The organism is Pseudomonas fluorescens group sp. PF-1 (genome assembly GCF_054481335.1).
Genome location: NZ_JBTMNG010000001.1, coordinates 2914214 through 3026592 on the forward strand (window position 1 = coordinate 2914214; position 112379 = coordinate 3026592).

Annotated in this window: 106 protein-coding genes, 2 tRNA genes and 5 pseudogenes (2 of these 113 running past the window's edge); 44 read left to right on the plus strand and 69 right to left on the minus strand. The window is 59.7% G+C overall.

Translation table 11 applies throughout. From position 1 onward, the window contains the following. The 5 genes from adhP to ACX3YD_RS14045 all read left to right on the plus strand — a co-directional run. Nucleotides 1-699, plus strand: partial view of an alcohol dehydrogenase AdhP gene (gene adhP / locus ACX3YD_RS14025; protein ID WP_103404692.1) — the 3' portion only. The gene continues 312 nt to the left of window position 1, outside the view; the window shows 699 of its 1011 coding nt (coding positions 313-1011); the start codon falls outside the window, past its left edge; the stop codon is at nt 697-699. Nucleotides 700-1110: 411 nt separating this feature from the next. Beyond that, nucleotides 1111-1184 (plus strand) — tRNA-Cys (locus ACX3YD_RS14030). 882 nt (nt 1185-2066) lie between these two features. Beyond that, nucleotides 2067-3146: a GGDEF domain-containing protein gene (locus ACX3YD_RS14035; RefSeq protein ID WP_458960297.1), complete on the plus strand. Its 1080-nt coding sequence runs from the start codon at nt 2067-2069 to the stop codon at nt 3144-3146. A 465-nt stretch (nt 3147-3611) separates the two neighbouring features. Further along, nucleotides 3612-4067, plus strand: a complete 456-nt coding sequence (locus tag ACX3YD_RS14040; RefSeq protein ID WP_458960298.1) for a hypothetical protein — start codon at nt 3612-3614, stop codon at nt 4065-4067. 827 nt (nt 4068-4894) lie between these two features. Continuing rightward, nucleotides 4895-5455: a nitroreductase family protein gene (locus tag ACX3YD_RS14045; RefSeq protein ID WP_458960299.1), complete on the plus strand. Its 561-nt coding sequence runs from the start codon at nt 4895-4897 to the stop codon at nt 5453-5455. Between the two features lie 28 nt (nt 5456-5483). On the opposite strand, the gene ACX3YD_RS14050 is transcribed toward ACX3YD_RS14045, so the two are convergent. Continuing rightward, nucleotides 5484-6449 (minus strand): ribose-phosphate diphosphokinase, encoded by a 966-nt coding sequence (locus ACX3YD_RS14050; protein ID WP_458960300.1) that lies wholly within the window; start codon nt 6447-6449, stop codon nt 5484-5486. Between the two features lie 42 nt (nt 6450-6491). Further along, complete coding sequence (locus ACX3YD_RS14055; RefSeq protein ID WP_103404667.1) at nt 6492-7058, minus strand: bifunctional pyr operon transcriptional regulator/uracil phosphoribosyltransferase PyrR; 567 nt, start codon at nt 7056-7058, stop codon at nt 6492-6494. Nucleotides 7059-7348: 290 nt separating this feature from the next. Between ACX3YD_RS14055 and ACX3YD_RS14060 the strand changes: the two genes are divergently transcribed. From ACX3YD_RS14060 to ACX3YD_RS14070, 3 genes and pseudogenes are all read left to right on the plus strand, one after another. Further along, nucleotides 7349-8056, plus strand: a complete 708-nt coding sequence (locus ACX3YD_RS14060; RefSeq protein WP_458960301.1) for a phosphoribosyltransferase — start codon at nt 7349-7351, stop codon at nt 8054-8056. Then, on the plus strand, nt 8049-8717 hold the full coding sequence (locus tag ACX3YD_RS14065; protein ID WP_458960302.1) for a dienelactone hydrolase family protein: 669 nt from the start codon (nt 8049-8051) through the stop codon (nt 8715-8717). Before ACX3YD_RS14060 ends, ACX3YD_RS14065 begins: the two co-directional genes overlap by 8 nt. A 107-nt stretch (nt 8718-8824) precedes the next feature. After that, nucleotides 8825-8968, plus strand: a pseudogene (locus ACX3YD_RS14070) (hypothetical protein); the annotation flags it as partial. A gap of 39 nt (nt 8969-9007) precedes the next feature. On the opposite strand, the gene ACX3YD_RS14075 reads toward ACX3YD_RS14070, so the two are convergent. Together ACX3YD_RS14075 and ACX3YD_RS14080 are read right to left on the minus strand one after the other, a co-directional pair. Continuing rightward, nucleotides 9008-9571, minus strand: coding sequence for a GNAT family N-acetyltransferase (locus tag ACX3YD_RS14075; protein WP_458960303.1), 564 nt, complete (start codon nt 9569-9571; stop codon nt 9008-9010). 194 nt (nt 9572-9765) lie between these two features. Then, complete coding sequence (locus tag ACX3YD_RS14080) at nt 9766-10692, minus strand: universal stress protein (protein WP_458960304.1); 927 nt, start codon at nt 10690-10692, stop codon at nt 9766-9768. 287 nt (nt 10693-10979) lie between these two features. On the opposite strand from ACX3YD_RS14080, the gene ACX3YD_RS14085 reads away from it, so the two are divergent. Both ACX3YD_RS14085 and ACX3YD_RS14090 read left to right on the plus strand, forming a co-directional pair. Next, nucleotides 10980-11903 (plus strand): universal stress protein, encoded by a 924-nt coding sequence (locus tag ACX3YD_RS14085; RefSeq protein WP_458960305.1) that lies wholly within the window; start codon nt 10980-10982, stop codon nt 11901-11903. Between the two features lie 43 nt (nt 11904-11946). Further along, entirely contained in the window at nt 11947-12831 is an 885-nt protein-coding gene (locus ACX3YD_RS14090) for a universal stress protein (RefSeq protein ID WP_103404661.1), read from the plus strand. Between the two features lie 22 nt (nt 12832-12853). Here ACX3YD_RS14090 and ftsH read toward each other — a convergent pair whose 3' ends face one another. Both ftsH and ACX3YD_RS14100 read right to left on the minus strand, forming a co-directional pair. Next, nucleotides 12854-14695, minus strand: a complete 1842-nt coding sequence (ftsH, locus tag ACX3YD_RS14095; RefSeq protein WP_103404660.1) for an ATP-dependent zinc metalloprotease FtsH — start codon at nt 14693-14695, stop codon at nt 12854-12856. 21 nt (nt 14696-14716) lie between these two features. Then, entirely contained in the window at nt 14717-15364 is a 648-nt protein-coding gene (locus tag ACX3YD_RS14100) for a BON domain-containing protein (protein ID WP_103404659.1), read from the minus strand. Between the two features lie 236 nt (nt 15365-15600). Here ACX3YD_RS14100 and ACX3YD_RS14105 point away from each other — a divergent pair, with 236 nt between their 5' ends. The 7 genes from ACX3YD_RS14105 (at nt 15601) to ACX3YD_RS14135 (ending at nt 22575) form a co-directional block, all read left to right on the plus strand. Next, complete coding sequence (locus ACX3YD_RS14105) at nt 15601-15855, plus strand: Lpp/OprI family alanine-zipper lipoprotein (protein ID WP_103404719.1); 255 nt, start codon at nt 15601-15603, stop codon at nt 15853-15855. Between the two features lie 76 nt (nt 15856-15931). Continuing rightward, nucleotides 15932-16852, plus strand: a complete 921-nt coding sequence (locus tag ACX3YD_RS14110) for a universal stress protein (protein ID WP_458960306.1) — start codon at nt 15932-15934, stop codon at nt 16850-16852. Between the two features lie 97 nt (nt 16853-16949). Next, nucleotides 16950-18323 carry an MBL fold metallo-hydrolase RNA specificity domain-containing protein gene (locus ACX3YD_RS14115; RefSeq protein ID WP_458960307.1) on the plus strand — a complete coding sequence of 458 codons (1374 nt, stop codon included), beginning with the start codon at nt 16950-16952 and terminating at the stop codon, nt 18321-18323. Nucleotides 18324-18345: 22 nt separating this feature from the next. Further along, the gene (locus ACX3YD_RS14120) at nt 18346-19065 is read left to right on the plus strand and encodes an ABC transporter ATP-binding protein (RefSeq protein WP_103404656.1); all 720 of its coding nucleotides are present in this window, start codon (nt 18346-18348) and stop codon (nt 19063-19065) included. Then, complete coding sequence (locus tag ACX3YD_RS14125) at nt 19062-19949, plus strand: efflux RND transporter periplasmic adaptor subunit (RefSeq protein WP_103404655.1); 888 nt, start codon at nt 19062-19064, stop codon at nt 19947-19949. Before ACX3YD_RS14120 ends, ACX3YD_RS14125 begins: the two co-directional genes overlap by 4 nt. Nucleotides 19950-19996: 47 nt before the next feature. After that, nucleotides 19997-21436 (plus strand): efflux transporter outer membrane subunit, encoded by a 1440-nt coding sequence (locus ACX3YD_RS14130; protein ID WP_458960308.1) that lies wholly within the window; start codon nt 19997-19999, stop codon nt 21434-21436. Next, on the plus strand, nt 21433-22575 hold the full coding sequence (locus tag ACX3YD_RS14135; protein WP_458960309.1) for an ABC transporter permease: 1143 nt from the start codon (nt 21433-21435) through the stop codon (nt 22573-22575). Before ACX3YD_RS14130 ends, ACX3YD_RS14135 begins: the two co-directional genes overlap by 4 nt. Nucleotides 22576-22677: 102 nt before the next feature. On the opposite strand, the gene ACX3YD_RS14140 is transcribed toward ACX3YD_RS14135, so the two are convergent. Further along, a complete protein-coding gene (locus ACX3YD_RS14140) occupies nt 22678-23220 on the minus strand; it encodes an Hsp20/alpha crystallin family protein (RefSeq protein WP_103404652.1) in 543 nt (180 codons plus the stop codon). A gap of 616 nt (nt 23221-23836) precedes the next feature. Between ACX3YD_RS14140 and ACX3YD_RS14145 the strand changes: the two genes are divergently transcribed. After that, nucleotides 23837-23923 (plus strand) — tRNA-Leu (locus ACX3YD_RS14145). A 359-nt stretch (nt 23924-24282) separates the two neighbouring features. Here ACX3YD_RS14145 and ACX3YD_RS14150 read toward each other — a convergent pair. The 5 genes and pseudogenes from ACX3YD_RS14150 to ACX3YD_RS14170 all read right to left on the minus strand — a co-directional run. Next, the gene (locus ACX3YD_RS14150; protein WP_103404650.1) at nt 24283-24741 is read right to left on the minus strand and encodes a glycine zipper 2TM domain-containing protein; all 459 of its coding nucleotides are present in this window, start codon (nt 24739-24741) and stop codon (nt 24283-24285) included. A gap of 15 nt (nt 24742-24756) precedes the next feature. After that, nucleotides 24757-25173, minus strand: coding sequence for a hypothetical protein (locus ACX3YD_RS14155; RefSeq protein ID WP_103404649.1), 417 nt, complete (start codon nt 25171-25173; stop codon nt 24757-24759). Nucleotides 25174-25236: 63 nt separating this feature from the next. Next, nucleotides 25237-25914 carry a DUF3313 domain-containing protein gene (locus ACX3YD_RS14160; RefSeq protein WP_103404648.1) on the minus strand — a complete coding sequence of 226 codons (678 nt, stop codon included), beginning with the start codon at nt 25912-25914 and terminating at the stop codon, nt 25237-25239. 45 nt (nt 25915-25959) lie between these two features. Continuing rightward, nucleotides 25960-26250 (minus strand): annotated as a pseudogene (locus ACX3YD_RS14165) (outer membrane protein transport protein); the annotation flags it as partial. A gap of 58 nt (nt 26251-26308) precedes the next feature. Continuing rightward, nucleotides 26309-26509: pseudogene (locus ACX3YD_RS14170) on the minus strand (arylsulfatase); the annotation flags it as partial. A gap of 271 nt (nt 26510-26780) precedes the next feature. Between ACX3YD_RS14170 and ACX3YD_RS14175 the strand changes: the two are divergent. After that, nucleotides 26781-27662: a DUF2092 domain-containing protein gene (locus ACX3YD_RS14175; protein ID WP_458960310.1), complete on the plus strand. Its 882-nt coding sequence runs from the start codon at nt 26781-26783 to the stop codon at nt 27660-27662. A 16-nt stretch (nt 27663-27678) separates the two neighbouring features. Then, nucleotides 27679-28524, plus strand: a complete 846-nt coding sequence (locus ACX3YD_RS14180) for a hypothetical protein (protein WP_458960311.1) — start codon at nt 27679-27681, stop codon at nt 28522-28524. A 722-nt stretch (nt 28525-29246) separates the two neighbouring features. Here the strand turns inward: ACX3YD_RS14180 and ACX3YD_RS14185 are convergent. The 12 genes from ACX3YD_RS14185 to ACX3YD_RS14240 all read right to left on the minus strand — a co-directional run bounded on the left by ACX3YD_RS14185 (nt 29247) and on the right by ACX3YD_RS14240 (nt 44358). Then, nucleotides 29247-30002, minus strand: a complete 756-nt coding sequence (locus ACX3YD_RS14185) for an ABC transporter ATP-binding protein (protein WP_458960312.1) — start codon at nt 30000-30002, stop codon at nt 29247-29249. Continuing rightward, complete coding sequence (locus tag ACX3YD_RS14190) at nt 29996-31057, minus strand: FecCD family ABC transporter permease (protein ID WP_458960313.1); 1062 nt, start codon at nt 31055-31057, stop codon at nt 29996-29998. The genes ACX3YD_RS14185 and ACX3YD_RS14190 overlap by 7 nt, the downstream gene beginning before the upstream one ends. After that, nucleotides 31054-32235: an ABC transporter substrate-binding protein gene (locus ACX3YD_RS14195; protein ID WP_458960314.1), complete on the minus strand. Its 1182-nt coding sequence runs from the start codon at nt 32233-32235 to the stop codon at nt 31054-31056. The genes ACX3YD_RS14190 and ACX3YD_RS14195 overlap by 4 nt, the downstream gene beginning before the upstream one ends. Nucleotides 32236-32296: 61 nt before the next feature. Further along, nucleotides 32297-34711 (minus strand): TonB-dependent siderophore receptor, encoded by a 2415-nt coding sequence (locus ACX3YD_RS14200; RefSeq protein WP_458960315.1) that lies wholly within the window; start codon nt 34709-34711, stop codon nt 32297-32299. A gap of 99 nt (nt 34712-34810) precedes the next feature. After that, nucleotides 34811-35788: a FecR domain-containing protein gene (locus ACX3YD_RS14205; RefSeq protein WP_458960316.1), complete on the minus strand. Its 978-nt coding sequence runs from the start codon at nt 35786-35788 to the stop codon at nt 34811-34813. After that, a complete protein-coding gene (locus ACX3YD_RS14210) occupies nt 35789-36304 on the minus strand; it encodes a sigma-70 family RNA polymerase sigma factor (protein WP_103404640.1) in 516 nt (171 codons plus the stop codon). It lies immediately after the preceding gene. A gap of 83 nt (nt 36305-36387) precedes the next feature. Further along, nucleotides 36388-37572 (minus strand): aminotransferase class V-fold PLP-dependent enzyme, encoded by a 1185-nt coding sequence (locus tag ACX3YD_RS14215; RefSeq protein ID WP_458960317.1) that lies wholly within the window; start codon nt 37570-37572, stop codon nt 36388-36390. Between the two features lie 16 nt (nt 37573-37588). Beyond that, nucleotides 37589-38833 carry an MFS transporter gene (locus tag ACX3YD_RS14220; RefSeq protein ID WP_458960318.1) on the minus strand — a complete coding sequence of 415 codons (1245 nt, stop codon included), beginning with the start codon at nt 38831-38833 and terminating at the stop codon, nt 37589-37591. Nucleotides 38834-38846: 13 nt separating this feature from the next. Then, nucleotides 38847-40697 carry an IucA/IucC family protein gene (locus ACX3YD_RS14225; protein WP_458960319.1) on the minus strand — a complete coding sequence of 617 codons (1851 nt, stop codon included), beginning with the start codon at nt 40695-40697 and terminating at the stop codon, nt 38847-38849. Nucleotides 40698-40734: 37 nt separating this feature from the next. Next, complete coding sequence (locus tag ACX3YD_RS14230) at nt 40735-41895, minus strand: NAD/NADP octopine/nopaline dehydrogenase family protein (RefSeq protein ID WP_458960320.1); 1161 nt, start codon at nt 41893-41895, stop codon at nt 40735-40737. Between the two features lie 28 nt (nt 41896-41923). Continuing rightward, on the minus strand, nt 41924-42967 hold the full coding sequence (locus ACX3YD_RS14235; RefSeq protein ID WP_458960321.1) for a PLP-dependent cysteine synthase family protein: 1044 nt from the start codon (nt 42965-42967) through the stop codon (nt 41924-41926). A 14-nt stretch (nt 42968-42981) separates the two neighbouring features. After that, nucleotides 42982-44358 carry a Y4yA family PLP-dependent enzyme gene (locus tag ACX3YD_RS14240; protein ID WP_458960322.1) on the minus strand — a complete coding sequence of 459 codons (1377 nt, stop codon included), beginning with the start codon at nt 44356-44358 and terminating at the stop codon, nt 42982-42984. 621 nt (nt 44359-44979) lie between these two features. Between ACX3YD_RS14240 and ACX3YD_RS14245 the strand changes: the two genes are divergently transcribed. From ACX3YD_RS14245 to ACX3YD_RS14255, 3 genes are all read left to right on the plus strand, one after another. Next, nucleotides 44980-45870: an HpcH/HpaI aldolase/citrate lyase family protein gene (locus tag ACX3YD_RS14245; protein WP_458960323.1), complete on the plus strand. Its 891-nt coding sequence runs from the start codon at nt 44980-44982 to the stop codon at nt 45868-45870. A 25-nt stretch (nt 45871-45895) separates the two neighbouring features. Beyond that, nucleotides 45896-46297 (plus strand): ParB N-terminal domain-containing protein, encoded by a 402-nt coding sequence (locus ACX3YD_RS14250; protein ID WP_130208098.1) that lies wholly within the window; start codon nt 45896-45898, stop codon nt 46295-46297. 109 nt (nt 46298-46406) lie between these two features. After that, a complete protein-coding gene (locus tag ACX3YD_RS14255) occupies nt 46407-48647 on the plus strand; it encodes a TonB-dependent receptor (RefSeq protein ID WP_458960324.1) in 2241 nt (746 codons plus the stop codon). A gap of 306 nt (nt 48648-48953) precedes the next feature. Here ACX3YD_RS14255 and ACX3YD_RS14260 read toward each other — a convergent pair whose 3' ends face one another. From ACX3YD_RS14260 to ACX3YD_RS14300, 9 genes are all read right to left on the minus strand, one after another. After that, nucleotides 48954-49160 (minus strand): hypothetical protein, encoded by a 207-nt coding sequence (locus tag ACX3YD_RS14260; protein ID WP_103404630.1) that lies wholly within the window; start codon nt 49158-49160, stop codon nt 48954-48956. Between the two features lie 174 nt (nt 49161-49334). Further along, nucleotides 49335-49619 (minus strand): hypothetical protein, encoded by a 285-nt coding sequence (locus ACX3YD_RS14265; protein ID WP_458960325.1) that lies wholly within the window; start codon nt 49617-49619, stop codon nt 49335-49337. Between the two features lie 205 nt (nt 49620-49824). Further along, nucleotides 49825-50055, minus strand: coding sequence for a hypothetical protein (locus tag ACX3YD_RS14270; protein WP_008031039.1), 231 nt, complete (start codon nt 50053-50055; stop codon nt 49825-49827). Between the two features lie 131 nt (nt 50056-50186). Continuing rightward, a complete protein-coding gene (locus ACX3YD_RS14275; RefSeq protein WP_103404628.1) occupies nt 50187-50408 on the minus strand; it encodes a hypothetical protein in 222 nt (73 codons plus the stop codon). A 71-nt stretch (nt 50409-50479) separates the two neighbouring features. Further along, nucleotides 50480-51499, minus strand: coding sequence for a DNA topoisomerase IB (locus ACX3YD_RS14280; RefSeq protein WP_458960326.1), 1020 nt, complete (start codon nt 51497-51499; stop codon nt 50480-50482). A 76-nt stretch (nt 51500-51575) separates the two neighbouring features. Then, on the minus strand, nt 51576-52655 hold the full coding sequence (gene modC / locus ACX3YD_RS14285; RefSeq protein ID WP_458960327.1) for a molybdenum ABC transporter ATP-binding protein: 1080 nt from the start codon (nt 52653-52655) through the stop codon (nt 51576-51578). Between the two features lie 3 nt (nt 52656-52658). Continuing rightward, nucleotides 52659-53339: a molybdate ABC transporter permease subunit gene (gene modB / locus ACX3YD_RS14290; protein WP_458960328.1), complete on the minus strand. Its 681-nt coding sequence runs from the start codon at nt 53337-53339 to the stop codon at nt 52659-52661. Further along, on the minus strand, nt 53340-54107 hold the full coding sequence (gene modA / locus ACX3YD_RS14295; RefSeq protein WP_458960329.1) for a molybdate ABC transporter substrate-binding protein: 768 nt from the start codon (nt 54105-54107) through the stop codon (nt 53340-53342). Between the two features lie 140 nt (nt 54108-54247). Then, a complete protein-coding gene (locus ACX3YD_RS14300; RefSeq protein ID WP_103404624.1) occupies nt 54248-55312 on the minus strand; it encodes an NAD(P)H-dependent flavin oxidoreductase in 1065 nt (354 codons plus the stop codon). A 314-nt stretch (nt 55313-55626) separates the two neighbouring features. Between ACX3YD_RS14300 and acuI the strand changes: the two genes are divergently transcribed. After that, on the plus strand, nt 55627-56610 hold the full coding sequence (gene acuI, locus ACX3YD_RS14305) for an acrylyl-CoA reductase (NADPH) (RefSeq protein WP_047529449.1): 984 nt from the start codon (nt 55627-55629) through the stop codon (nt 56608-56610). Between the two features lie 76 nt (nt 56611-56686). Here acuI and ada read toward each other — a convergent pair whose 3' ends face one another. The 4 genes from ada to ACX3YD_RS14325 all read right to left on the minus strand — a co-directional run bounded on the left by ada (nt 56687) and on the right by ACX3YD_RS14325 (nt 59140). Further along, nucleotides 56687-57751 carry a bifunctional DNA-binding transcriptional regulator/O6-methylguanine-DNA methyltransferase Ada gene (ada, locus tag ACX3YD_RS14310; RefSeq protein ID WP_458960330.1) on the minus strand — a complete coding sequence of 355 codons (1065 nt, stop codon included), beginning with the start codon at nt 57749-57751 and terminating at the stop codon, nt 56687-56689. 87 nt (nt 57752-57838) lie between these two features. Then, entirely contained in the window at nt 57839-58504 is a 666-nt protein-coding gene (gene alkB, locus ACX3YD_RS14315) for a DNA oxidative demethylase AlkB (protein WP_458960331.1), read from the minus strand. A gap of 127 nt (nt 58505-58631) precedes the next feature. Then, the gene (locus tag ACX3YD_RS14320; RefSeq protein WP_090469670.1) at nt 58632-58802 is read right to left on the minus strand and encodes a hypothetical protein; all 171 of its coding nucleotides are present in this window, start codon (nt 58800-58802) and stop codon (nt 58632-58634) included. A 35-nt stretch (nt 58803-58837) separates the two neighbouring features. Then, nucleotides 58838-59140 (minus strand): DUF1883 domain-containing protein, encoded by a 303-nt coding sequence (locus tag ACX3YD_RS14325; protein WP_047529442.1) that lies wholly within the window; start codon nt 59138-59140, stop codon nt 58838-58840. A 212-nt stretch (nt 59141-59352) separates the two neighbouring features. Between ACX3YD_RS14325 and ACX3YD_RS14330 the strand changes: the two genes are divergently transcribed. Together ACX3YD_RS14330 and ACX3YD_RS14335 are read left to right on the plus strand one after the other, a co-directional pair. Continuing rightward, on the plus strand, nt 59353-59709 hold the full coding sequence (locus ACX3YD_RS14330) for a hypothetical protein (protein ID WP_047529440.1): 357 nt from the start codon (nt 59353-59355) through the stop codon (nt 59707-59709). Between the two features lie 72 nt (nt 59710-59781). Beyond that, nucleotides 59782-60012 carry a hypothetical protein gene (locus ACX3YD_RS14335; protein ID WP_047529438.1) on the plus strand — a complete coding sequence of 77 codons (231 nt, stop codon included), beginning with the start codon at nt 59782-59784 and terminating at the stop codon, nt 60010-60012. Nucleotides 60013-60024: 12 nt separating this feature from the next. Here the strand turns inward: ACX3YD_RS14335 and ACX3YD_RS14340 are convergent, their stop codons facing one another. Further along, the gene (locus ACX3YD_RS14340; RefSeq protein WP_047529436.1) at nt 60025-60306 is read right to left on the minus strand and encodes a hypothetical protein; all 282 of its coding nucleotides are present in this window, start codon (nt 60304-60306) and stop codon (nt 60025-60027) included. A 129-nt stretch (nt 60307-60435) separates the two neighbouring features. After that, the gene (locus tag ACX3YD_RS14345; RefSeq protein WP_458960332.1) at nt 60436-60624 is read right to left on the minus strand and encodes a hypothetical protein; all 189 of its coding nucleotides are present in this window, start codon (nt 60622-60624) and stop codon (nt 60436-60438) included. A 293-nt stretch (nt 60625-60917) separates the two neighbouring features. Between ACX3YD_RS14345 and galU the strand changes: the two genes are divergently transcribed. Together galU and gorA are read left to right on the plus strand one after the other, a co-directional pair. After that, on the plus strand, nt 60918-61757 hold the full coding sequence (gene galU / locus ACX3YD_RS14350) for a UTP--glucose-1-phosphate uridylyltransferase GalU (protein WP_047529432.1): 840 nt from the start codon (nt 60918-60920) through the stop codon (nt 61755-61757). A 131-nt stretch (nt 61758-61888) separates the two neighbouring features. After that, nucleotides 61889-63247, plus strand: coding sequence for a glutathione-disulfide reductase (gene gorA, locus ACX3YD_RS14355; protein WP_458960333.1), 1359 nt, complete (start codon nt 61889-61891; stop codon nt 63245-63247). On the opposite strand, the gene ACX3YD_RS14360 is transcribed toward gorA, so the two are convergent. After that, on the minus strand, nt 63244-64257 hold the full coding sequence (locus tag ACX3YD_RS14360) for a DNA-binding protein (protein ID WP_458960334.1): 1014 nt from the start codon (nt 64255-64257) through the stop codon (nt 63244-63246). The two genes, gorA and ACX3YD_RS14360, sit on opposite strands and share 4 nt — an antisense overlap. 178 nt (nt 64258-64435) lie before the next feature. On the opposite strand from ACX3YD_RS14360, the gene ACX3YD_RS14365 reads away from it, so the two are divergent. The 3 genes from ACX3YD_RS14365 (at nt 64436) to ahpF (ending at nt 67763) form a co-directional block, all read left to right on the plus strand. Next, on the plus strand, nt 64436-65374 hold the full coding sequence (locus tag ACX3YD_RS14365) for a site-specific integrase (protein ID WP_103403017.1): 939 nt from the start codon (nt 64436-64438) through the stop codon (nt 65372-65374). A gap of 137 nt (nt 65375-65511) precedes the next feature. Continuing rightward, the gene (gene ahpC, locus ACX3YD_RS14370) at nt 65512-66075 is read left to right on the plus strand and encodes an alkyl hydroperoxide reductase subunit C (RefSeq protein WP_458960335.1); all 564 of its coding nucleotides are present in this window, start codon (nt 65512-65514) and stop codon (nt 66073-66075) included. Between the two features lie 125 nt (nt 66076-66200). Beyond that, entirely contained in the window at nt 66201-67763 is a 1563-nt protein-coding gene (gene ahpF, locus ACX3YD_RS14375; protein WP_458960336.1) for an alkyl hydroperoxide reductase subunit F, read from the plus strand. Nucleotides 67764-67904: 141 nt separating this feature from the next. Here the strand turns inward: ahpF and gloA are convergent, their stop codons facing one another. Continuing rightward, nucleotides 67905-68426: a lactoylglutathione lyase gene (gloA, locus tag ACX3YD_RS14380; RefSeq protein ID WP_103403020.1), complete on the minus strand. Its 522-nt coding sequence runs from the start codon at nt 68424-68426 to the stop codon at nt 67905-67907. A gap of 145 nt (nt 68427-68571) precedes the next feature. On the opposite strand from gloA, the gene ACX3YD_RS14385 reads away from it, so the two are divergent. Then, the gene (locus ACX3YD_RS14385; protein WP_103403021.1) at nt 68572-69096 is read left to right on the plus strand and encodes a DUF4946 domain-containing protein; all 525 of its coding nucleotides are present in this window, start codon (nt 68572-68574) and stop codon (nt 69094-69096) included. Between the two features lie 175 nt (nt 69097-69271). Here the strand turns inward: ACX3YD_RS14385 and ACX3YD_RS14390 are convergent, their stop codons facing one another. Together ACX3YD_RS14390 and ACX3YD_RS14395 are read right to left on the minus strand one after the other, a co-directional pair. Next, on the minus strand, nt 69272-69637 hold the full coding sequence (locus ACX3YD_RS14390) for a histone-like nucleoid-structuring protein, MvaT/MvaU family (protein WP_047529417.1): 366 nt from the start codon (nt 69635-69637) through the stop codon (nt 69272-69274). A 234-nt stretch (nt 69638-69871) separates the two neighbouring features. Continuing rightward, on the minus strand, nt 69872-71404 hold the full coding sequence (locus ACX3YD_RS14395) for an EAL domain-containing protein (protein WP_458960337.1): 1533 nt from the start codon (nt 71402-71404) through the stop codon (nt 69872-69874). Between the two features lie 151 nt (nt 71405-71555). On the opposite strand from ACX3YD_RS14395, the pseudogene ACX3YD_RS14400 reads away from it, so the two are divergent. Together ACX3YD_RS14400 and hppD are read left to right on the plus strand one after the other, a co-directional pair. After that, nucleotides 71556-71657, plus strand: a pseudogene (locus tag ACX3YD_RS14400) (EamA/RhaT family transporter); the annotation flags it as partial. A gap of 249 nt (nt 71658-71906) precedes the next feature. After that, complete coding sequence (hppD, locus tag ACX3YD_RS14405; protein WP_047529408.1) at nt 71907-72983, plus strand: 4-hydroxyphenylpyruvate dioxygenase; 1077 nt, start codon at nt 71907-71909, stop codon at nt 72981-72983. A gap of 64 nt (nt 72984-73047) precedes the next feature. Here hppD and rarD read toward each other — a convergent pair whose 3' ends face one another. Both rarD and ACX3YD_RS14415 read right to left on the minus strand, forming a co-directional pair. Further along, on the minus strand, nt 73048-73929 hold the full coding sequence (gene rarD, locus ACX3YD_RS14410) for an EamA family transporter RarD (RefSeq protein ID WP_458960338.1): 882 nt from the start codon (nt 73927-73929) through the stop codon (nt 73048-73050). A gap of 158 nt (nt 73930-74087) precedes the next feature. Continuing rightward, complete coding sequence (locus ACX3YD_RS14415; RefSeq protein ID WP_458960339.1) at nt 74088-75101, minus strand: aldo/keto reductase; 1014 nt, start codon at nt 75099-75101, stop codon at nt 74088-74090. A gap of 281 nt (nt 75102-75382) precedes the next feature. Between ACX3YD_RS14415 and ACX3YD_RS14420 the strand changes: the two genes are divergently transcribed. Further along, complete coding sequence (locus tag ACX3YD_RS14420) at nt 75383-76525, plus strand: glycerate kinase (RefSeq protein WP_458960340.1); 1143 nt, start codon at nt 75383-75385, stop codon at nt 76523-76525. Between the two features lie 60 nt (nt 76526-76585). Here ACX3YD_RS14420 and ACX3YD_RS14425 read toward each other — a convergent pair. Continuing rightward, nucleotides 76586-76675 (minus strand): annotated as a pseudogene (locus tag ACX3YD_RS14425) (DUF6124 family protein); the annotation flags it as partial. 339 nt (nt 76676-77014) lie between these two features. Here ACX3YD_RS14425 and ACX3YD_RS14430 point away from each other — a divergent pair. Further along, a complete protein-coding gene (locus tag ACX3YD_RS14430) occupies nt 77015-77929 on the plus strand; it encodes a hypothetical protein (protein ID WP_458960341.1) in 915 nt (304 codons plus the stop codon). Nucleotides 77930-78683: 754 nt separating this feature from the next. Here the strand turns inward: ACX3YD_RS14430 and ACX3YD_RS14435 are convergent. Next, nucleotides 78684-79766: a hypothetical protein gene (locus ACX3YD_RS14435; protein ID WP_458960342.1), complete on the minus strand. Its 1083-nt coding sequence runs from the start codon at nt 79764-79766 to the stop codon at nt 78684-78686. A 252-nt stretch (nt 79767-80018) separates the two neighbouring features. Beyond that, on the minus strand, nt 80019-80303 hold the full coding sequence (locus ACX3YD_RS14440; protein ID WP_458960343.1) for a LuxR family transcriptional regulator: 285 nt from the start codon (nt 80301-80303) through the stop codon (nt 80019-80021). 464 nt (nt 80304-80767) lie between these two features. Between ACX3YD_RS14440 and ACX3YD_RS14445 the strand changes: the two genes are divergently transcribed. Next, complete coding sequence (locus ACX3YD_RS14445) at nt 80768-81955, plus strand: pyridoxal phosphate-dependent aminotransferase (protein WP_458960344.1); 1188 nt, start codon at nt 80768-80770, stop codon at nt 81953-81955. Nucleotides 81956-82032: 77 nt separating this feature from the next. On the opposite strand, the gene ACX3YD_RS14450 is transcribed toward ACX3YD_RS14445, so the two are convergent. The 7 genes from ACX3YD_RS14450 to ACX3YD_RS14480 all read right to left on the minus strand — a co-directional run bounded on the left by ACX3YD_RS14450 (nt 82033) and on the right by ACX3YD_RS14480 (nt 89062). Beyond that, nucleotides 82033-83010 (minus strand): 2-hydroxyacid dehydrogenase, encoded by a 978-nt coding sequence (locus ACX3YD_RS14450; protein ID WP_458960345.1) that lies wholly within the window; start codon nt 83008-83010, stop codon nt 82033-82035. Between the two features lie 21 nt (nt 83011-83031). Beyond that, on the minus strand, nt 83032-84330 hold the full coding sequence (locus ACX3YD_RS14455) for an MFS transporter (protein WP_458960346.1): 1299 nt from the start codon (nt 84328-84330) through the stop codon (nt 83032-83034). 138 nt (nt 84331-84468) lie between these two features. After that, nucleotides 84469-85455, minus strand: coding sequence for a sugar kinase (locus ACX3YD_RS14460; RefSeq protein WP_458960347.1), 987 nt, complete (start codon nt 85453-85455; stop codon nt 84469-84471). Then, a complete protein-coding gene (locus ACX3YD_RS14465) occupies nt 85448-86230 on the minus strand; it encodes a sugar phosphate isomerase/epimerase family protein (RefSeq protein ID WP_458960348.1) in 783 nt (260 codons plus the stop codon). Before ACX3YD_RS14465 ends, ACX3YD_RS14460 begins: the two co-directional genes overlap by 8 nt. Before the next feature lie 167 nt (nt 86231-86397). Continuing rightward, nucleotides 86398-87423, minus strand: coding sequence for a LacI family DNA-binding transcriptional regulator (locus ACX3YD_RS14470; protein WP_458960349.1), 1026 nt, complete (start codon nt 87421-87423; stop codon nt 86398-86400). Between the two features lie 132 nt (nt 87424-87555). After that, complete coding sequence (locus ACX3YD_RS14475) at nt 87556-88170, minus strand: LysE family translocator (RefSeq protein ID WP_458960350.1); 615 nt, start codon at nt 88168-88170, stop codon at nt 87556-87558. 52 nt (nt 88171-88222) lie between these two features. Next, nucleotides 88223-89062, minus strand: coding sequence for an AraC family ligand binding domain-containing protein (locus ACX3YD_RS14480; protein WP_458960351.1), 840 nt, complete (start codon nt 89060-89062; stop codon nt 88223-88225). A 212-nt stretch (nt 89063-89274) separates the two neighbouring features. On the opposite strand from ACX3YD_RS14480, the gene ACX3YD_RS14485 reads away from it, so the two are divergent. Beyond that, on the plus strand, nt 89275-90957 hold the full coding sequence (locus tag ACX3YD_RS14485; RefSeq protein ID WP_458960352.1) for a fibronectin type III domain-containing protein: 1683 nt from the start codon (nt 89275-89277) through the stop codon (nt 90955-90957). A 24-nt stretch (nt 90958-90981) separates the two neighbouring features. On the opposite strand, the gene ACX3YD_RS14490 is transcribed toward ACX3YD_RS14485, so the two are convergent. The 3 genes from ACX3YD_RS14490 to ACX3YD_RS14500 form a co-directional block, all read right to left on the minus strand. Next, nucleotides 90982-91623: a DUF1345 domain-containing protein gene (locus tag ACX3YD_RS14490; protein WP_458960353.1), complete on the minus strand. Its 642-nt coding sequence runs from the start codon at nt 91621-91623 to the stop codon at nt 90982-90984. Nucleotides 91624-91776: 153 nt separating this feature from the next. Continuing rightward, nucleotides 91777-94875 (minus strand): multidrug efflux RND transporter permease subunit, encoded by a 3099-nt coding sequence (locus ACX3YD_RS14495; RefSeq protein ID WP_458960354.1) that lies wholly within the window; start codon nt 94873-94875, stop codon nt 91777-91779. Nucleotides 94876-94890: 15 nt separating this feature from the next. Then, nucleotides 94891-96048, minus strand: a complete 1158-nt coding sequence (locus tag ACX3YD_RS14500; protein WP_458960355.1) for an efflux RND transporter periplasmic adaptor subunit — start codon at nt 96046-96048, stop codon at nt 94891-94893. 293 nt (nt 96049-96341) lie between these two features. Here ACX3YD_RS14500 and ACX3YD_RS14505 point away from each other — a divergent pair, with 293 nt between their 5' ends. Next, complete coding sequence (locus ACX3YD_RS14505) at nt 96342-97043, plus strand: response regulator (protein ID WP_047529373.1); 702 nt, start codon at nt 96342-96344, stop codon at nt 97041-97043. Between the two features lie 4 nt (nt 97044-97047). Beyond that, a complete protein-coding gene (locus ACX3YD_RS14510; RefSeq protein ID WP_103403041.1) occupies nt 97048-98346 on the plus strand; it encodes an ATP-binding protein in 1299 nt (432 codons plus the stop codon). Nucleotides 98347-98426: 80 nt separating this feature from the next. Here ACX3YD_RS14510 and ACX3YD_RS14515 read toward each other — a convergent pair whose 3' ends face one another. The 3 genes from ACX3YD_RS14515 to ACX3YD_RS14525 all read right to left on the minus strand — a co-directional run bounded on the left by ACX3YD_RS14515 (nt 98427) and on the right by ACX3YD_RS14525 (nt 100270). Beyond that, nucleotides 98427-99188, minus strand: a complete 762-nt coding sequence (locus tag ACX3YD_RS14515; protein WP_458960356.1) for an anti-sigma factor family protein — start codon at nt 99186-99188, stop codon at nt 98427-98429. Next, nucleotides 99185-99670 carry an RNA polymerase sigma factor gene (locus ACX3YD_RS14520; protein ID WP_256590126.1) on the minus strand — a complete coding sequence of 162 codons (486 nt, stop codon included), beginning with the start codon at nt 99668-99670 and terminating at the stop codon, nt 99185-99187. The genes ACX3YD_RS14515 and ACX3YD_RS14520 overlap by 4 nt, the downstream gene beginning before the upstream one ends. A gap of 66 nt (nt 99671-99736) precedes the next feature. Further along, nucleotides 99737-100270 (minus strand): tetratricopeptide repeat protein, encoded by a 534-nt coding sequence (locus ACX3YD_RS14525; protein ID WP_458960357.1) that lies wholly within the window; start codon nt 100268-100270, stop codon nt 99737-99739. Between the two features lie 260 nt (nt 100271-100530). Here ACX3YD_RS14525 and ACX3YD_RS14530 point away from each other — a divergent pair, with 260 nt between their 5' ends. Together ACX3YD_RS14530 and nudC are read left to right on the plus strand one after the other, a co-directional pair. Beyond that, nucleotides 100531-101343 (plus strand): crotonase/enoyl-CoA hydratase family protein, encoded by an 813-nt coding sequence (locus ACX3YD_RS14530; protein ID WP_458960358.1) that lies wholly within the window; start codon nt 100531-100533, stop codon nt 101341-101343. Between the two features lie 7 nt (nt 101344-101350). Further along, nucleotides 101351-102181, plus strand: coding sequence for an NAD(+) diphosphatase (gene nudC, locus ACX3YD_RS14535; protein WP_458960359.1), 831 nt, complete (start codon nt 101351-101353; stop codon nt 102179-102181). On the opposite strand, the gene ACX3YD_RS14540 is transcribed toward nudC, so the two are convergent. Together ACX3YD_RS14540 and ACX3YD_RS14545 are read right to left on the minus strand one after the other, a co-directional pair. Continuing rightward, complete coding sequence (locus ACX3YD_RS14540) at nt 102149-102928, minus strand: TSUP family transporter (RefSeq protein ID WP_047529357.1); 780 nt, start codon at nt 102926-102928, stop codon at nt 102149-102151. The genes nudC and ACX3YD_RS14540 overlap by 33 nt on opposite strands. 112 nt (nt 102929-103040) lie before the next feature. After that, nucleotides 103041-104279, minus strand: a complete 1239-nt coding sequence (locus ACX3YD_RS14545) for an acyl-CoA dehydrogenase family protein (RefSeq protein WP_458960360.1) — start codon at nt 104277-104279, stop codon at nt 103041-103043. A 336-nt stretch (nt 104280-104615) separates the two neighbouring features. On the opposite strand from ACX3YD_RS14545, the gene sfnG reads away from it, so the two are divergent. After that, nucleotides 104616-105710 carry a dimethylsulfone monooxygenase SfnG gene (gene sfnG, locus ACX3YD_RS14550; RefSeq protein WP_196585656.1) on the plus strand — a complete coding sequence of 365 codons (1095 nt, stop codon included), beginning with the start codon at nt 104616-104618 and terminating at the stop codon, nt 105708-105710. 52 nt (nt 105711-105762) lie between these two features. On the opposite strand, the gene ACX3YD_RS14555 is transcribed toward sfnG, so the two are convergent. Together ACX3YD_RS14555 and ACX3YD_RS14560 are read right to left on the minus strand one after the other, a co-directional pair. After that, entirely contained in the window at nt 105763-106239 is a 477-nt protein-coding gene (locus tag ACX3YD_RS14555) for a nuclear transport factor 2 family protein (protein ID WP_047529351.1), read from the minus strand. A gap of 56 nt (nt 106240-106295) precedes the next feature. Continuing rightward, nucleotides 106296-106859: a TetR/AcrR family transcriptional regulator gene (locus ACX3YD_RS14560; RefSeq protein ID WP_458960361.1), complete on the minus strand. Its 564-nt coding sequence runs from the start codon at nt 106857-106859 to the stop codon at nt 106296-106298. A gap of 170 nt (nt 106860-107029) precedes the next feature. Here ACX3YD_RS14560 and pssA point away from each other — a divergent pair, with 170 nt between their 5' ends. After that, entirely contained in the window at nt 107030-108373 is a 1344-nt protein-coding gene (gene pssA, locus ACX3YD_RS14565) for a CDP-diacylglycerol--serine O-phosphatidyltransferase (protein WP_458960362.1), read from the plus strand. 141 nt (nt 108374-108514) lie between these two features. Here pssA and efeO (ACX3YD_RS14570) read toward each other — a convergent pair whose 3' ends face one another. The 4 genes from efeO (ACX3YD_RS14570) to efeU all read right to left on the minus strand — a co-directional run. After that, on the minus strand, nt 108515-109339 hold the full coding sequence (gene efeO / locus ACX3YD_RS14570; RefSeq protein ID WP_458960363.1) for an iron uptake system protein EfeO: 825 nt from the start codon (nt 109337-109339) through the stop codon (nt 108515-108517). A gap of 25 nt (nt 109340-109364) precedes the next feature. Next, nucleotides 109365-110660 (minus strand): iron uptake transporter deferrochelatase/peroxidase subunit, encoded by a 1296-nt coding sequence (gene efeB, locus ACX3YD_RS14575; protein ID WP_458960364.1) that lies wholly within the window; start codon nt 110658-110660, stop codon nt 109365-109367. 3 nt (nt 110661-110663) lie between these two features. After that, the gene (gene efeO, locus ACX3YD_RS14580; protein ID WP_458960365.1) at nt 110664-111878 is read right to left on the minus strand and encodes an iron uptake system protein EfeO; all 1215 of its coding nucleotides are present in this window, start codon (nt 111876-111878) and stop codon (nt 110664-110666) included. Between the two features lie 126 nt (nt 111879-112004). After that, nucleotides 112005-112379: the 3' portion of an iron uptake transporter permease EfeU gene (efeU, locus tag ACX3YD_RS14585; protein ID WP_458960366.1), read on the minus strand. It continues 477 nt past the right edge of the window; 375 of the gene's 852 nt are visible here — the last part of the coding sequence; the start codon falls outside the window, past its right edge; the stop codon is at nt 112005-112007.

The window sequence follows — 112379 nt, forward strand, 5'->3', positions numbered from 1 at the left end:
GAGGTAAAAAACTCCGGTTACACCGTGGATGGCGCCATGGCCGAAGAGTGCATTGTCGTCGCCGATTACTCCGTGAAAGTGCCTGATGGGCTTGATTCTGCTGCAGCGAGCAGCGTGACCTGTGCCGGAGTGACGACTTACAAAGCCGTGAAGGTCTCCAACATTCGTCCTGGGCAATGGATCGCGATCTACGGGCTGGGCGGCTTGGGGAATCTGGCGTTGCAGTATGCAAAAAATGTGTTCAACGCCAGAGTCATTGCCGTGGACATCAATGACGATCAACTGCAATTCGCCAAGGAAATGGGCGCCGACCTGGTCATCAACTCACGCAACGAGGATGCCGCAAAAGTTATTCAGGAGAAGGTCGGCGGCGCTCACGCCGCTGTCGTGACGGCCGTCGCCAAGGTCGCGTTCAACTCTGCGGTGGATGCCCTGCGTGCCGGTGGACGCCTGGTCGCAGTCGGGCTTCCGCCTGAAGCCATGAGCCTCGATATTCCGCGGTTGGTGCTTGACGGCATTGAGGTGGTTGGCTCGCTGGTCGGCACTCGACAAGACCTCGCTGAAGCCTTCGAGTTTGCCGCGCAAGGCAAGGTGGTGCCGAAGGTAACGTTGCGTCCGATCGAAGATATCAATGAGATTTTCGACGAAATGCAGCAGGGCAAAATCAAAGGCCGCATGGTCATTGATTTGAGTCATTAACAGGCCATTGGGGGGGGGGCGGGAGCACAGTGTCCAACGCTGCTGGGCGAAGGGACCTGGTGCCGATCACTTGCCGGCTCGCGCCATGTTCCACTCGCGTGATCGAATTATGCGATCCCCCTGACCTTGTCTGAACGCTGTCATTTTCCGGCCTTGTCTTGAACTATCAGAGGCGAGTGCACCGTGGCGAAAGGGGCTTGACCTCAATGAGTAATGAAACCAGGCCCCAGAATTTTTTTTGAAATCAAGGGGTTGCCAGCCTCAAGAAATGAGTACATAATTCACGCCATCGAAAGCACTGACTGCTGAAAAAGCTCAATGTTTTCAATGAGATAGAGCAAGTTTGAATCTGTCATATCTCATCAAGTTTGTACGCGTTTGTTGTTGTGCTACTCACAACAAATGTTTTGAGGCCGAGTAGCAAAATGGTTATGCAGCGGATTGCAAATCCGCCTACGCCGGTTCGATTCCGACCTCGGCCTCCACTATTGAAAGCCCCGCAGATTAACGTCTGCGGGGTTTTTTATTGGGCTAAATAAAGTGAAGCGTTCGTCTATTTCAAGGATGAAGAAAGCCCAGCCCCGCGCTGGGCTTTCTATCATCCAGATCAGTGAGCGAGCCCAGGTCGCTCCACACAATGCAGGCATACATCATTGCGTACGACTTTTCCGCCGATCTGGTGAAGGACGACAGAGATATCTTCAATCTCAAGATGCGTACCCGGAGTTCCCCGATAGTCATCTGTGTCAAGGTCGAGGTGCACACCAATCTTCAGGTGGGGCAGCGGGCCATCTGACTCGATGCTTGCGACCTGGCGGTCGTCGCCAAGGATAAAAAGGTACGTGTGCTTCAAAAGAGTCGCCTTATCTGTAAGGGGTAGGGTTGCCGAATTGGAGGGCAGGCATGCACCCCCAAGCGTGTCAGCAACCCATTGATTGATGCTTTTGCGTGACCGCTTGCACCTTAATAGCGATGGTGGCGTGCAGCTCAGATTCAAGTCAGCGGATTGTGCATTGACAGGTCGTTGTTCGAGCACGCCCTCAACAGTGCCGAGGTAGCCCGTAGTCTAATTTCGGAGCTGTTCTAAAGGATGCCTGTTGGCTTCGTCAAAGCCCAGCGCGAGTGACTTATACCCTAACGGTACATAGTTTTGTCAGCAGGGACGGAAGATCTAACAGGTGTCGGCTTTCAAGCATCCCAGGTTCTGCACGAAATCCTTGGAAACCGCCGTCACCGCACAATGAGGTGCAAATCGCCGTATCGCACAGATACTAAAGTAGGGGCAGGCGGTTACTGCCCCCGTTTTCAGTTACGCTAGCAGCCTACTAGATGAACGACTCGCAACACCTTTGCAAGCAAGGCTGCCGATGTACAAGACGATTGAGAATGAAGTAACGAAACAGGCAACACCCAAAGCCCTCCAATACGAGTTTTATCAATACGACGTCGAGCGTCTGCATAACTTCAGTGGGCTGATTTATATCGGAGGTATCGGCATTTGGGTGTTGTTCGACTTGATTATTGGTTTTATAGGCGATCAACGTCATTACGCGCTTTCGCTGCTGCTCGTCGTGCTACTGCTCATCACCGTCGGTGTACAGCGGGTCGCCCGTAAAGCCCGCCACTTCCACCTGCTAAACCTCGTGTATGTGCTCATGATCTGCCTGGGCATCCGCTTGGGTATCGAGGGCTTGCCGGCCCACCTGCACCCGACCTGGCTGATCCTCTCGGCCTCCAGCATTCTCTATAGTGCCTCGGTATTACCCTTGAGCCGAGAAGCATTTTTCGGCGTGCTGGGCATCGCCTGGGTTGTGCTCAACCCCTTTATGATGACCACACTCTCTCTGTTCGACTTCAGCGGTACCATGGTTCTGCTGTCCGCCGTATTTATCAGCGCGCTGACCATTTACACCTACCTCAAGCTGCGCCGATCCAAGCTGCACAACTACATCATGGCCAAGCTACTGATAGAGCGCGCCTACATTGACACCCTGACCGAGATCCCCAATCGCCGCGCGTTCATGACACGGGCCAGCAACCACCTGAGCACCCCGCCAGAAAGTGGCGAGTGCTACCTGGCCATGGTCGATGTCGACAACTTCAAAAAAGTCAACGATGTATATGGCCACGACATCGGTGACGAAGTCCTGAAGCGCATCGCCGCCGACATCAAGCACATCATGGCCGATCACGAATATGCCCGCCTTGGCGGAGAAGAGTTTGGGGTCTACCTGTCCGGTGTCACGCAGGCGGATGCCGAGCGCTTGGTCAACACCCTGTGCCAACGGGTGCGCGAAACGTCCACCCACCACCCGGCAACCATCAGCGTGGGCGTAACCCGGATCGAGACCGACACCTTGCATGCCGCGCTAATAAAAGCAGACCACGCGATGTACGAGTCAAAGCTCAGCGGTAAGGACCGCTACACCTTCTTCCAGCCCGACTAAAGGCACCTGAAGTCTTCACCGCCTGGCAGCAGCTTTCGCTTCGGCCGGCAGACATGGCGCCGGGCCCTCATCTGCTGCTGGGCCGAACGGACCGAGTAACGTTGAGCCGGTCGAGGAGCCAGCGCCTTTCTTGGGTCCAAAAAAATGGCCCGCGTGCGGGCGGGCCTAGCTGGGATTCTGCAAAGGAGTACAGGTAAATTGCGCTCCATCCTGTGAGCGCTGCGTGAAAAGGATGTCGCAAAAACAAGAAGCCCAGCCCATCGCAAACCTGAGTTCATGTTTCGAGACCCAGCCGCTACCTGATTCGTACCGTTCGACCTGACGCTGCCGGGCAGACTGGCTCTCAGCCAAATGCTGCCGGGCGTCATCCAGTGGTGCCCCGGCTGTGCGGTGGTTGATCCAGATCAAACGCTATGTGGCAATCGGCGCCATGCTTCTGGCAAAACCTGGGCGAGAGATCCGGTCATGACGAACAATAAATTCCTCAGCGGGGTTCTCGCGGTCCGGCACTGGGGCAGGGGCACCGTACTCAGGTGGCTGCGTCGGCCGGGCACGAAGTCCTGGAAGCGCGAGGCCAGCATCCTGATGTCGATCATGCTGGTACTGACGGTGGGATATCTCACAGCGTTTCGCTACGCCTCCTACACGGTGCAGGATTTAGTGGGTACATGCACCGCGCGTTTCGAGATCGAGCTTGAAGGTGCCGACATCGATCCCCTCGAAGAAGCGCTGCCACGGTCCTTGTGCGAATGCCTGGCGCAATCGCTCCTCGACAAGAACGGTATCGTTCGCCTGGCAATGGTCAATCGGCACTGGTTTGATCCGCAGTCCCTCGAACCGGTGACAGAAGCGGAAGAGGCGTTTTGCATCAATGCCCTGTGGGTGCCAGATTCCGGATTGGCCACGCGCCTGGTCCTCTGAATGAAGTTGTTGAAAGTAGTCTGGTAGCACGCAGGCTGCCCCGATCTCGCGCCAATGGAGCTTCATCCCCCATGCAAGGCCACCGAAGGGCAGGCCGCCGAAACCGGACTTGAAGAGACAACAGCAGGTGAATGGCAATTGCCGCGTGGCGTGATCGCCCAGGCGCCAAGCTTCAGGAAACCGCGGCGCCAGGTTTGATCGAGGCAGGGTCAGAGACCATCGCGCCCGGTGTTATTCGTCACGTCTCCAAGTGGCGCTCAAGCCATACTCGTTATCGCCATACCGGTAGTCAGAGTCGCCTTTGTACGCGGCTTCCAGCGCATGGCCGATGCGATGGACAAGATGGATGCCGGTGGTGGTGACGATCAGGTCATCCCCTGAGTCAGTCAGGTTGATGATGCGCTACAGGGCATGCTCGGCTCTTTCCTTTTTCTCGGTGTGCTCGATCAGGTTGACGATTTCAGTGCGATGGTTGAGCAAGAAGCTGCCCGAAAGCTTCATCACTGGTTGCACGTCGTGGATGACCGTGTTTTCAGGGCTTTTCCCGGTCCTTGGTAAACCGAGTCGCGCTGTTGTGCAATGACGGCGTGACCATTTGCACCGACATTGCCCCTCTCGCGAGCGCGAGCCGGGCGTATCCAGTGTGCAGTGAGCCCATCGCGTCCTTCTGATGCAGATCAAACGCCTACGACGTCGTGTCGCACCGCCGCAGGTGAGACTTCAGACGAAACGAAAGGCTGGTTCGGCGTCGATTTGATCTAAATCAACAGCGGGTGCCGGTGGCTGGCCGACTTTATGGAACGCCCCCCATTTTGTGGTACGCATTCATGAACATTGACCAGGCTATTTCCGGACGGCGCTCGACGCGCGAGTACACGACTGAAGCCGTGGATGAAAAAAACATCCGTCGTTTGATCAGCGCCGCTATCCAGGCGCCCAGTGCGGTGAACCAGCAGCCATGGACGTTCACGGTGATCCGCGACCAGGAACTGCTGGACCGGATCTCCCGTGAAGCCAAGGCCTACATGCTCGCGACAATGCCGGCAGGCCCGCACTCCGGGCACTTCCATGGGTTGCTGACTGACGAAAACTTTCAGATTTTCTACCACGCGCCAGCACTCATCCTCATTTCAGGCAATGTGCCGGGACAGTGGATTGTCGAAGACTGCTCACTGGCGGCCGAGAACCTGATGCTTGCCGCGTACGCAGAAGGGCTGGGTAGCTGCTGGATTGGTTTCGCCCAGAGTTTTTTCAATACGCCGCAGGGCAAGAAGACCCTCGGCCTGCCGGCCGAGTGGGCGCCAGTGGCACCGATCATCGTCGGCTATCCGGAGACCACCCCGGTGCCCGTTACGCACAAGGAGCCGGTGATTCGCTGGATGGGTTGATCGTCACGCCCAAACCCGATGCACCTGCCTAAACGCTATCAAAAGCGCCATTTTCAGCGAGCAAGGTGGCGATCAGGGCGGTGCTGTCGACGACATGCACATGCTGCTTCACACAGTCGGCGGACAGGCGAAACGGCGGTACGCCGTCAGCAATCGCAATGTGCTCGAACAATGGCGGGTCAAACAGCTGCTCGCCATTGGTGAACAAACCATGGGTGGCGGCGGCGAAGATCCGCGCCGCTCCATCTCTTTGGCAGGCAAGGCCGGCACGTTTCAGCGTTTCCCCGGTGCTGATCAGGTCGTCGAACACAATGGCGGTCTTGCCCGCGACGTCGCCGACCAGCAGGGTGCCCGTCAATGTCATGTGAACTCGGTGTTTCTCCATCAGCGCACTGCCCACCGGACGCCCCAGTTGTCGTTCCAGGGCCTGGCGAAACTGCTCGGCGCGCTTGGCGCCGCCGGAGTCCGGGGACACCGCCACCACATCGGCGTCGCCGACGTGCCCGGCGAAATGCCGGGCGAACAATTCCGCGCAGTGCACGTTCCGCGCGGGAATGCGAAAGGCATTGTCGAACGCCGCCGGGTTATGCACCTCCAGCGCCATCAGGCGATCGATGCCGCAGGCTTCAATCAGGGTCGCCACGTAGCGCGTGATCGTTGGGTCCTGTGGTTGGCTGCGACGATCCTTGCGCCCGTAGCAGAGGTAAGGCGTGACCACCTGAACAGGGCGAGCGCCGGCATCCTTGAGCGCGCCGCAAAAAAACAACAGGCGGCACAGCTTGTCGTTTGCGCTCTGCCGGCCATCCCCATACAGGGAATGGAACACCACGACCTCGCGACCGTTGACCGATTCGAGCGGCCGGCATTTATGCTCGCCGTCTTCGTAGTCGCGCTCCTCATGAAGCGCCAGCGGGCAGCCCAGTCGCTGCGCGACACCGGTTGCGTAGTCCTCACTGCCTTGCAGAGCGAAAAGAAGCGGGCGATGGCTGGGCATGGATTGGCTCCTTTGAGGCACATCGAGCGAACAGTCGCGCCGTCATCGGGCGGCACCATGACGCCAGACTTCAATGCAGAACTCCGTTTCATAGGGCGGGACATTGCATTCGACGATGTCCTGGGCGGCGACTTGCAGATGCACGCCGACAATGTCGGCACGAATCGGCTGCTGGCAGACATGCCGGTCGACCAGAACTGCAGTGTAGACCCGACGGGCACCGAGCTGCGCCAGGTACGCGCAGGTGCGCAGCAGCGAATGGCCTTCGAACAGCACATCATCGACCACCAGTAGGGTGGTATTGGCCAGATCCAGTCCGATAAGCACCGGGTTTTCGGTCAATTCGGTGTGAGCATGCAACACCTTGAGATCGTCGGCATAGCGCTTGACCTTCAACGGGTAGATCGGCAGTTCCGGTTGTCCGGTCAGGCGGGCTAAATGCTGCTGTAAACGCTGTGCCAGAGGCTCGCCGCGACGCTGGATGCCAATCAGTGCCGCTTGGGTGGGCGGCAACAAGGCCGCCGCCTGGTGCGCCATCGCCTGCAGCACGCCATCGAGTTCGTCGCTGTCATACAAACGCAAGTGCGGACTGGCAATGAGGGGCGACATGCACATCTCCTGTCGAGGACCGATTTTTTTAAACTAGTACCGTTCGGTCCGGGCCCTATTGATATTGATCAAGTGCGCTGACATGACGCTCGATGCCAATGCGTGAATACGCGTTTTTGCGCGGGGATTTGATATTGATCAACGCCATGACGACCTCAACGGAGGAACCTGATTCAACGCGGGTGCCTTAGCCGGCGTCTGCGAAGCGCGAGCTGAATGACCGCATCATTCAACACGCCACCAACCTGGCGTAACGTCACCCCAGGCCTCACCGTCGGTGGAGGTTTTCCATGACTCAAAGTCCCTCATTGCAAACCACCTTGCAGGACCGCGTCGAAGCCGGTCAACGTCTGGTGGAACCGTTGCTCAAATACGCGCAGCGACCCGATGTCATCGTTCTGGCCTTGCCCCGGGGCGGCGTGCCGGTCGCCTATCAAGTGGTCAAGGCCCTGGACGTGCGCCTGGACCTGATGCTGGTGCGCAAGCTGGGCGTGCCATCGAACCCGGAGTTCGCCATGGGCGCCATTGCCAGTGGCGGTATCCAGATTCGCAATGAAGACGCGCTGCGGGCTCACCCGATTTCCCCGGCCGCATTCGAGGCCGTGGTGGCGCGCGAAACACAGGAATTGCAGCGGCGCGAGCAACTGTACCGGGGCGCCCGGCCACCCTTGCAGCTCAAGGGGCAGGTGGTGATTCTGATCGATGACGGCCTGGCGACGGGCGCCTCGATGATGGCGGCTATCCGCGCGGTGCGCCTGCAAGCGCCTACTCGCATCGTCGTTGCCGTACCGGTTGCACCACTGGAAACGGTGGAGGCGCTGAGCTTCGAAGTCGATGAGGTGATCTGTCCGCTCATGCCTGAATGGATGATGTCGATCGGATATTGGTACTTGAGCTTCCCCCAGACTTCGGACGATGAAGTCATTGATCTGTTGCAGCGGGCATGGCAGCGGGAAGCCACCAGTGACGCCTCTGCTCGGGAGCCTTTCGATGACTGAGACTCGATCCCGCCAGATGGACTTGCAAGACGTTGAGCTATCGGCAGATTTGCGTCTGCCGCTGCAGGCTGACGGTCTGGTGATCTTCGTTCATGGCAGCGGCAGCGGCCGTTTGAGCCCGCGTAACCAGTTTGTCGCCGAATCGCTGGCCCGGCGGGGGCTGGGGTCGCTGTTGTTCGACCTGCTGACAGAGCCGGAGCAACGCCTGGATAACCTCACCGGCGAGCTGCGGTTCGATATCGACTTGCTGGCCAGGCGGCTGGTGGAGGTGATCGACTGGGTGGGCCGGGACGCGGATTTACGCTCGCTGCGCATCGGTCTGTTCGGTGCCAGCACCGGTGCGGCTGCGGCGCTGTTGGCCGCTGCGACGCGCGCGGACGTGGTGCATGCGGTGGTCAGCCGGGGAGGGCGAACCGACCTGGCGGGACCGGCACTGGCGCAAGTCCGGGCGCCGACCTTGCAGATCGTCGGCGCACGGGACCCGGTGGTGCTCGAATTGAATGAGCGAAGCCGCCATGCCTTGCGCTGCGAGCAGCGTCTGGACGTGGTGGCGGGCGCTACGCATCTGTTCGAAGAGCCCGGAACCCTCGAGGAAGTCGCCCGACTGGCGGGCGACTGGTTTGAAACGCATCTGCAAGGTGGCCACCAGTCGGCACGATGAGCCTTGATCCGCTCAGACGCCAATCCCTCCCGGATCCGCGCTTGCCATCATGCAGCGCGGGCATTAAGAGCGTTGACCTTTGAGATGGCGCAACGCATCTGCGGCAGATGCACGGTGTCGAGGGCGCGGCACGGGTGTCTTTCACTGGTAGCAAGGCGCATGACACTGCGATTCGGCAGCGGGCCCAGAAGCAAGGCCTCAAACTCAATGAATATGGTGTGTTCAAGGCCAGGGCGTGTGTGCCCAGCGCCACCGAGGAGGAATCCCGAGCCATCAGGGGGCGTGGACGATTACAGGTACAGCAGGTGAACGACTTTGCTGGTCTCGAAGGGATCGTTGCGCGTCTCGAAACCCAGGGATGTGGCCAGGGCGCGCATGGGCGCGTTGCTGGATTCGTCGACCGCGTAAATGTGGTGGAAAGCATTCTTGCGCGCGGCCGTGATCAAATGCTCCATCAGCAGCGTACCCAACCCCAGTTGCTTCCATTCTTCGGCGACTGTCACGGTACATTCACATTTGTGCTCACCCGTGGCGCCATAGCGGCTCACGCCGATCTCGATCAGTCGGCCATCCTCGTGGGCCAGTGCGATGTACGCCATGCGCTGTTTATTTTCTTTGTCCACCCAAGGGCCGGGCATGGCTTTTTGCGGTTCGTTGGCCCGCGCGAGAAAGCGCATGTGCCGGGACTCGGGGGACAGGCGTTTGATGAAGGCGTATTCACGCTCGCGGTCTTTATCCGTCAATTGCCGGATCAATACATGACGACCATCCCGGAGTGCTTCGATCCAGTATTGGCCAGTGACTTTGGCATAGGCTTCAGCGGACCGAAAATCATGATTCTTGACAGTGAACATCGGACGATCCTCCCGCCGGTATCAAAGGTTGGCGCGCAGTGATGAACCACATGGTTCACTTCTTTTTACAGCGTCGGCGGTTGTCGAACATGATCTGGATCAGCACTGGACACCGCCAGCAGGCTGCCTGGACCGGTGGCCGTTTTGCCTGCTTGTGGCCACCAGCAACGTGAGCAGCCTGATCACGGCTTTAATCATTCAGCCAGTACTTGCGGCGAAACCACCCAGACGCTGCAAGGCATTTTGTACAGCAGATGTTCCACCGTACTGCCCACCAGACGGCTCATGCCTCGATGACCGACACGGCCCATGACGATCACGTCAATGTCATAGGCATCGGCGTAGCTGGCCAGGACCTTGGCCGGGTCACCCATGATCATGTGCTGGCGTTCCGGCGCAATGCCGTTGCGTTCGGCCAGTTCGTGGAAGGCATCGGCCTGAGCATCGAACAGGGTCTTGGCTTTGCTCGAGGAGAAAAACGTTGTGGCGTTATCGAAGCCGAATTCGTCGGCGCTGATGGAGGAAAGGTCGTGTGCATAGATCACGTCGAGCTCGGCGTTACAGGTAGTCGCCAGTTTTAACGCCTCGTGCAGAATCCGGTCATTGAAATTTTTGTACTCGCCATCGCGGTGGAAAGGATCGACGGCGGCGACGATGCGGCGCGGCAAGTCATGCTGTACCTGGCTGACAAAGTGCAATGGCACCGGACATTCACGCAGAAGATGGATGTCCAGGGGGGTGAACATCAGGCGTGACAGCAGTGTTTCGTGTTCCAGTGCCTTGATCAGCAAGGCCATCGGCTGCTCTTTGATATGAATGAGGATTTCCTGCAAGGGTCTTTCCACCCAGACCACTTCGGTGGTGACGGGTATGCCGATTGTGCGTAACGGACGGGCCTGAGCCTCCAGCCATTGGCGATGGCGCTCGACATAGTCGATCCGCATCTGCTCGCGCGCCTCGTCATTGACCACGCCAGCACTCGCCAGGCCCTCCAGGTAATCGAATGCGACGATGTGCAGTGCTGCCCCCGAAGCCTTGGCCAGCGCGGCGGCCCGGTCGAAAGCCGGTGTGTTTTCCATCTGGTGCGAAACGACCAGCATGAAACGTGGTTGATCAGGCATGGCACCTCTCCCGTTGATAATGGTTTGGACGCTAATGCGCAGTGGCGTGATGCACCCGCTCGGTGAACCCAGCCTTTATCCTGCGTCGGTCTCTGGAACGGGGCTTGATCTTTGTCAATCAGAGGTGGCAAGGACAACGGTGCCCGACATGCGGTGAGCGTGATGTGGCTGGCCGTTTGCTCAACTGACCTGAGCTCAACGAGAACTGACAAAGATCAAGTCGACGGAACGTGGTGCGTTCATTCTGTAGGCCTGTTCCATGCCATTTCCGTGTGCCGAGGTGCCCCATGTCGCAACACCAGCGCTTACTGTTGATTGCCCCCACCACCATGACCCGTACGCCCGCATTCGACCGGGCTGGCGCATTGGCCCATGCCCTGCAATTGCCCCTGCACATTGTGGCGTTTGATTATGTCCAGGCCCTGGCGGTCGCCGGTTTTTTTGCCCCCGAGCAAATCAGCCAGGCCATTGATGGCTACCTGAAAACCCATCGGCAATGGCTTGCCGAACAAGCCGAGTCCTTGAGCAAAGTCGGCGTTGAGGTCACGAGCGAAGTGGTGTGGGTCCAGCACCCTTACGAGGAGATTGTGCAGTTCGTCAATGAAATGCCGGTGGCGATGATCATCAAGGATGCGCAGGAAGAACCTGCCTTGAAACGCGTGTTCTTCGTGCCACTGGATTGGCAGCTGTTACGCGACTGTCCGGTGCCGGTGCATCTGGTGACCCATCCGCTCAACGCGCGCCCGCGCAATGTGTTGGCGATCATCGATGTGCTGCGCGGTGAAGATCAGGATCATGTGTTCAACGACCAGATCATCGACGCCGCCGTGAAGTTGGCCGAGGTGTGCAATGCCCGGCTGGAGCTGTTGCATGTGTTTGACTGGACATCCTTGTACACCCAGGACATGGGCTTTGGCGCATTGCCGCTGGCCACCGGCATTTATGAAGCGTTGGGATCGGTTCAGCACGAGGCGTTTGCGGCGATTGCCGAACGCCATGGCGTGCCACCTGAATGTCGCCACTTCATGGAGGGCGTACCAGTGCCGAGCATTTGTGGCTTCGCAGTCGAGCACCACACGGATGTCATTGTCATGGGCACGGTTCAGAACAAAGGATTGGAAAAGTTGCTGGGGGCCACGGCCGAGCAATTGTTGCATCGGGCGCCCTGCGATGTGTTGGCGATCAAGCCAGACCGGATGTTGCAGTCCTGAGCGGGGCGCTGCAATCGAACACTCACCTGATTAGAGGCAGATCATGAGCCAGTACCAAAAGCTGTTATTGATCATCAACCCGGCCTTGCGTCATTCCCCGGCGATCAATCATGCGGCCGCGCTGGCCAAGGCCAGCGGCGCCAGTTTGCATATCGCGGGTTTGATTGGGCCGCTGGACCTTTTGTCCTTTCTTGAACAGGGTGACCGGGAAACGGCGCGGGAAGCCTACCTGCAGGATCACCGCGACTGGGTCAAGGCGCAAACCGACAATTTGCGTACCCGGGGACTCGAGGTGACGATCGAGGTGGCCTGGGCCGATGACCTGCGCGAAGACATCCTGGCGCATGTCGCGGAAATGCAGCCCGACCTGTTGATCAAGGAGGTTCAGCATGAGTCCTTGCTCAAGCGCGCCTTTTTCACCCCCCTGGACTGGTACTTGCTGCGGCACTGTCCGATACCGGTGTACCTGGTGGGCGCCAGCAGCTTCGTCTTGCCGCGCAAGATTGTCGCGGCGGTGGAGGTGTCAGACAAGGAATCGCCGGACAACGAACTCAATGAGCGAATCATTCAGCAAGCGACTTCCCTGGCCATGCAATGTGGTGCCGACCTGCATCTGCTTTTCGCCTGCGACATTTCGGCGGGTTATCTGGCAGACATGGACGGCCTGGCGCTCGCTGATCTCACCAGGGAGTTGCGCAAGGATCTCGAGAAAAACTTCCTCAGGTTGGCGGGCCAGTACGGGGTGGCCGCCGATCATCGACACTTCGTCATGGGTCACCCCGTCTCGGCACTGAGCGAGTTTGCCAACGAGCAGAACGTCGACGTGATCGTGATGGGAAAAGTCCAGTCCGGTGGCGTGGACAAGCTTCTGGGCAGTACGACCGAACACATTCTTTATCAGGTCCCTTGCTGCGTCATGGCGGTCTAGAAGCGTTGAAGGGTGACAGGCCTCAGGATGAGGACACTGTCACCCGTACGGAGGCCGGAGCGGTTTTTAGCGGCAGGAGCGCGGGAAACTCTTCGGGCGTCAGGGTTTCCTTTTCCAGCAGCAGACGCGCACCGGCGTCCAGATCGGCACGACGACTCTCAAGCAAGGCCTTGGCCCGTCCATAGGCTTCATCGATCAGGGCGCGAATACCCAGGTCCACCTCCCTGGCCGTTTGTTCCGAGTAATCTTTCTCGCCCATGCCCTGCATGCGCTCGCCCAGGTACGTCGCGCTCTGGCGTTCCAGTACCGATTGACCGAGCTCGGGGCTCATGCCGAACCGGGTGATCAATTGCCGGGCGATATCCGTCGCGCGGGCCAGGTCATCGGCCGCGCCGGTGGAAATCTGGCCATAGGCAAGGAATTCGGCCGCACGCCCGGCCATCAGGACCACGATCCGGTCCTTGAGCATCTGGCAACTGATGAGGAAGTGATCTTCGGTCGGCCGCTGCAATGTATAGCCCAGCGAACCGATGGCGCGCGGCACGATCGACACCTTGTGCACCGGGTCCATCGCCGGCAGGCTGCTGGCCGCCAGGGCATGCCCCATCTCGTGATAGGCCACCACCTGGCGCTCTTCGGGGCGCAGCACACTGCTCTTGCGCTCAACCCCGGCGACAATGCGCTCCACGGCGGCGGTGAAATCGTCGAGGCTGACCGCGTCGGCGCCACGGCGGGTGGCCACAATGGCCGCTTCGTTGACCAGGTTGGCCAAGTCGGCACCGGTGAATCCCGTGGTGATGTCGGCGATTCGCTCTTCATTGAGGCCGGGTGCCACGGTGATCTTTTGCAGGTGGACCTTGAGGATCGCCTGGCGGCCCTTGCGGTCAGGGCGATCGACCAGAATCTGCCGGTCGATGCGACCGGCCCTGAGCAGGGCAGGGTCCAGTACCTCCGGCCGGTTGGTCGCGGCCAGCAGCACCACGCCTTCACGCGGGTCGAAACCGTCCAGTTCGGCCAGCAACTGATTGAGGGTCTGCTCCTTTTCATCATTGCCGCCGAACGCGCCGACGCCGCGCATTTTGCCCAGGGCGTCGAGTTCGTCGATGAAAATGATGCAGGGCGCGGCCTGCCGCGCTTGCTCGAACAAATCGTGCACGCGGGCGGCACCGACGCCGACGAACATCTCGACAAACTCCGAACCGGAGATCGAGAAAAACGGTACGCCGGCTTCACCGGCGATGGCCTTGGCGACCAGGGTCTTGCCGGTGCCCGGCGGGCCGACCAGCAACGTGCCCTTGGGAATATGGGCGCCCAGGCGTCCATATTTCTCCTTGTCCTTGAGGAACGACACAATCTCCACCAGTTCGGCCTTGGCTTCATCGATGCCGGCCACGTCGGCGAAGGTGATCCCGGTGTCGCGCTGGACGAACACCTTGGCCCGGGACTTGCCGATGCTCATCAGCCCGCCCATGCCTTGTTTTTCCGCCAGCCCGCGAAACAGGAAGTGCCAGAGCACCATGATCAGGACAAAGGGCAGAACCCAGCCCAGCAGGCTGGCGAGGAAGGTGTTTTCGTTGACCCCGGTGAACCCGACGCCTGACTGGGCAAGGTCGGTGGCCAGTGTCGGGTCGACACGCACGGTCGAGAATTGGTTGTGCCCGTCAATCGGCTCCTGGAGTTTGCCATTGATCTGGTCTTTCTCGATCTGCAAGTCGCTGACTTTCTGCTCGCTGAGCAATTGCAGAAACTGGCTGTACGGAATGCTCTGCACCGCTCGCCGTTCGATAAACAGCATTTGCACCGTGCTGAGCACGACAAACGCGATCAGGAAGTAGGACAGGTTCCACTGGTGATTTTTTTTCATGAACTTGGCTCGCACATGGGCTCAGGCAATCAGCAATTGATCGTCCACCTGGCTGACGCCTGGTACCGCCCAGGCAGCCCGTTCGGCGATCTGACGCTCGCGCCAGAAATGCACCCGGCCTTCGAGTTTCACCAGGCCGCCTTCGACCTTGACGCGTATCGCCTTGGCGTCGACTTCGGCATTGCGTTTGAGGGCTTCTTCGATGCTGTGCTGGATATCGACGACCTCTACCCGTGGACGAAGGGTGAGGCGGTTGTCCACGCCCACCACACCGGACAATTTGCGCACCGCACGCTCTGCGGTCTCTTTCTGGTATTGCCAGTGCACCTGGCCTTCGAGGGTAATCCAGCCTTTTTGCACGATGACCTTGATGTCGCCCTCTGGAATATCGGAGCTCCAGGTGATGATGTTCAAGGCGCGGTTCGCGATGGTGTCATCCGCCGTACCAGCGCCTTTTTCCAGCCGGACCTGGATTTCTTCGGCCACGGCGCGCACGCCTTTTATGGCCTTGACCGCGTGTTCGGCACTGACTTTCTGCGCGTAGCTACTGACATGGCCGGAGAGGGTGACAATGCCGTTTTCGACGCCCACGCCAATGTGGGCGGCGTCGATGTGGGGCTGGAACTCAAGCTCTTCCAGAATGGTTTTACGTAGGCTCAAGTCACTCATGATCGTGTCCTGTGTCGGATATACGGGATGACGGAGGGTCACATGAACCCGGTCTGTTTTTTTTACGCCTGATCGACACAAACACCTTGAGCTAAATCAACAAGGCTTCAGTGAGTGCTGTGCAGACCGCCAGTCAGCGATCTGTTGACAAAAATCAGATTGCGCAGGCGTTGACACCCGAATACTGGGTCCAGTTGTGCGAGATTTTTCAGATGCATTCAACCGAGGGAATCACCATGAACAAGTATGTGTCCGTTGCTTTGCTGAGTGTTTTGTTGGCCACGACGGCCGGGTGCAGTAACAAGCACGCCAAGGAAATCGACGCCCGGCTGGAGTCCGCCGAAAACAATGCCGCCTCCGCACGGCTCAGGGCCGATGAGGCCTACAACAAGGCCGAACAGGCAGCGCAAGCCGCCAGTCAGGCGCAACGCACGGCTGATGAGGCGAATACGCGCGCCAGCCGGATGCTGGAAAAGGCGACGCGCAAGTGATGTGTGATTGCCCGAAGGACCGACAGGACGTCGGATGAGCATTACGCCGGTATACAGGGTCAGGGCGAGGTCTGTGATGGTGAAACTTAAACGTATCCTGTTGATAGCGCCCTCCGAGAGGGTTCGCACCCCGGCGTTTGATCGGGCCCATGCCCTGGCCAGTGCAACCGGGGCGTTGCTGCACATCGTTGCATTCGACTATATCCAGTCGCTGGCAGTGGCCGGGCTGTTTGACCATGACGCCATGGCCCAGGCACGGGAAGGCTACTTGCAGGTGCATCGCCAGTGGCTGGAGCAGCAAGCCAGGTTCCACCGCTGCGTCGGGCTGCCGGTGACCACCGAGGTGGTCTGGGCGAGGAACAGCCTGGCGCATGTGCTCGCGTATGTGAATGACTTCCATCCGGATCTGGTGATCAAGGACACCCAGCATGTCCCGGCCCTCGACCGCGCGTTTCACCGTCCCCTGGACTGGCTGCTGCTGCGCGACTGTCCGGCGCACTTGCACCTGGTGACCAGTGCGAAAAACCCGAAACCGTTGAAGATCCTCGCCGCCGTCGATCTGTCGCACCTGGAGGAAATGACCCAGGGCCTGAATGACCGGATCCTTGATTTTGCAGCGACGCTCTCGGCCTCCTGTGGCGCCGCTTTACACCTGCTCAACGTCAACAGTTGGTCGGTGACGGGCGACTCGGTGGCGAGCCTGCCGACCCCCGCGCTGGATGCCAGTTTGCGAGACGCAATCAACGATGCGCAGCAAGAGGCGTTCGATGAACTGGCCGAGCGCTACGGGATTGAACAAAAACGGCGGCATCTGGAGGCGGGAATCCCTCATCGGGTGATTACGCGGGTCGCCCGAGAGCACGCCTTCGACATCGTGGTGCTCGGCACGGCCTACACCCATGGGATCGACCGGTTCATCGGCAGCACCGCCGAAAGCGTGTTGAACAAGGCCCCGTGCAGCCTGGTGGTCGTCAAACCATTGCCCTGGCTCGACTGACGCGTCCGTTGTCGCGGCGATCGTTGATAAAAATCAACTGCACATGGGACGAAAAGAGCGATCACTAGCGCTCCCATGTACCTTCAAGGAGACGGCCATGCGCATGACATTTCTTGGCGCGGCGGGCACGGTTACCGGCAGCAAGTACTTGCTGGAGCATCGTGACCAGCATGTTCTGATCGATTGCGGCTTGTTCCAGGGCTACAAGCAATTGCGCCTGCACAACTGGGAAGCGTTCCAGTTGCCCGTCCACGACCTCGATGCCATCGTCCTGACCCACGCTCATCTCGATCACAGCGGCTACCTGCCGGTGCTGGTGCGCAATGGCTATCGCGGCCCGGTCTACGCCACGCCCGCGACTTGCGAACTGGTGAAGATTCTGCTGCTCGACAGTGGCCGCTTGCAGGAAGAGGAAGCCGAGTTTGCCAATCGGCACGGGTTCTCCAAGCACACGCCGGCGTTGCCGCTCTACACCGAAGAGGATGCACAACGGGCCTTGAGACTTTTGCGGCCGATCGAACTGCACCACCGGGTGGAAATTGTTCCCGGCATGAGCCTTTTTATGCGCTGCGCCGGGCATATCCTGGGCGCCGCCACCGTGGAGATTGTGGCTGATGGCACCACGCTGGTGTGCTCCGGTGACCTGGGACGGCCGAACGATCCCTTGATGTACGCCCCGGAACTCATCGAACAGACCGACTATTTGTTGGTGGAATCGACCTACGGCGATCGCAAGCACCCGGACGAGGACCCTGAAGCACAGTTGGCGGACGTCATCACCCGCACCGCGTTGCGCCATGGCATCACTCTGGTGCCATCGTTTGCCGTCGGACGCGCGCAGTTGTTGATGTATCACCTGTACCGGTTGATGCAGAAACGCGCCATCCCGAACTTGCCGATCTACCTGAACAGCCCCATGGCGACCGATGTCACGCTGCTGTACCAACGGTTTCGCAGCGAGCACCGGCTGTCACTGGAGGAGTGCGAAGGCATGTGCCATGTGGCGCAGTTCGTACGCACCACCAAGGACTCCATCGAACTGGACCAGCGCAACACCCCGGCAGTGATAATCGCCGCCAGTGGCATGGCCACGGGAGGACGGGTGATTCACCACCTCAAGACCCTGGCCCCCAACCCGGTCAACACCTTGCTGGTCCCGGGCTTCCAGGCCGGTGGTACCCGAGGCGCGCAGATTGTCGCGGGGGCGCCTTCGGTGCGGATCCATGGCAAGGATGTACCGATCCGGGCCGAGGTGGTCCCGATGCAAACCTTGTCCGCCCATGCGGACGCCGACGAAATCATGCAATGGCTGCGCGGGTTCAAGCGACCGCCCAAACACACCTATGTCGTGCACGGAGAGCCTAACGCTTCGGATGTGCTGCGCCGACGCATCAGCCTGGAACTGGGTTGGTCGGTCTCGGTGCCGGAATATCGCGACAGCGTCGACTTGACCCGCATCGACCCGCCTTGACATCCGGCAGAGAGGAGCACGCATGAGCAACGCCGCAGTCGCCACGGCCCATCATCCGGCAATCGTTTCCAGCGGGCTGAGCAAGTGGTTTGGTGAAGGGAATGCGCGGATGAAGGCGGTGGATGAGGTGGCGCTGGTCGCGCAGTTTGGCGAAATGGTGTTCATTGTCGGGCCTTCGGGCAGTGGCAAGACCACGCTGCTGAGCATGATTTCCGGCATATTGCGGCCCGACGCCGGGACGGTCACGATCAATGGTCAGGACATCTGGAGCCTGAGCAGTGATCGACTGGCCGAGCTGCGCCTCAACAACATCGGGTTCGTGTTTCAGGACTACCACCTCTTCACGCGGTTGACCGCTGCGGAGAATGTCGCCATTCCCCTGATTCTCCAGCACCACGACTGGGACGATGCAATCGCGCAGGCCAGGCAAAGCCTGGAAGTGGTCGGGCTCAAGGATCGGGGGGACATTCTGCCGGTCAAGCTTTCCGGTGGTGAGCAACAACGCGTGGCCATTGCCCGGGCGATCGTGAGCAGGCCGCAGATCCTGATTCTGGATGAGCCCACGGCGTCCCTCGACGGTGATACCGGGAAAATGATCATTGCCTTCGTCAAGGAGCGGATCCTCAACCAGCAGTGTTGCATCTTGATCGTCACCCACGATGCGCGGATCAACGAGTACGCCGATCGGATCATTTACATGGAAGACGGCCGAATCACCGAGCCCCAGCGGACTTCGTCGTGAACAAGCCCATGCTGTTCACGCTGGCGATTTTGGGTGTCCTTGGCGGATTGATCGCGGCCTACCTGCTCGGACGTACTCCTCAGACACTGCCACCGGCCTTTGCCCCGGCGAGCAGTACCTACGACACCGCCATCTATGCCAACGGCATTATCGAAAGTGAGCAGTCCAGCGGCAGCAACATCGTGATTTACCCGCAGGTGGCCGGGCCCGTCACGCAAGTACTGGTGCATGAGGGGCAAGCGGTGACCCGCGGCCTGCCGTTGGTGACCCTGGACGATGCCTTGCCCAAGGCTAACTTCGAGCTGGCGCAGGCCACGTTGAACACCGCTCGGGACCAGTACAACAAACGGCTGGTCTCCTATGGCATCGATCCGAAGTCCATCAGCAAGGACACCCTGGACACGGCCAGGGACATCGCCAGCCAGGCACAGGCGGCGCTGAAGGCATCGGCGGTGGCGTTGGCGCAATACGTGATCAGGGCACCGACCGATGGCGTGGTGTTGGCGATCAACAGCACCGTCGGCAGCTATGTGTCGCCCCAAGGGGCCTACGATGTGTACACGCAGGGCTTCAGCCCGCTCATTGTCATGAGTGCCGACCAGAGCCATCTGGCGGTGCGCTGTTACGTCGACGAGATCCTGATTGCCCGTTTGCCTGCTCCCGAGCACATGCGGGCGCAGATGCTGATCCATGGCACGGATATCAAAGTGCCGCTGGAGTTCGTTCGGGTGCAGCCCTATGTGTCGCCGAAAATCGAGTTGTCCAATCAGCGCCAGGAGAAGGTCGACCTGAGGGTGCTGGCGGTGGTTTTTCGCTTTGAGAAAAAAGATCTGCCGATGGTTTACCCAGGGCAGTTGGTGGACGTCTTCATAGGTCAGAAATGATGGACAGGCCAGGCCGGTTGGGCCGTACAGGGAACGGTTGCCTCGTCTTGAGCCTGCTGATGATGAGCAGTGCCTGCATGGTCGGGCCTGATTTTTCGCGCCCGGCAGCCCCCGCGCAGGAGGCTTACCTGCCCGAGCCCGCGCCGGCTGCGGTGGTGGCTGAGGGGCAGGCCCAGCGCTTTGTGCCCGGGGGCGAGGTGGCACCGGACTGGTGGCGGTTCTTTCAATCGGCACCGCTGGACACACTGGTGCGCCAGGCGATCTCCCACAACTTGACCTTGCAGGCGGCAGAAGCCCGTTTGCGCCAGAGCCAGGACACGCTCATGGCCGGCTATGGGGTGTTCTACCCGCAGCTGGATGCCCACTTCGGCGCGAGTCGCGAGCGCAGTTCCCTTGTTCAGCAGGGGCTGTCCACCAACGGCGCAATCTTCAATGTCCTGACCCTCAGCGGGACGATCAGCTACACCTTCGATGTCTTTGGCGGCGAACGGCGAGCGATCGAGGGCCTGCAAGCCCAGGTGGAGAATCAGACCTGGCTGACGCAGGCGGCTTACCTGACCTTGACGGCCAACGTCGTCAACACCGCGATCGCCCGTGCTGCCTACGTCGCGCAAATCGATGCCACGCAACAGCTGATTGAACTGCAACGCCAGCAGCTGCAATCCACCCAGGCACAGGTGCGCAGCGGTACCGCGCCTTATTCGTCGACCTTGAGTCTGCAAAGCCTGATTGCCACCAACGAGGCGTTGTTGCCGGCGCTGCAGCAGAAAGTCAGCCAGGCCGAACATCTGCTGGCCACGCTCGAAGGGGTGATGCCTGCGGACGCCAGGCTCCCCGACATCCGCTTGACGGGCCTGTCGCTGCCGGAGAACCTGCCCGTCAGCCTGCCCTCGGTACTGGTCCGCCAGCGGCCGGATATCCTTTCCGCAGAAGCGCAGTTGCACCAGGCCAGCGCCGATATCGGGGTGGCGACGGCGGCGATGTTTCCCAGTTTCAGTCTCACGGGCACCTACGGAACCGCCGGGTCTTCCACCGGATCTTTGTTCGGCAGTGCCGGACGATTCTGGAGTGTCGGGCCGTCGATCGACATCCCGGTGTTCGAGGGCGGTCGCCTGTGGTACGGCCGCCAGGCTGCGATCGATGCCTATCAGCAAGCGTCGGCGAACTATCGGCAAGTGGTGCTGGTGTCTTTCGCCCAGGTGGCCGATGTTCTCAAGGCGCTGGAGTACGATGCGCAAGTCCTGCAAAAACAGGCCGAGGCGCAAGTCGCTGCCCAAGCGGCCTTGAGGCTGTTGCAAGCCAACTATCGTTCGGGCCTGGTGACGTATCTGGAGCTGTTGGTGGCCGATGTGCAGTTGCATCAGGTCAACATCGCTTACTTGCAGGCACTGGCCCAACGGCATCAGGACACCGTCGCGCTGTTCGTGGCGCTGGGCGGCGGCTGGTGGAACCGAGCCGATGCCGGCGCTGGCAGGCTTGCGCCATGAAATACAACGGCATCCTGCGCATCGGCTACAAACTGCTGGTCAATGATCGGGCCAAATTCTCCGCGTTGCTGGTGGGTATCACTTTTTCGGTGTTCCTGATGATGCAGATGACGGCGATGTTTGCCGGCATCCTGAACAGGGCTTACTCGACGGTGACCAACATCGGCGCACCGATGTGGATCATCGATCCGGCGGTGAACACGCCGACCAGTGTCATCCCTCTGCCGGATTACCTGCTCGATGCGGTGCGCAGCATGAAGCAGGTTGAATACGCCGTGCCGATATTCATCGGAAGTGCGCAGGTGCGCTTGTCCAACGGCAATTACCAGGGGGTCAGCGTGATCGGACTGGACGACACCAGTCTGTATGGCCGTCCGGCGCTGGAGGAGGGCGTTATCGAGGACATCTACGCGGAGAACGCCTTCATCATGGTCCACGATGCCGAGTTTTCGAAACTGGGGAACCCGAAGATCGGCACCTCCTTTGAACTCAACGACCACCGCGGCACCATTGTTGGCATTGCCAAGGTCCTGGTCGGCGGCTTGACCGGCGTGCCGACGCTTTACACCACTTACCGGCGCGCCACCGAGTACATCCCGACCACTCGCTTCAAGGTGTCTTACATCTTGCTCAAGCCCAGGAATAAACAAGCCGAGGGCGCGATCAAGCAACAAGTAGCGCAATTGGGTTATGTCGCCCTGACCAAGCAGGAATTCAACCAGCGCATCGCCAATTACTACATTTATCAAACCGGGGTGGGCACCAACATCCTGATGATGACGATCATCAGTTTTCTGGTCGGCCTGTCGATTTCCGGCCAGACGTTTTACACCTTCATTCTGGAAAACCTGGACAAGTTCGCCGCCCTCAAGGCCATTGGGGCCAAGAGTCGGGAGCTGGTCTACATGATCCTGTTCATGGCAACGTTTACGGCCATGACCGGTTACGGGCTGGGCATCGGCCTGGTGACCCTGATGATCGCCATTGCGCGGACCTACCTGCCCAACTATGCCGCCATCATCACGTTCTGGAATCTTGGCCTGGCGTTTGGGCTGGTGCTGTTGATTGCTGGTTTTTCCAGTTACCTGGGGATCCGCAAAGTCCTGAGGATCGAGCCGTTCGATATTTTCAGGGGGTGATGCGGGGCTGGGCCAAAGGTTAAAACCATCGGTCTTCACACCGATCCACGAGGCAAAAAAACCCTTGCCGGTTTCCCGGCAAGGGGCGCAGCCGCCTGGGATTTACTCGCCTTTGACTGGCACGACTTTATCCGCTTTCATGGCTTCGGGCTTTTTCGGCAACGAGATGCTCAGCACGCCTTTGCTGAAACTCGCTTCGATCTTGTCGGCATCGACCCCTTTGGGCAGGTTGAACATCCGCTCGAAGGCGCCATAGTGACGCTCGCTAAGGTGGTAACCCTTCCTTTTTTCTTCCTTGTCTTCTTTCTTTTCGCCTTTGATGATCAGATTGCCGTTCGACAGTTTGATCTCAATGTTCTTCTGATCCATGCCGGGTAACTCGGCGGTGATTTCGAAGCTTTTTTCTTTTTCGCTGATGTCCACGGCCGGCATGCCGTGTCCTGTCAGCTCACGCTTCCAGAAGGGTTCGACATCGAACAGCCCGCGACCGAATGGCGACAGGCTCGAACCGCGATTGAAGTCGTCGAACAGGTGATCGACCTGTTGCCGCAGTTTTTCCAGCGGTCGCCAAAGGTCTGTCGCCACGGGGTGCTGACTGGCCTTTTCGTCAGGATGCTCCGGCATCTTTTTCACGGAATTGCTCATTTTTCGTGACTCCTATGGTGAAGGGCAGGCTGGGAATGCCAGTCCACCCAGATCAAACGGGTAGTCAAAAATGTTGCCGTCTCGGGCTTTTCGGGTGCGTTTTCATGGGCAGCCTTCAAGAAACGGGCGTTTGCGCAGACACCGATTCAGGGGGCGAGTGCTGACTTTAATTTCTGCGTAAACGCGCAAAGCGTGTTTGATTTAGATCAGGAGGAGGGCAAACACTACTGCTGTCCGATAAACGCCATCACCGAGAGGGTCCAAGGCCCCGGGAATGAGACCAGCCCGTGATTTTCGACGGGCTCATCCCTTGAATATCAGTGGCTTGCGCAACTCATGTCGTGCTAGCCTCCTGATCTGCCTGACTTTTTCAGTAGACAAGACATTCGTCTGGGCCGGACGATTCCGACTTTGGCCGCCAAAGTTAAACAAGTTCCGTAGATCCATGATTTACGGAGCTTTTTTATTCGCGCTGGCTTGAAAGATTTAGTCTGCAAAAGTACATTTGCGAACTTGCTTCACCAGGACGGGATGTATATATTCCCTCCTCTGCTGCACAAGGGTCAGCACTGCCAGATCGTAGTGGGCAGGGTTCAGACCGCTTTACCGCGCTACCGCCCGAATGGCGAAACTGGTAGACGCATGGGACTTAAAATCCCCCGCTCGTAAGGGCGTGCCGGTTCGATTCCGGCTTCGGGCACCATGAATATCAAGGGCTTGCATGACATATCTCATGCAAGCCCTTAGTTCTTTTTTCCGCAATCAAAAAATCTTTTCCGCAATTCGTGACCGTCAGTCACTTCGTAGGGGTTACCTTCATGCCCTTTCGCATTCGGATGTACTGTTCTGTCATCCCGACGGTTGTGTGTCCCTATGGGTCCCGAGCTTCGCGGATGCTCCCTGTTGACGCCTCTTTGTCCGTTGCCGTTTTTGCTCGTCAGTCCCGCATCTGAAATTGTGCATTCGGGATCCCGGCTGCCTCTCTGGCGTCATCGAATCTTTTCCTTAGCACGCTCCTCGTCATCGGCTGTCCAGAATCGATTACCACCATCAGGATGCGCCTCAACCGCCTTGCGGTACTACTCGAGCCTCATTACCTGAGCCCTGAATATATACATTCATGCCCTTGCTCAGGGATGGATTGATCGGCTGAGTCACCGACACCAGCACACCGTTTCGTACCCGCACGATCACCTGCTGCGCTTCTACCGGCTGGTCGTACTTTTTCTTCTCTGCGTAGTTACCGCCGACGGCCCCCGCAAGCGCACCGGCGACCATGGCGACATCGCGCCCGGTACCACGACCGATCAGGCTGCCGATACCCAAGCCGCCAAGGCCGCCAAGTACGGCTCCGACGCCGCTGTCGTGATTAGTCTGCATTTGCGTCAGTGATATTTGCTCGATCTTGCCCGCGCGAATCTGGCTTTCACCGGCGCCGCCATCGTTGGCTCCCACGGCGGAGCAGGCACTGATCACCACAGCCATCGACACAAGCGTCAGCCAGGACAGGATTGTTTTCATTTTGGTACACCTCTTTTACTGATAACGGATGGCAATGCCTTTGAGCTTGCGGCCCTGAATCGTTTCGATATTGCGACTCCACAGCGGGCCTGTCACATAAGTGGCGACGGGTTGGATATGGTCATACACAACGACCACTGCGTCGGCGCCGAGCGTGGCGGCCTGTTCGCGCAGTTTCTGTTCGACCTGCGTGATGGGAGGCGCCGGGTCGACGCTGGCATCGATCAGGATTTCACCCAGCTGCACATTGGGCCGGGTGGGTTCTACCCGTAATACCTGGACCTGGCTGGCCAACGTTGGCGCCGGGTGTTCCACCCCGACGTAAGCGGTCGTCTGGGCGTCGACCGTTGCGCACGCACTCAATGCGAGCACGCTCGCCAGGAGCGCAGCGTCCAGCAAGGGCCGGAGTAATTTCGATGAATAAACCTGCATGTCGGATGTCCTGTGCTTGAGGATTATTCAATCGCCAGCGGGTGCCGGCGACTGAAGGGCGGCTCAGCTACGGATGAACGCCCAGATATCGGCGTTGAGTTTTTCAATCGCTGCCTTGAAGTCGTTAGTGGTGATCTTCTGGCTGGCGTTGGACAACTGGCTGCCGAACAGCTTGCGCACCACCTTAACCACGGGCTGATTGGTTTTTGCGTCGATGAGCTCGGCCTCGATGAACAGGTTGGTGTCCTGATCCCGGTGACCGGTCGCGGCCTGAGTTGCCCCAACGACTGCCGCGACGGGCACGACTTCATACCACTTCATGCCTTCGTTGGAGGCGTTCACACCGGTGATGGCCGAGCGCAGGATCAGGGTTCTTGAGGCGGCCGGTGCTGCGGACGGGCTGGATACAATCCGGTATTTCTGGCCCAGCACGCCTTTGGCTTTGGTGGTCATGTAGTTTTGAAGGTCATCGAGCGTCTGTTGGTTGACCCGCTCATTGGGCTGGGGCGCTGGATACAGTTGCAGCTTGTTGAAGGCCACCGTGTCATACGCATTGGCGTTCCACGAAGGACTCACCCAGCGCATTGCCGTACCGCCGCTTGGCGTGCTCACTTCCTGCAGATTGTTGTAATCGGACAGGAAGCCGGAGTACTGCGTTGTCTCGGTGACTTTCGAGGTACAGCCACCGAGCAGCAGGCCGGTCAGCGCGACGCCGACCAGCATTTTTCGGGACAGGTTCATAGTGTTGTGTGCTCCTTGGATCAAGTCGTGTTTGTTCAAAGGCAATCAGAAACGCCAGGTCATGTTTCCGGTCACCGCTTGAATCCAGGCACTGTCGAATTGACCGGAAATTCGATCACCTGACAGGGTTTTGCTCTGATCCACCGGCATGTCGCCCAGCCACACCAAGGCCCAGCTGACGTTGATGTCGGTGTCCTCGTTCAGCGCATAGGTGGCTCCTGTCGCAATGCGCCAGGATTCGGCCATCGGCACGGTGACCGTGCGATTGCTGTCCGAAACGGCACTGCTGTCGTACGCCATGCCGACGTTCCACAACAGCTGTTGGGTGGCGCCAAAGCCCCAATCGTTGTCTCTGTACTTGAACTGGCCGTCGCTGCGGTCGGTCAGGCCGAAGGGCGAGTTGGTCGAGGTTAGGTGTGCGCCCGGCCATCATGCCCTGGTTATAGACACCGATATTGGACCAGCCAATATCGTCACCCATGATGACCACAATGTTGGGCGCCGATTTATCGGCGGCTTGTGCCATGACGGGTAGAGCCATAGCAGTCAGCAGTATCGGCGGAGCAAACAACGAGGGAAATGGTGTCCGGTTCATCTCGAGATCCTTTGCCGTGGTGCGAGCGCTGTGAGAGAAGCCTCACGGCTGCTCCTGAAAATTGGATCCCCCGCGAGGAGATTAGGTAGCAATGCCGAAACTTCCAGAAAATTTTTACGCTGGCGGGCTGTTTTGTCTGGATGTGTACAAGTTTTTTATCGATTGAATGGCGATAGACACAAAACTGAGCTTTGCTGAAATGACCGCGTAGGCATCAGCAGCAAACCGGCGCATTTCGGATGTTGCGAAACGGTCGATTGCAGGTTGGCTGGTGTATCGCGACTGTTCGTCAACTCGAATCGTCCCAGCTCTACGTCTGCGCGGAGAACAAACGATGCGAAGTCTTCATCAGCATGTCCGGTTGTTCTCGCTCGGTTTAGTCTTGGGACTGTTCGCTATACCACTGCACGCTGCACAACCCCCTGCTGTCGATCCCCCGCCGGCGCAGTTGGAGCCCAAGGCCCTGGAGATACTCAAGGCCATGAGCGCAAGGTTGGCGTCCACCCAGGGCATGAGTTTCAAAGCGGTGACAACCTATGAAAAGCCCAGCCGGCTGGGGCCTCCCTTGGCCTATGGCACGGTGGACCTGGTCAATCTGCAACGACCGGATCGCCTTCGCGTGATGAGTTCGGGCGACGGCCCGGTTACCGAGTTCTACTACGACGGCAAAAAAGCCTATGCCTTCGAGCGCAAAGACAACCTCTTGGCTCAAGCGGATGCGCCACCGACCATCGATGCAACCCTGGAGGCCGCGTACCAGCGTGCCGCGATCTATTTTCCCTTTACTGACGTGATCGTCGCTGATCCGTACAAGGATTTGTCACGGGACATGCGAGTAGCGTTTTACATCGGCCAGAGCACAGTGGTCGGGGATACCACCACTGATGTGCTCGCTTACACCAGTGAGAGTGTGTTCGTTCAGGCGTGGATCGGCGTACAGGACAAGCTTCCACGTCGGTTGCGCGCCGTGTTTCTGGATGATCCGACACGATCCCGGCATCAGGTCGATTTCAGTGACTGGAAACTTGAATCAGCGATGTCTGCGGAATTTTTCAAACCTGACCATATCGAAACGGCGCATCGGATTCAGTTTTCCCCGCCGCCCGATCTTCGCGCACCGCAAGGGGTAAAAGAGCCGGTGTCGAAACCCTGAACAAGGAGACTGAAACATGAACAGATCTACCTTGAAATTCGCCGGCCTGATTGTCGCAGTACTCTCCTGTAACGAAGCGGGAGCCTGGTCTCACGCATCCGGTTTTGGGCGCACCTCGGGAGGGGGCGGCTCATGGAGCCATTCGGGCGAATACGGCTCGGCGTCGGGCGGTGGAGGCAGTTGGAGTGGCGAAAGCAATCGTGGCGGCTCGGCGTCGGGCGGCAGCGGTAGCTGGAGCGGATCAGGCTATCGCGGTGGGTCGGCGTCGGGTGGCGAAGGCAGTTGGAACGCCAGGGATGAAAATGGCGGGACTGCCTCCGGTGGCGGAGGGAGCTGGCACGGTACGGGCGCCGAGGGTGGAACGGCTTCGGGTGGTGAAGGTGCATGGCATGCCCAGGGTGAATATGGTGCGACGGCCAGCGGCTATCACGCGGACGGTTATGGCACGACCGCTTACCGTCCGCCTGTCTCCGGTGCGAATGGGTATCACCCCGTTCCTTATGGCACGGCCTACTATCATCCGCCCACCACTGTCATTGCCAACAGCGGTTGCTATAACTGCGGTTATAACGAGGGAGTCAACCCGGCAGCCGCGGCTGCGGCAGGCGTGGTGGCGGGAGCGGCTGTCGCGACGGTGGCAAACCAGAATGCCAACAACAATGCCTACGGAGCAGGGTATAACGCGGGCATGGTCGCTTCCGCGCCGCCGACAATGCCCATAGGCGCAACCTTTGCCAGCCTACCTTCCGGATGTGGGTTGAGAACCGTTGCGCAAGGCACATTTTACCAGTGCGGCAATTCATGGGTGCGTCCTGCTTACGGTGCCAATGGCGTGTTCTACACCGTGGTGCCGATGCCTTGATCTACCTCAGGTGAAGGTACCCGCCAGAAAAATTTTGCCGATCAAACAGGCTAGTGCGTTGACGAAATTCAACAATCGCTCGCGCACCCGACACCGCTGGTCAGTTGTCCGAAACGCTTGCCATCTGTCACATCACTAAAAGTGACAAGCTTTCGGGATTTTCAGCCATGTCTCCAACAGGGCTGGACGTAGAGGATGATGAAATACTTCGCCCTCTAACGGTCGAGGCAATTTCGCTGCTAGGCCTATGTGTGATTGATTGCGCTTGTGCCGATGACGCTCTCCCCATGCTGGAAGACTCAATTTCAATTGCGCTAGTCATTACTGACATCTATTTGCCGGACAAGACGAATGTGCTGCCTGACTCGACCTGGCCGAATGCGCATTGCGGCACCTGGAGTTGATTGCGCAATGTATTTCGGTGGTGGTGTTTTCTTGCGTTCGCGATGGTGGTTGCCCTATTCCCTCACGCCCTGGGGCGGCGTCCGAATGGACGGCGCCAGGCGCTCAGCGGGATTGAAAAAGCAAAGCCCCGGCGGTTCGCAATCGCCGGGGCTTCTATTTTCCCCCACATCCCTTAATGCATGGAGAACGTGGGCGCGATGGTATCAACGCCAGCGCAATGAATCACTCCGACTAACGACTACCCGTGTCATCTATCCAGCCCGACGCGTGCGGTTTTTTTGCCTGACGTAAAGTCATGACTGGCCGCACATCCGACGTTAAACGATGTCGTCGATCAGTATGTGATGCAGTCCGCGACTGCACTGCTCTATTCGCGCTTCGACCTTGTAAACATTGCGCAACATTTGCTCGGTAATCACCTCGAAGCTAGGGCCGCTGCCTTGCGCGGTGCCCTCAGCGATGACCAGCACCTGATCAGCAAACCGCAGTGCCTGATTCAAATCGTGGATGGCGATGAACACGATCACCTCGCGTTGGCGGGCCAGTGTGCGCATGAAGTTAAGCACCTGCACCTGGCGATGCATGTCCAGGGCGCTGGTCGGCTCGTCCATCAGCAGGATTTCCGGCTCGCGCACCAGGGTTTGCGCGATGGACACCAACTGCTGCTGCCCGCCACTGAGTTCACCGAGGTTGCGAAAGGACAATCCGGTGATGCCCAACGCCGCGAGAATCTCATCGACCCGTTTCAACTCATCATCGTGTACGACCCAGCCCGGCGTCAGTTGCTTGCGCGCCAGCAGCACCGACTCATACACCGTCAACCGCGCACTGGCGTTCAGGCCCTGCGGCATGTAGCTGATGCCTGTCGGACCTTTTTTGGAGTCCTGCAAAATCACCTGTCCGGGGCCGTCGATCAGTCCGGCGATGCGTTTGAACAGCGTCGATTTGCCAGCGGCGTTGGGACCGACCACGGCGACCACCTGACCGCCGGAAAATACGGTAGACGACACATCGCTAATGATCTCGCGCTGCCCATAGCGGGCACCGAGATTGTCCAGCTGCAGCTTCACCATGCGTTTTTCTTCCCGCCGAGAATCAGAGATATGAAGAACGGTACGCCGATCAGCGACGTGACCACGCCGATGGGGAATATCGCGCCGGGGATCAGGGTTTTGCTGACCACCGAGCTGGCCGAGAGGATCAATGATCCGGTCAGCAACGAGGCGGGCAGGAAGAAACGCTGGTCCTCACCGATCAGCATGCGGGCGATGTGCGGGCCGACCAGTCCGATAAAACCGATGGTGCCGACGAACGCCACGGGAAACGAGGCCAGCAGGCTGACCATGATCAGTGTCTGAAAACGCAGCCTGCGCACGTTGATGCCGAAACTGGCAGCCTTGTCGTCGCCCAGGCGCAGGGCGGTCAAAGCCCAGGCGCGTTTGGCGAAGATCGGCAGGGTGATGAGGATCACCAGACAGATCACCCCGAGTTTTGGCCAGGTGGCTTTGGTCAGGCTGCCCATGGTCCAGAACACCACGGCGGCGACCGCTTGCTCGGTGGCGAAGAACTGCACCAGTGCCAACAACGCGTTAAAGGTGAACACCAGTGCAATGCCGAGCAGCACAATGGTTTCGGCGGTGACGCCGCGACGCATGCTCAGGAAATGGATCAACAGCGCCGAGAGCATGGCCATGATGAACGCATTGAGCGGCACCATGAATTGCGCCGCCAGCGGGAACAGCGCGACACCGAACGCCAGTCCCAACGCGGCGCCGAAACCGGCGGCTGCGGAAATGCCCAGGGTGAACGGGCTGGCCAGCGGGTTATTGAGGATGGTCTGCATCTGTGCGCCGGCCAGTGACAGCGCCGCCCCGACGGCGACAGCCATCAGCGCCACCGGTAGACGAATGTCCCACATCACCACGCGAACCTGCGGCGATGCGCTGTCCGGCGAAAACAACGCGCCGAGGACTTCGCTGAAGCTGTAGCTCGCCGGCCCCAGCGCCAGGTCGAGCAGCACACTGCATGACAACAGGGCCACCAGCCCTGCAAGGATCAAGCGCTTGCGCAATACCAGACGGCGATAGGTCTCGCGCTGTACGACCACGGCGTCAGTCAACGAACTCATGGTTTGACCTCCGGTTGCGGCAAGCTGACAAAGTAGCCGGGCTCATAGGGCACGGGCAGGAAGCGTTCATGCAGTTCGCGAAATGACGCCTCCGGATCGAGATCGGCAAACAGTTCGGGATGGAACCATTTCGCCAGTTGCTGGATGGCCACGAACTGATAGGGGCTGTTGTAGAACTGATGCCAGATGGCGTGAAACGCCTGGTTGTCCTGAGCCTTGATGCCGGCGTAGGCCGGACGCTGTGTGTACCAGGCGAGTTTTTTCCGTGCCAGTGTCATGTCTGCGCCAGGACCGACGCCGACCCAATGGCCGCCGGGGGCAAAGGCTTCCCAGTTGGCGGTGGTGATCACCACATGGGCCGGGTTGGCGAAAATGACTTGCTCGGGATTCAACTGGCCGAACGTGGTGGGAATGATGCGCCGGGCGATGTTGTTGCCACCGGCCATCTCGACGAACAGACCGAAGTTCTCGTTGCCGAAACTCAGGCAGCAATCATCGGTGTAGCCAGCGATTCGCTCGATGAACACGCTGGGACGCGGCGGATGATTTTTCTCGATGACGTCGGTGACGCGGTGAATCTGCCGGTTGCGGAAATCGATGAAGGCTTCGGCGCGCTGTTCCTTGCCGAACAGTTGACCGAACAGGCGCATGGTCGGCTCGGTGTTCTGCATCGGGTTGTTACGGAAGTCGACGTACACCACCGGAATGCCCAGCGCGTCGAGCTTTTCGATGTAGCGTGCATCTTCAGTGGCGTGCTGTGCCTCGATGTTGAGGATGATCACGTCCGGTCGCTGGGAAATGGCCTGCTCGATGTCGAAGGTGCCGTCTTCAAAACCGCCGAAGGTGGGGATTTTGGCGATGCCGGGAAATGTGCGCAGGTACGCGTTGTAGGTGTCCGGATCAGACTGGATCAGGTCCTTGCGCCAGCCGACGATGCGCTCGATCGGGTTTTGCACATCGAGGGCGGCGACCAGATACAACTGTCGACCTTCGCCAAGGATGACGCGCCTGACCGGCAGGTGAACCTTGACCTTGCGCCCCAGCAGATCGGTCACCTCGGTGCGCGCTGTGTCCGCCTCGGCGGCATGCGCAGGGCGCGGTACCCAGGAAATCAGCCCCAGAAGGCCTGCCAGTAGCAATGCAACCCATGCATAGCTGCGTCTATCGAAAATCACCATGGTCAAAGCCTTTGCAAAGTCAGGTCGGTCAACGGTTCACACCGTCAGCCGGCTGAACGTTTCAGAAATCGACAGTTGCCGACAGTAATAAAGTGCGCGGTGAACCTTGGGAGAACGCGCCGTAGGAGGCCACGCCCGACCAGTACGCCTGGTCGAACACGTTCTGCACGGTGGCGCGAAACGTGGTCGGTCGCTCATCGATGAGCGTGGTGTAGCGCGCGCCGACGTCGAAGCGGGTCCAGTCATCCAGTTTCTGGGTGTTGGCCTGGTTGACGTACTGGCTACCGGTATGGATCGCGCCAGCGGTCAGCGTCAGTCCCTCCAGCCACGAGGCATCCCGTTCGGCCCACAGGTTGGCTTGCACTTCGGGTACGCCAACCGGTTTATTGCCACGGTTGCCAGCCACCGAGGTTTTGCTCAGTTGCGCATCGAGCAGGGTCACGCCACCGAGCAGTCGCGTGCCTGGAGCGACTTCGCCGAATACATTCAGTTCCAGGCCGCGATTGCGCTGTTGGCCCTGCACCGCAAACACCCCGGAGGCCAGTTCCCCGCTGGGTTTGGTGATCTGGAACAGGGAAAGGGTGGAGGTGAAGGTGCCGTAGTCGGCCTTGACGCCGAGTTCGTGCTGACGGGAAACGTAAGGGGCAAAGATCTCGCCGGCGTTCGAGGCGGTGGACGGCGCAATGTCGCCCTTGCTCAGGCCTTCGATGTAGTTGTAGTAGAACGAAACGTGATCCCAGGGCTTGATGACCACGCCGTACAGCGGCGTGGTCCGGCCATCATCGTAGGACGTGGTGACCACCCCGGTGGCGTTGTAGTTGTCGGATTGGATGTTCTGCCGGCGTACGCCGACGGTTAGCTGCACCCGGTCATCCAGTACCGACAGCGTGTCCGCCAGCGCCACGCCGGTCAGTTCGCTTTCGGATACTTTCGGCGTGTCCGGCTTGGGGAGGTACGGCTTTGGCCGATCCACCGGGTGATAGATGTTCGACAGGATCGGCGCGCCGGAAATGATCCCGCGCGACAGCACATCGCGATAACGGCTGACTTGCAGGGCGGTGCGATGACTGACCGGCCCGGTGTCGAAACGCAGGCGTGCACCGGCGTCGAGGGTGTATCGCTCGACTTCGAACTTGTAATAGCCCGGAATCGAAGACGTATCGCCGACGGCATTCATGAGGGTCGGCGTCTGGTCGGACATCCGCGCGACATCCGACTGGCCACCGCCGGCATGGGCGAAAACAGTCAGTGCGTCGCTCAGGTCGTATTCGCCACTGAGCAGGGCGGATTTGTCCCGGGTGCGCGACCAGCCCCATGCCTGGCTCACATTGATACGGCCATTGGCCGCCGAGGGAATGTCCACGCCCGAGGCGATCAGGAAGGGGCGCGAAGCAGCGTCAAAACGTTCTTCCTGATTGAGCCAGTCGAAGCTGGTACGCAGGCGTTCGCCTTGATAGTCAAGGGACAGGGCACCGATATCGACATGCCGCGATTGATCGTCGATCGCGGTGTTGCCCAGTTGGGTGCTGCCATTGAGGCGCAGGCCGAAGCGACGTTCTTCACCGAAGCGTCGACTCACGTCGAGGTGCCCGCCAAGCTGCGAGTCCATGGCGTAGCTGGCGGTGAAACGGGTCAGGTCTTCATCGAGGGAGCGCTTGGGCACCACGTTGATGACACCGCCGACTGCGCTGTTGGGCGACATGCCATAGAGCAGCGCACCGGGGCCTTTGACCAGTTCGACACGCTCGGCGTACTCGGTGAACACCCGGTAGTTGGGCGCGACACCGTAGACGCCGTCGAACGCCAATTCACCGAGGTTGCCTTCACCGACGGGAAAACCACGGATGAAAAACGAGTCGACGATGCCCCCGGCCTGCCCCGTGGAACGCACTGAAGAGTCGCGCTCCAATACATCGCCGACAGTGACGGCCTGTTGATCCTTGATCAGTGCCGAGGTGTAGGTGCTGATGCTGAACGGAGCATCCATCACGTCGGTATTGCCGAGAATACCCAGACGGGCACCGCCGGCCACCTGGCCACCGACATACACCTGCGGCAGGGCATCGGCGCGTTGGTCGGTACCGATGACTGCCGTCTCATCCAGCGTCACCCGGCGCTGTACCAGCGTGTAGCTGCCATCGCTGAGCAAGACCATGTCCAGGCCACTGCCGTCCAGCAAGCGAGTGACGGCTTCTTGCGCGGTGAAATGGCCGATCAGTGCAGGGCTGGTCAGGCCTTCGGTCAGGGAAGGCTGAAACGACAGCGCAATACCGGCCTCGACGGCAACGCTGGAAAGGGTGGCGCCCAGCGGCCCGGAGGCAATGTCGTAGGCACGGACCGCGACAGAGTCCAGTTGGACAGGCACGACGGCCAAGGCAAACGGGCAAACGACACCGATCAGGACAAGGCTGAGCAACGCACTGCGAATCACTGGTTTGAACTGACGATCCGGGCGCAGGAGGCGTGCAGCAGGCATGAATGGATGGACCTATAAACAGGACGGTAAAGTGTTTCTCCCCCATAGCCAGTCGAGATCAAAAAAAGTATCACCGGTGCGGCAATATTTTTCGGCGACTCAAGTGGGGGAAAGCATGACCCAGAAGCCATTCAAATGGCCGCTGACATGGATCGGGTAGGTGTGCGCCAACATGTTCAAGGTGCGCTGGGTGTCGCTGATGGGGTAGGCACCGGAAATGCGCAGATCGGCAATGGCCGGGTCGAGGCGCACAACACCACGGTGATAGCGCGTCAACTCGTCGACGAAGTCAGCCAGGCGCATCTTGTCCGCCATCAACATGCCTTGCGTCCAGTCGACGGCGGAGCGGCCGGCGACGCTAACCTGGCCGAAGGTGCTGGAAGAAAAGTCGGTGCGTTGCCCGGCACCGATGATCAGCGGTGCTCCCTTGCGATCATCTGCCAGCTCTACCTTTACAGCGCCTTCCAGGACGGCAAGGCGAGTGCGTGATTGCAGTTCGCGAACGGTGAAGCGCGTGCCCAACGCTTGCAGGCGGCCCTGGCGGGTGCTGACCAGGAACGGCCGGGGCGACGGTGAATTGTCCGGCGCGGTCTGCACCAGTATTTCGCCTTCGCGCAGGTGCAGGTGGCGTTGGTTGGTGTCGAACAGCACGTCGATGGCGGTGTCGGTGTTAAGGGTGATTTTCGAACCGTCGGCCAGGGTCAGTTCGCGTCGCTGGCCGACAGCCGTGCGATAGTCGGCCGACCATTGTCGGGACTCTGCCAGCTTCCAGCTGGCCCAGCCAACCGGCAGGATCGCCAGGATCATGGCCAGTTTGCCCAACGCCGCACGGCGTTCCGGGCTGCTTGGGCGATCAAGCGCCGACATCGCCAGAGACGGTGGCAGTCCACCGAGTTTGCCCTGCAACAACTGCGCCCGCGCCCAGGCCCGGCCGCGCTCGGGGGTGCTGGCTTTCCAGCAGTCCCATTCGGCGCGTTCAGGGTCACTCAGTTCGCCTTCACTCAAGCGGATCAGCCAGTCGGCCGCTTCTTCAAGGGCCTGTCGATCGGGGGGCGGGGCGTTGCGGTGGGTGAGCATTCATTCCACCAGCAACAGGCATTGCACGAAGGCTTGCTTCATGTAGCGTTTGACGGTGATCAGCGAGACGCCCAGTTGCGTGGCAATGTCGTCATATTTCAGGCCGCTGATCTGCGAGAGCAGGAACGCACGTTTGACCAGTGGCGGCAGCGCGTCGAGCATCGCGTCGATTTCGTGCAGGGTCTCCAGGACCATGAAGCGCAACTCCGGCGAAGGCACTTCTGGCGCAGGCAAATGGGAGAGGGCATCCAGGTAGGCGCGTTCCAGGGCCTTGCGTTGATACCAGTTGACCAGAATGCCCTTGGCCACGCAGCTCAGGTAGGCGCGGGGCTGTTCGATGACGGTGACCTGGGAGGCGAGGATACGGGTGAAGGTGTCCTGCGCGAGATCCGCCGCATCCATGGCGTTACCCAGTTTTTTTCTCAGCGTCGCGTACAGCCAGCCGTGATGGCCGCTGTACAGGGCTTCGATCGCGCGCAGGTGATGGTTGTTATTCGCGGGAAGGGTTTCGCTCATGGCTGCAGCTTTATGCAATTGAGAAGTATTCCCAATTCTAGTTTGCAACCCGGCTGCGACGCAAGCGCCGATTGGTATCCCCGTCAGGCGCCCGGCAGACAGCTCAGTGCGGCGATCATCGTGTCGATTTCCGCTTCGGTGTTGTAGGCATGAAGCGAAGCGCGACTGACCTCCAGCAAGTCCCTGTGCTGCATATCGATCAAGGTCGAACGGAAGGTCGAGGTTGACACGTTGATGCGCTTGTCCTGTGCCGCCAGCCACTGTTGAACCTGCGCCGCGCTGCTGCCCTGATGAGTGAATGTCACGATGCCTGATGTGAGGCTGCCGACGTCGCGCGGTGTGACGCCCGGGATATCCGCCAGGCGCTGACGCAGGTAGGCGGCCAAATGTTGAATTCGCAACCACATGGGGTCCACGCCCTGGGCCAGTGCGTATTGCACCGCCGCACCCAGGCCCAGTTTGGCGGCGACGTTGCACTCCCAGTTCTCGAATCGGCGGGCATCGGCGCGGATTTCGAAGGTATCGGATGTCTGCAGCGATGCGGCGTGCAGGTCGAGAAAGACCGGTTCGAGGTTCTGACACAAGGACCTTTCGACGTACAGGAATCCCATGCCCCGCGGTCCGCGCAGGTACTTGCGGCTGGTAGCCGCGAGCATGTGGCAACCGATTTTCTGCACATCGATCGGCATCTGTCCGACCCCCTGGCAGGCATCCAGCAGAAACAGTACGCCGGCAGCGCGGGCCAGGGCGCCAATCTGTTCGACCGGTTGCACGGGACCGCCGTTGGTGGCGATCACCGGCAAGGCGATCAACGCGACGCGTTCGTCCTCGAGCATTTTTTTCAGTGCCGGCAATGACACCTGACCATGCTCATCGTTGGCAATGACGCGGATTTCAATGCCGCGCTGCTGCTTCAGTTGCAGGTAAGGAATGTAGTTGCCGGCATATTCGGTGGTCGAGGTCAGCACCACATCGCCCGCTTGCAGCGGCAACGAATAAAAGGCCATGTCCCAGGCGCGGGTCGCGTTCTCGATCACGGCGATTTCGTCCGGCTGAGCGTTGATCAGCCGGGCAATGGCGCCATACACGTTTTCCAGCTCGGCCGAACATTGCGCGGCCGCTTCATACCCGCCAAGGCGTGCTTCGAGCTGGAGGTGGCGGGTCACGGTGTCGATCACCGGCGTCGGCATCAGCGCCGCGCCGGCATTGTTAAAGTGGATCAGTTGCGCGACAGCGGGCGTATCGGCGCGCAGTTGTTCAATGTTCAAAGCACGAACTCCTTGATCAATCCCCCGGCGGGGCATGGCTCGGTTGCATGACCGCCGGCCAGTAGCGCAGCGCGACAATCGGGATCAGCGCCACCCCATAGGCCAGACAAACGAACAGGTAGGTGTATTGCAGACCGTAAACCTGACTGAGCAAGCCCCCGGCTGAAATCCCCGCGATGGAGGCAAATTGCGCCGTGCCCTGGGCAATCCCCAGCACGTGACCCTGTTGCGAGCTGTCGGCGGTTTTTGAGATCAGCGCCATCAGCACCGGCGTGGTCGCACCGAGCAGCACGCCCCAGATGAAGTAGGCGACAACAAACACCAGCGGATTACGCGTGATGCCCGCCACAGCGGTGATAGCGATGCAGCCAAGCACAACGTAAGTCATGCGTTGCAGGGTGTCCTGCTGGCCACGGTGTTCGAAATAGCGCGACCAGGCCGTGGCCGAGAGAATGAAGCCCAGCGCCAGCAAGCCGTAGCACAGGCCGACCACCGAGTGGCTGACCTCGAACACCGAGCTGACATACAGCGAGAAGGCGGTCTGCGGCAGCATCCGCGCCAGCAGCAGAATGCCCATCACACCGAGTAACGACAGCAGTGGCGAGCCTTGCCACACACTGCCTGAACGGCCGGTGGGAGTTGCCTTGTCGGCGGTCGGGGCTTTCTTCACCGGCGGCACGTCCGGCAAGGTTACGGCGGCGATCACGGTGCACACCGCACACAGTGCCGAGGCGATGATGTTGATCCAGAAGAACGTCGCGTAGTCGAGGATCAATCCGCCGACCACGGCGCCGAGCAACGAACCGACATTGGTCGAGATCTGCAGGATGGCGAACAGCCGCGCCCGCCGCGAAGGGGCCTCGATGCTGACGCCATAAGCTTGTGCCGGGGCGATGTAGCCGGCGAACGCGCCTTGCAAAAAACGCAGGATCAGAATGACCCAAATGTCGCTGAACAGCGCCAGCCCCAGTTGGGTCAACGACAAACCGGCGAGGGCGCGGATCATCATCAACTTGTGACCGTAGCGATCGCCGATGCGGCCCCAGAATGCGCTGGTCAGAATAATGCCCAGCATCGGCCCGACGTACACGGCGATGCTGGCGAAGCTGAAAACCGACTCCGAAGTGGTCAGCCCACGCAGGTGGACAGGCCAGAACGGCCCGCTCATTTCCATCGCACCCATCGATACCAATTGGATCGCAAATAGAAGATAAATCAGGATTCGTACTCTTGAACCCTGGATGACACCTGCATGGGACATGAGTCAGCCTCGGTTAAACGCTAGCGAGCGGGTTGGTCAGGGTGTGTTGCAAACGATAGTTGCTGTATTGCATCAAGTGCATGCGCAGCAACGACCGGGTTGGCCATGGGTCTTCGACGAACGCCTTGTGTTCGACCTCCCACAATGCCGGCGACACACGGTGGCGCACAGCCTCGAAGGCCAGATCGGTTTCTTCGCGCAACACCTCCCACAGCCGTGTGTTGTTCAGCCCGTATTCCTTGGTCAGCCACAGCGCCATCTCGTGCAGATGCGTGAGGAACGCCGCGTCGAGCACGAACATGCGCACCGGCTCGATATCCCCAGCGAACACCGTCGGCAGAATACCCGGCTGTACGTGGGGCTGCAGGTGGTAGCCACGCGCTTCCAATAATGGAGCGTACGTGCGGCCATCGCCGAAATCGCGGATCAGGAGACTACGTGCTTTGCCGTCGGGGGAGAACAGCACCATGGTGTTTTGCTGATGCGCTTCAAGGCCGATGCCATACATCAGATAGATCGCCACCACCGGTTGGGTCACCACGTTGGCGTACTCGCGGAACCAGTGTTCAACCTGGATGGGGCTCGCCCGCACGCCGTCGCGCTCGATCAGATCGGTGAACAGCGGCCGACCACTGCCGGGCAAGCGGGTGAACAGTGACGCCACGGTAATCGGCAGCCAATCGTCGGTGCGCTCGAACGCTGGCTGGCTGGCGCGATAGACCACGGACAGATGACGGCCGGGATGATCGTCCTGAGTGATCGCGTTCCTGTAGCGCACGCCGATTTCTTCCGGGAAGATTTCCAGACGCTGATCGAAGCCGTTTTCCGCCTCAAGAATCCTGGTGATCACCGTGCTGATGCGCGGCCCCATGTGAATCGATTTGGCTTGCAGGCTGCGCAGCTCGCTGGTCATCCACACGGCGATCGGCAGCTTGATCAGCGGCGCGCAGTTGTCCAGCACCGGCATCATCGTGCGATAGGACATGGTCGGCAGGGTGGCGATATCGGGGCCGTCGGTGATCAGAATCCCCGCTTCGATTTCCGCCGCGAACGTCTTCAGGACATAGGCCTGCAAGTGCCAGGCGTGTATCGGCAACGGCAGCCACTGGCGTTCGTCCAGCCCTTTGCTGTTGAGCGAGGCTTTCCATTGTTCCCATTGCGCCGGGAAATGGCTGGCGAACCAGTCGTGGTAACTGGTCACGTGCGGCATGCTCTCGCTTTTCGCGTTGTCGGCGCGCAACGAGGCGATACGCAACGGCACCTGGGCGTTGAACTCGGGGGACAGTTGCTCGACTTCGGCGTCGGTCAGGCCCGGGCGCGATTTCCAGGTCGGGTAGTACGGATGACCTTCCAGCGAACCCCACTGGTCGAGCAGGATCGCAGCGTCCTTGGTGTTGGCCTGCTGGCGCAGGTAGTCGGTGAAACTGGCGAGGCCCTGATCCCTGGCGGCCTGCTGCAACCGGGCGTTCCATTGCTGGCGATGCTGACGGGCGTGCGCGTCATTGGTCAGGCTGTTTTCCATGTCGGCCTTCACTCCGGCCACGCCTTCGTCGGTGGGTTCGAAGTCGAAACTGTCGCGCAGTACATCAAGCATGTCCTGATGGCGGGTGATGACCTGGCGTACGCCGTCGTCGGTGACCAGCACCACATCACCGTCGTTGACCACGGTGTCGGCCGGACCGTGGGCGATGTCGGAAAAGGCCAGGTGAGCGCGGCCGCCCTTGAGTGGGTAAGTGGCCTGGTGGCCCTCGTCGGAAAAGCTCAGGGCCGAACGGTCGAGGATATTTTCGGCAAAAAGGCAGCGAATCAAGCGTCGCATCGCGTTTTTGCGGGAGTAGGCGATCAGTGTCTTGAAGTCATCCATATCAGCGGTCTGCTCGTCGAAAAATTGAATGAATGGATCAGGCGGCGGCGGTTGCCGGGCGTGGCCAATGGCTGGGGAAGTAGTCGAGTGCCGAGTCGCGCAGGCCCTGCATGTAGCCAACGCTCCAGTGCAAGACTTCTTCGATGTAAGGCACCTTGAGGTCGAAGCGCCTGGCCATTTCCACCAACAGCACCAGGCCGTAGGCGACGTCTTCGTTGAAGGCCCGGCTCTCGCGTTCGATCACGTAGCCGGCGCGGTTGTCGGCGGCTGGCACCATCGGCGCAAGGATGTCGTTGTAGGCCTGATTGGTGCGCAGGATTGCCAGCATGCTGCTCTGGTCGCGGATTTGCCCGCCGTAGGCGTCGACGATTTCCTGTTTCAGGGATTTGACCGAGGACAGGTCGATGCCCAGACGCTGACTGATGACCGCGCACAACGCCTGGCTTTCCTGATCCATGCGTTCGAGGAAGTAGGCGCCCAGTTCCGGGCACTCGGTCCACCAGCACATGGGTTGCGGGAAAATCTTGCGGTGCCACTGGCCGTAGGGGCCGATCAGTCCGTAGATCACCGAGCTGTGCATGATCGGGTTGCCCGGGGTCAGGGTGATCTCCAGGTAGTGTTCCAGCATCGTCACGCAAGGGCCGTACAGCCGGGTGAGCATTTCCTGCAGCTGTCGGCGCGATGCCTGCGACTCCCTGGCATGGGCCGCCACATACAGCTGGCTTTTGCCGCCGCCCATTTTGATCGAGCGCCCCGGCGCCAGTTCGAACGCGGTATGCGGGACATCCTTCATGCCCCAGATCACCAGGTTCGGACGGTCGGGCAGGGTGGCTTCGGCCAGCCAGTCGAAACCGCAGAAACCGGGAATCGCACCGATGTATACCGGTTTGCTTGCACTCAGATGCGGCGCGATGGCTTGCAAGGTTTGCGGTCGGGCATGGGCAGGCACGGTGATGATGACGATGTCGGCATCCTCGACGGCTGTCCTGGCATCGGTGGTCACGCGATCCAGTCGGGCCTCCAGTGTCGAACCGTCGGGCAACAGCGCCCGCATCGGCGTCTGGCGGGCGTGCCGTTCGATGATCTCCAGATTGCCGGTGAGTATCGAAACCTGAACATTGGGCAGTTGTTTGAACAGGATGGCGTTGAGATGGCCGGTCCTGCCGCCACCACAGATGGCGACTTTCAACACATTCATCGAGCGGTGCTCCTGTGTGATGGGTGAGTCATGCGACGCTCAATTGCAGCGGTGCGGAGAAGGATTCCAGCCATTGGGTCTTGCCCAGCCAGGCATCCAGTTGCGGCGCAATGCCTGGATCGAGCAGATCGCGTTCTTGCAGCCATTTCTCGTCGAACACCGTGTGCAGGTATTTCTCGCCGCCGTCGGCGATTGGCACCACCACGTTGCCGGTCAGCACGCCTTTGTGGATCAGTTCCAGCGCCTTGAAGATCGCACCGCCGGTTGAGCCACCCACCAACAGGGCGAGGTTGCGCGCGATATAGCGGGCGGTTTCGAAGGCCTGGGAGTCGGTGACTTGCACACCCAGGTCGATGCAGCTGTAGTCGAGCACCAGGCCGACGGTGTCGCCGGCCGGCGTGCCGGTGCCTGATTGGTAGTAGGGATAGCCGGGATGGCCGAACACGATGGAGCCGGCCGGTTCCACCGCCACGGTGATGGTGTCCGGGTTATGCAGTTTCAGGCCGCGAGCGATGCCGGTCATCGAGCCGCCGGTGCCGACGCAGCCGACATAGGCGCCAATCACGCCTTCAACCTGGGCGATGGTTTCGCGAACGAAATCACTATAGCCACCCGCATTGGCCGCGTTATCGGACTGATTCATGAACACGGCACCGGGAATTTCACTGGCCAGTTCGGCGGCGAGTCGTTGCCGCTCGACCACCGCGACTTCATCTTCCCGATAGGTGCCTTTGACGAAACGAATGTCCGCACCCAGTGCCTTCATCACGGCGATCTTGTCTTGTGCGGCGTGGTGATCGACCACGGCGATGAAGTGCAAACCAAACTCCACCGCTGCCATGGCCAGCCCAATCCCGGTGTTGCCGGAGGATGACTCGACGACCACGCCGCCGGGTTTCAGGCGACCGGACTTGAGCGCCGCCAACACCATATTGCGTGCCATGCGATCTTTGATGCTGCCGCCGGGGTTGTTCTTTTCAATCTTCAACAACAAACGTGCATGGGTATCGGGAACTTCAATGCCCAACATCGGTGTGTTACCAATAAGATCCGAAGTTTTATTCAATATCATTTCAACTGTTCCCTTTAGTAGTCAGGTGAAAACGCATAGTTACCTTCCGTACAACAGGTCGCCGTCAACCGCCGGGGCAGGGGATGGCGATGAAACTCGTTTTCCAGCAAGTCCATCTGGTAGCCGGCAGTATTGATGTAAATCAATAAGTCGCCTGGCTGTGGTGCAGTCGAGAAGTTGATCAGGCGGTGACTGATAACGTCATCGTCCAGGCAACTATGGCCGGCGATATAAGCTTGAGTCGGGGTGTGGGGCGGGGCGTGTGAACTGATAAGGATCGGATCAACCAGGTACTCAGAGGCAAACCAGGTTTCGCACGCGCTGAAACTACTGCCTTCAACGAAGATGACGGTTTTGTTGTCGGCGAGTTGTTTGGTGCGGGTGACGCGAAACAATGAAATCGCTGCTTGATCGACGAGACTCCGCCCGGGTTCCAGCGCCAGGGTTATATTCTGCAGTTTTAAATAATTGGATATGGACAGTCCGGGTGAATGCTCGGCCTCCAGCAATAACGTCAACCATTGTGGCGCCGTCAGTTCTGCGCCGTAGGGATAATAGGCGTCGGGCACTTTCTGGTTGTGATAATGGCTCGGTTGATTGTCGTTCTGTAAGAATCGGGCATAGGTCTGCGGCTCGACATAACGAATCGGCAAACCGCCACCGATATCGATCATCTGCGGACTCAGGCCCATTTCCCGAGCCGCCTCGATGAACCCGGTGACCTCGCGTAACGCTTGTGCGCGGGATTCGAATCCATAGCCGCCCAGATGAAAATGGAAACCCTCGAAGTGAAAAACATCAGTGCTCCTGGTCAGCCGTTGAAGACTGTCGAGCAAGTCTTGCGAGCTCATGCCGAAGCGACTCTGTGGACTGCTTTTGGGCCTGTAACGCAGTAAAACCCTGGCTTTGGTGAGGGGGCGCCGTGCTTCGACAGTGCTTTGCAGATGATCGAACTCTTCCAGCGAATCGACGCAAATCAGTGAACCTGCGCTGACCAGTGCCTGATGAAATACGGCAGTTTTGGCCGGTCCGGTGGCGCAGATTTTGGCGGCGGGTGTACCGGCTCGCAGCGCCGCTTGCAGTTCGTGGATGCTAGACACATCGACGCCGATCCCCGAATTCGCCGCTGCGCCGAGCATGCTCTGGGACTTGTTGGCCTTGGCGCCATAGAAGATGGCGTAAGGCACGTTGTAGCGTTTCAATACGGCCAGTAGAGCCTGTGTATTTAATTCAAAGGCATGGGGCCAAACCAGATTCAAGGGGGAACCATGTTGTTTGACCAAATCGGCCAGCCTACCCGGGAATTTGTTGATGAGTGTGGAAATGACCGGGTCGATCAGCGGTTTTAACATGTGTGGATGGTGAACTTCGGTTAGTTGTTCAGCCGGCAATGAAGTTGCTGTAGGCATCGTTAACCCCTGGCGTCGAAAACAACGTCGCCACTGATAGGTTGATCACTGTTTGCTATCGAAATCTTTTACTCGTTAGAAGCAAGGTTTAGACATTCGGAGGCGGGTGCCAGGCGATAGCTGAAGTTGGATGCTTAACGCTGACCGTAATAAATGGATCGCAAAAAAATCGCATTGGAACCTCATTCCATTAGTTTTGTACGGACGTTCCGATTGGCCACCCGTTTATGGGTAATGCCCTGTAGATGGCCGGCAACTGAGATTCAAATGACATCACTGGCCTGTACTTCCCGAGGTGCTGATAACGCGCTTTGAAGCGAGGGTAGTTCCTCTTGGCGGAGCGAACAATATTGCGAACGAGAACTATTATCAAGTATGGTTTTCAAATATTTTTGAATAACGACCGGCGCAAGGCCACTCAATGAACGTGTATTTACACGCTCAAGGAAGCGGTCGTCCCGAAATAAAAAAGTCCTTTAATGCCTTGATCCCCAAGGCGTTAAGGGTTGTTGCAAGAGGCCCCGGACGAGCACCCGGATCTGCCGCTGACGGGGCCGGAAAATGTTCAGAAACCACGACTGGTTCACGCCAAGGAGCAACGCCATGCAATTCGATCGACTCAACAGCAAGGCCCCACTCGCGATCAGCTACCTGTTCGTGCCGGGTAATCGTCCCGAGCGCTTTTCCAAAGCGGTCGAAGCGGGGCCCGATGCGATCATTCTCGATCTTGAGGACGCCGTGCACCCGGACAGCAAACCGGCCGCCCGCGCCGCCATCTGGGCCTGGCAGGAGACTACGCCTTGCGTTGCCTGCGAGCGTTACATTCGCCTCAACAGCGTCAGCAGCACGTTGTTTCGCCAGGACCTGACCTGGCTCAACGACATGCGCTACCCGCAGCGCTGCAACGGGATTTTCCTGCCCAAGGCCGAGTGCCCCGAGGCCTTGAGCCGAGTGGTCGAACGTCTGCGGCAGTGGCAGCCGACGCTGAAGATCGTCGCAATCATCGAGACCGCCAAAGGGCTACAGCAGGTCGAATCAATTGCGGCGATCCCCGGCCTGGCACGCCTGGCGTTCGGTTCACTGGATTTTTCCCTCGATATCAACTGCAGCCAGATACCCGAGGCGTTTCTGTTCGCCCGCAACCGCATTGTGCTGGCTTCGCGCACCGCCGATTTGCCGTCGCCGATCGATGGTGTCACGCCGGCGATCAGCGATTTGACGGTGGTCGCCGGGGACTCGCATTACGCGCGTTCGCTGGGTTTCGGCGCCAAGCTGTGCATCCACCCCGCGCAACTGGACACGGTGCAGCGCGCCTTCCTGCCGGACTCGCGCCAGCTGGCCTGGGCCGATCGGGTGATGAGCGCGGTGGCCACGGGCAGTCACGCGGTGCAAGTGGACGGTGAGATGGTCGATTTGCCGCTGATCGAGCACGCCCAGCGCCTGCTCGATGTCGCCCGCCAGCACACGCCCATTGCCCGCGCCGATGCCTGCTGAACCGCCGGCGAGCCAGGAGATCACCATGGAACAGGGTTATCAGATTGCGTTGCGGCCACTGTGCCAGGTGCTGCAGTCGGAGCAGGTCGATCCGGCCAATGTGACGATGTTGCGTGAGTCGATCGTTCGTGCGGGACATTGGCTGGAACCGATCATCGTCGAGCGTTCGCGCGGCATCGTGATGGACGGTAATCACCGCTTCAACGCCGCGTTGCAACTGGGTTTGAAGCGGGTGCCCTGCATCCAGCTCGATTACACCGATCCGCGGGTCTGTGTACGGCATTGGCAGACAGGGCAGGCGTTCGAAGTGGCGCAGATATTCACCACCATCGCCCGCGGTGAACTCTTTCCATACAAGACCACCCGGCATGCATTCGACCCCGCGTTACCAAGGGTCGCGATACCGCTGGAGCGGCTGTACGCCTGACCCTCGCCGGGCCCATCCAAAAAAACTTTTCCGGGGGTGATACTTTTTCGTGAATTGACTGGCAATAGGAGTGATTACCATTTCCACTTGATGAAAGGATCTCCACGTCATGCCTGTTGTCAGTCGTCCCAGCGGTGAGCGCGTGCTAACGCTTGCCATGCGTACCGCCATGCTGAATTTTATTTTGGTCGCAGGAAGCGCCAGCGCCTGGGCCGCCAGCCCCGAGCAACAAGACGTTGCCGCCGACCCGCGTTCTAACGTCGCGCCAGCCACGCCGGCCGATGACAGCCCGGACGCGCTGACGCTCGACACCACTCACATCAATGCTTCCTACAGCGGCCCGACTTCGTTGCCGGAAACCTTCGCCGGTGGCCAGGTTGCACGGGGAGCCCGCCTGGGCATGATGGGCAACAAGGATGTGATGGACACGCCGTTCAGTGTCACCAGTTACACCGCCAAGACCCTTGCTGACCTGCAAACCGTGACCGTTGCCGATGCGCTGGAGCGTGATCCTTCGGTGCGCTCCACCGGTCAAACCGGCGGTATCGTCGATTCGTTTTTCATTCGCGGCTTCCCGATCGGCGAAGGCAATCTTGGCGAGCTGGCATTCGACGGTGTGTATGGCGTAGCGCCGAACTATCGCGTGTTTACCGACTACGCCGAACGGGTCGAAGTGCTCAAGGGGCCAGGGGCGTTGATGTACGGCATCTCGCCCAACAGCGGCGTCGGCGGCGTGATCAATATCGTGCCCAAGCGTCCGCTGGATGAAGACCTGACGCGGGTCACCACCACTTACGCTTCGGATTCCCAGGTGGGTGGTCATCTGGATCTGAGCCGTCGCTTTGGCACGGACAATCAATTTGGCGTGCGCTTCAACGGCAACCTGCAGGGTGGCGACACGGCCATCGACGATCAGCACCGCGACCTTGGTATCGGTGCCATCGCGCTTGATTACCGTGGCGAGCGCTTGCGCCTGAACCTCGATTACATCAGCCAGAAAGAGAGTTTCGAGGCGGCCTCGCGGCCATTCACCGTGGCGCCGGGCATCGATGTCCCGTCCGCGCCGAATGGCCGCACCAACCTGCCGCAGAAATGGGGCTGGTCGGACACCAAAGAGCAGTCGGCCTTGCTTGGCGGCGAATATGACCTGACCGACACGGTCACTGTGTTTGCCCACGCCGGTGGCGGCAAATCAGACGTCAAACGCCTGTCCGACCAGGTGCCGAGAATCGTCAACGACGCTGGCGATACCAGCAATATTCCGGGCTACTACAAGTTCAACGTTGATCGCTCAACGGCGGACGCCGGTATCCGTGGTGTGTTCGCCACCGGGCCGATCACCCACACGACGACGCTGATGGCGACTAAATATCAGGATGAGCTGTCCCGGGGAATCACCAATGGCACCGAGATCCGTTCGAACATCTATCACCCGATCGATGTGCCCAAGCAATACATCAACTCACCGAAGGTGCTGCGCATCTCCGAGTCGGAACTGTCAGGCGTTGCGCTGACCGACACACTGTCCATGCTCGATGATCGTTTCCAGTTGACCCTTGGCGTGCGTCGGCAGGACATCGAATCTCGCAACTACAACGCAGCGGGTTCGGTCAGTTCGAAATACAACGAAAGCGCCAACACGCCTCTGGTCGGTGTAGTGGTCAAGCCTTGGGAAGACGTTTCCCTCTACTACAACTATGTAGAAGGCTTGAGCAAAGGGGATATTGCACCGGGGACGGCGGCCAATGCCGGCGAGACATTCGCGCCTTATGAATCGAAGCAGCATGAACTCGGTGTGAAATACGAACACGGCACCTTCATGACCACCCTGGCGTTGTTCCAGATCGAGAAACCGAGCGGTGAAATCGGCGCCGGCAACGTGTTTTCGGTACAAGCCGAACAACGCAACCGCGGGATCGAGTTGAGCATGTTCGGCGAGGTGGCACCAGGCACTCGCCTGATGGGCGGCGTGACGGTGCTCGACGGCGAATTGACCGATTCGGCGACAGCCGCCAACCGTGGCAACAAACCGGTCGGTGTGCCAGACGTGCAGGCCAATCTGTGGGCCGAATGGGATACGCCATGGCTCGAAGGGTTCACCCTCACCGGCGGTGCGATTTATACCGACAGTCAGTACGTCAACCAGGCCAATACCCAGGAGCTGGACGCCTGGACCCGTTTCGATGCCGGCGCCCGTTATGCGACGAAAATCGAAGGCCGGCCGACGACTTTCCGCGCCACGGTGCAGAACGTGTTCGATCGTGAGTACTGGTCGGGCGTTGCTTCGTATGGCGCGTTTTCGCCAGGTTATCCGCGGACCTTGCAACTGTCCGCGACGGTCGACTTCTGACGCACAGGGGCAGGCACAGTCCGGGGCCTGCTGCCTGCCCTGTTTCATTTGTGAACAGGAGTATTCGCATGCTGGACAACCGTGGATTCACCTCTGTTGACCGGTGTCGTCCGTTTCAGGCGACGACCCATCAACTTGCTCTGGTATTTGATTGCAGTGCGAATCGCCATATCCGCGAGATGTTGCGAGTTTACGGACTGCGTACCAGTCTCATAAGCATCGCCGCGCAGGGGGCGTGCGGCGCACCTTGAGGGGGGGAATGAAAAAGCCCGACATCGGGATCGGGCTTTGCAACATCAGCTGTTTTTAACGGTTCGCATCATCGGGCGGCGCTGCCTTGCGCCGATCCGGGCCTGCTGGATTGCCAGTGTTTATCAGCCTTCTTTCCAGCAGAATATTGTGCAGCGCTTCGCGGTCCGACGGGGTCAACTGGTGCTCTCGCGCTTTGAGTTCCAGCAGGATAGGGCTGGACCACTGACGATAGGTGTGTTCGGCACTACGCGTGGGTGACATCGCTTCCTCCTTGATCAGGCTCCTGCCAATAAAGGCACCGCAGTTCGATACGTTTGAGACCCTAGTCGAGGAAACTGACTATCGCCACTGCAGCGTGTCGGACATCAGCCTCGCGAGTCCGCCGGATTGTGACCCATGAAATTCGGGCCGATGTGATCGGCCCGATTTTTTTGTCTAGACGTAAGCCTGACTACCAAAGCCCCGTGGCAATCTTTGCCGTCCCGCCATGGCCGACAACCGTTCGGTCCACGCCTGGCGCCAGTCATTGACGATATGCACGACTTTGGCTTTGCGGGCGGCGCGACGTGCCGCATTACGTTCGTTCCGGCGTGCTTCCTTGAAAACGTCGGTGTTGCGGCAGCTTCTGCATTTCACCCGGTTGAGTTCGCGGGTCGAGGTGAGATTGGTGCCTTTGTGACCGCAGGCCAAATGCCCGCTGACTTTGAAGTGAGTGACCATCAGAACGTCTCCTTGGTGACGTGTAAGCGTTTGACCACTCACGGTCGAGGACGTTCGGTCGTGACCCGGACACAAAAAAATCCCGGCGCAAGGCTGGGCAGGGGGGATGGAAGGCAATCAGGCAGGCACGCAACCGGTGACGATAATCTCGCCAATCATGCCTGCTACATCGGGTCGCGCCTTAGCATCGAATGTGCGATTCGAATCATCTGAACCGTGGCAGCGGAGGCTCGACAGGTTTGAGCGACGACAGGGTGTTGCGAATCAGCGGCGTATCCTTTTCGATGTCGTTCAGGCGATCACGAATTCTGAGGGCTGTCGGATGTCCGCCTTGATGATCGACCCAGTCGGCGATTTCCTTGCACGCCGCAGCCAAGCGAACCTGGCGCGAGTCGAGCAGGGTGAGCAGGGTGGTGATGGACTCTTTTTCGGACATGGAAAACACCTCCGTTTGAGAAACCTGGCAGTTGGCAGTAAAAAGCCCGCCGGGCGCGAGCTTTCTACCGATGGATTGCTGGTCCTTCAGCTCCTTTCAGTATAGACCCCTACAAGGCACGCTAAAGCTCATCAGCCTTGTCGGGCCATGATGTGTGACCTGGCGTTGAGCTGTCGGCAAACGTGCCGGGCGTCTTCCTCGAGATCGTAACCGTCACCGATGAAACCGTGGGTTCGGGTATCGGCGATGCGATACCAGACGGCGGCGTCAGGAGGCGAGTGAGCGGTTTCTCCGGCCCGGCGGCCATGAATGATGATCTTGTTGCATCGCTTCACGACGAAAATGTCTTCCATGGCGTCACCGCAGCTGATTCGTTTACACATCAACTATAGAAGTCATTTGCAATCGTGCAAAAAATAGACAGTCAATTCGTCGGTTCAGACACCAGTTTCTCCAGCAACATGGCCAGTCCGACTTCCTCGGCACGCAGGCCTTTACGCATCCGCGGCTTGGGCAACTGCGCCAATGTACCCAGCACAAAGCCTTCGAGCACCGCCGGATGGATGTAGCACTTGCGGCACACCGCCGGTGTATTGCCCAGCTGTCGGGCGACGTTTTTCACCATCTCCACCACGTGCCGCTTCGCCTCCGATTCCGGTTGCCATTGCAACTCTCGCAGCACCGCAAGGGCGAGGGCGCTACCGGCCCAGGTGCGGTAGTCCTTGGCGGTAAAGTCGGCACCGGTCAGGGTTTGCAGGTAGGCGTTGACGTCGGACGAGGTAATGCTGTGTCGCTCGCCGTTTTCATCGAGGTACTGAAACAGGTTTTGTCCGGGGATCTCCTGGCAGCGCTTGATGATGCGTGCCAGTCGCCGGTCTTTCACGGTGATCTGATGTTCGACGCCACTCTTGCCACGAAACTGGAACAGGATCGCACTGCCGTTGATCTCGACATGCCGGTTGCGCAGCGTGGTCAGGCCGTAGGAGCGGTTGTCCCGGGCATATTGAGTGTTGCCGACGCGGATCAGCGTGGCATCGAGCAAGGTGATGACCGTGGCCATGACCTTGTCGCGGCTGAAACCCGGCGCGGCCAACAAGGCTTCCAGCCGTTTGCGCAGTTTCGGCAAGGCCAGGCCGAAATCCCGCAGGCGCGAATACTTGTCCAGATCGCGAACTTCACGCCAGCGTGGGTGATACCGGTACTGCTTGCGGCCCCGGGCATCACGGCCGGTGGCTTGCAGGTGCCCGCGCGGGTCGGCGCAGATCCACACGTCGGTGTAGGCCGGCGGCACCGCGAGCGCGTTGATGCGCCGGATCTCGTCCGGGTCGGTGATGCGTTGTCCCGCCGGATCGAAATAGTAGAACTTGCCGCGCTGTTTCTGGCGGCGGATTCCGGGTTGGGTGTCATCCACGTAGTGCAGGTCGGACGGCAGCGCATCGGGCATGGCAATTGTCCTTGGCGAGGAGTCAGGGGGCCGTTAAAGGCATTGACCCCGCGCCGCCTCAGTCGTGCCAATGCCTTTACGCGAGCACCGCCACGGCTTTGATCTGCGCCCAGAGTTGCTGGCCGGGATGGACATTCAACTGGTCGCGGGAGAAGCGGGTGATACGCGCCAACAAAGGGGTTCCCGCCGCGTCGAGACGGATCAGTACATGGGCGGCATTGTCGGCGCCCATCTCGCTGACCACAGTGACCGGCAGAAGATTGAGGATGCTGCTGTGCTCGGCGCTGTGCAGGCTCAGGCTGACATCCCGCGCCTGAACCTTGCAGCGCAACGCCTGGCCCGTGGCCATTGGCGTGTGCGCCACGCGAATGTTCAAGGGCGTGTCGGGCAGTTGCAGGGTGAGCAATTGATAGTGGCTGTCATAGGCACAGACGCGCCCCTCAATCACCACGCCGGCGTCGTCGCCCAGCGCGAGTGGCAAGTCCAGGCGTGCCAGGGTTTGGCCGATCGGGCCGCTGGCCAGCGCCTTGCCGTTGCTCAGCAGGACGAGGTGGTCGGCCAGGCGCGCCACTTCATCCTGGGAGTGGCTGACATACAACACCGGGATGTCCAGTTCGTCGTGCAGTCGTTGCAGGTACGGGAGGATTTCGCTTTTGCGCTGGGCGTCCAGCGCCGCCAGCGGTTCGTCCATCAATAACAGTTTCGGGCTGGTGAGTAGCGCGCGAGCGATGCCGACTCGCTGGCGTTCCCCGCCCGACAGGTGTTGTGGATGGCGATCCAGCAGGTGGCCGATGCCTAACAGTTCGGTTGCGTGGGCCATGTCGACCCGACGCTGGGGTTTCGGGATACGTTTGAGCCCGAACTCCAGGTTGGCCAGCACCGACAAATGCGTAAACAGGCTGGCCTCCTGAAACACGTAACCCAGGGCCCGCTTGTGCGGCGCCACGAAAATCTTCCTTTCGCTGTCCTGCCAGACTTCATCGTTGACCTGGATAAAGCATTGATCGGCCTTTTCCAGACCGGCGATGCAGCGCAGGCAGGTGGTCTTGCCGGACCCGGAATGGCCATACAGTGCGGTGACACCACGGCCGGGCAGTTGCAGGTCGACATCGAGGTGGAACCCCGGGTAGCTCAATTTCAGGCGCGTTTGAATCATCGATCAGCTCCAGCCCGCTTTGGCTTTACGGCTGGAGTACAGCGCCAGCAACACCGCAAAGGAGAACACCAGCATGGCCCCGGCCAGCCAATGGGCCTGGGCGTATTCCATGGCTTCGACGTGGTCGTAGATCTGCACCGAGACCACTCGGGTTTTATCGGGAATGTTACCGCCGATCATCAGCACCACGCCGAATTCGCCGACCGTATGGGCGAAGCCGAGGATGGCGGCGGTGATGAAGCCGGGGCGGGCCAGCGGCAGGGTTACGCTGAAAAAACTGTCCCAGGGATTGGCGCGCAGGGTCGCGGCCACCTCCAGCGGGCGGGTGCCGATGGCGGAAAAAGCGTTTTGCAGGGGCTGGACCACAAACGGCATCGAGTACAGCACCGAACCGATGACCAACCCTGCGAAACTGAAGGTCAGGGTGCCCAGCCCCAGCGATTGGGTGAAGTGGCCGACAAAGCCGTTCGGGCCCAGCGCCAGCAACAGATAAAAACCGATCACCGTGGGCGGCAGCACCAGGGGCAGGGCGACGATCGCCCCGACCGGGCCGCGCAGCCAGGATTGGGTGCGCGAGAGCCACAACGCTATCGGAGTGCCGATCACCAGCAGGATGACGGTCGTCAGGGACGCCAGTTTCAGGGTCAGCCAGATGGCGGAAAAATCGGCACTCGATAGCGTCATTTAGAGTTGGTAACCGTAGGACTTGATGATGGCGGCGGCTTTCGGCCCTTTAAGGTAGTCAACCAGTGCCTGGGCAGCCGGATTGTCCTTGCCTTTGTTGAGGATCACCGCGTCTTGTTTGATCGGGTCATGCAGGCTGGCCGGAACGATCCAGGCCGAACCGCTGGTGATTTTACCGTCCTTGTAAATCTGCGACAGCGCGACAAAACCCAACTCGGCATTGCCCGTGGAGACAAACTGATAGGCCTGGGTGATGTTCTGGCCTTCAACGATCTTGTCCTTGACCTTGTCGGTCAGACCTTCCCTGGCCAGTACCTGGGTGGCCGCCAGGCCATAGGGAGCGGCTTTTGGATTGGCAATGGACAGATGCTGGTATTGATTGTCGCTCAGGACCTTGCCCAGGGCATCGACGTAGCCTTCCTTGGCCGACCACAACGCCAGGGTGCCGACGGCGTAGGTAAAGCGCGAGCCCTTGACCGTGTCGCCTTCGTCTTCGAGTTTTTTCGGGGTGGTGTCGTCCGCCGAGAGGAGCACTTCGAACGGCGCGCCATTCTTGATCTGGGTGTAGAACTGACCCGTCGCGCCGAAGGCGGTCACCAGCGTGTGACCGGTGTCTTTTTCGAAGCCCGCCGCGATGGCCTGGATCGGCGAGGTGAAGTTGGCAGCGACCGCCACCTGGACTTCGTCCGCCTGGGCGCAGCCGAAGGCGAACGCCGCGAGAAGGCTGGTCAGGCAAGCAGGGGCGAAACGTGAGGCGCTATGGGACATGAAACGGCTCCGTGGCAGGCATTACATAGAGGTAACGCTATATATCAGAATATATAGCGAAATGCCTGCAAACGGAACTTGGGTGCATTGGACTGTGGCAAGCCCCCTTCACCACAGGTTTGTGTTGACTTGAGGAATCGTCAGCGTCCAAGCAATTTCGCCAACCCTTCTTCAGCAAGTCGTCGGGTCAACGCTGCCGTGGTCATTTCCACACCCAAAGGGAATGCCTGTCCGGCCCAGAGATTGCTGAAATCCGCTTCGCCCTTCGCCCGCAAAGGCATCAACGCGCCGCCGGCCAGCGGAAAGGCCGGCGCCTTGTCGCTCATCGGCCCCAGTTCACGCATGACCCGATTGAGGATGCCGCGCGCCGGGCGTCCGGTGAAAATGTTGGTGACGGCGGTCTCGCTCTCCCGGGCGGTACGCAACGCCTGGTGATGAGACGCACTGACCTTGGCTTCCGACGTAAACAGATAGGCCGTACCCACTTGCACCGCCGAAGCGCCCAACATGAAGGCTGCCGCGACACCTCGCGCGTCGGCAATGCCGCCAGCGGCAATCACGGGTACCTGCACCGCATCGACGATTTGCGGCACCAGGGCAAAGATCCCGACCTGGCTGCTCAGGTCATCGCTGAGAAACATTCCGCGATGTCCTCCTGCCTCGTAACCCATGGCGATGATCGCGTCGCAGCCATGGTGTTCAAGCCAGATGGCCTCTTCGACGGTGGTGGCCGAAGACACCACCTTTGCCCCGGTGGCTTTTACCCGATCCAGCAAGGATTTTTCCGGCAGACCAAAGTGAAAACTGACCACTTCGGGGCGAAACGCTTCGATCACCTCACAGGCCGCGACATCGAAGGGCGCGCGGTTGGACACCGGCGTCGGCGCCTCAAAGTCGACGCCCAACTCCCGGTAATAGGGTTCCAGCAGGTTTTTCCAGTCACGCGCGCGTTGCTCATCGGCAGCCGGCGGCTGGTGACAGAAGAAGTTGACGTTGAACGGGCGTGAGCTGTGTTGACGAATGGTCGTCAACTCGGCGCGCAATTGCTCGATGCTCAGCATGGCGGCGGGCATCGAGCCCAGGCCGCCGGCATTGCTTGCCGCAATCACCATGGATGACTGGGTGGCACCGGCCATGGGGGCTTGAATAACGGGCAGCTCGATCCCGAACAGATCAAGAATACGAGTGTCTGGCCATAGGCTCATTTTTGAGGTCTCCGACGTTGAAACCGGGCAGGGCGGTTCAAGCGGTTTTGTAGCAGCAATGACTGTCCCGAGGCCAGTCTTGTTTGACGCTGAATCAGCGGCGTAGCAGCCCGCCAGCGGCGCCAAATGCGCGATGGGCCCGGTAGCGGTTCGCGGCGGGCGGGGCCAGCCGACCTGAGCACCGGAAAACGCATCCCCGCAGGTCATGGAAAGGCCCCGAGGTTTTATCGATTGGCTTAAAGTCGAATGCGGCATTTTTTTGCGATATGGTATTTAATTCAAGCCACAACAAATAATCACACCAGGAGACAGTCATGTTCCAAGGTATTTTGATCGAGAAAGACGACAGCGGTTACCGGGCCACGCTGCAGCAGATCCATGACGACCAATTGCCCGAGGGCGATGTGACTGTACGTGTCGCCTACAGCACGCTGAATTTCAAGGACGGCCTGGCGATCACCGGTAGTAGCCCGGTGGTGCGAAAATTCCCGATGGTGCCAGGGATCGATCTGGCGGGCACTGTCGAAGTCAGCGGGCATCCGGACTACAAGGTGGGTGACAACGTCCTGCTCAATGGCTGGGGGGTGGGTGAGGGGCATTGGGGCGGCCTGGCGCAGAAGGCACGCCTGAATGGCGACTGGCTGATTCCGCTGCCCAAGGCGTTTACCGCCGCTCAGGCGATGGCCATCGGCACGGCAGGCTACACGGCCATGCTGTGCATCCTCGCGCTGGAGCATAACGGCGTGACGCCCGAGCAAGGCGAAATCCTGGTGACGGGCGCCAATGGCGGCGTAGGCAGTTTCGCTATCGCGCTATTGAGCAAACTGGGTTATCGCGTGGTGGCGTCCACCGGCCGTACTTCGGAACACGACTACCTCAAGCAACTGGGGGCCAGCGAAATCATCGACCGCGCCACGCTGTCCGAGCCGGGCAAGCCCCTGGCGAAGGAGCGCTGGGCTGCGGTCATCGATTCGGTCGGCAGTCACACCCTGGCCAATGCCTGCGCCAGCACCAAGGCCAACGGTACGGTCGCTGCCTGTGGTCTGGCCCAGGGCATGGACTTCCCGGCCTCTGTCGCGCCGTTCATCTTGCGTGGCGTGACCCTGGCGGGCATCAACAGCGTGACGCAACCCAAAGCCAAGCGGGTCGAGGCGTGGAATCGTCTGGCCCGGGATCTGGATTTTGACCTGTTGCCACTGATCAGCCACGAAATCGGATTGAGCGAAGCGATTGAAGCGGCGCCACGTTTGCTCGCCGGCCAACTGCGGGGCAGGGTTGTCGTCGACGTCAACCGCTGACAAACCAGCCATCCTGCCTGCGGCAGATCCCATAAGGGGACGCGTTGCCCTGCAGGATTTACCGCCGTGTTTACCGCTACTGCGCTTCCCGTTCCAGCAACTGCCGCTTGCGCTCTACGCCCCAGCGGTAGCCCGACAGATTGCCATCGCTGCGCACCACGCGGTGGCAGGGAATCGCTACCGCCAGGCTGTTCGCGCCACAGGCTTGGGCCACCGCGCGAACGGCTTTTGGCGCGCCGATTTGCCGGGCGATATCGGCGTAGCTGGCCGTGCGGCCGACGGGAATGTCCCGCAGGGCTTGCCAGACCCGCTCCTGAAACGCCGTGCCACGCACGTCCAGAGGCAAGTCCAGGCCCAGCGCCGGGGCCTCGATAAAACCCACAACCCTGGCGATCAATTGCTCGAAGTCTTGATCGGCACCGATCAGATTGGCCCGGCGAAACTTGTCCTGCAGATCGCAGACCAGTTGCTGCGGATCGTCCCCCAGCAAAATGGCGCAAACCCCGCGCTCGCTCTGCGCCACCAGGATCGCGCCCAGGGAACATTGGCCGACGGCAAACCGAATGTCGTTGTTCTGGCCGGCCGCGCGATAATCCGCAGGTTTCATGCCCAGCAGTTGATCCGCTGCTTCATAAAAACGGCTGTTGGAGTTGAAGCCGGCGTCGTACAGCGCGTCGGTTACCGAACCGCCATCCGTCAAACACTCCCGAACCCTGCGGGAACGATGGGCAGCGGCGTAACCCCTGGGCGTCAGGCCGGTGACAGCCTTGAACACTCGATGAAAGTGAAAACTGCTCAGTCCCGCTGTTTCGGCCAGTTCGTTCAAGGCCGGGAGCGTTTCCGCGCTTTCGATCTGCCGGCAAGCGGCGGCCACGGTGGCGGCATGCTGCGCGGCCACGGCGCTTTGATCCTTCGCCGCGCGTTTGCTCGGACGATAACCCGCTGCTTGTGCCTGTTCGGCCGTGTCGAAGAACTCGACATTCTGCGGATTCGGCAAGCGCGCCAGGCTACTGGGATTGCAGTAGATGCCGGTGGTTTTCACGGCATAGACAAATTGCCCATCGGCGTGCGGGTCGCGAGCGACGACGGCGGCCCAGCGTGGGTCGAGTTCAGCGGTGTTTTTTGTCGTATGGCTTGTCATGGCGGGAAGTCCGTTGACCTGTTTACGGCAGATTAACCACGTCGGCGTGCCGTCACACTCCGGTGCTTGCGGTCAAATTCGACAGGTTCATCCCGCCGTGCGGAAGGTGAAGTTGATCCGCTGTTCACCCAGCAGTGAATGCTGGCCTTCCTTGATCGGCAGGACACCGTGATAGCGCAAGCGATCAACGCCACCCCAGACCACGATGTCGCCGTGCAGCAGCGGGACACGCTGGCTTTTATCGCTGCGTTCAAAACCGCCGAACAGGAACATTGCCGGCAAGCCGAGCGATACCGAGACGATCGGCGCGGCGTAGGTGCATTCGTTTTTGTCCTGATGCAAAGACATTTTCGCCCCCGGGAGGTATCGGTTGATCAGGCAGGAGTCGGGGAGAAACTCGCTGAAACCAGCCTCTTGCGCGGCGGCCTGGGCCAACTGCAAGAAAATCTCCGGCATGTCCGGCCACGGCTGGCCTGTCTGCGGATCGTGGTGCGTATAGCGATAACCGCTGCGGTCAGTGGTCCAGCCCAAGGCGCCACAACTGCTCAGGGCGACCGACATGGTAAACCCGCCCGGCGTGATCATCTGCCGAAACGGTGCCGCAGCCAGCACAGCCTCGAGTGCCGGCAGCAAACGTTCCAGCCAGGGTAAGGCAAAGCCTCTCAATACGTATGACTGTTCGCCGATTTGCTCACGCCGGGGTTGCTGCACGGGTTCCGCGTCGGCGAACAGATCAGGGGTGGTCGGGTTCATGGTGATCCATGATGCATTGTGGAAATAATGCCTGGGGAAAGCCGTTTTTCGCTGTGCAGGCGAGGGATGCCATGACGCGAATGATCAACGCCGGGAGCAGACATCCATGTTGCCGCTCCACAGGGTGTTACAGCGCTTTGCTGACGCTGATCTCGCTGATGACGTCTTCGCTCTGGCCGTGAATGGCTTCCAGCGCGGCTTTGGCTTCTTCTGCCGTGCCGTTTTCAAGCTGGGCGAACTCGAAGCGACGTTCGCCGTTAAGCTTGTATTTGATGACGTATTTGGTCGTTTGGGCCACGGTCATACCTGTCTGTGTGCGGGCTGGGGCGTCACTCAGCTCAATTTCGAGCTGGTGCGGCGGATGATCTTGATCGAATGAGTCAGGGTCGGTTTACGGGTCACGCTGATCGCCCGGCGGTTGACGGTGTCGATGGTGATATTCCAGAAACCGGTGCTCGGCGCGGTGATGCGGGCCGGAAAGGTGTCGAACGCGCCACCGTGGTAGGTATGACGGCCGCCATTCTTGAAGCTGCGGAAGTTGGCGTCGTTCATCAAGCGGATGTTGCACATTTGGGAGCATTGGATGACGACGATGTCGTCTTCGTTGAGGTGCTCGCGCTGGTGGATAAATTTCATGGGCGCCTCCAGAAGGGCTTTTTCTACAAAATCAAAACGATAGCAATGGGCGATTGGCGCAGTTTATCAGCCCGCAGGCGTTATTATCGGGTCGTTGAGGTCCGATTTGGCAATAAAAAACCGATATCGGGCAATCCTTGGGCATTAAATACAGTGTGCCTTGGAGAAAAACAGCGTCTTTGCTGTCGGAGGGTCTTTATTGGAGGTTTTATATGAAGTGGGGTGCGTGGGTCCTGCCGTTGTTTCTGGCAATCAGTGGGTGTGCAAGTGTCGCGGAGATCAGCGAGACCCTGCCCACCATGAACGTGATTTCAGGCAAGAAGCCCCATGAGTACGCGCAATGCCTGAGCGAAAAGCTCGCCAGCAGCCGTGGTGCCTTGCAGATAGAAACGCATAAAGAGGACGTTCGAGTCATCGTGCCGCAGAAGTTCTCGTCCGGGCCAGCGGCCGTATTCGATATCGAACATCGCTCCGGCGGCAGCAGCATCAAGCTGCATGAGCGTATTTCCAACGTGCCCCTGCGCCCACGGGATGTGCGCGACGCTGCCACCGAGTGCATTTCCGGCTGATACAATACCAACGGTCAGCACCGATGCCGTCAAAGCAAGACTTTGGCGGCATTGTCATTTCTGGAGTCGAGCATGAAGCGAGAGCAAGTACGGGAGCGCCATTCAAAGGGGCAGGTCTCTGGCACCCACGTGATTCAGAACCCGGCAGATCCGGGCGAATGGATCGTTTTTTTCAAGAAAAGCGGAGGGCGCAGTTTTTTTCTGGTGGACGACAACGATGAAGTGGAATCCTTCAGTCGCCTCGACGACCTGATCGAAACGGTTCGGGGCCTGGGTATCAAGTTCGCCGAAATCCACATGTAAAGGCCGCACGCCTTACTTGCAGACCACCACCACACTGCGATTCTTGTAGTTGCCGACGTCGACGCCCAGGGTTTTGTCGCTTTCCTTGGTGGCGGGCGTGCCATCGGTGCCCACAATCCGGTAACCGGTGCCGGCGCACGAGGCGTCGGCCTTTTCGTAGCAGGTGGCCCAGGAGTTGGCTTCCCCGGAACAATCAATGGCCAGACCCTGTTCGCCGTTATTCAAGTACGTGGTTTGGGACGTCGCACAGCCACTCAGGGCCAATACCGCGATCAGTGGCAAGAATTTAGTCATGTCGTTTTCGTCGTCAAAGAGGTGGGCAAAAGCTGTGACAGCGCCGGCAGCAAAAGGTTATAGCGATAGGCCACTTGTTGCCGGTTTTCATGAAAAAGCCCTGCGCAATGGCAGGGCCTTGGGTGCCGATCAGTGCTTGTCCTTGCCGCGTCGCTTGGGCTCCGGGTGCTCCAGCTCCAGCACCGACGCCACTTCGATCGCCATGGCTTCGGTCGGAAAGGGGCCGGCAATATTCTCACCGGCGACACTGCCTACCCACCACTGTCCATCCATTGCCTTGTTGATCAGGAAACCGTTGACGCTCTTTGCTGCCGACATCTATCTGCCTCGTTGGCTGGTTCAATCGCGCCATGATAACGCCAAATGCACGCATCGGGTGCGGATGGGCGTATGGTGGGCCGATTGCCCGTTCAGATGACAAACCGTGCAAGTCTGGCGGTGTCTGCTATCAATAACAGGCTGCTGAGCAATCTTCGGAGCTCCCGGTGGAACTATCCGCCGAAATATTTCTCTATGATGGCATCGGTTAGCCAGTGCGGGGCATTGTAAGGTGCTCTCCGCCTGATTAGACTGCGCCGAAACTCGTACACACAGCCCTTTCAAGGACTTTTATGATCAAGAAATGCTTGTTCCCAGCAGCCGGTTACGGTACTCGCTTCCTGCCAGCGACTAAAGCCATGCCCAAAGAAATGCTGCCGGTGGTAAACAAGCCACTGATCCAGTACGGCGTCGAAGAAGCTCTGGATGCCGGTTTGACCGAGATTTCCATCGTTACCGGTCGTGGCAAGCGCGCTCTGGAAGACCACTTCGACATCAGCTACGAGTTGGAAAACCAGATCAAGGGCACCGACAAGGAAAAATACCTGGTCGGTATCCGCCGCCTGTTGGATGAGTGCTCGTTCTCCTACACGCGCCAGACGGAAATGAAAGGTCTAGGCCATGCCATCCTGACCGGTCGCCCGCTGATCGGCGACGAGCCGTTCGCCGTGGTGCTGGCGGATGACTTGTGCGTCAACCTGGAAGGTGACGGCGTACTCAAGCAGATGGTCAAGCTGTACAAGCAGTATCGCTGCACCATCGTCGCAATCATGGAAGTCGACCCGCAAGAAACCAGCAAATACGGCGTGATTGCAGGCGACCTGATTGGTGATGATCTGTACCGCGTGCGTAATATGGTCGAGAAGCCAAAACCGGAAGATGCCCCGTCGAACCTGGCGATCATCGGTCGTTACATTATGACGCCGGACATCTTCAGCCTGATCGAACAGACCGATCCGGGCAAAGGTGGCGAGATCCAGATCACTGACGCCCTAATGAAGCAGGCGCAGGACGGTTGCGTGATTGCCTACAAGTTCAAGGGCAAGCGCTTCGACTGCGGTGGCGCCGAAGGTTACATCGACGCGACCAACTTCTGCTTCGAGAACTTCTACAAGACTGGCAAGGCTTACTGATAGCGCCTGAGCTGCCTGTACTGAAAAAGCCACCTACGGGTGGCTTTTTCATTTTCGGGCCCCATATCGATAGCAGCGCTTGCCCAACCCATGGCGGCGGGTATGCTGATGGCCTGCCGAGGAGATAGAAAATGGCCTACGATTTTGACCTTTATGTGATTGGTGCCGGCTCTGGCGGTGTGCGGGCTGCCCGATTTGCAGCCGGTTTCGGCGCGAAAGTGGCCGTGGCCGAGAGTCGCTACCTGGGTGGTACTTGTGTCAACGTCGGCTGCGTGCCGAAAAAACTGCTGGTCTACGGCGCGCACTTCGCCGAAGACTTCGAACAGGCTTCGGGTTTTGGCTGGAGCCTGGATGAAGCGCAGTTCGATTGGGCGACGCTGATCGCCAACAAGGACCGCGAGATCAATCGCCTGAACGGCATATACCGCAACCTGCTGGTCAACAGTGGCGTGACCTTGCATGAAGGTCACGCCATGATCGTCGACCCGCACACGGTCGAGATCAATGGCGAGCGCCACAGTGCCAAACACATCCTGATCGCGACCGGCGGCTGGCCGCAGATTCCGGAGGTTCCGGGGCATGAGCACGCGATCAGCTCCAACCAGGCGTTTTTCCTCAAAGAGCTGCCCAAGCGTGTGCTGGTGGTCGGCGGTGGCTACATCGCCGTCGAGTTCGCAGGGATTTTCCACGGTCTGGGCGCGAAAACCACGTTGCTGTATCGCGGCGAACTGTTCCTGCGCGGTTTCGACGGTTCGGTGCGCAAGCATTTGCAGGAGGAGCTGACCAAGCGCGGCATGGACCTGCAATTCAATGCCGACATCGAGCGCATCGACAAGCAGGCCGACGGCAGCCTGAAGGTGACGCTCAAGGACGGCCGGCACCTGGAGGCTGACTGTGTGTTCTACGCCACCGGCCGGCGTCCGATGCTGGATAACCTGGGGCTGGAAAACACCGGGGTGAAACTCGACAAGAAAGGTTTCGTGGAGGTGGATGAGCAGTACCAGACCGCTGAGCCGTCGATTCTGGCGCTCGGTGATGTGATCGGTCGCGTCCAGCTGACACCCGTGGCACTGGCCGAGGGCATGGCGGTGGCCCGTCGCCTGTTCAAGCCTGAGCAGTATCGTCCGGTGGATTACAAAATGATCCCGACGGCGGTGTTCAGCTTGCCGAACATTGGCACCGTCGGTTTGACCGAAGAAGAAGCGCGCGACGCGGGGCACGATGTGGTGATCTTCGAAAGCCGTTTCCGGCCGATGAAGCTGACCCTGACCGAATGCCAGGAACGCACGCTGATGAAACTGGTGGTGGATGCCAAGACCGACAAGGTGCTGGGCTGCCACATGGTCGGTCCAGAGGCGGGCGAGATCGTCCAGGGCCTGGCGATTGCCTTGAAGGCTGGCGCCACCAAGCGCCACTTCGACGAGACCATCGGCGTGCACCCGACGGCCGCCGAAGAGTTCGTCACCATGCGCACGCCGGTTGCCGGCTAATCGTTCTTGGCGGTGTCTGGCGCTGTCGCAACGGCAGCCGCCAGACGCTCGCTTTCTTCCAGTTCTGCCTGTGCCTTGATCAATTCGATTTCCAGCGACTTGTTGATCTGCAGCTGTTCATCGACGTTCTGTTTCAGCGACTGACTTTCCAGCAGGGCGACGCGCAGGCGTTCCTGGAGGAGGGTGCGTTCGCCGTCAACGCGATTGGCTTGTTCCAGTAACTGATCCTGGCGACTGTTGCTTTGCTTGAGCTGCTCTTGCAGCGAACTCAGCTCGCGTAGGGTTCCCCGGTTTTCGGTCAGCAGGCGCTCGTTGTCGCGGTGCAACTGGGTGATTTCATCCTGGCGCACCAGGGTGCTCTGCTGAGCCTGGCGCAATTCCATCTGCAACTGCTGCACCTGACTTTCATGGCGGCTGTGTTCCTGCTCGCGCTGCTCTTTAACGGCGTTGCGGTAGTGCTCCAGCGCGTCGCGGGCATGCAGGTGTTTCTCTTCCAGCGAGCGGATCTGCTCGTCCTTGTCTTGCAAGCGCAATTCGAAATCCGCCAGTGCCTGGTTCAGTCCGGCATTGCGGGTTTGTTCGGTCTGCAGCATGGAGCGGGTGCTGTGCAGGGCCTCGGATTCCTGGGCCAGTGCCAGGCTTTGGAGTTCGTAGTGCTGCTGCAATTGCGTATTGGCCTGCTCGGCCTCGTGCAGCCGGGTTTCCAGGTCCTTGCGTTGCTGTTCGAACTGCTCGCGGGCCTGGTCGATAGGTTCTTGTGCCTGTTCCTTCAGGCGTTGCGCCAGTCGTGACACCAGGGCCAGCAACTCATCGTCGATAGGCTCCGGCGCTTCCGTGTCATCAGGTTGAGTGCCTTCCCCCAGTTCTTTCAGATAGCGATGGATCGTGGTCTTGGAGCCCGTATTGCCCATCTCGATCCGTACTGCATCGATGCTCGGGTTTTCGCCACGGGCGAGGATCGCCAGACGCGCGGCTTGAACCACTGCTTTGTTAACGCCGCCACGGGCCATGATTACTCCTGCGATTTTGATGTGTGGTACGTAATGCCGTATTACGCATTGTACCATCGAATATTAAAAGATAAATACAGGCGACGAATGACACGGGATATACTGGTATTACCCCGTGTGATCATCGGAAAACCGATTTTTCACCCGTAAAAGCGGTACGCATTCGAGAGTTGGACCCATGAGTGAGCTGGATCGTTACCTGCAAGCGGCGACGCGCGACAACACTCGCCGTAGCTATCGCGCCGCCATCGAGCACTTCGAAGTCAGTTGGGGCGGGTTCCTGCCGGCAACGGGCGACAGCGTGGCGCGGTATCTGGTGGCCCATGCCGGCGTGTTGTCGATCAATACCCTCAAGTTGCGGTTGTCGGCGCTGGCCCAGTGGCACAACAGTCAGGGGTTCGCCGACCCAACCAAGGCGCCTGTGGTGCGCAAGGTGTTCAAGGGGATTCGTGCGCTGCATCCGGCCCAGGAGAAACAGGCCGAGCCCCTGCAACTACAGCACCTTGAGCAAGTCATCGGCTGGCTGGAGCAAGAGGCGCAAACGGCCAGGGCCGAGGGTGATCGTCCGGGGTTGCTCCGCGCCCGGCGCGACACCGCGTTGATTTTGCTCGGCTTCTGGCGTGGGTTCCGTAGCGATGAGTTGTGTCGCCTGCAGGTCGAGCATGTGCAGGCCAGCGCCGGTTCGGGCATCAGCCTGTACCTGCCGCGCAGCAAGAGTGACCGCGAGAACCTTGGCAAGACGTACCAGACACCCGCGCTGCAGCGTTTATGTCCGGTGCAGGCCTACATCGACTGGATCGGTGAAGCGGCATTGGTCCGTGGTCCGGTGTTTCGCGGCATCGATCGCTGGGGGCATTTGAGCGAGGAGGGCCTGCACCCAAACAGTGTCATTCCTCTGCTGCGCCAGGCATTGGGGCGTGCGGGCCTTGCGGCCGAGCACTACACCAGTCACTCGTTGCGCCGCGGCTTTGCCTCGTGGGCGCATCAGAGTGGTTGGGACTTGAAGTCGTTGATGAGCTATGTGGGTTGGAAGGACATGAAGTCGGCCATGCGCTACATCGAAGCCAGTCCGTTCCTGGGCATGGCCCGCCTCGCGGAAAAGTCGTTGGGCCCGTAAATACGCTTTTCTTCTATTAATAAGGTTGGCTAATAGCCAACGCCAATCAGCGGCATGAGGTTTGCCAATGAGCCAACCGTCCGTCGAGTGGGTAAAGTTCTCCCCATCAACTTCTTAACCCCGATGGAGAGTCAACGATGCCTATCATCAACAGCCAAGTTAAACCGTTCCAAGCGACCGCCTACAAAAACGGCGACTTCGTACAAGTCTCGGACGCTGACCTGAAAGGCAAGTGGTCTGTCGTTTTCTTCTACCCGGCTGACTTCACTTTCGTTTGCCCAACCGAGCTGGAAGACCTGGCTGACAACTACGATGCCTTCCAGAAGCTGGGCGTCGAGATCTACAGCGTTTCCACTGACACTCATTTCGCCCACGCTGCCTGGCACAACACGTCGCCAGCGATCGGCAAAATCCAGTACACCATGATCGGCGACCCGACCCACACCATCTCCCGCAACTTTGACGTGCTGATTGAGGAAGCGGGTCTGGCTGACCGTGGCACCTTCGTGATCAACCCTGAAGGCCAGATCAAAATCGTCGAACTGAATGACGGCGGTGTAGGCCGCGACGCTTCCGAACTGCTGCGCAAAATCAAGGCTGCCCAGTACGTCGCTGCTCACCCAGGCGAGGTTTGCCCTGCCAAGTGGAAAGAAGGCGAGGCCACTCTGGCGCCGTCCCTGGACCTGGTCGGCAAGATCTAAGTCTGTGACGCGCTTCATCAGGGCGGACTTCCGCACCTTCTAAGCAAGCTGCACCGCCCAATAAAAACGCCCGGGCGAGATTCGATCGGGCGTTTTTTTTAAAGAATCAAAAGGAAATCGCCCGTATGTTGGACGCCAATCTAAAAGCCCAGTTGAAATCGTACCTGGAACGGGTCACCCAGCCGATCGAGATCGTTGCCTCCCTCGACGACGGTGCGAAATCCCGGGAAATGCTCGAACTACTGAAAGACGTTGCCAGTCTTTCCACCCAAATTACCTTGCTCGACAACGGTGACGACGCACGCAAGCCATCGTTCTTGATCAATCGCCCGGGGGCTGATATCAGCCTGCGTTTTGCCGGTATCCCGATGGGCCACGAATTCACTTCGCTGGTGCTGGCCTTGCTGCAAGTCGGCGGCCACCCTTCGAAGGCCAGTGTCGAAGTGATCGAACAGATCCGCTCGCTCAAGGGTGAGTTCAAGTTCGAGACTTACTTCTCGCTGTCCTGTCAAAACTGCCCGGACGTGGTCCAGGCGCTGAACCTGATGGCGGTGCTGAACCCGAACATCCGTCATGTCGCCATCGACGGCGCGCTGTTCCAGGCCGAAGTCGATGAGCGCCAGATCATGGCGGTGCCCAGCATCTACCTCAACGGCGTGAACTTCGGCCAGGGCCGCATGGGCCTGGAAGAAATCCTCGCCAAGATCGACACCAGCGGCATCGAGCGGCAAGCCGAGAAGATCAGCGCCAAGGAAGCCTTTGACGTGCTGGTGGTCGGCGGCGGCCCGGCCGGTGCCTCGGCGGCGATCTACGCAGCTCGCAAAGGCATTCGTACCGGTGTGGCGGCGGAGCGATTTGGTGGGCAGGTGCTGGACACCATGGCCATCGAAAACTTCATCTCGGTGCAGGAGACCGAAGGACCGAAACTGGCGGTAGCGCTGGAAGAGCACGTCAAGCAGTACGACGTGGACATCATGAACCTGCAGCGCGCCGACAAGTTGCTACCCGGCAAGGACGGTGAGCTGCACGAAGTGCACTTCGCCAGCGGTGCGAAGCTCAAAGCCAAGACCGTGATCCTGGCGACCGGTGCTCGCTGGCGTGAAATGAACGTGCCGGGTGAGCAGCAATATCGCAACAAAGGCGTGGCGTACTGCCCGCACTGCGACGGCCCGCTGTTCAAGGGCAAGCGCGTGGCGGTGATTGGCGGCGGTAACTCCGGTGTCGAAGCGGCTATCGACCTGGCGGGTATCGTCTCCCACGTGACGCTGCTGGAGTTCGACGTGCAGCTGCGCGCCGATGCGGTCTTGCAGCGCAAGCTGAACAGCCTGCCCAACGTGACCGTGATCACCCATGCGCAAACCACTGAAGTCACCGGCGACGGGCAGAAAGTCAATGGCCTGCGCTACAAGGATCGTAAGACCGATGAGCTGCGGACCGTGGAGCTGGAGGGGATCTTCGTACAGATCGGTCTGCTGCCTAACACCGATTGGCTCAAGGGCACCATCGAGTTGTCGCCGCGTGGCGAGATCATCGTCGATGCCCGTGGCGAGACCTCGGTACCGGGCATATTTGCCGCTGGCGACGTAACCACCGTGCCGTACAAGCAGATCGTGATTGCCGTGGGCGAGGGCGCCAAGGCATCCCTGAGTGCGTTTGATCACTTGATTCGCACCTCGGCCCCGGCGTAAACCACGGCGCTGAAAACACAAAACCCCATGAGCGATCATGGGGTTTTTTGTGTCCGCGATCATTGTGGGAGCCGGCTTGCCGGCGATGGCGATTTCAAGGACGCCAACGCTGGGCCAGCTCCCACAAGACGGGTTTTTGCATCACAGCGGCGCAGGCTGAATGATCTCGACCCAATAGGCATCCGGGTCCTTGATGAAAGCCAGGCTTTTCATGCGACCGTCATTCAGGCGTTTCTGGAAATCGCAGCCCAGCGCTTCAAAGCGCTCGCACGCGGCAACGATGTCTGGTACCGAAATGCAGATGTGGCCAAAGCCGCGTGGGTCGGTGTTGCCATTGTGATAGGCGAATTCCGGGTCGTTCTCGGTGCCATGGTTGTGGGTCAGTTCGAGAATGCCGGGGATCGATTTCATCCACTCGGTGCGTGCTGCGGCGTCGGCCGGGATCTGGCTTTTGTCGACCAGCGCGAGGAAATACAGGCTGAATTCCGCTTCCGGGAAGTCGCGCTTTTCCACCAGTGAGAAACCGAGGACACGCGTGTAGAAATCCAGGGATTTGGTGATGTCCTTGACGCGCAGCATGGTGTGGTTGAACACGAAGTTCTGGGTCGCGGTATCAGGCTGCGCGGTCACGCCGGGGAAGCTGTTCAGTTCTTGCAGGCTCATGGGCCCTCCGGAAAACAAGTGGGGCTGAAGAATGGCGACAATGATACGCAAGGGCTCTGACATCACCAAACCAAAACCGTCGGCTATTGCCTGACGGCCGGTCGAAGCTCAGACTTCCGGCCACAATTGGCGAGTGTTCATTGCAATGATTCGATTCGGTAAAACGTTGTTCCTCTTGATGGGCGTGCTGTCGACGGTCGGCATGGCTCACGCCGATGCGCCGGTCATGCCCTGGCCAACCGGCTGGCAAATCGAAGACGTGCCGCAAGGTGACGGCAAAGCGGGTGTCAGTCGCCAGCGCGCAGTGAAAAACAATCAGGCTGGCGAGCCGGTCATGGTGATGGAACTGACCATGACCCAGGTGGAAACCGGTCATCAGGTCAATCTGGAAGCCGTGCTACTGGAAATGCGCAAGTCCGTGCAAAAAGGCTTTTATCAGAGTGGCTATCAAAGTGCGTGCAGCCGGATCCATGCGACAACCTTGAGCCGATTACCGGCGTTGGAAACGACTTGCACCATCACGCAAAACGGACGTCATGTGCTTTCGCAAACATTGGTCGCTGCGGTGGACGCCGATAAAGCCTACGTTCTTTCCTATGCGGGGCAGGCCGACGCTTATAAAACCAGCCAGGATGAAATAGAGGCGGCACGTAACGGCTTGAAGCTTTAGTTGAAAACTTCAATAAACGCGGTCTTCAGCGCGCCCACAAATGTTTAGATACCCAATGGGATTAAGCATAAAGTTGATCGGCAACTAGAGAGTTGATCGACCCTCGTCGCTGAATTTAGAGGATATTCATGAAAAAGCCCTGCATTCGCAGGGCTTTTTGTGTCGGCGCGAGTGCTTAGCCACGCAACCAGGAATCAACGGTCGAGGCACCGTATTGTTCCTTCCAGGCTTTCAAGCCGCGGTGGTTGCCACCCTTGGTTTCAATCAGTTCACCGGTGTGCGGGTTCTGATAAACCTTGACCACGCGAGCGCGACGGGTTTTAGGTGCTACGGCCTGTTGCAGACCGGATTTTGCCGGGTTCGGATCGAGAATGGCGATGATGTCGCGCAGGCTCTTGCCGTAGGTTTTCATCAGTCCTTGAAGCTTTTCTTCGAATTCGATTTCTTTCTTGAGCCCGGCATCGTTCTTCAGGGATTCAAGCTGCTTGAGCTGTTCTTGAAGGGCCTTTTCAGCGGCACGAAATTCAGCGAGTCTGGACAATATCTTTACTCCAATAGTGTGTTTGGCTGATACCAACCGCAAACAAAGCTATAAGCCAAGAGCCTTGAAGCGACCCGGTGATAATGGCTCACCCGCCAAATTACGGCAGGCATGAAAAATTGTAGTAGTTAATTGCTCAAGAGTAAATCATGTCTTTTCTTTCATGTAACAAGAGTTGTTTTTTTGATTCAAATGGGTGCACGGCAACGTTACCACATCGCTTAAAACCGCTAGTTAATGATCGCTTAATGCACTAATGAACTCGACGCCAGGCATCGGTCTGCCGTACAGATAGCCTTGCAGAAAGTTAACGTTATGAGCGGTCAGGTAATCACTTTGCTGCTGGGTCTCCACACCTTCGGCAACCATTGCCAGACCGAGTTTGATCGCCAGTTCTATGATGCTGTCCAGAATATGGCTGGAAAGGGTATCGATGCCGATCATGGCGACGAAACTCTGGTCGATCTTCAGGTAGTCCACGTTGAATTGACGCAGATAGCCGAGACTGGAGTGACCGGTGCCGAAGTCGTCGATGGCGATCTTTACGCCGAGATCACGAAGTTGGTCGAACAGCTGATGCGTGATGGCTGTCGGTTCGATCAATTCGCGTTCGGTCAATTCCAGCACCAGGTGAATGGAGCCGGGCGCGAAAGCGTCGAGAAACTCGCGGCAATCCTTGACCAGGTCGAGGTCCTGGCAATGGCTGGCGGTGATGTTGATGCCGATATGAAACGGCTCCTTGAACGATGCGGACAGCGGCGCGAGCAACGTGGCGGTCTGTTGCATCAGCGATCGGGTCATTGGCACGATCAGCCCGGAGTGTTCGGCAAACGGAATAAACAGGTCGGGCCGCACCAGGCCTTCTTTCGGGTGGTTCCAGCGCATCAGTACTTCGATGCCGGACAACTTTTTACTGTCGCCATGCACGACCGCCTGGAAATACGGGACGAACTCCGCCGCATCCAGCGCACGTTGCATTTCATGAGTCGGAGATGACGTACGCTTCTGTAGAAAATGCCCGAGCGATCCTGAAATCACGCCGAAAAAGATCAACAAGCTGAACAGGGGGGGATACTGACTGATCATGTAAAGCCAGGTTTCACCCTTGGGGAAACCGGCGGTCACGCTGAATCCATAACGAGAGGATGCAAGCGTGGTTGGCGCCACCGGAACGTCGGGCAGCATGTCGACGTGAAACTTGCCGTCGGCGGTCAGCCAATTGGGTCCGACTTGCAGAAACAACAATGTCTGGCGACCAATCAGGCGCAACACGTTACTCAGGTGATAACCGTCCAGTGTGCTCATCGCGCCCTGTTTGCCTTTGCCGAGGCGATACACCAACAACGCAGTATCAGGGGTGACCGGGTTGCCCTTCATCAACTCCAGCTGGCCTTGACTGAAGTCGCCGGAAGCAATTTTCTCGTGATAGTCGCCGAACAGGGAACTGCAATAAATGGTGTCGTCCCATACCAGAATGGTAGAACGCACAAACGGACGCCGAGTGACCTGTTCTCGAAGGGCCAGCTTGACGTCGATGCAACTTTGCCCGGCCAGCGGCAGTAACTCCCGCGCCGCCTGGGCGGTATTGTCGAGCATCAGCTCGAACTGGCGAACAGTTTCTTCGGCGGTCTGTCGAGCGTCTTGCCTGAGCGCTCGTTCAGCCTGCATATAAAGGATGGCAGCGCCCATTACAACCGGCAGCAACCCGCTCAACAGAGTGATGGCAATTCTGATACTGCGTTTACGCGATTTGGCTTTCAGCGGCATTCGTCAAACCTGTAGCGTTGAAGTTGGGCTCTCAAATGCTGGCAGGGCGACGCGCCTCCCAAAAAGAGTTCATATCCGAGCCATGATAGTTGGCCCATGGCATTTATGTCGTTCATTGATGGTTAATTCGCACGGCAAGATTGAAGACGGCGAGCCATCTACGCCGGCGATGGACCTGGGAGGAGGGCTGATCCTGACCCGGATTTTCCTGTGCAATAAACCCCTTGCGCGTGCAGGGAAAAAGGGGATTTGATACAGAAGGCGGACAAACTGATTTACGCTGTGTAGAATCAGGTTACGCATACAAGAATAAACGACTTCTGGCAGCAGAAGCCTCGCCCGCAAAAGCCTTGGGTCGACAATGAAGATATTCGGGTTTCAATTGATCTTTGGTGATTTCCTCGCCCGCAGTGTGCGGGGTATCTCCTGCGCGCCACCCTCCGGCCTCAGCATCGCTAGCAACTAACGTTTGTTAATTCCAAAAGCATGATGAGGCGCCAAAATGGCAGATTTATACGAAAACCCAATGGGCCTGATGGGTTTTGAATTCATCGAATTCGCATCGCCAACCCCGAACACCCTGGAGCCGATCTTCGAGATCATGGGCTTCACCAAAGTTGCGACCCACCGTTCCAAGGACGTGCACCTGTATCGCCAGGGCGCGATCAACCTGATTCTTAACAATGAGCCGCACAGCGTGGCCTCGTACTTCGCGGCCGAGCATGGTCCATCCGTGTGCGGCATGGCGTTCCGGGTCAAGGATTCGCAAAAAGCCTACAAGCGTGCGCTGGAGCTCGGCGCGCAGCCGATTCACATCGAGACCGGTCCGATGGAGCTGAACCTTCCGGCGATCAAAGGCATCGGCGGCGCGCCGCTGTACCTGATCGACCGTTTCGGCGAAGGCAGCTCAATCTATGACATCGATTTCGTGTTCCTCGAAGGCGTCGATCGCAACCCGGTCGGGGCGGGCCTGAAGATCATCGACCACCTGACGCACAACGTGTATCGCGGGCGCATGGCCTACTGGGCGAACTTCTACGAGAAGCTGTTCAACTTCCGCGAAATCCGTTACTTCGACATCAAGGGCGAATACACCGGCCTGACCTCCAAGGCCATGACCGCGCCGGACGGCATGATTCGTATCCCGTTGAACGAAGAGTCGTCCAAGGGCGCCGGGCAGATCGAAGAGTTCCTGATGCAGTTCAATGGCGAAGGCATCCAGCACGTGGCCTTCCTCAGTGATGACCTGGTCAAGACCTGGGATCACCTGAAAAGCATCGGCATGCGCTTCATGACCGCGCCGCCGGACACCTACTACGAAATGCTCGAAGGCCGTTTGCCGAACCACGGCGAGCCGGTTGGCGAACTGCAAGCACGGGGCATTTTGCTGGATGGTTCGTCCGAATCGGGTGACAAGCGACTGCTGTTGCAGATCTTCTCGGAAACCCTGATGGGGCCGGTGTTCTTCGAATTCATCCAGCGTAAAGGCGATGATGGTTTTGGCGAGGGCAACTTCAAGGCGCTGTTCGAATCCATCGAACGCGACCAGGTGCGTCGTGGTGTGTTGGCCACCGACTAAGCCATAACGCCTGTAAACCTGTGGGAGCGAGCTTGCTCGCTCCCACATTGGGTTCTGGGTGAGGTTAAAGCCTGCGCTGTCGCATCAAATGCTTGAACCCTTCGAACACCAGCACCAGCACCGCCATCCAGATCGGGATATAGGTCAGCCATTCGCCGGCCTTGATGCTTTCCCCCAGCAGCAACGCGACGCCCAGCAACAGCACGGGCTCGACGTAACTCAACAGTCCAAACAGGCTGAACGGCAGCAAGCGACTGGCGATGATGTAGACCACCAGCGCCGACGCACTGATCACGCCAAGCAACGGGATCAGCAGCGAGAGCCATGGATGCTGGTCAAACACGTTGAAGCCCTGTTCACCGCTTTGAACGAACCAGAATGCCACGGGCAGGGTCAGGCTCATGTCCAGCCACAAGCCACCGAGGTTGTCCGTTGCCAGTCGCTTGCGCACGACGAAATAGGTGGGGTAGCCGATGCACACCAACAAGGTCGCCCAGGAAAATCCGCCAACCTGATACACCTCGTTGATCACGCCGAGGCAGGCGAAAAACACAGCGATTTTTTGCAGGTAGGAGAGGCGTTCACCATAGGCCAGCCGGCCGGTCAGGACCATGGTCAGCGGCAACAGGAAGTACCCCAGCGACACATCCAGGCTGTAGCCATTGAGCGGCGCCCACATGAACAGCCAGAGCTGCACGCTGACCAAGGCCGAAGAGAGGATCAGGGCGAGCAACAGAACAGGCCGGACTGCGACTCGCCGCACAATGTCGACGACGCGTTTCCACTCCCCGGACATCACCATGAACACGGTCATGCACGGCACCGTGAGCAACATGCGCCAGCCGAAGATTTCCACGCCACTCAAGGGCGTGAGCAGCGACGTGTAGTAATACATGACGGCAAACAGCACCGAGGCTGAAACCGATAGAGCGATACCTTTAGACAAGCTGTCCTCGCGTGGTTGAAGGTGAAACGGGGTGCGGAGGATACGCGGTTTTTGTGCAAAATATTGGCCGTATGATCAATATTCACAACATTTTGGGCAAGACTCGAAACCCTGTGGGAGCGACCCGACAAGCCCGCTCCCAGGAGTGAAATGTACCGTCAGTAGGTACGCGGTTTACGGCCCGGCACGAAATGACTCACGTCGTTGAACCCCGGCGTCGATGCATGCCCCGGCGTCACCAGCGAATCGATGAACGCTTCATCTTCAGCCGTAATCTTCACCGCCTGGGCCTTAGTGTAGGCATCCCATTGCGCTTCGGTACGCGGGCCGACGATGGCCGACGTCACGGCGCTGTTGTTCAGCACCCAGGCAATGGCGAACTCGACGATGCCGATGCCACGGCTTTGGGTGTATTGCTGGATCTGCTGGGCGATGCGCAGAGACTCGACGCGCCATTCGGTTTCCAGGATGCGTTTGTCCTGGCGTCCGGCACGGCTGTTGGCGTCCGGGGTGACATCCGGTGCGTACTTGCCGCTGAGCACGCCGCGCGCCAATGGACTGTAAGGCACCACGCCCAGGCCGTAGTTTTGTGCGGCGGTGATCTGCTCGGTTTCGGCCTGGCGGTTGACGATGTTGTACAGCGGCTGGCTGATTACCGGGCGGTCGACGCCAAGGTGGTCGGCGATGCGAATCACTTCGGCGATGCGCCAGCCACGGTAGTTCGACAGGCCCCAATAGCGGACCTTGCCCTGGCGAATCAAGTCGCCGATGGCCGACACCGTGACCTCCAGTGGCGTGTTGTGGTCTTCGCGGTGCAGGTAATAGATGTCGAGGTAATCGGTGCCCAGACGCGTCAGGCTGGCTTCGATACCGTTGAAGAGGTGCTTGCGGTTCAGGCCGCTACGATTCGGCACGCCGTCCACCGGGCCGAAACCGACCTTGGTCGCCAGCACCCATTCCTGACGGCGACTGGCGATCGCTTCGCCGACGATTTCTTCCGAACGACCATGGGTATAGACGTCGGCGGTGTCGATGAAATTGATGCCCTGGTCCCAAGCCTTGTCGATGATCCGCAGGGAATCTTCGGTGCTGGTCTGTTCGCCGAACATCATGGTGCCCAGGGTCAGGGTGGAAACCTGCAGTCCCGAATGACCCAGCGTGCGGTAGCTCATGACGAAATCCTTTTGCCGGTGGAAAGGCTCAATCAAATACCAGAACACCCCCCGTGAGCAAACGAATATCGAACGATAGGCCAGCGGCTGCCACAAGCGCTTTGTGAACGCTGGCTTGCCGGTGATGGCGATGGTGACGTTGGTATCATTGGCAAGCCGATTCCCCCAGCGGTAACGTTGGCTGGCTGGAATTGAAAAAAATCTTTTCCGCATGCGCTGCCGACCGGCGCTATCGCTAATGCGGGCTGGCAGCATTGATGTAATGAATAGGGAGAATTCGCATGAAAATCGTCATTGCCCCGGACTCGTTCAAGGACAGCCTCAGCGCCCAAGGCGCGGCCGACGCCATCGCCATGGGACTAGCCGAGGTGTGGCTCGACGCGCAACTGATCACATGCCCGATGGCTGACGGTGGTGAGGGCACGATCAAAGCGGTGATCGCAGCGCGTGATAGCGCACTGTGCTGGGCGGCGGTTTGCGGGCCATTGGGCTCACCCGTCGATGCGCGGTGGTGCTGGTTGCCCGACAGCCACACCGCGATCATCGAAATGGCTGAAGCCAGCGGTTTGCAATTGATCCCGTTGGACCACCGCGATGCTTGTATCAGTAGCACCTACGGCACCGGCGAGTTGATCCGCGCCGCCCTGGATGCGGGCGCGCAACGGGTGATTCTGGCGGTTGGCGGCAGTGCCACCAATGACGGTGGCGCCGGGGCCATGCAAGCCTTGGGGGTGAAGTTGCTTGACGCCCGGGGACAGCCTTTGCCGCCAGGAGGCCTGGCGCTGAGACAACTGGCGAAGATCGATCTGTCGGACATCGATCCGCGCCTGGCCGCCGTGCACTTCGAAATCGCTGCGGATGTGGACAATCCATTGTGCGGCGCTCAGGGTGCCTCGGCGATTTTCGGTCCGCAAAAAGGCGCCTCGCCCGAACAGGTCGAACAGCTGGACCGCGCCCTTGGGCACTTTGCCGATCACTGCGCCAAAGTCCTGGGCAAGGATGTGCGTGACGAACCCGGCAGCGGTGCGGCGGGGGGGCTGGGGTTTGCCGCCAAGGCGTTTCTGGGTGCGCAGTTCAAGGCCGGGGTAGAAGTGGTCGCAGAGCTGGTGGGCCTGGCCGAACTGGTGGAGGGCGCCGATATGGTGATCACCGGCGAAGGGCGTTTCGATGCGCAAACCCTGCGCGGCAAGACGCCCTTTGGCGTGGCGCGCATCGCCCGTGAACATGGCGTGCCGGTGATCGTTATCGCTGGCACCCTGGGTGAGGATTACCAGGATCTGTATGCCCATGGCATCGACGCCGCATTCGCGTTGCCGAGCGGGCCGATGACGCTGGAGCAGGCGTGTTTTGACGCACCGCGCCTGTTGCGCGAGCGGGCGACGGACATTGCCCGGGTCTGGCAGACGGCCAGGCGCCAAAGCTAAGGCAACAGTGACGAGGGAGCTTGCTCCCTCGCCACACATTATTCACCACTGAGTCCGCCACTATTGAGGCGGATCCATCTGATCCAGCACCCGGTTCGCCGTGACCTCCGCCAGCATCACGCTGTTGGACATGCCCGGCAGGGCATTCCGGATTTCATGCAGAACGCCGCGCCACTGGCCCTGGATGAAAACCTGCCGGAAGTGGCACGGATGCGCGAGGAATAGCGCCTGCGCAGCGACCTGGTGTGCGCCACGGACTTGCTTGAGGGGGTAGGCGAACTTGATGCCGTACCGCCTCCAGCATGCAAAAAAAGTGGCTCTACCTGTCAACTATGACAGTTACGCATTTTCCTAAAACACGGTTTACTGCCCCAAGCGCAGAACGGCGGGATGCGTTTGGTAGTGCCCGGTAACAATCGGTCTGCTTTTCCGACCCGGTGCCCATGGCTGGCCCATGACGCCAGGTTATTCAATAAGGAGAGCGGCAAAATGGCATTTTCAGATAAAAAAGACCAACAGCTTGCAGGCGAATACAGCTCCGGCGGGGCGGCGCCGCTATTCGTCCAGCCGCCGAATGTCAGTCATTTCGTGATACCCGGGGATGCAAGCGGGCTAATACTCCGGGCAAACCTGAACATGGATCAGAAAACCACGATTACCTCATGGGGCGGCACGCTGCCTGATGACCCTTTGGATGTTGATAGGTTTATCCTCCAGGTTGCGCGATTCACCAGTAACGAGTGGGCCGACTTGCAAGCGCATACCTACACGGGCGGAGATCCCTGGAAGGATCTGGACTTCGTTATTCCTCGTACATTCTTTCTGGACCAGGAAAACGAAGGTGCCTTCAAGCTCAGATATATGCATATCAGCCACCAAGGGGTTACTGATGTCTCCGACCCCGTTCCTATTTTTATCGACAAGATCCCGCCGAATGGGGCAATACCTCCAGGCAAAATGATATTTGCCATCACGCCTCCCATCACCGACACGACGTTTGGGGCGGCCAACTTTCTCGAAGCCACGATTCCCAATTGGAGTGGTGATGCAGTAGGCACTCAGGTCGCCTTCGGTTGGTTGAAAGGTGAGTTGCCCGCAGACCCAGCCGATATCGAACTGATAGGGCCGCTACCGATCCTTGGCGGTGGCAAGGTACAAATTCCTAAAGACAGGTTCATTGCAGCAGGGGATGGTCTTTGTTGCGGTGGCTACGTTCTGATCGATAAGGCGGGCAATATCAGCGCGCTGTCTTTGTATGAACTCATGTCCGTCGCGCTCGGACCGTTACCACCGGCGCCACTGCCCAAACCAACGGTTGCCGACGCTACCGGTGGTGAGTTGCTTCGCGAGTTCACGCCGGATGGCGGTGATGATGGTGTTGCATCGAGAAGAAATCTTCACTGATCCGGTCATAGGTGGGCTTACACCAACGGCTTGTAGAAATAGCCTGTTTCCGTTGGTTGAAGTCCATGCTCGACAGGTTGTGCCGAGCACGGACTGGCTCCTGTTATGTTCTTCTAATGAAGTGCCTGCTCAACGCTACGCCAGCCTCTTCTTGTTGGCTCTGACTGAATCCACTGATTTTAAAGTTCTGTCTAAACATGGATTCCGTAGCACGTGGTCGCTCCTTCCATTGCTTCCAACCGCTTGGTGGATTTTCCAGCGCATCATACATTTTTCGTCCTTTTACATCGGGAATAGGACTTGGGCCTTTTGAAGGTAACTCGCCCGGCCTGAGTTGGATGTCTCCGCTCGCTAGTTTTTCCCAGAAACCGCCTCTTACCCGTCCATGGTTGAGAGCGCCAGGGGCTTGAATCTTGCCACCGTCGGAGACAGCGTTACCTGCGGCCCTGGAAACTCGCGTACCCGCATTTGTGCTCCCGCTGAGTGCCCCACCTGAACTGGCCGATCCTTGACCCGCTTTCGCTGCAGAACGGCTTGCCTTTGCGCCAGTTGCTGCCGTTTTTCCGAAAAGCCGGCCAAAAAACTTTGTCACAGCCAGGGGAAGCAAGCGCCACCTACCCTCCGGATCCACATAATCAACCGGATTACCCTCGCAGTAGGCATATCCGAAGGAAGCGGCGGCGCAATGAAGCTGACTATCAAAAGAACCGGGTGCCCTCGGGGCATCCGGTTCGTCTGACTGCGCCTGGTTTACTCAGGGCTTGTCTGGAATGTTGCAACTGGTCTCACCCTGCACCAGCCCCACCCGCGTGTCGGAGGGTTGCGATGCAGCCGGTTTCCCCGTGATGATGTAGCTCACTACGCTTTTGCCAAACGAAACATCCGGGACGAAAATTGGCAGAATGTGATCGGCGTAAGGTTCAACAAGCCAGATGATTCCCTTTTCAGCCTGTTCTTGGGTGATATTCGGGAAGGTAGTTACTTTCCTGGCTGTGGGTAAATGCACCGGCGCATTGTTATTCTGATAAGCCTCCCAGGTCACCACGACTTCGTCACCCGCCTTCAGATGAGCGCTCGGTGGGATCCTGTACTCGAAGCCGTAATCGGTGCCGCCTGCATTCCAGCGCAAGGAATAGCAGTTGAAGCTTCGTCCACCGTCATACGTGTGCAATGGTTCGGCTGCCGGCAATGTCAAGACCAGGAACTCGATCTCGACCGCTGTACGCGGGTCCGGTTCTTGGGGGTTTGCATGGTCCGGGCCGGTCACCACATACCACACCGGCATGGCATCGCTGGGACCTTCGCCGCGCATCACGTCCCAGTCGAGCAGGATCCTTATGGTCGACCCCGGTGTGTCGGTGGCGCTGATTTCATAAGCGGCACCGATGGGGGTACCGTTCCACATGACCTGGTACGAGTCGCCCACGACCAACGGTGCGACCAGCTCGATGACAGCAAAGACATCTTTGTTCTCATCCGATTCGATCAATACGTTATCTTCGCCGGATTCCCCCACGATCGTGACGACTCCCAGGTTGGGGTTGCCAGGGTCCGGGTCAGGATTGACCGGTCCAGGGGTGGACAGGTTGCATTTGATGGTTTCGACCGCTGAACCATAGGGCTCGATACCGCGCAACACCGTGTAACTCACGGGCGTATCGACAGCGCCTGTCGCGCCGTCGTATGCCTGCAGGATCATTTCCCACGGCACGAAAATATCGAACCCCGAGGATGGGTTAGGGCCCACAGGCGTTCCGGGGGTCAGCTCCAGGTCTTTCCATTTGATGACGATGCTGTCGCTGGACTTTCCGTTGGTTACCTGATTGACATGGACCAACACCCCGCCATTGATAATGTCCTGCCCCCCAAACGTGCGACGAATATTGCTGAAGTGGTCATTCGCACCCGCTTCACCGCCATTGAAGAAACGGCTGATTTTCCACGACGACGTGTCTCCGGCGACAACAGTGCTTTTATTGCGTGTGGTGAGCGCAACGCAGCCGTTGTTTGGGGCAGGTCAGGCACGCCACCTGCATCCGGTGTTCTTCACTGCCCCTGCAAACACACTGGCCACTGTTGGACGGCCGGTTCAAGGTCGTTGAATCAAACCTTGCTCCAGGGCCATGAACATAGCGACCCAGCGCGAGCTCACGCCGAATTTTCGGCGGATATTGGTCAGGTGGTAATTCACCCCTGCTTCGGTACAGCTGAAGATCACGGAGATTTCCCAGGACGACTTGCCAGCGAAGACCCACTGCAAGACTTCTTTTTCCCGGGTGGTGAGGGCGATTTCTTCTGAGGGGGCGCTTTCTTGATGCAGGACATCGGCCGGGGCTGGCGATGCACAAACTGAAGTGGTGGCGGAACGGTGCATGGTTGAGTCTCCCATTCATCATCAATGACGGCGTGGGCGCGGCAGAATCTTCCTACTTCTAAATGGCGTGGTTCGCGCGGCCGTCCTACAGACACCTGTACAAGGGCTGAGGTACGGGGTTCTTATATCGCGATTCTGTCCTCTTGGAACCTGTCACAAATTACAGGTGGTGCACTTTAATCAGGCGCCGGGGAAAGGCTGTCAGTGGAAGCACTCCACGTTTGTAGTCGGTGTCTTTGAGTTCTCGCCTCCTACAGACCGAGCGCTACGCTCTTGAATAGAGAGGCTTTTTTTGATCTGGCGAGGCACCGCAGGACGGCAAAAAAGAGCACCGGACTGCATCGGTGGTCTCGCCGATTCGCAATACGTGGCGCGATGCCGGTCGTCGAATTGAATGCGCTGCTGGCGCACTCCATGATTTGAGATAGGGTTGTGACTTGGAACCCGCGCGACAGGAGAACCACATGCGCTATTCAGCCTTGACCCATCGAATCGCCGGTGACGGAGCGGCCGCCTGGCAGATCCATTACCGAGCGCTGCAATTGCGCGAGCAGGGTGTCGATGTACTGCTGTTATCCGTCGGCGATCCGGATTTCGACACACCCAAACCCGTGGTGCAGGCGGCCATCGACAGCCTGCTGGCGGGTGATACCCACTACTCGGAAGTCCGTGGCCGAAGAGGCTTGCGCGACAGCATTGCCCGCCGTCATCGGCTTACCAGCGGCCAAATAGTGGACGCCGAGCATGTGGTGGTACTGCCCGGTGCCCAGAGCGCGGTGTATTCAGTGGTGCAATGCCTGCTCGATCCGGGGGATGAAGTGATTGTCGCCGAGCCGATGTACGTCACCTATGAAGGGGTCTTGGGGGCGTGTGGCGCCAAAGTGGTACCGGTGGCCGTGCGGCCGGAGAACGGATTTCGGGTCGATCCGGCGGATGTGGCAGCACTGATCACAGCAAGGACCCGCGCCATTTTGCTCAACAGCCCGAACAATCCTTCCGGCGCCAGCCTGCCCCTGATGGTCTGGCAGGAGCTGGCTTCGCTGTGCATCCGGCATGATTTATGGCTGATCAGCGATGAGGTCTACAGCGAATTGCTTTACGAGGGCGAACACATCAGCCCGGCAAGTCTGCCGGGTATGGCCGAGCGCACCGCGACCATCAATAGCCTGTCGAAGTCTCATGCCATGAGCGGTTGGCGGGTGGGGTGGGTGGTCGGGCCCAAGCCCTTGAACGACCATCTGGAGAATCTGTCGTTGTGCATGCTCTTTGGCATTCCGGAGTTCGTGCAGAAGGCTGCGCAATTGGCGCTTGATGAAGATCTGCCGGAGGTGGCGTTGATGCGTGAGGAATATCGCCAGCGTCGTGACCTGGTGTGCGCGAGCCTGAACCATTGTCCGGGCATTCGCGCGATCAGGCCCGATGGCGGGATGTTCGTGATGGTCGATGTGCGTCAGACCGGGTTATCGGCCCATCGCTTCGCCGAGCGGTTGCTGGAAGGTTATGGCGTGTCGGTGCTGGCGGGCGAAGCGTTCGGGCCGAGTGCTGCGGGGCATATTCGCCTTGGCTTGGTGGTGGACCAGCTAAAACTGGCGGATGCGTGCCGACGTATTGCGCTGTGCGCGACGGACCTGCTGGAGGCGCGGCGGGCCTGAAAGGATCGCAGCCTTTGGAAGCGCTTGCATTGAATGCGTTCACTCAATGAGCTGCCGACGGCTGCGATCGTTGATTTTCAGCCTTTCCAGGCCGCGCCATTCACCAGATTAAGCGGCCGCTGACCCGCCAGCGCGGCCAACAGGTTGTCCACCGCACACCGGGCCATCGCTTCCCGGGTTTCATGAGTCGCTGAACCCATGTGCGGCGTGGCCACCACATTGTCCAGTTGCAGCAACGGCGAGTCATGACCCAGCGGCTCGCGCTCGAACACGTCCAGCCCCGCAGCGTGAATCTGCCGTTCGCTCAGGGCCCGGATCAACGCCGCTTCATCCACGACTTTGCCTCGGGAAATATTGATAAAGATGGTCTGCGGCCCCATCAGCGCGAACTGCCGCGCACCGATCAGGCCTTCGGTTTCGGCGGTCAGCGGCAGCGTCAGGCAGACAAAATCAGCCTGCTGCAACAATTCGTCGAGGCTGCGGTACTGGGCATTGAATCGCTGTTCGACCGCTGGTTTCGGCGAGTGACTGTGGTAGATCACCGGCATGCCGAAGCCGAAGTGCCCGCGCTGGGCCAGCGCCTCGCCGATGCGTCCCATGCCGATGATGCCCAGGGTCTTGCCGTGCACGTCGCTGCCGAAATGCGCAGGGCCGATGTTGCGGGTCCACTGGCCGTCGCGAACCATGTTCGCCAGTTCCACCACGCGCCGCGCGGTGGCCAGGATCAGGGCGAAACCCGTGTCGGCGGTGGTTTCGGTCAGCACATCCGGCGTGTTGCTGAGCAGGATGCGCCGTTCGGTCAGGTAGTCGATGTCGTAGTTGTCGACGCCCACCGAGACGCTGGCGATGGCTTCAAGATTCGGCGCCAGGTTGAGCAGCCCGGCATCCAGCTTCAGGCTGGCACCGAGCAAACCCTGGGCGCGGGGCAGGGCGTCGCGCAGCTTGGCCAGCCCCTCGGCATCGAGGCTTTCGATCAGGGTCACTTCAGTCTGCTCGTGCAAGCGAGCCATCAGCGACGGTGACAGTTTCTTGTATAGAACGACCTGCTTTTTCATCCGGGTTCTCTCGACATCAATTCATGGGTGAGCGGCGGTGCGACGGGTTAGCGCGACCGTGGGCCGCTCCCGGTCGCTGGCGCCGGGCTTGAGGAACATCGTCAGCACCACCGAGAGCATCAGCGCGCCGCTCATCAGCAGGTACGACGCACCCGGCGAGCCAGTGGAGCTGTTCAGGTAGCCGACCAGGTAGGAACCGCCAAACGAACCCAGTGCGCCCATGCTGTTGATCAGCGCCATGGCGCCGCCGGCGACGTTGGACGGAAGGATTTCCGGGATGATTGCGAAGAAGGGGCCGTAAGGCGCGTACATGCAGGCGCCGGCAATCACCAGCAGCGTGTAGGACCACCAGAAATGTTCGGCGCCCAGGGCGTAGGAACCGTAGAAGGCGATGGACGCAATCAGCAGCGGCGGCCAGACGAAACGTTTGCGTTTTTGCAGCTTGTCCGAACCCCAAGACACCAGCAGCATGCCGATCACCGCCGCCAGGTAAGGCAGGGCCGAGAGCCAGCCGGCTTCGATCATGTCCATTTGCGCGCCGGCCTTGAGGATCGACGGCAGCCACAACACGAAGCCGTACACGCCGATGCTCCAGCAGAAAAACTGCAGGGCCAGGATGATCACTTTGCTGGAGCGGAATGCTTCGGCGTAGTTTTTTACGGCTTTGATGCCGACCTGTTCGGCCGCCAGGGCGCTTTCCAGATCGAGTTTTTCCTGGTCGTTGAGCCACTTGGCCTGGGAGGGGCGATCATCGGCCAGACGCCACCAGATAAAGGCCCAGAGCACCGCCGGCAAACCTTCGACGATAAACATCCAGCGCCAGCTGAAATGCTGCACCAGATAGCCCGACACCACCGACATCCACAGCATGGTCACCGGGTTGCCGAGGATCAGGAAGGTATTGGCCCGCGAGCGTTCGGCACGGGTGAACCAGTGGCACAGGTAGATCAGCATCGCCGGCATCACCGCGGCTTCGACAACCCCGAGCATGAAGCGGATGACCACCAGCCAATAAGCGTTGGAGACAATCCCGGTCAAGGTCGCCAGGCCGCCCCAGAGGATCAGGCTGACGAAAATCAGTTTTTTCACGCTGTGTTTCTGCGCATAAATCGCACCCGGTACCTGGAAGAAAAAGTAACCGAGGAAGAACAGCGCGCCGAGCATCGACGACAAGCCCGGGGTGATCATCAGGTCCGCGGCCATGCCCGAGGCGGCGGCGAACCCGTAGTTGGCGCGATCGAGGTACGCCAGGCTATAGGTGATGAACACGATGGGCATGATGTACCACCAGCGGCGGGTGGCGAGCGTTGCGGTTTTCATGGTGATGCTCCTGAGCTTGTTGTTTTTGTCGCAGCAGGTAACGGTTTCAAATCTTCAGTGGCTGGGCGGGTTCAGTGGCTGGGCGGGCCTCATCGCGGGCAAGCCCGCTCCCACAGGATCGGTGGTGTTCCTATTTATTTATGTTCGACACAAGTCCCCTGTGGGAACGGGCTTGCCCGCGAAGGCGGCCTCGAATTCGACGGACATTTCTGCCCGGGTCGGCAACCCTTCCATGTCCCCGCGGCTCTGCACCGCCCGGCTGCCAACCCAGTTGGCACGCTGCACCGCCTCGGCAAAGCTGTGGTTTTCCAGCAGTGCGCTGATCATGCCCACGGCGAAACCATCACCGGCACCGACCGTGTCGACCACCGTTTGCACCGGTACGCCGGCGACAAAACCAGCATCCAGGTGCGTGCGGTAATAGGCGCCATGCGGCCCCAGTTTGATTGCGACCGCTTCGGCGCCCTGGTCGAGGTAGAACGCGGCAATGTCGGCCGGGTCCTCGAAACCGGTCAGCAGGCGACCTTCGCTCAGGCCCGGCAGTACCCAATGGGCAAGGGCGGCGAGGTGGTTGATCTCGCTGATCATCAGTTGCTCGCTGGCCCACAGGCCCGGACGCAGGTTGGGGTCGAACGACACGCTACGGCCGGCATCGCGCATGCGGCTCATCAATTCGAACGACATCTGCCGCGCCGTTTCCGACAGCGCCGGTGGGATGCCGGTGGCGTGCAGGTGCCGGGCCTTGAGCAAATCGGGCACGATCGAATGCAGCGACAAGTGACTGGCCGCCGAACCACGGCGGAAGTACTCGACGGCGGGATCGCTGCCGTCATCGGTGCGGGACTTGAGCTGAAATCCGGTGGGGTGAGCGGGGTCGATGTCGACGTGACGGCAATCCAGGCCTTCTTTCTCCAGCGTATCGATCACAAATCGGCCCAGTGAATCGGCACCGACCCGGCTCAGCCACGCCACCTTGAAACCCAGGCGCGACAGGCCAATGGCGACGTTACTGTCAGCCCCGGCAATGCGTTTGTGGAACGCGTTGACGCTGGCCAGTTCGCCGGCCTGCTCGGCGACGAACATCGCCATGGTTTCGCCGAACGAGAGGATATCGATCTCAGACATGGGCGCTCTCCCGTTGCGACTGGCCGAGGTGGGCGAGGGCGGCGACATGCTCGGTGGTCAGTTGCACCAGGTCCTCACCTTGTAGCGGGTATTCCGCGGCCCGCATAACGCCTGGGGCCATGTGCCGCAGCAGGTGTTCCCACTGTTGCAAATCGCTGGCGGAGGGCGGGATGGCGATCAGTTTGCCGTCGGCGCGACGCGTGACCGCCTTGCAGTGCACATAACTGACGTGACGACCGAGCAACCGCGCGGCGCTGGCGGCGGACTGGTCCTGCCACTGCCAGTTGCCGATGTCGAAGGTCATTTTGATCGGCAGGTGGTGTTGCTCGACTTGATTGAAGAAGCGCTGGAACGGTTCGATGCGGCCACCGTGCAGGGTCTGGTCGTTTTCCACCAACAATTGCACTGCGCTTTCGCCGAGCCTCTGAGCGAGGGCATGCAAGTCGCAGTTGTCGGTGAAATAACCCAACGAAACCTTCAACCACTTGGCGCCGAATGCCTGGGCGCGTTGCAGGGCGTCGATCAGCTCGGGGTTGGGTTTGGATTGACCGGCCAGCCACAGCTCCATCGGTGACGAGTACACGCTTTCCAGGCCCTCGGCCCGAGTCGCGTCGGCCAGGTGCGCGGGGTTCTCAAAGGTCAGCAGCTCTTCACGCCATTCGATGCGCGTGGCACCGGCGGCGGCCAGCACGGCGATGAAACTGCCTTGGCCGCGCTGACGGACCAGATCGGCACCGTAGCTGGAGAGGCTGATGGAAACGGCGGGTTTGTTCATTGTTTTTTTACCTCTGAAACCGGTTTCATTTTTGTTCAAAAAAATCGCGACCATTAGGGCCTCATCGCTGGCAAGCCAGCTCCCACAGTGTTTTGTGTCGTTTCCGAATGTTGTGTACCCCAAAGATTCCTGTGGGAGCTGGCTTGCCAGCGAAGGGGGCAGTTCGGTCATCTGAAATTCCCAAGGGTCGACCCCCTGACAATCAATCGCGCCGCAAAATCCAGCGTCCGCACCGCGCCGTCATCCCCGCGCAAACGCTTGAGCAAACACTCGAACGCACTGGCGCCAATCTCGGTGGTCGGCTGGGCGAGGGCGGTGATGCCGCTGCCCACCAGCGGATACCAATCCAGGTCATCAAGGGCGATCAGCCCCACGTCTTCAAACAGGTTGCACTGCAATTCACGCAGGGCATGGGTGCTGGCCAGCGCCGCGATGCCGTTGGCGCAGAACAGCGCTTTGGGGCCCCCACCGGGGGTGTCGAGAAAGGCTTTGAGTTGGGCGGTCAGATCGCTGCCGGTTTCGACCAGCGTGCCGCGAAGGGCCGGGCGTTGCGCGATGTGCGCCTTGAAGCTGGCGACCCGTTCGACGCGAGAACTGGTGCCGTCAAAAGGTTCGGTCACCAGCAACACATCGCGGTAGCCACGTTCTTCAAGGTGGGCGAGGGCCATCTCGACGGCTGCGGGGTTGTCCAGGCCCACCATGTCGCTCTCCAGATGCTCGACCTTGCGGTCCACCAGCACCAGGGGCATTTCACGGTGCAGTTCGAGCAACTCGTCCCGGTGATGGCCGAGGGTGTTCACGATCAGGCCCTCGATGTTGTACGAGCGCAGCAGGGCCAGGTGCTGGCGTTCCTGCTCGTCGTCGCGGTCGGTGTTGCACACCACCAGGCTGTAGCCATGCTGACGACAGGCGGTTTCCACCCCGTGCATCACGGCGATTGAATAAGGGTTGCGGATATCGGCCACCAGCATGCCGATCAGGCGGGTACGCCCGCGTTTGAGACCACGGGCCATCTGGTTCGGGCGATAACCCAGTTCGGCAATCGCCTGTTCGATGCGCTGGGCAATGGCATCGGAAAGCAAGGCACGGTCGTCGCCAATGAACCGCGAAACGCTGGCCTTGGAGACCTTGGCGTGTTCGGCCACGTCGAGCATGGTCACGCGGCTGCGCTGGGCGGCGGAGAAATCGTTCACGGTCTGGAACCTTCTTATTGGATTTATTAGGCTGAGCGCATGACGCTGAAACCGGTTTCAGAAGACACCAAAAGCCAATTCGCCGTCAAGCCCCGAATAGCGAATTGTCCTACAACCCACGACGAGTGGTGTTCACGCCAGCACGCTCAACCATGCCGAACCCAGCAGTAATAGCGCCATACCTCGGTTGAAGCGTTGCACTGCCGTCGCCGAACTCAACCAGTGCGATGAGGCCGCACCGAGCAGCGCCCAGGCACTCAGGCATGGCACCGAAATCACAAAGAACGCCAGGGACAGGCAGAACACATGGACCAGCCGATTTTCGCCAACCCCGGCAAACACACTGACCACCGCCAGCGCCAGCGCCATCATCCAGGTCTTCGGGTTGATCCATTGCAGGCCGGCGGCGCCCCACATTCCGAGACGGGGTTCTTTGGCCTGGGCGCTGATCGCGCCGGCCGGCGCGCGGAAAATCTGCCACGCCAGATAGCTCAGCCACGCCACACCGATCCATTGCATGACGGTTTGCACGACCGGCCAGGCAGTCAACGCAGCACCGGCCCCGGTACCCACCAACAGCACAAGGGTCGCAGCGCTGACGCAAGCGCCCAGGATGATCGGAATGGCCGCCGCCACGCCGAACCGTGCACTGTTGCTCAGCACCAGAATATTGGTCGGGCCGGGCGTGATCGAGGCGACAAAGGCAAACAGCAAGAAGGGCAGTAACGTCGGAAAAGAGGCGAACATCGTGGGCAAACTCCGGTGAAGATCAGTGAAGTTGATCTTCACAATCGCGGCGTTACCTGTCTGGAAGATTTGAGCAGCGATTACGGTAAAGGGCCGGTGTCAGGCCGTAGGCACGGACGAACCAGCGACCGAGATGACTCTGATCGGCGAAGCCCAGCGCCATGGCGACCGCTGCCGGTTGTTCGCCCTGGGCGAGCATTCTCCGGGCGTTGGCCAGGCGCAACTGCACAAGATAGGCATGGGGCGCGATGCCATACGCGGCCTTGAAAGCGCGGATCAGACGGAAACGGTCGACGCCAGTGGCGGCCGCCAATTGGTCGAGACCGATGTCGTATTGAGCGTTGGCGTGCAGGTACTCTCGCGCCTTTTGCGCAACCAAGGGCAGGCGCGGATCTTCGCCATAGCGGGTGCGCCAGTGCAGATGGCGGGTCAAGCGTTCGAGCAAACCGTCAAGGGCGGTTTGCCGGACGATTTTCAGTTCGCCGCGGTGCAAGGTTTCGAACGCCAGGCTGGTGGCCTGCGCCAGGCGCGCGTCGGTTGCCAGGGTGTTGGTGAAGCCCAATTGGCCGTGGTCGGGCGCTTTCTCGAATACGGCAGCCAGTTCACGCTGCAACCACTGCGGGTCGAGGTACAGCATGCGGTAGGTAAAGCCTTCAGCCGTCGGGGCTTCGCCGTCGTGAATGTCTCCCGGTTCGAGCAAAAACACCTTTCCCGGCGTGCTTTGATGCCTGGCGCGCCGACAATTGAACTGCTGCACGCCTTGCTCGGTGACGCCCACCAGATAACTGTCATGCCAGTGCGGATCGTAGGCATGGCCTTCGAAATGCGCGCGCAGGGTCTCGATGCCGGTGTCGGCATCCTGGGCCAGATCGATCCAGTTATGAGACGTCATGCTGCACCTGTGGGACGGGTTTTCTGGCTCATTTAACGCTCGTATCGAGGGTGATGGATAGAATGTTTGTGCACTGGATATCCATTGCCTCCCCCACAAGCCGACCGCCTTAGCACAAATACACGGTCTTGCCACTCACAGTTCTGATAGTGGTGCAGTTGACTCAGATGTTTTTTACTAACGGGACTTCATTTATGCAGGGCTCCCAAAACATGAACCAGTTTGACTCCCCTTCATCCGCCGTCGGCACTGCAACGGATGAGGTGCAAATTTGTGCTCCGGGTAATTTGAGAGGCACACGAAACGCCCCGACAACTGCCGTGTTAAGTTGGGAGGAGCCCTATTCAACCTGCAAGCGGTGCCCGAATGCCATTGGTTATGAAGTGTTCGGAGAAGGTATTCAAACAAGAAGCGTGACCCGACCGCCTGTTGAATTGACCGGGTTAAACCCAGATACCGAGTACCTGCTTTACGTCAGGGCAATAGCTGCCGGCAATAATGTTTCGCAACTCAGTCCGATGCGTTTTTTAAAATTCAAATTAGTCGCGCCCTCCAGCCCGGGCCCCCTGGATCTGAGCGATTTAACCAGCACCTCTGTAAAAGTGAGCTGGGCCGCGTCCACTGATAATGGTGGGAACATTCGCTATAGGGTTTTTTTGAACGACTTTCTCATCAAGCAGACCGCCCAACCGCATGTCCTGATTACGCACCTGCAAAATCATACTGACTATCGAGTCAAGGTACTGGCAATCAATGCCGCAGGCAGCTCTGAACCCGTTGCCACGGCCTTTAAAACCAGGCTGAGCTCACCGACCAATCTTAAGTTCAGGCACTTTAACGGGATCTGCAGGCTGGCATGGGATCCACTATTCAAAAAACGCCCGGCGCATGAAGTTTCCATTAATGGCAAAAGTTTTACGATTGCCCCTGGTCGCTGGGGCTACAACTTCAGGTTGGCGGATCTTTCTCCTGGGCCTGCTCCGCATCACTTCAAGTTTGCGGTACGCGCCCAACTTGACGGAGACAGCTCTGAAGTGGTGACTCTGGAGGCGACAGTGGCTGACACAATCCCTCCAAGCCAGCCTGGAGCCCCCGTCGTCACTGATGTAACGGAAACCTCCGCAAAAATATCCTGGGAGCCCTCGAGCGATAATGCTGCTGTCACCGACTATCGGATTACCTTGAACGGATTTCTGGTGTTCAATAGTCCGGACACTCAAATGACCTTCAATAGTTTGACCCCGGGTGCCTATCACTATGCTTCCGTGCGCGCCCGTGACAAGGAGGGAAACCTCTCCGAACGCAGCCCGATAAGCGTATTCAAAACGGCAGGGCAGGCGCCTGCGCCTAGACCCAATGCACCGACCGTCAGTATAAGCGCACTGAGCTCCAGCTCAGCCAAGTTGGAGTGGGCATTCGCGGAAGGTGATGCGGCTTCGGGGGTAAGGATCGTGAAGGATGACGAGCACCTGAAGGACGTGCTGTTCTTACCAAGCATTCACCTCAATAACTTGATCCCGCACACGGAGTACAAGATCAGCGTCAGTGCGTTTGATATTTACGGACAGTTGTCCGAACCCACGGTCATTGTTTATGAACCCCTGGACCTCACCCCGCCCAGCGCTCCGGGAAACCTGCGCAAGATGGGTTCGACCCTTGACTCCGTCACGCTCGCCTGGGATGAATCCACCGATGACATCGGTATTTGTGATTACGTTATCTACAATAATCAGCAGTATTTTGATCGCACCCCATTGACCCATTACACCGCCGTTGACTTGCCTTCCGGCGCGTACTTATTTGAGGTGTGTGCGCTGGATCTCAGCGGTAATTACTCCGTCTCCGCGTCGGTAAGGATTGAAATCGAGGGTGAATCCTGGGGCAGCGAGCTCTGAAGACTGCCACTGACCACTATCGCTTTAGCCAAACAACCCAGCGGCGATGTTGATCGAAAACCCGAGAATCGCCGTATTGAACAGAAAACCGATCAGCGACTGCGCCAGTACGATCTTGCGCAAGTCGCGGGTCGCCACGCCCACATCGGACGTCTGCACCGCCACACCGATGGTGAAGGAGAAGTACAGGAAGTCCCAGTAATTGGGCGTGGTCAAACCCTCGGCAAAGCGCAATGCCGGTTCCTTGCCTTGCCAGGTGTAATACAGCCGCGCGTAATGCACGCTGAAAATTACCCCGATCAGTAGCCAGGAACCCAGCACGGTCAATGCGGTGAAGCCGTAATGCAGGAGTTTTCGGGTGGTTTCCAGGTCCTTGCTGCCCGCCAGTTCGAAGGTGATGGTCGCCAGGCTGGCAATCGCCGCAATGCACACCACGAACAGCACCAGCCCGGCGTTTTCATCTTCGATGTCGGCAATGCGTTTCACATCCGCCGCTTTGGAGCGTACGACGATCCAGGCCATCAGGATCAGGTAAGTCCAGACCCCGGCATTCCAGCCGATGAGTATTTTGGTGATGATCGAATCGGCCGGAACCAGAATGCCCGCCGCGATGCCGAGCGTCATGCCGGCGGAGAGGCGAGGGTGGGTGTGGGTGAGGAAGGACATGAGCACTCGATGGGTCGGGGTATTGCCAACACCTTAGCCCAGGTGAGCACAATCTTGAAATCACCGAGATCCCTGTAGGAGCGAGCCTGCTCGCGACGCACCCAAGGGCACCGCGTTTGGCCTGCAAGCTCGCACAAGGGACTGTGGTGTCGGTTAATGCGGCTTGTGGCGCTTGCTGACCAGCTTCATCACCACCACAAAAAACACCGGCACGAACACCACGGCCAGGGTCGCGGTGATCATCCCGCCAATCACCCCGGTGCCGATGGCCTGCTGGCTCGCTGAGCTGGCCCCGGTGGCGATCGCCAGCGGCACCACGCCGAGAATGAATGCCAGCGATGTCATGACGATCGGCCGCAGTCGCAGGCGCGCCGCTTGCAGTGTGGCGTCGATCAGGTCATGGCCTTCGTCGTACAGGCTCTTGGCGAATTCGATGATCAGGATCGCGTTCTTCGCCGACAGGCCGATGATGGTGATCAGCCCGACCTTGAAGAACACATCGTTGGGCATGCCGCGCAAGGTCACCGCCAATACCGCGCCGAGCACGCCCAATGGCACCACCAGCAGCACCGAGGTCGGGATCGACCAGCTCTCGTACAGCGCCGCCAGGCACAGGAACACGATCAGCAAGGACAAACCGAGCAGGATCGGCGCCTGGCTGCCGGAAAGACGTTCCTGCAACGACAACCCGGTCCATTCCTGGCCCAATCCTGCCGGGCCCAGCGCGACCAGCCGTTCGATCTCCGCCATGGCTTCACCCGTGCTGTGACCGGGTTTCGGTTCGCCGGAAATCGCGATCGCCGGGTAGCCGTTGTAGCGGGTCAACTGCGCCGGGCCCTGGGTCCATTTGGCCTGGACGAACGCCGACAGCGGCACCATGTCGCCTGCGTTGTTGCGCACGTGAATCTTCAGCAGATCGTCGACCTGACTGCGTTGGTCGCCTTCAGCCTGCACCACCACCCGTTGCATCCGCCCCTGATTGGGGAAGTCGTTGATATAGGTCGAACCGACGGCGGTAGACAGCACGCTGCCAATGTCGGCAAAGGACACGCCCAAGGCATTGGCCTGTTTGCGGTCGACGACCAGTTGCACTTGCGGTGCTTCCGCCAGGGCGCTTTCGCGCACGTTCATCAGGATCGGACTTTTCTCGGCGGCGGCCAGCAATTCAGTGCGGGCGCGCATCAGCGTGGCGTGACCGAGGCCACCGCGATCCTGCAAGCGGAACTCGAAGCCGCTGGAGGTGCCGAGTCCGTCGACCGGCGGCGGCAGCACCGCAAAGGCCATGGCGTCCTTGATCTGGCTGAGGGCGATGTTGGCCCGGTCGGCGATCGAACTCGCCGAATCATCGCTGCCGCGTTCGGACCAGTCCTTCAAGGTGGTGAAGGCCAGCGCCGCGTTCTGCCCGCTGCCGGAAAAACTGAAGCCGAGGATCACTGTGCTGTCGCCGACGCCCGGCTCGGTGGCGTTGTGCGCTTCGATCTGCTCGACCACTTGCACGGTGCGATGCTTGCTTGCGCTCGGTGGTAGTTGAATGTCGGTGATGGTGTAGCCCTGGTCCTCCACCGGCAGGAAGGAGGAAGGCAAACGACTGAAGCAAACCCCCAGGCCGATCAACAGAACGCCGTAGATCAACAGGTAACGGCCGCTGCGCTTCAACGCATAGGCGACCCAACCCTGATAACGGTCCGTGAGTCGCTCGAAACGGCGGTTGAACCAGCCGAAGAAACCCGCTTTCTCGTGATGCTCACCCTCGGCAATCGGCTTCAACAGCGTCGCGCACAGCGCCGGGGTCAGGGTCAGGGCGAGGAACGCCGAGAACAGGATCGAAGTGGCCATCGACAGCGAGAACTGGCGGTAAATCACCCCGACCGAGCCCTGCATGAACGCCATCGGAATGAACACCGCCACCAGCACCAGGGTGATACCAATGATCGCGCCGGTGATCTGCTTCATCGCCTTGCGCGTCGCTTCCTTGGGCGACAGGCCTTCAGTGGCCATGATTCGCTCGACGTTCTCCACCACCACAATCGCGTCGTCCACCAGAATGCCGATGGCCAGCACCATGCCGAACATGGTCAGTACGTTGATCGAGAAACCCAGCGCCAGCATGGTCGCGAAGGTGCCCATCAGCGCCACCGGCACCACCAGCGTCGGGATCAGCGTGTAGCGGATGTTCTGCAGGAACAGGAACATCACCGCGAACACCAGCAGCATCGCCTCGCCCAGGGTGTAGACCACTTTGGTGATCGAGACTTTGACGAATGGCGACGTGTCGTACGGGATCTTGTATTGCACTCCGGCCGGGAAGTAGCGCGACAGTTCATCCATCTTCGCCCGCACCAGCGTCGCGGTGCTCAGGGCGTTGGCGCCGGGCGAGAGTTGCACGCCGACGGCGGTCGACGGCTTGCCGTTCAGGCGCGTGGAAAACTGATAGTCCTGGCTGCCGATCTCGACCCTGGCGACATCGCCGATGCGCACCGTGGAGCCATCGGGATTGGCCTTGAGCACGATATCGGCGAACTCCTCAGGCGTAGACAATTGGCCCTTGACCAGAATGGTCGCGGTGATTTCCTGGGTGCCGCGGCTCGGCAAATCGCCGATGCTGCCTGCCGAGACCTGCGCGTTTTGCGCCACGATGGCGGCATTGACGTCGGCGGGCGTGAGGTTGAAACCGAGCAGTTTCTGCGGGTCGATCCAGATACGCATCGCCCGTTCGGCGCCGTACAGCTGTGCTTTGCCGACGCCGTCCAGACGCTTGATCTCGTTCATCACGTTGCGCGCCAGGTAATCGCTGAGCGCCACATCGTCGAGCTTGCCGTCACTGGAGGTCAGGGTGATCAACAGCAGGAACCCGGCGGAGACTTTTTCCACCTGCAAGCCTTGTTGGGTCACCGCTTGCGGCAGGCGCGATTCCACGACTTTCAGGCGGTTCTGCACATCCACCTGGGCCATTTCCGGGTTTGTGCCGGGCTGGAACGTCGCCTTGATCGTGGCACTGCCCAGGCTGCTTTGCGATTCGAAATACAGCAGGTGGTCAGTGCCATTGAGTTCTTCCTCGATCAGGCTGACCACGCTCTCGTCTACGGTCTGTGCCGAAGCGCCGGGGTACACGGCATAGATTTCGATCTGCGGCGGCGCGACGTCGGGGTACTGCGCCACTGGCAACTGAGGTATGGCCAGGGCACCGGCCAGCAGGATGAACAACGCGACCACCCAGGCAAACACCGGGCGGTCGATAAAGAACTGCGGCATAAACAAGCGTCCTGCTTACTGGCCAGAAACCTGGGCGAGTGGAAGAGGGGTGTCGTCGATCTGTACTTTCTCGCCGGGGCGGGCGTGTTGCAGGCCTTCGATGACAATGCGGTCGCCAGGTTTGAGGCCACCGGTGACGACCCAGCGATCGTTCTGCACCGGGCCCAGTTCGACCGGTTGCAGGCCGACCCGCTGCTGGTCATCGAGCAACAACACTTGCGCCACCCCGGCGCTGTCACGCTGGATGGCCCGTTGCGGCACGCTGATACCTTGCTGATTGATCGCTTGCTCGAGACGCACGCGTACGAAACTGCCCGGCAGCAGGTCGAGGTCCGGGTTGGGGAATTCGCTGCGCAGAATGATCTGCCCGGTGCCTGGATCGACCGTGATATCGCTGAACAGCAGTTTGCCCGGCAACGGGTAAAGGCTGCCGTCGTCCTGGATCAGCGTGGCCTTGGCCTGTCCCTGACCCACTGCTGTCAACTGACCGGAGCGGAACGCCCGGCGCAGGTCATTCAGTTCGCGGGTCGACTGGGTGAGGTCGGCGTGGATCGGATTCAGTTGCTGAATCAGTGCCAGTGGCGTGGTTTCGTTCTGCCCCACCAGCGCGCCTTCGGTGACCAGCGCGCGACCGACGCGCCCGGAGATCGGTGCGGTGACGGTGGCGTAACCCAGGTTGAGGGTTGCCCGGTCCATCGCCGCTTTGTTGGCCGCGACATCGGCCGCCGTTTGCCGCACGGAGGCCCGCGCATTGTCGTAGTCCTGCCCGCTGATGGCCTTGTCGTCGATCAACTGGGCGTAGCGCTGCTCTTGCAGTCTGGCTTGATACGCATTGGCCTCGGCCTTGCGCAACGCCGCTTCGGCGCTTTCCAGGTCGGCCTTGAACGGTGCCGGGTCGATGCGAAACAGCACATCGCCTTTCTTCACGTCGCTGCCTTCGCGGAAGGTCCGTTGCAACACCACGCCGGCCACCCGGGCCCGCACTTCGGCGATGCGTGGCGCCACGATCCGCCCGCTCAGCTCGCTGCTGATCGACAGTGGTCGGGCTTCGATGGTTTCGATGCGAACGGTGGCCAACGGCGCCTCTTCCTCGGCGTTGGTGGACTTGTCGCACGCGCTGAGCGTCAACGCCAGCGCTACAAGACTGAGCCTGGCAAGCAGATGTTTAGACATGAATGACCCCAATGATGACCCCCAGCATCCTACTGGGCGGCGGCGAGGGTAGCGGTGAAGCTTTGTAGGCGCTGTGTGAAATTGTGTAAGGGTTTTACTCAGGTGTGCGTGTGGGCGTATATCCTGCAAGTCTTGAATTTTATTGCAACTGTGAGGCCGCCTTCGCGGGCAAGCCCGCTCCCACAGTGGTCGGTGGTGTTCACATAATCTGTGTTCACATCAGATCCCTGTGGGAGCGGGCTTGCCCGCGAAGAGGCCGGAACAGGCGCCACAGCACTTTCTGGAACACCCCTATGCCCAACATCCTCCTGGTCGAAGACGACACCGCACTCGCCGAGCTGATTGCCAGCTACCTGGAACGCAACGGCTACTCCGTCAGCGTGATCAGTCGAGGTGATCATGTGCGCGAACGGGCGCGGCTCAATCCGCCGGACCTGGTGATCCTCGACCTGATGCTGCCGGGGCTCGACGGGCTGCAAGTGTGCCGCCTGTTGCGCGCCGATTCGGCGAGCCTGCCGATCCTGATGCTCACCGCCCGCGACGACAGTCACGATCAGGTGTTGGGCCTGGAAATGGGCGCTGACGACTACGTCACCAAACCCTGCGAGCCTCGCGTATTGCTGGCCCGGGTGCGCACCTTGCTGCGGCGCAGCAGCCTCAGCGAGCCACAGACCGCCAACGACCGGATCCTGATGGGCAACCTGTGCATCGACCTGTCCGAGCGCACCGTGACCTGGCGCGAACAATTGGTCGAACTGTCCAGCGGCGAGTACAACCTGCTGGTGGTGCTGGCCCGGCATGCCGGCGAAGTATTGAGCCGCGACCAGATTCTGCAGCGGCTGCGCGGCATCGAGTTCAACGGCACTGACCGTTCGGTGGACGTGGCGATCTCCAAGCTGCGACGCAAGTTTGACGACCACGCGGGCGAAGCGCGCAAGATCAAGACCGTGTGGGGCAAGGGCTACCTGTTCAGCCGTTCCGAGTGGGAATGCTGAGCCGATGTTCAGAATCCTCTTTCGCCTTTACCTGGTGACCATTGTCTCGTTCAGCGCCGCCATTTATCTGGTGCCGGACCTGGTGATCAAGGTCTTCCAGGAGCGCTTTATCAGCTACAACCTCGATTATTCCCGAGGGCTGCAAACCCTCATGGTCAAGCAGTTCAAGGCGGTTCCGGTCGAGCGGTGGCCAGCCCTGGCGGCCGAAATGGACGAGGACTTCCGGCCGCTGCACATCGTACTCAGCGCGATCGACGATCCCGGGTTGTCCCTCGACGAGCAGCAACGTTTGCAGCGCGGTGAAAACGTGGTGCGTGTCGGCGACTGGGGTTGGCGCACCCTGGCGGTGGCGCCGCTGAATGAGCGCACCGTGGTGCAAATGGTGGTGCCGCCGGACCCGCTGGACGTCAACCTGCTGTACTGGAGCATCAACGTGCTGATCGGCGCGACCATGCTCGCGTGCCTGTTGCTGTGGCTGCGTCCGCACTGGCGTGACCTGGAGCGCCTGAAACGTGCGGCAGAACGCTTCGGCAAGGGCCACTTGAGCGAGCGTACGCAAATTGCGGCCAGTTCCAACATCGGCAGTCTGGCGAACGTCTTCGACACCATGGCCGGCGATATCGAAAACCTGCTGAACCAGCAGCGAGACCTGCTCAACGCGGTGTCCCACGAATTGCGCACGCCGTTGACGCGACTGGATTTCGGCCTGGCCCTGGCCCTGTCCGACGACCTGCCGGCCACCAGCCGCGAACGTTTGCAAGGGCTGGTCGACCACATCCGTGAACTCGATGAATTGGTGCTGGAACTGCTGTCCTACAGCCGCTTGCAGAATCCGGCGCGGGTGCCGGAACAGGTCGAGGTGTCGCTGGATGAATTCATCGACAGCATTCTGGGCAGTGTCGATGAAGAACAATCACCGGACATTGTCATCGACGTGCTGCTCCATGGTCAGCTCGAACGCTTCAGCCTCGACCCGCGCCTGACCGCCCGTGCCCTGCAGAACCTGCTGCGCAACGCCATGCGCTACTGTGAAAAACGCATCCAGATTGGCGTGCAGGTGTGCCCCAAAGGCTGCGAGATCTGGGTCGACGACGACGGCATAGGCATTCCAGATGATCAGCGTGAGCGGATTTTCGAGCCGTTCTATCGGCTGGACCGCAGTCGTGATCGCGCCACGGGCGGGTTTGGCCTGGGGCTGGCGATCAGTCGTCGGGCACTGGAGGCGCAGGGCGGTACCTTGACCGTCGAAGCATCGCCGCTGGGCGGGGCACGATTCCGCTTGTGGTTGCCGACGCCGGCGTGAGACTGCATTCCTGTCAAAGTTTTTACGACGGCTGCGCCGCCGAGCGGGAGCAAGCGCCCTCGCCACAGAGATTCGTGCAGTCAGGCGCTTAATCGGCTGCGTAGCGTCGTGGCCATTGCCTCCAGTTCTGCCGCCGGGTTGTGTCCGATGAGCATCCAGGCGTGGTGCATGTCCGACCAATAGACAATGTTCAACCCGTGCCGACGTTCCCGGGCGATATGTCGACTGCCGGTGCTGGAAAGGGTGATGCACAGCGCAAGCGGGCCATGGACCGGGTCCAGGTAGGTGATCTGGGCGATCGGCACGTCATCGTATTCAAGGATTTGTGCGCGCTTGAGTTCAATCCTGGGCAAGTTCAACTGCGCGGGTGCGAGCTTGAGGCCCAGATGTTCATCAAGGGTCTGCAATTGCGCGCGCTGAGTGGTTTCATCGCTCGGTAAATGGTCGAGGGTCTGCGGTACGTAGAGTGCCATGTAGTCGGCCACCAGCCCGCGCCAGTTGCTGGTTTGCTGACTTTCCTGCCAGCCCAGGAACAGGCGATCCGCCAGCACGCCACCGGCCACCAGCCCGGCCGCTGCCGCCAGGAACCAGCGACGGCTGAGCGGTGGACGGGCCGGCGAGGGCAAGGTGTCGAGCATGGCTTGCAGGCGATCCACGGGGGCCTGCCGATTCAATTGATTGAACGCATCCTTGAACGGCAGGCTGCTGCGATCCAGCCATTGCAGGCGCAGACCGATCATCGGGTCTTCGGCAATGGCCGCGTCGATGCGTGCCCGCTGTTCGGTATCGAGCTGGTCATCCAGGTAGGCCACCAGTTGCTCATCCGAGAGTTTCGCGTTCATCGACGTTCTCCGCTGGAAGGGTTCGGCACGGATTGCAACGGCGGGTATTCGGCGAGTTTCACCCGGGCCGCTGCCAGGCGACTCATGACCGTGCCGATGGGGACTTGCAACACTTCGGCGACCTCGCGATAGGACAGCCCCTCGACATAGGCCAGAAACACCGTTTCCCGTTGCGCCTCGGGCAGCGCATCGACACGGCGAATGACCTGCGACGCCAGTACATGGGTCTGCGCCGCGTGTTCTCCGTCAAACGACAACGCATTGTCGGTATCGACCGTGCCTTGCCCCTGACGCACCCGTCGCGCACGCACTTCGTTGATCCAGATCGAATGCAGGATGCTCATCAGCCAACGGTCCATCCGCGTCCCCGGTTCGTATTGCCCGGCCCGTTCCAGTGCGCGCACGCAGGTGGCCTGCACCAGGTCTTCGGCAACATGCCGTTGTCGGGACAGCAGCAGGCCGTAGCGCCATAGACGCGCCAGGTGCTGGCTCAGTTCTGCCCGTATTGCCTGATCGCTGGCGATGGCGACCTCCGTCCGTTCGGGATGTCAGGTTTTCGATGAGTCGTTGATGGCTTCAGACAGGTCCTGGTATTCCTCGCAGGAAGTGTTGCCGCAAATCGACTTGATCTGTTGCAACTGTTCCTGGGCCAGGTCCAGCCGACCTTTGACCACATAGGCTTCGCCGAGGTACTCGCGGACCTTCGCGTACTGCGGGTCGAGTTTGACCGACTGCAGGTAGTAACCGATACCTTCGTCGGTACGCCCCAGTTTACGCGTAGCATAGCCGCGATAGTTTAACGCCTTGGCGGTGTTGGGGTCTTTGAGCGTATCCAGCAAGGCCAGCGCTTCTTCGTAGCGATTGTCCTTGGCCAATTGGTAAGCGTAATCGGTGCGGTCGGCGTCAGACAGCGCTTTACTGGTTTGCAGGACGCATTTCTGCGTTTTTTTATCTAAAACCTGGCCTCGAGGGCATTCGGGTTTGGCGGGCGAATTGTCATCGCCATGGCCCAGCGCCAGGGAACTGGTGAGCGCGGTGGCAATCAACAGCGGTGCGATGAACACTGAAAAACGGTTATTCATGGACAATGCTCCACAGGAATCAGGGTCGGGACATCGAACAGGCCGAATACGTCGAATTGCTCTGCCAGTGCCCGTCAAAAGGTAAACACTGCAGGGCGGACAATTATTCATTGCGTTGCGGGGTTCTTTGCAAGAAAGGCTCAAATCGAAGGGCTATGTCCGCATGCGGTCCCGCTTTTGGCCGAACCGCTGCCTTACTGCCCACCGCGCTGCCTTGTTATAGTTCGGGCCTCTTTTTTGCCCGCTAAAGGATCACCGGCATGTCCCAATACACAGCATTCAACGTCGAACTGGTCGATAAAATCGCCCATGTGCAGATCAACCGCCCGGAAAAGATCAACTCGATGAATGCTGCGTTCTGGAGCGAAATCGTCGAGATCTTTCAGTGGATCGACGACACCGACGAGGTGCGAGTGGTGGTCCTCAGTGGCGCCGGCAAGCATTTTTCCTCGGGCATCGACCTGATGATGCTGGCGGGCGTGGCCAATGAAATGGGCAAGGACGTCGGGCGTAACGCGCGCCTGTTGCGGCGCAAGATTCTCAATCTGCAAGCGTCGTTCAATGCCGTCGACAACTGCCGCAAACCGGTACTGGCCGCCATCCAAGGCTACTGCCTGGGCGGTGCCATCGATCTGATTGCCGCTTGCGACATGCGCTACGCCGCCGAAGATGCCCAGTTCTCGATCAAGGAAATCGACATCGGCATGGCCGCTGACGTCGGCACGCTGCAACGCTTGCCGCGGATCATCGGTGACGGCATGCTGCGCGAACTGGCTTACACTGGTCGCACCTTTGGTGCCGAAGAGGCGCGGGGCATGGGTCTGGTCAATCGCGTTTACAGCGACCATGCCAGCCTGCTTGATGGCGTCATGGGCATTGCCCGCGAGATCGCCGGCAAGTCGCCGATTGCCGTCACTGGCACCAAGGAAATGATCAGCTACATGCGCGATCACCGCATCGATGATGGCCTGGAATACGTCGCCACCTGGAACGCCGCCATGTTGCAATCCACTGACTTGCGCGTGGCCATGGCCGCCCATATGAGCAAACAGAAACCCGAATTTCTGGATTGATTGAAAAATGACTTCACGCTGGACCACTGCAGTACTGGACACCGACCAACCCGGCGGCTGGGCCGTGGCGCGCAGCCCCGAAGGCTTTCTGTTCGATGACAATGGCGCGCTGTTCCCCCGTGAATGGCTCAAGCGCCAGGACCTGGAGATTCTGGCCGAGCATGGCATCGGTCATCTCGATGGCGAGCCGGTGTATCTGCTGGAATTGCGCAGCCACAGCGAGGTCCCGGGCTGTCAGTGGAAAGGCTTGCGGGCGTTCATGCTCGAAGGCGATCACACGGTGTACAAGGTGCTCGCGTACGCCGCGCAGATCGGCACCTGGGCCCGTGAGCACCGCTATTGCGGTAATTGCGGGCAAGCCATGAATCAGGTGCCGCGCGAGCGGGCTATGTATTGCCAGCCCTGCGATCTGCGCAGCTATCCACGGATCTCGCCGAGCATGATCGTGCTGGTGACCCGTGGCGACGAAATCCTGCTGGCGCGTTCGCCACGGTTCGTCAGCGGGGTCTACAGCACGCTGGCGGGCTTTGCCGAACCGGGTGAGTCCGCCGAGGATTGCCTGATTCGCGAGGTTCGCGAAGAGGTGCGGATCGAGGTCAGGAACATCCAGTACATGGGCAGCCAGTGCTGGCCATTCCCGCATTCGATGATGCTCGGCTTCCATGCTGAATACGCGGGCGGCGAGATCGTCTGCCAGGAAGACGAGATCGAAGACGCCCAGTGGTTCAACGTGCACGAGCTGCCACCGTTGCCGGCGTCACGCTCGATTGCCCGTTACCTGATCGACGTCTACGTGGCGCGGCGGTTAGGCCACGCTGAACCAGTGTTGCCAGGCTAGGCGCACGGTCAGGCCCAACACCACGGTGATGAACACCGGACGAATGAACTTCGCGCCGCCACTGATGGCGGTGCGAGCGCCGAAGAAGGCGCCGACCATCAATGATGAGCCCATGCTCAAGCCGATCACCCAGTCCACCTGACCGGAAAAAATGAAGATCGACAGCGCCGCCGCGTTGCTGACGAAGTTCATGCTGCGCGCCACGCCGCTGGCTTTCACCAGGTCGATGGGGTAGAGCAGCAGGCTGCTGACGGTCCAGAACGCGCCGGTGCCGGGACCGGCCACACCATCATAGAAGCCGAGGCTGAAGCCTTGGGTCGATTGCCAGGTTTTCTTGATCGGCGCGTCGCTGTCCAGCGGGGCTTTCGGCGTTCCGCCAAACAACAGATAGACACCGCAGGCAAAGACGATCACCGGAAGCATCTTGTTCAGCCATTCGGCCGGCAGGTAGTGGGCGACCACGGCACCGCTCAGGGCGCCGACCAGCGTGCCGACGATGGCGTGAGTCCACTGCCTGGGATGGAACAGCTTGCGGCGGTAGAAGGTGAAGCTGGCGGTGGCGGAACCGAAGGTCGAGCTGAGCTTGTTGGTGCCCAGGACCAGGTGCGGTGGCAGGCCTGCGGTCAGCAAGGCCGGGGTGGTCAACAGGCCACCACCGCCGGCAATGGCGTCGATGAAGCCGGCGACAAAGGCGACAAGGGCGAGAATGGCGAGGGTGGTGAGGTCAACGCTGAGTTCGAAAGGCATGGAATCGGCTTATTCGGCGAGGTGCCAAAGGTGGATATGCGGGGAGGGCTCACATCTTACCCACATCCACCTTTGGCGGCGACCCGACGAAGGCGTCAGCCCTGACGACAGATCATTTAAGCTGCGGCCCATTCCCGATCTGCCACACAAACGGTGGCTCGGTTCCGTTGATCGTCCAGTCCCCGACAATCCGTGCCTTGTAGATCAGCGGATTATGCGACGACACGGTCCGCGCATTGCGCCAATGCCGGTCGAGCGATTTGCCCTGGCGAATATCCGAAGCCCCCAACGCATTGAAAAGCTCGGTGGTCGCCCGTTGGATCAGCTCCGTGACCACCACTTGCGCCTTCGCCGATTCGATTTCCGCAGCCACATTCGCCGCCGTTTCCCGTTCGTTGTCACCGGCGAAACGCGCCAGGTAGGCCTCCTGCGCGGGTTTCGCCGCGCTCAACGCGCTGGCTTCGGCGGCATACACCCACGCGGCAATATTGCCGACCACTTGCTGGACCTGCGGGTCATCGCTGACACGCTGTGCGTTGCCATGGCTGTAGATGCGCTGGCGTTCGCGCACATGACGCGACACATCACGCAATGCCGCACGGCCGATGCCTGCCAGGGTGGCCAGGAGCACGAGCTGATAGAACGCCGTCTGGTATTTGAAGCGGGTCGCGAAATCGATGATGTTCTCGGCGTCCACCTCGGCATCGACAAAGCGCGATGTTCCGCTGCCCGTGGTGCGTTGGCCGAAGCCGTCCCAGTCGTCGCTCTGCACGATGCCCGGCTGGCGCGTGCGCACGGCGGCAATGACGTCGCCACCGGTGTCGCTGCGCTGGGCGTAGACATCAATCCAGTCGGAGAACAGGCTGCCGGTGCTGTAGAACTTCTCACCGTTGAGCCGCCATTGATCGCCATGGGGCGTGACTTTGGTCACGACATCGCCAACCTCGACGGCACCGATTTCAGTCCAGGCGCAACCGACGATGTCTCCCTCGACGAAGCGTTTGAACCAGATATCCCGCGACGGGCCGTAGGGGGCGTTGAGACGATCCTCGACAAAGGCGAAGTGGCCGCGCAGTGCCTGGGGAACGTTGGAGTCGGCTTCCGCCAGTTCGATCAGCAGCTCAAACAACTGCGGCACCGAAGCGCCACCGCCGCCGTATTCAATCGGCACCCGTACTGCGCCGAATCCGGCGTCCTTGAGCCATTGAATCGGCTCATAGGGCAGGGTGCGCGACTGTTCACGTTCGAGGGCGCCGTCGGCAATGCGCTGGAAAATCGGTCGGTACTTCGCGGCGAGGGTTTGATAGTCGGCGCCGGTGGACAGCGGGTTGATTACCTGGTGTTCGGTCATGGGACAACTCCTTGGCTGGGCAGAAAAAGCATTGCGTCTGCCAGGGACGATTGCAGGGTCCATGCCGGACCCGTCCTGTGCGGATTTACTGGGCGCCCTTGAGTTGGCGGTGGTTTCAACTGTTGCCGGGCCAACAGTGCATCAGCAAATTGTCCGGGTGAGGCGGTTTTTGTGGCGAGGGAGCTTGCTCGCGCTTGAGTGCGCAGCGCTCAGCGAAATCCGGGGCCGCTGCGCAGCCCGGCGGGAGCAAGCTCCCTCGCCACCGTGCTCACTTCAGGGCTGGCACGCTTGCTGCTCATGCCCCAGGACATACCCTAATGTCCCGAGGAAACGCCAATGAGTCAGCAAGCCGTGAAATTTGCCTACTGGGTGCCGAACGTCAGCGGTGGGCTGGTGGTCAGCAAGATCGAACAACGTACCCACTGGGGTATCGACTACAACCGCAAGCTGGCACAGCTGGCAGAAGAGGCGGGGTTCGAATATGCCCTGACACAGATTCGTTTCACCGCTGGTTACGGCGCCGAGTACCAGCATGAATCGGTCGCCTTCAGCCATGCCCTGCTGGCGGCAACGACCAGGCTCAAAGTCATCGCTGCGATCCTGCCGGGCCCTTGGCAACCGGCGCTGGCGGCCAAGCAACTGGCTACCATCGATCAACTCACCAACGGCCGGGTGGCGATCAATGTTGTCAGCGGCTGGTTCAAGGGCGAGTTCCAGGCCATCGGCGAACACTGGCTGGAACACGATGAGCGCTATCGCCGCTCCGAAGAGTTCATCCGATCACTCAAAGGCATCTGGACCCAGGACAACTTCACCTTTCGCGGTGACTTCTACCGCTTCGATAACTACAGCCTCAAACCCAAACCCCTGGGGCGTCCGGAAATCTTCCAGGGTGGCAGTTCCCGTGCCGCGCGGGACATGGCCGCGCGGGTGTCGGACTGGTATTTCACCAACGGCAACACCCCGGAAGGCATCAAGGCTCAGGTCGATGACATTCGCGCCAAGGCCGCGGCGAACAATCATTCAGTCAAGATCGGGGTGAACGCCTTCGTGATCGCCCGCGACACCGAAGAGGAGGCGCGGGAGGTGCTGGCACAGATCATCGATCAGGCCGACCCGGAGGCGGTGAATGCCTTCGGCGACGCGGCGAAGCAAGCCGGCCGGGCATCGCCGGAGGGCGAGGGCAACTGGGCGAAATCGACGTTTGAGGATCTGGTGCAATACAACGATGGTTTCAAGACCAATCTGATCGGCACGCCACAACAGATCGCCGAACGAATCGTGGCGCTCAAAGCGGTGGGCGTGGATCTGGTACTGGCAGGGTTTCTGCACTTTCAGGAAGAAGTGGAGTATTTCGGCCAGCGGGTACTACCACTGGTAAGGGCGTTGGAGGCCGAAGCGTTGTCCCGGCAGACCGCAGCGGTCGCCTGAGCACCTCAACCCCGGCAGGTACTGGCTTGCCAGCGCCTGCCAGGGGCCAGTGTTACAAGCCCAGGTCGGACAAGCCCGGGTGATCATCCGGGCGGCGGCCCAGCGGCCAGCGGAACTTGCGCTCGCTTTCCTTGATCGGCAGGTCGTTGATGCAGGCGAAGCGCCGGGCCATCAGGCCGTCCTCGTTGAACTCCCAGTTTTCGTTGCCGTAGGAACGGAACCAGTTGCCCGAGTCGTCGTGCCATTCATAGGCATAACGCACGGCGATGCGGTTGTCAGTGAACGCCCAGAGTTCCTTGATCAGGCGATAGTCCAGTTCCTTGGCCCATTTACGGGTCAGGAAGGCTTTGGCCTCTTCGCGGTTGTGGGCGAACTCGGCGCGGTTTCGCCATTGGGTGTCCAGGGTATAGGCCAGCGACACACGCTGCGGATCGCGGGAGTTCCAGCCGTCTTCGGCCAGGCGGACTTTTTCGATGGCGGATTCACGGGTAAAGGGCGGCAATGGCGGACGAACTTCAGCGTTAGACATTGGATATCTCCGTATCAAATGAACGTTCAACAACGTTGTCGGTCTTGATTAAGCAGTTACAGCGCCAATAACTTGCGCGCCACACATTGCGCATGATCGGCGGCACTGTTGTCACCCATGACAAGTGCGACGGTAATGGCCCCGTCAATCAGGATCAGCAACTGCTTGGCCAGCGTCTGCGGATCTTCGGCGCCATAGTCGGTACACAGCTCGCACACGTAGTCGAGCAGCTTCTGTTTGTGGTCTTTGGCGACCAGGCGAACCGGGTCTTGCGGATCACCGGTCTCACCGCTGGTATTGATGAACGCACAGCCGCGAAAGCCTTCGGAACAGAACCAGGACTTGAGCACGGTAAACAAATTGAGCAGCCGGTCCGCTGGAGTATCGGCCTGGTCGACCGCACTCCTGTACCAGTGCATCCAGCGCTGATCCCGGCGTTGCAGGGCGGCGACGGTCAGCGCCTCCTTGTTGGCGAAGTAGCGGTAGACGCTCTTTCTGGAGACGCCGGCGGTCTTCACCAGAAGATCCATGCCCGTGGCGGCGATGCCACTTTTGTAGATCAGCTTTTCGGTGACGTCCAGAATGATGTCGCGTGTGTCGTTGCTTGTGATTTCGTTCATGGCTCGAACAGTAGAACGATCGTTCTCCATGGTCAATCATTATTTTTGCCAGTGAAGAAATCGCCATCATTGGCTGGCCTTCGATGACGTCAGGACAGACAGCCACAAGACCCGAGCGGATCCATGGTGTAAGCTCTCGACCTCTTTGGATTCGACCCACTGCGAGCCCTATGCCGTCGCTTTTCAAACGCTCTCTGCTGCCCAAACTGCGCAGTTTTCCGCTGACCGCCGATGCCGTCACCTTCCTCTCTGGCGCTGCTGAATTCCGCCGTTGCCTGCTGGAAAAAATCGCCAGTGCAACCCGGCGTATTTACATCGTTGCGCTGTACCTGCAACAGGATGAGGCCGGTCAGGAAATTCTCGATGCCTTGCACGCCGCCAAACGGGCGCGTCCGGAACTGGACGTGGTGGTGGTCGTCGACTGGTTGCGCGCCCAGCGCGGCCTGATCGGCGCCGGCAAGCAACCGGGCAACTCGGCCTGGTATCAGGAAATGACCCGCACCCACGCCAGTGAAGTGCCGGTGTACGGTGTGCCGGTGCAGACCCGCGAACTGTTCGGCGTGCTGCATCTGAAGGGTTTCGTGATCGATGACTGCGTGATCTACAGCGGTGCGAGCCTGAACAACGTCTACCTGCACAAATTCGACAAGTACCGCTACGACCGTTATCACCTGTTGCAGAACCGTAACCTGGCCGATTCGATGCAGCATCTGGTTCAACACGGCCTGGTGGCTTCCAAGGCCGTGCATCGCCTGGATCTGCCGAACCTGCCGACCACCCGCAGCCTGCGCAATGACATCGGCGACCTGCGCAGCCGACTCAAGCATGCGGCGTATGACACGACACAGGGCACCACGGACAAGACCGGCCTGTCGGTCAGCCCCTTGCTCGGCGTCGGCAAGAACAACCCGTTGAACCGGGTGATTTGCGAACTGATCGCCAGCGCCCAGCAGCAGCTGACTATCTGCACGCCCTATTTCAATCTGCCATTGGCGGTGATTCGGGAGGTCAACCGGGCGTTGGCCCGTGGGGTGAAGATCGACATCGTGGTCGGCGACAAGACCGCCAACGACTTCTATATTCCGCCGAGCGAGCCGTTCAAAGTGATTTCGGCGCTGCCGTACCTGTACGAAATCAGCCTGCGCCGGTTCGCCAAGCGCCATCAACGCAACATCGACAGTGGCCAGTTGAACCTGCACCTGTGGCTGGACGGCGATAACACCTATCACCTCAAGGGCATGTGGATCGATCAGCGCTACACCTTGCTGACCGGCAACAACCTCAACCCTCGGGCGTTTCGTCTCGATCTGGAAAACGGCTTGCTGATCGATGATCCGAAAGGCGAGTTGCAGGCACCGCGGCGCACGGAACTGGCGCAGATTTTCCAGCACACCCGGCGTATCGAGCGGTTCCAGGACCTGCAAACCTTGCCGGATTACCCGGCAGGGGTGGCGAAGTTTCTCAAGCGTGTGAGCCGGGTGCGTATTGAGCGCTTACTCTACCGTATCCTGTAAAAACGGTAGCGCGGCGGCTGACGCCATCGCGGGCAAGCCCGGTCCCACAGGGTTTAATGTCGATCACGTGATTGGGGTTCGACTCAAAACTCCGTGGGAGCGAGCTTGCTCGCGATGAGGCGCTTCCAGTCGCTACGACACTCAGTTCAGACCCAGTTTTCCACGCAAGGTCGATAGATCCTCCGCCAGGGTATTCACCGGCCCGACCAGCGCCTTGCGGTCGTTCTCCTTCACCTTGTCGTAAGTCTCGAAACCGCCGTCCGTGGTTTTGTACTTGGCCAGAATCCTGTTCACCGTGGCAAAGTTCTTGTCGACTTTGGCGATGAATGCCGCGTCCTGTTTTTCGATTGACGGGCGGAACAGGTCGACGATTTTCTTCGCGCCGTCGATGTTGCCCTGGAAATCATAGAGGTCGGTGTGGCTGTAGCGATCTTCTTCGCCGGAGATCTTGGTGGCGGCCACTTCTTCCAGCAGCGCAGCGGCACCCCCGACGACTTTTTCCGGCGGGAACGTCAGGCCGGCGACGCGGGTTTGCAGGTCTTCGACGTCTTTGTTCAGACCGTCCGCCAGTTCGCCCAGGCCCTGGGTGCTGTTTTGCGAAAACAGCGCGTATTCGATGCGGTGGAACCCGGTGAAGTCTTCAGCTTTCACGCCTTTTTCGTGGTCATCGACGCGGGAGTCGATGGACGCGTCAAGGTCACTGAACAGTTCGGCAATCGGTTCGATCGATTCGTAGTAAACCCGGGTCGGCGCATAGAGTTTTTTCGCGGTGGCCAGATCACCTTTTTTCACCGCATCGGTGAACTGCCGGGTGTGGCTGGCCAGTTCATCCAGTTGCTCGGTGACGTAGATTTTGTAGTCCGAAATCGGTTGCACCAACGCCAGTGGCGCAGTCGCCGCGGAAGCCGCAAGCGGAGTGGTCAGCAAGCCTAGGGTGAGCAGTAACGCAAGTGGAGACTGTTTCATGGGACGCTTCCGTGTTGGGGGATGGTTACGCGGTTGTTGGATGGGTGGCGGCAAGCAGTGAGCGACCGATGAAATCCTGGTCGCCGGTGACACCGGGCAGGGTGAAGAAATAGCCGCCACCGACCGGCTTCAGGTACTCCTCCAGTGGCTCGCCGTTGAGTCGGGTTTGCACGGTGATAAAGCCTTTCTCCAGGTCGGCCTGGTAGCAGATGAACAGCAAGCCCATGTCCAGTTGGCCGTTCTTGTTCACGCCGTTGGAGTAATTGAACGGCCGGCGCAGGATCAGGTTGGCCTGGGTCGTGGCGGTGCGCGGGTTGGCCAGGCGGATATGCGCGTCGAGTCTGGTCAACTTGCCGTGCGGGTCCTTGCTGTAGTCCGGCACCTGCGACTCATGGGTGCCGCCCATGGGCGCGCCGCTGCTCTTGACCCGGCCGAGAATGCTTTCCTGTTCCTGCAACGGTGTACGGTCCCAGCGCTCGACGAAGTTGCGGATGATCCGCACCGCCTGATAGCTGCCGTTGGCGGCCCAGGCCGGCTCGTCGCTGCCGGGTTGAACCCAGACGATGCTGTCCATGGTGTTGGCATTGCTGGAGTCGGGGTTGGCCGAGCCGTCACGAAAGCCCAGGAAGTTGCGCGCGCTCTGCGCCGGCAGACCGGGTTTTGCCGGGGCCTGGGGCGGCACGCTGCCTTCCTGTTTCCAACGCACCAGCAGCAGGTCCGGAAGGTTTTTGACGATGTCGCGCAAGGCGTGGATGTTGGTGTCGGTGGTGTTGGAGCAGAACTGCAGGCTCAGGTCGCCATGGCAGCAGTCGGCCTCCAAGGCATCGTTGGGAAAACCGACCATGCGGATCAGGCGCTTGGGTTTGGCGTGGGCCAGACCAAAGCGTTCATCGAACAAGGAGGCGCCGACCGACACGGTGATGGTCAGGTTATCCGGGGTCACGATCGGGCCGAGAATGCCTGAATCCACCGGTGGCAACTTCGGATCGACCTGGGTGACCGGACCGCCTTTCATCAAAAACGCGATGCGATCATTGAGGGTGCGAAACAGTCGCTCCAGGTCTTGGCGATCGCTGGCCAGCACATCGAACGACACCAGCATGCCGGACGCCGGGCGCGGAGTGACGATGCCAGTCTGGTGCTTGCCGTGGAATTGGTGGTGGTCTTGCGTGTGGTCGCTGCTCGGCGCCTCGGTGACCTGTGCCGGACTGGCGGCCATGGCCGGGCAGCTCAGCGCGGAGCCGGCCAGGGCGACACCGGCTGCGCCCATGCCCATCAATACCCGGCGCCGCTGGAGGTTGAATTGCTTTGAGTCGTTCATTGATCAGTCGTCTTCTGCTGACAGGCCAGAAAGGCCAAGGGCGGGGTCGATTCCATCGAGTGCAGCGGCCAGTGCCTTGGCCTTGTCGGCGATCTCCTGGCGTTGCGCTGTGCCGACACTGTCGTAACTGGCGTAGCCGTCCTTGACCTTGAAACCGTTGAGTTCGGTGTCGAACGCGCTGAGCGCACTGTCGATCTGCGGCAGCAGGTCGGCGGCGGATTTGGCCAGCAACGGACGCAGCAGGTCGACGACCTTGCGTGCGGCATCGAGATTGGCGGCGAAGCCATTCAGGTCGGTGTGGCTGTAACGTTCTTCTTCACCGCTTCGGGCGCGCACCTCGGCGATGCCGTTGAGGTTGCGCACGACAAGGCTCACCAGTTGCTCCGGTGGCAGGGACTGGGCCAGCAGCTGGTGTTTGAGGGTGGTCATGTCCGCCGACAGGCGCTGGGCAACCGGTGCCAGACCCTCGAGGTCGCGTTGCTGGAACAGCGCGTATTCGAGTCGATGGAAACCGACAAACCCGGTGTCTTGCTCGCGGTGTTCGAAGTAATCAGCACGGGCGTTGATCCCGTTGTCCAGCTCGGCCAGGCGCTGGGCGGCCGGGGCCAGGCGTTGATAGGCGGCACGGGCCGGCACGTACAAGGCTTGGGCCTGGCTCAGGTCGCCAGCGGCGATGGCTTGCTCAAGGGCGGTGACGGCTTTGATCAGCGCCGTGCCCTGGCTGCTCAGGTACACGCGGAACTCCGACAACGGCCCGATGAACGCCACCATCGACGGCCTGGCTTTGGCCGCCGCTTCCGACGCCGCCGTCGGCGTGACGTGCAAGGTGCCGCGCGGGTTGCTCAGCAGACCGCAGGTGATGGCGTAGTCGCCGGGCAACAGGTTGGCGTTGATCACCTGGCTCAGGCCGGGCGCGATGTTCTCCCGCTCTTCGACCACCAGCACGCCATCGAGGATTTCCCATTCGACGGCGCGATCGGATCGATTGACGATGCGGAAACTGGCATGGCCAGCCGGAACCGTCAGGGCATTCGGCTCGCAGCTGTGCGGGTGAATGGTCACCAGCACTTCGTCGTGGCTCGCCTGGCGCTTACCAGCGGCCACTTTCGAGGCGTAGTAGAACAGGCCGCCGGCAGCGATCATCACGATCACCGAGCCGGCCACTGCCCAGCGCAAGGCGCGGGGAGGGGAAGCCTGGGTGGGGGCTTGATTTGGCATGGTTGCCCTTACTGGCTGGAAATGGAGGAAGACTGTCTGGCTGGTTATTCAAACGAATCCTGTGGGAGCGAGCCTGCTCGCGAAAAAACTGCAGGCGCCGCAGGACATCCGGTTTTACCGTTATCGTTAACGACCCTCGCGAGCAGGCTCGCGCCTGGGGGTGTGCGCAACAGGCGCGGGGGCTGGCGTAAAGAACATCACCAGCGCCACGGTCAGATAAATCAGATAGGCACCCAGGGTGCTGACGGTCGGGGCATCCTGGTAACCGAACATGCCGGCCAGCACCGACCCCAGCGGACCGTCCATTGGCAGTGTCGTGCTGATGTCGAAAAGCACGGTTTGCAGGTGATTCCACACCCCGGCCTCGTGCAGCGCCTGCACCGAGTTGGCGAGAATGCCGGCCGCCACCACGAGGATGAACAGACCGGTCCAGCGGAAAAACACGCCGAGGTTCAGGCGCAGGCTGCCGGTGTAGATCAGCCAACCAACGATGATCGCCAG

Coding starts and splice junctions, on each gene's coding strand:
- ACX3YD_RS14035 (WP_458960297.1), top strand. CDS start 2,067: ATGTACAAGACGATTGAGAATGAAGTAACGAAACAGGCAACACCCAAA.
- ACX3YD_RS14040 (WP_458960298.1), top strand. CDS start 3,612: ATGACGAACAATAAATTCCTCAGCGGGGTTCTCGCGGTCCGGCACTGG.
- ACX3YD_RS14045 (WP_458960299.1), top strand. CDS start 4,895: ATGAACATTGACCAGGCTATTTCCGGACGGCGCTCGACGCGCGAGTAC.
- ACX3YD_RS14050 (WP_458960300.1), bottom strand. CDS start 6,449: ATGCCCAGCCATCGCCCGCTTCTTTTCGCTCTGCAAGGCAGTGAGGAC.
- ACX3YD_RS14055 (WP_103404667.1), bottom strand. CDS start 7,058: ATGTCGCCCCTCATTGCCAGTCCGCACTTGCGTTTGTATGACAGCGAC.
- ACX3YD_RS14060 (WP_458960301.1), top strand. CDS start 7,349: ATGACTCAAAGTCCCTCATTGCAAACCACCTTGCAGGACCGCGTCGAA.
- ACX3YD_RS14065 (WP_458960302.1), top strand. CDS start 8,049: ATGACTGAGACTCGATCCCGCCAGATGGACTTGCAAGACGTTGAGCTA.
- ACX3YD_RS14075 (WP_458960303.1), bottom strand. CDS start 9,571: ATGTTCACTGTCAAGAATCATGATTTTCGGTCCGCTGAAGCCTATGCC.
- ACX3YD_RS14080 (WP_458960304.1), bottom strand. CDS start 10,692: ATGCCTGATCAACCACGTTTCATGCTGGTCGTTTCGCACCAGATGGAA.
- ACX3YD_RS14085 (WP_458960305.1), top strand. CDS start 10,980: ATGTCGCAACACCAGCGCTTACTGTTGATTGCCCCCACCACCATGACC.
- ACX3YD_RS14090 (WP_103404661.1), top strand. CDS start 11,947: ATGAGCCAGTACCAAAAGCTGTTATTGATCATCAACCCGGCCTTGCGT.
- ftsH (WP_103404660.1), bottom strand. CDS start 14,695: ATGAAAAAAAATCACCAGTGGAACCTGTCCTACTTCCTGATCGCGTTT.
- ACX3YD_RS14100 (WP_103404659.1), bottom strand. CDS start 15,364: ATGAGTGACTTGAGCCTACGTAAAACCATTCTGGAAGAGCTTGAGTTC.
- ACX3YD_RS14105 (WP_103404719.1), top strand. CDS start 15,601: ATGAACAAGTATGTGTCCGTTGCTTTGCTGAGTGTTTTGTTGGCCACG.
- ACX3YD_RS14110 (WP_458960306.1), top strand. CDS start 15,932: ATGGTGAAACTTAAACGTATCCTGTTGATAGCGCCCTCCGAGAGGGTT.
- ACX3YD_RS14115 (WP_458960307.1), top strand. CDS start 16,950: ATGCGCATGACATTTCTTGGCGCGGCGGGCACGGTTACCGGCAGCAAG.
- ACX3YD_RS14120 (WP_103404656.1), top strand. CDS start 18,346: ATGAGCAACGCCGCAGTCGCCACGGCCCATCATCCGGCAATCGTTTCC.
- ACX3YD_RS14135 (WP_458960309.1), top strand. CDS start 21,433: ATGAAATACAACGGCATCCTGCGCATCGGCTACAAACTGCTGGTCAAT.
- ACX3YD_RS14140 (WP_103404652.1), bottom strand. CDS start 23,220: ATGAGCAATTCCGTGAAAAAGATGCCGGAGCATCCTGACGAAAAGGCC.
- ACX3YD_RS14150 (WP_103404650.1), bottom strand. CDS start 24,741: ATGAAAACAATCCTGTCCTGGCTGACGCTTGTGTCGATGGCTGTGGTG.
- ACX3YD_RS14155 (WP_103404649.1), bottom strand. CDS start 25,173: ATGCAGGTTTATTCATCGAAATTACTCCGGCCCTTGCTGGACGCTGCG.
- ACX3YD_RS14160 (WP_103404648.1), bottom strand. CDS start 25,914: ATGAACCTGTCCCGAAAAATGCTGGTCGGCGTCGCGCTGACCGGCCTG.
- ACX3YD_RS14180 (WP_458960311.1), top strand. CDS start 27,679: ATGAACAGATCTACCTTGAAATTCGCCGGCCTGATTGTCGCAGTACTC.
- ACX3YD_RS14185 (WP_458960312.1), bottom strand. CDS start 30,002: ATGGTGAAGCTGCAGCTGGACAATCTCGGTGCCCGCTATGGGCAGCGC.
- ACX3YD_RS14190 (WP_458960313.1), bottom strand. CDS start 31,057: ATGAGTTCGTTGACTGACGCCGTGGTCGTACAGCGCGAGACCTATCGC.
- ACX3YD_RS14195 (WP_458960314.1), bottom strand. CDS start 32,235: ATGGTGATTTTCGATAGACGCAGCTATGCATGGGTTGCATTGCTACTG.
- ACX3YD_RS14200 (WP_458960315.1), bottom strand. CDS start 34,711: ATGCCTGCTGCACGCCTCCTGCGCCCGGATCGTCAGTTCAAACCAGTG.
- ACX3YD_RS14205 (WP_458960316.1), bottom strand. CDS start 35,788: ATGCTCACCCACCGCAACGCCCCGCCCCCCGATCGACAGGCCCTTGAA.
- ACX3YD_RS14210 (WP_103404640.1), bottom strand. CDS start 36,304: ATGAGCGAAACCCTTCCCGCGAATAACAACCATCACCTGCGCGCGATC.
- ACX3YD_RS14220 (WP_458960318.1), bottom strand. CDS start 38,833: ATGTCCCATGCAGGTGTCATCCAGGGTTCAAGAGTACGAATCCTGATT.
- ACX3YD_RS14225 (WP_458960319.1), bottom strand. CDS start 40,697: ATGGATGACTTCAAGACACTGATCGCCTACTCCCGCAAAAACGCGATG.
- ACX3YD_RS14230 (WP_458960320.1), bottom strand. CDS start 41,895: ATGAATGTGTTGAAAGTCGCCATCTGTGGTGGCGGCAGGACCGGCCAT.
- ACX3YD_RS14235 (WP_458960321.1), bottom strand. CDS start 42,967: ATGATATTGAATAAAACTTCGGATCTTATTGGTAACACACCGATGTTG.
- ACX3YD_RS14245 (WP_458960323.1), top strand. CDS start 44,980: ATGCAATTCGATCGACTCAACAGCAAGGCCCCACTCGCGATCAGCTAC.
- ACX3YD_RS14250 (WP_130208098.1), top strand. CDS start 45,896: ATGGAACAGGGTTATCAGATTGCGTTGCGGCCACTGTGCCAGGTGCTG.
- ACX3YD_RS14255 (WP_458960324.1), top strand. CDS start 46,407: ATGCCTGTTGTCAGTCGTCCCAGCGGTGAGCGCGTGCTAACGCTTGCC.
- ACX3YD_RS14260 (WP_103404630.1), bottom strand. CDS start 49,160: ATGTCACCCACGCGTAGTGCCGAACACACCTATCGTCAGTGGTCCAGC.
- ACX3YD_RS14265 (WP_458960325.1), bottom strand. CDS start 49,619: ATGGTCACTCACTTCAAAGTCAGCGGGCATTTGGCCTGCGGTCACAAA.
- ACX3YD_RS14270 (WP_008031039.1), bottom strand. CDS start 50,055: ATGTCCGAAAAAGAGTCCATCACCACCCTGCTCACCCTGCTCGACTCG.
- ACX3YD_RS14275 (WP_103404628.1), bottom strand. CDS start 50,408: ATGGAAGACATTTTCGTCGTGAAGCGATGCAACAAGATCATCATTCAT.
- ACX3YD_RS14280 (WP_458960326.1), bottom strand. CDS start 51,499: ATGCCCGATGCGCTGCCGTCCGACCTGCACTACGTGGATGACACCCAA.
- modC (WP_458960327.1), bottom strand. CDS start 52,655: ATGATTCAAACGCGCCTGAAATTGAGCTACCCGGGGTTCCACCTCGAT.
- modB (WP_458960328.1), bottom strand. CDS start 53,339: ATGACGCTATCGAGTGCCGATTTTTCCGCCATCTGGCTGACCCTGAAA.
- modA (WP_458960329.1), bottom strand. CDS start 54,107: ATGTCCCATAGCGCCTCACGTTTCGCCCCTGCTTGCCTGACCAGCCTT.
- ACX3YD_RS14300 (WP_103404624.1), bottom strand. CDS start 55,312: ATGAGCCTATGGCCAGACACTCGTATTCTTGATCTGTTCGGGATCGAG.
- acuI (WP_047529449.1), top strand. CDS start 55,627: ATGTTCCAAGGTATTTTGATCGAGAAAGACGACAGCGGTTACCGGGCC.
- ada (WP_458960330.1), bottom strand. CDS start 57,751: ATGACAAGCCATACGACAAAAAACACCGCTGAACTCGACCCACGCTGG.
- alkB (WP_458960331.1), bottom strand. CDS start 58,504: ATGAACCCGACCACCCCTGATCTGTTCGCCGACGCGGAACCCGTGCAG.
- ACX3YD_RS14325 (WP_047529442.1), bottom strand. CDS start 59,140: ATGAAATTTATCCACCAGCGCGAGCACCTCAACGAAGACGACATCGTC.
- ACX3YD_RS14330 (WP_047529440.1), top strand. CDS start 59,353: ATGAAGTGGGGTGCGTGGGTCCTGCCGTTGTTTCTGGCAATCAGTGGG.
- ACX3YD_RS14335 (WP_047529438.1), top strand. CDS start 59,782: ATGAAGCGAGAGCAAGTACGGGAGCGCCATTCAAAGGGGCAGGTCTCT.
- ACX3YD_RS14340 (WP_047529436.1), bottom strand. CDS start 60,306: ATGACTAAATTCTTGCCACTGATCGCGGTATTGGCCCTGAGTGGCTGT.
- ACX3YD_RS14345 (WP_458960332.1), bottom strand. CDS start 60,624: ATGTCGGCAGCAAAGAGCGTCAACGGTTTCCTGATCAACAAGGCAATG.
- galU (WP_047529432.1), top strand. CDS start 60,918: ATGATCAAGAAATGCTTGTTCCCAGCAGCCGGTTACGGTACTCGCTTC.
- gorA (WP_458960333.1), top strand. CDS start 61,889: ATGGCCTACGATTTTGACCTTTATGTGATTGGTGCCGGCTCTGGCGGT.
- ACX3YD_RS14360 (WP_458960334.1), bottom strand. CDS start 64,257: ATGGCCCGTGGCGGCGTTAACAAAGCAGTGGTTCAAGCCGCGCGTCTG.
- ACX3YD_RS14365 (WP_103403017.1), top strand. CDS start 64,436: ATGAGTGAGCTGGATCGTTACCTGCAAGCGGCGACGCGCGACAACACT.
- ahpC (WP_458960335.1), top strand. CDS start 65,512: ATGCCTATCATCAACAGCCAAGTTAAACCGTTCCAAGCGACCGCCTAC.
- ahpF (WP_458960336.1), top strand. CDS start 66,201: ATGTTGGACGCCAATCTAAAAGCCCAGTTGAAATCGTACCTGGAACGG.
- gloA (WP_103403020.1), bottom strand. CDS start 68,426: ATGAGCCTGCAAGAACTGAACAGCTTCCCCGGCGTGACCGCGCAGCCT.
- ACX3YD_RS14385 (WP_103403021.1), top strand. CDS start 68,572: ATGATTCGATTCGGTAAAACGTTGTTCCTCTTGATGGGCGTGCTGTCG.
- ACX3YD_RS14395 (WP_458960337.1), bottom strand. CDS start 71,404: ATGCCGCTGAAAGCCAAATCGCGTAAACGCAGTATCAGAATTGCCATC.
- hppD (WP_047529408.1), top strand. CDS start 71,907: ATGGCAGATTTATACGAAAACCCAATGGGCCTGATGGGTTTTGAATTC.
- ACX3YD_RS14415 (WP_458960339.1), bottom strand. CDS start 75,101: ATGAGCTACCGCACGCTGGGTCATTCGGGACTGCAGGTTTCCACCCTG.
- ACX3YD_RS14420 (WP_458960340.1), top strand. CDS start 75,383: ATGAAAATCGTCATTGCCCCGGACTCGTTCAAGGACAGCCTCAGCGCC.
- ACX3YD_RS14430 (WP_458960341.1), top strand. CDS start 77,015: ATGGCATTTTCAGATAAAAAAGACCAACAGCTTGCAGGCGAATACAGC.
- ACX3YD_RS14440 (WP_458960343.1), bottom strand. CDS start 80,303: ATGCACCGTTCCGCCACCACTTCAGTTTGTGCATCGCCAGCCCCGGCC.
- ACX3YD_RS14445 (WP_458960344.1), top strand. CDS start 80,768: ATGCGCTATTCAGCCTTGACCCATCGAATCGCCGGTGACGGAGCGGCC.
- ACX3YD_RS14450 (WP_458960345.1), bottom strand. CDS start 83,010: ATGAAAAAGCAGGTCGTTCTATACAAGAAACTGTCACCGTCGCTGATG.
- ACX3YD_RS14455 (WP_458960346.1), bottom strand. CDS start 84,330: ATGAAAACCGCAACGCTCGCCACCCGCCGCTGGTGGTACATCATGCCC.
- ACX3YD_RS14460 (WP_458960347.1), bottom strand. CDS start 85,455: ATGTCTGAGATCGATATCCTCTCGTTCGGCGAAACCATGGCGATGTTC.
- ACX3YD_RS14465 (WP_458960348.1), bottom strand. CDS start 86,230: ATGAACAAACCCGCCGTTTCCATCAGCCTCTCCAGCTACGGTGCCGAT.
- ACX3YD_RS14475 (WP_458960350.1), bottom strand. CDS start 88,170: ATGTTCGCCTCTTTTCCGACGTTACTGCCCTTCTTGCTGTTTGCCTTT.
- ACX3YD_RS14480 (WP_458960351.1), bottom strand. CDS start 89,062: ATGACGTCTCATAACTGGATCGATCTGGCCCAGGATGCCGACACCGGC.
- ACX3YD_RS14485 (WP_458960352.1), top strand. CDS start 89,275: ATGAACCAGTTTGACTCCCCTTCATCCGCCGTCGGCACTGCAACGGAT.
- ACX3YD_RS14490 (WP_458960353.1), bottom strand. CDS start 91,623: ATGTCCTTCCTCACCCACACCCACCCTCGCCTCTCCGCCGGCATGACG.
- ACX3YD_RS14495 (WP_458960354.1), bottom strand. CDS start 94,875: ATGCCGCAGTTCTTTATCGACCGCCCGGTGTTTGCCTGGGTGGTCGCG.
- ACX3YD_RS14500 (WP_458960355.1), bottom strand. CDS start 96,048: ATGTCTAAACATCTGCTTGCCAGGCTCAGTCTTGTAGCGCTGGCGTTG.
- ACX3YD_RS14505 (WP_047529373.1), top strand. CDS start 96,342: ATGCCCAACATCCTCCTGGTCGAAGACGACACCGCACTCGCCGAGCTG.
- ACX3YD_RS14510 (WP_103403041.1), top strand. CDS start 97,048: ATGTTCAGAATCCTCTTTCGCCTTTACCTGGTGACCATTGTCTCGTTC.
- ACX3YD_RS14515 (WP_458960356.1), bottom strand. CDS start 99,188: ATGAACGCGAAACTCTCGGATGAGCAACTGGTGGCCTACCTGGATGAC.
- ACX3YD_RS14525 (WP_458960357.1), bottom strand. CDS start 100,270: ATGAATAACCGTTTTTCAGTGTTCATCGCACCGCTGTTGATTGCCACC.
- ACX3YD_RS14530 (WP_458960358.1), top strand. CDS start 100,531: ATGTCCCAATACACAGCATTCAACGTCGAACTGGTCGATAAAATCGCC.
- nudC (WP_458960359.1), top strand. CDS start 101,351: ATGACTTCACGCTGGACCACTGCAGTACTGGACACCGACCAACCCGGC.
- ACX3YD_RS14540 (WP_047529357.1), bottom strand. CDS start 102,928: ATGCCTTTCGAACTCAGCGTTGACCTCACCACCCTCGCCATTCTCGCC.
- ACX3YD_RS14545 (WP_458960360.1), bottom strand. CDS start 104,279: ATGACCGAACACCAGGTAATCAACCCGCTGTCCACCGGCGCCGACTAT.
- sfnG (WP_196585656.1), top strand. CDS start 104,616: ATGAGTCAGCAAGCCGTGAAATTTGCCTACTGGGTGCCGAACGTCAGC.
- ACX3YD_RS14555 (WP_047529351.1), bottom strand. CDS start 106,239: ATGTCTAACGCTGAAGTTCGTCCGCCATTGCCGCCCTTTACCCGTGAA.
- ACX3YD_RS14560 (WP_458960361.1), bottom strand. CDS start 106,859: ATGAACGAAATCACAAGCAACGACACACGCGACATCATTCTGGACGTC.
- pssA (WP_458960362.1), top strand. CDS start 107,030: ATGCCGTCGCTTTTCAAACGCTCTCTGCTGCCCAAACTGCGCAGTTTT.
- efeO (WP_458960363.1), bottom strand. CDS start 109,339: ATGAAACAGTCTCCACTTGCGTTACTGCTCACCCTAGGCTTGCTGACC.
- efeB (WP_458960364.1), bottom strand. CDS start 110,660: ATGAACGACTCAAAGCAATTCAACCTCCAGCGGCGCCGGGTATTGATG.
- efeO (WP_458960365.1), bottom strand. CDS start 111,878: ATGCCAAATCAAGCCCCCACCCAGGCTTCCCCTCCCCGCGCCTTGCGC.